This is a genomic window from Epilithonimonas caeni DSM 17710 (genome assembly GCF_000426465.1).
GTDB lineage: Bacteria > Bacteroidota > Bacteroidia > Flavobacteriales > Weeksellaceae > Epilithonimonas > Epilithonimonas caeni.
In genome coordinates this window covers 446,535-561,877 of the sequence record NZ_KE384527.1, presented here as the reverse complement: position 1 = coordinate 561,877, position 115,343 = coordinate 446,535, and the positions used below count along the sequence as shown (strand labels likewise).

At 36.2% G+C, this 115,343-nt stretch carries 102 protein-coding genes and 5 tRNA genes; 68 read left to right on the top strand and 39 right to left on the bottom strand.

The genetic code is table 11. The features are described 5' to 3' along the window. Nucleotides 1-34: 34 nt before the first annotated feature. From K319_RS0117590 to K319_RS0117560, 7 genes are all read right to left on the bottom strand, one after another. Nucleotides 35-421: an START-like domain-containing protein gene (locus K319_RS0117590; protein WP_027384798.1), complete on the bottom strand. Its 387-nt coding sequence runs from the start codon at nucleotides 419-421 to the stop codon at nucleotides 35-37. Nucleotides 422-823: 402 nt separating this feature from the next. After that, nucleotides 824-2,008: an aspartate aminotransferase family protein gene (locus K319_RS0117585; RefSeq protein ID WP_027384797.1), complete on the bottom strand. Its 1,185-nt coding sequence runs from the start codon at nucleotides 2,006-2,008 to the stop codon at nucleotides 824-826. 61 nt (nucleotides 2,009-2,069) lie between these two features. Next, nucleotides 2,070-2,783, bottom strand: coding sequence for a hypothetical protein (locus K319_RS0117580; protein ID WP_027384796.1), 714 nt, complete (start codon nucleotides 2,781-2,783; stop codon nucleotides 2,070-2,072). A gap of 14 nt (nucleotides 2,784-2,797) precedes the next feature. Further along, nucleotides 2,798-4,546 carry an OstA-like protein gene (locus K319_RS0117575; RefSeq protein WP_027384795.1) on the bottom strand — a complete coding sequence of 583 codons (1,749 nt, stop codon included), beginning with the start codon at nucleotides 4,544-4,546 and terminating at the stop codon, nucleotides 2,798-2,800. Then, nucleotides 4,546-5,025 carry a Fur family transcriptional regulator gene (locus K319_RS0117570; protein WP_027384794.1) on the bottom strand — a complete coding sequence of 160 codons (480 nt, stop codon included), beginning with the start codon at nucleotides 5,023-5,025 and terminating at the stop codon, nucleotides 4,546-4,548. Before K319_RS0117570 ends, K319_RS0117575 begins: the two co-directional genes overlap by 1 nt. Nucleotides 5,026-5,052: 27 nt before the next feature. After that, nucleotides 5,053-7,032: a KUP/HAK/KT family potassium transporter gene (locus K319_RS0117565; RefSeq protein WP_185092687.1), complete on the bottom strand. Its 1,980-nt coding sequence runs from the start codon at nucleotides 7,030-7,032 to the stop codon at nucleotides 5,053-5,055. Nucleotides 7,033-7,169: 137 nt separating this feature from the next. Next, on the bottom strand, nucleotides 7,170-7,496 hold the full coding sequence (locus K319_RS0117560) for a hypothetical protein (protein WP_027384792.1): 327 nt from the start codon (nucleotides 7,494-7,496) through the stop codon (nucleotides 7,170-7,172). 41 nt (nucleotides 7,497-7,537) lie between these two features. Between K319_RS0117560 and K319_RS21690 the strand changes: the two genes are divergently transcribed. Next, nucleotides 7,538-7,714: a DUF5522 domain-containing protein gene (locus tag K319_RS21690; protein WP_169712680.1), complete on the top strand. Its 177-nt coding sequence runs from the start codon at nucleotides 7,538-7,540 to the stop codon at nucleotides 7,712-7,714. Between the two features lie 16 nt (nucleotides 7,715-7,730). Next, a complete protein-coding gene (locus K319_RS0117550; protein ID WP_027384791.1) occupies nucleotides 7,731-8,264 on the top strand; it encodes a DUF4136 domain-containing protein in 534 nt (177 codons plus the stop codon). A 78-nt stretch (nucleotides 8,265-8,342) separates the two neighbouring features. On the opposite strand, the gene K319_RS0117545 is transcribed toward K319_RS0117550, so the two are convergent. The 5 genes from K319_RS0117545 to K319_RS0117525 form a co-directional block, all read right to left on the bottom strand. Further along, a complete protein-coding gene (locus K319_RS0117545) occupies nucleotides 8,343-9,182 on the bottom strand; it encodes a restriction endonuclease (protein WP_027384790.1) in 840 nt (279 codons plus the stop codon). Between the two features lie 32 nt (nucleotides 9,183-9,214). Then, complete coding sequence (locus K319_RS0117540) at nucleotides 9,215-10,663, bottom strand: ATP-binding protein (protein WP_027384789.1); 1,449 nt, start codon at nucleotides 10,661-10,663, stop codon at nucleotides 9,215-9,217. A 120-nt stretch (nucleotides 10,664-10,783) separates the two neighbouring features. Continuing rightward, nucleotides 10,784-12,100, bottom strand: a complete 1,317-nt coding sequence (locus K319_RS0117535) for a sensor histidine kinase (RefSeq protein WP_027384788.1) — start codon at nucleotides 12,098-12,100, stop codon at nucleotides 10,784-10,786. After that, entirely contained in the window at nucleotides 12,101-13,444 is a 1,344-nt protein-coding gene (locus K319_RS0117530) for a sigma-54-dependent transcriptional regulator (protein WP_027384787.1), read from the bottom strand. An 18-nt stretch (nucleotides 13,445-13,462) separates the two neighbouring features. Further along, the gene (locus tag K319_RS0117525) at nucleotides 13,463-14,503 is read right to left on the bottom strand and encodes a PDDEXK nuclease domain-containing protein (protein ID WP_051230779.1); all 1,041 of its coding nucleotides are present in this window, start codon (nucleotides 14,501-14,503) and stop codon (nucleotides 13,463-13,465) included. Between the two features lie 220 nt (nucleotides 14,504-14,723). On the opposite strand from K319_RS0117525, the gene K319_RS0117520 reads away from it, so the two are divergent. The 9 genes from K319_RS0117520 (at nucleotide 14,724) to K319_RS0117475 (ending at nucleotide 30,734) form a co-directional block, all read left to right on the top strand. After that, entirely contained in the window at nucleotides 14,724-15,965 is a 1,242-nt protein-coding gene (locus tag K319_RS0117520; RefSeq protein ID WP_027384785.1) for an efflux RND transporter periplasmic adaptor subunit, read from the top strand. Nucleotides 15,966-16,011: 46 nt separating this feature from the next. Then, on the top strand, nucleotides 16,012-16,779 hold the full coding sequence (locus K319_RS0117515; RefSeq protein ID WP_084403474.1) for a GIN domain-containing protein: 768 nt from the start codon (nucleotides 16,012-16,014) through the stop codon (nucleotides 16,777-16,779). 36 nt (nucleotides 16,780-16,815) lie between these two features. Further along, nucleotides 16,816-18,273 (top strand): DUF4932 domain-containing protein, encoded by a 1,458-nt coding sequence (locus tag K319_RS0117510; RefSeq protein ID WP_084403473.1) that lies wholly within the window; start codon nucleotides 16,816-16,818, stop codon nucleotides 18,271-18,273. A gap of 32 nt (nucleotides 18,274-18,305) precedes the next feature. Further along, nucleotides 18,306-19,028 carry an ABC transporter ATP-binding protein gene (locus K319_RS0117505; RefSeq protein ID WP_027384782.1) on the top strand — a complete coding sequence of 241 codons (723 nt, stop codon included), beginning with the start codon at nucleotides 18,306-18,308 and terminating at the stop codon, nucleotides 19,026-19,028. Between the two features lie 115 nt (nucleotides 19,029-19,143). Further along, nucleotides 19,144-21,558 (top strand): ABC transporter permease, encoded by a 2,415-nt coding sequence (locus K319_RS0117500; protein ID WP_027384781.1) that lies wholly within the window; start codon nucleotides 19,144-19,146, stop codon nucleotides 21,556-21,558. 163 nt (nucleotides 21,559-21,721) lie between these two features. Then, nucleotides 21,722-24,136 carry an ABC transporter permease gene (locus K319_RS0117495; protein ID WP_027384780.1) on the top strand — a complete coding sequence of 805 codons (2,415 nt, stop codon included), beginning with the start codon at nucleotides 21,722-21,724 and terminating at the stop codon, nucleotides 24,134-24,136. Nucleotides 24,137-24,292: 156 nt separating this feature from the next. Then, nucleotides 24,293-26,722 (top strand): ABC transporter permease, encoded by a 2,430-nt coding sequence (locus K319_RS0117490; protein WP_027384779.1) that lies wholly within the window; start codon nucleotides 24,293-24,295, stop codon nucleotides 26,720-26,722. Nucleotides 26,723-26,870: 148 nt separating this feature from the next. Next, on the top strand, nucleotides 26,871-28,157 hold the full coding sequence (locus K319_RS0117485) for a TolC family protein (RefSeq protein ID WP_027384778.1): 1,287 nt from the start codon (nucleotides 26,871-26,873) through the stop codon (nucleotides 28,155-28,157). A 480-nt stretch (nucleotides 28,158-28,637) separates the two neighbouring features. Then, nucleotides 28,638-30,734: a type IA DNA topoisomerase gene (locus tag K319_RS0117475; protein ID WP_027384776.1), complete on the top strand. Its 2,097-nt coding sequence runs from the start codon at nucleotides 28,638-28,640 to the stop codon at nucleotides 30,732-30,734. Nucleotides 30,735-30,844: 110 nt separating this feature from the next. Here the strand turns inward: K319_RS0117475 and K319_RS20735 are convergent, their stop codons facing one another. Next, nucleotides 30,845-32,332, bottom strand: a complete 1,488-nt coding sequence (locus K319_RS20735; protein WP_051230778.1) for a glycoside hydrolase family 28 protein — start codon at nucleotides 32,330-32,332, stop codon at nucleotides 30,845-30,847. 337 nt (nucleotides 32,333-32,669) lie between these two features. Here K319_RS20735 and fabV point away from each other — a divergent pair, with 337 nt between their 5' ends. Continuing rightward, nucleotides 32,670-33,872 carry an enoyl-ACP reductase FabV gene (gene fabV / locus K319_RS0117465; protein WP_027384775.1) on the top strand — a complete coding sequence of 401 codons (1,203 nt, stop codon included), beginning with the start codon at nucleotides 32,670-32,672 and terminating at the stop codon, nucleotides 33,870-33,872. Between the two features lie 55 nt (nucleotides 33,873-33,927). Here the strand turns inward: fabV and K319_RS0117460 are convergent, their stop codons facing one another. The 3 genes from K319_RS0117460 to clpB all read right to left on the bottom strand — a co-directional run bounded on the left by K319_RS0117460 (nucleotide 33,928) and on the right by clpB (nucleotide 38,167). Further along, a complete protein-coding gene (locus tag K319_RS0117460) occupies nucleotides 33,928-34,725 on the bottom strand; it encodes a lysophospholipid acyltransferase family protein (RefSeq protein WP_027384774.1) in 798 nt (265 codons plus the stop codon). 43 nt (nucleotides 34,726-34,768) lie between these two features. Then, nucleotides 34,769-35,398 carry an NUDIX hydrolase gene (locus K319_RS0117455; RefSeq protein WP_027384773.1) on the bottom strand — a complete coding sequence of 210 codons (630 nt, stop codon included), beginning with the start codon at nucleotides 35,396-35,398 and terminating at the stop codon, nucleotides 34,769-34,771. 177 nt (nucleotides 35,399-35,575) lie between these two features. Then, on the bottom strand, nucleotides 35,576-38,167 hold the full coding sequence (gene clpB / locus K319_RS0117450) for an ATP-dependent chaperone ClpB (protein WP_027384772.1): 2,592 nt from the start codon (nucleotides 38,165-38,167) through the stop codon (nucleotides 35,576-35,578). Nucleotides 38,168-38,580: 413 nt separating this feature from the next. Between clpB and K319_RS0117445 the strand changes: the two genes are divergently transcribed. The 11 genes from K319_RS0117445 (at nucleotide 38,581) to K319_RS0117395 (ending at nucleotide 49,702) form a co-directional block, all read left to right on the top strand. After that, nucleotides 38,581-40,113 (top strand): helix-turn-helix domain-containing protein, encoded by a 1,533-nt coding sequence (locus K319_RS0117445; protein WP_027384771.1) that lies wholly within the window; start codon nucleotides 38,581-38,583, stop codon nucleotides 40,111-40,113. A gap of 178 nt (nucleotides 40,114-40,291) precedes the next feature. After that, complete coding sequence (locus K319_RS0117440; protein WP_027384770.1) at nucleotides 40,292-41,236, top strand: T9SS type A sorting domain-containing protein; 945 nt, start codon at nucleotides 40,292-40,294, stop codon at nucleotides 41,234-41,236. Nucleotides 41,237-41,460: 224 nt separating this feature from the next. Then, the gene (locus K319_RS0117435; protein WP_027384769.1) at nucleotides 41,461-44,130 is read left to right on the top strand and encodes a reprolysin-like metallopeptidase; all 2,670 of its coding nucleotides are present in this window, start codon (nucleotides 41,461-41,463) and stop codon (nucleotides 44,128-44,130) included. A gap of 123 nt (nucleotides 44,131-44,253) precedes the next feature. After that, complete coding sequence (locus K319_RS0117430; RefSeq protein WP_027384768.1) at nucleotides 44,254-45,045, top strand: enoyl-CoA hydratase/isomerase family protein; 792 nt, start codon at nucleotides 44,254-44,256, stop codon at nucleotides 45,043-45,045. Then, nucleotides 45,046-45,468, top strand: coding sequence for a PaaI family thioesterase (locus K319_RS0117425; protein WP_027384767.1), 423 nt, complete (start codon nucleotides 45,046-45,048; stop codon nucleotides 45,466-45,468). Between the two features lie 102 nt (nucleotides 45,469-45,570). Beyond that, nucleotides 45,571-46,188, top strand: coding sequence for a membrane protein (locus K319_RS0117420; RefSeq protein WP_027384766.1), 618 nt, complete (start codon nucleotides 45,571-45,573; stop codon nucleotides 46,186-46,188). A gap of 41 nt (nucleotides 46,189-46,229) precedes the next feature. Beyond that, complete coding sequence (locus K319_RS20730; protein WP_051230777.1) at nucleotides 46,230-46,643, top strand: four helix bundle protein; 414 nt, start codon at nucleotides 46,230-46,232, stop codon at nucleotides 46,641-46,643. A gap of 14 nt (nucleotides 46,644-46,657) precedes the next feature. Further along, a complete protein-coding gene (locus K319_RS0117410) occupies nucleotides 46,658-46,948 on the top strand; it encodes a winged helix-turn-helix domain-containing protein (protein ID WP_027384765.1) in 291 nt (96 codons plus the stop codon). Between the two features lie 56 nt (nucleotides 46,949-47,004). Further along, nucleotides 47,005-47,841 (top strand): metallophosphoesterase, encoded by an 837-nt coding sequence (locus K319_RS0117405; RefSeq protein ID WP_027384764.1) that lies wholly within the window; start codon nucleotides 47,005-47,007, stop codon nucleotides 47,839-47,841. Nucleotides 47,842-47,850: 9 nt separating this feature from the next. Next, complete coding sequence (locus K319_RS0117400; RefSeq protein ID WP_027384763.1) at nucleotides 47,851-49,242, top strand: DUF4153 domain-containing protein; 1,392 nt, start codon at nucleotides 47,851-47,853, stop codon at nucleotides 49,240-49,242. Continuing rightward, nucleotides 49,205-49,702, top strand: a complete 498-nt coding sequence (locus K319_RS0117395) for a hypothetical protein (protein WP_027384762.1) — start codon at nucleotides 49,205-49,207, stop codon at nucleotides 49,700-49,702. Before K319_RS0117400 ends, K319_RS0117395 begins: the two co-directional genes overlap by 38 nt. 74 nt (nucleotides 49,703-49,776) lie before the next feature. On the opposite strand, the gene aroQ is transcribed toward K319_RS0117395, so the two are convergent. The 8 genes from aroQ to K319_RS0117355 form a co-directional block, all read right to left on the bottom strand. Then, nucleotides 49,777-50,184, bottom strand: coding sequence for a type II 3-dehydroquinate dehydratase (gene aroQ, locus K319_RS0117390; protein WP_027384761.1), 408 nt, complete (start codon nucleotides 50,182-50,184; stop codon nucleotides 49,777-49,779). 85 nt (nucleotides 50,185-50,269) lie between these two features. Next, nucleotides 50,270-50,872, bottom strand: a complete 603-nt coding sequence (locus K319_RS0117385) for a hypothetical protein (protein ID WP_027384760.1) — start codon at nucleotides 50,870-50,872, stop codon at nucleotides 50,270-50,272. A gap of 4 nt (nucleotides 50,873-50,876) precedes the next feature. Next, the gene (locus tag K319_RS0117380) at nucleotides 50,877-51,497 is read right to left on the bottom strand and encodes a hypothetical protein (RefSeq protein ID WP_027384759.1); all 621 of its coding nucleotides are present in this window, start codon (nucleotides 51,495-51,497) and stop codon (nucleotides 50,877-50,879) included. A gap of 148 nt (nucleotides 51,498-51,645) precedes the next feature. After that, nucleotides 51,646-51,717 (bottom strand) — tRNA-Glu (locus K319_RS0117375). A 104-nt stretch (nucleotides 51,718-51,821) separates the two neighbouring features. Next, nucleotides 51,822-51,893 (bottom strand) — tRNA-Glu (locus tag K319_RS0117370). A gap of 10 nt (nucleotides 51,894-51,903) precedes the next feature. After that, on the bottom strand, nucleotides 51,904-52,158 hold the full coding sequence (gene rpsT / locus K319_RS0117365; RefSeq protein WP_027384758.1) for a 30S ribosomal protein S20: 255 nt from the start codon (nucleotides 52,156-52,158) through the stop codon (nucleotides 51,904-51,906). A 269-nt stretch (nucleotides 52,159-52,427) separates the two neighbouring features. Continuing rightward, nucleotides 52,428-52,499, bottom strand: a tRNA-Glu gene (locus K319_RS0117360). A 60-nt stretch (nucleotides 52,500-52,559) separates the two neighbouring features. Further along, complete coding sequence (locus K319_RS0117355) at nucleotides 52,560-53,843, bottom strand: N-acetylmuramoyl-L-alanine amidase family protein (RefSeq protein ID WP_027384757.1); 1,284 nt, start codon at nucleotides 53,841-53,843, stop codon at nucleotides 52,560-52,562. A gap of 42 nt (nucleotides 53,844-53,885) precedes the next feature. Between K319_RS0117355 and K319_RS0117350 the strand changes: the two genes are divergently transcribed. Genes K319_RS0117350 through K319_RS0117340 form a run of 3 tightly spaced genes read left to right on the top strand, consistent with a single transcriptional unit; the run spans nucleotide 53,886 to nucleotide 57,402 of the window. Then, nucleotides 53,886-56,507 (top strand): putative LPS assembly protein LptD, encoded by a 2,622-nt coding sequence (locus tag K319_RS0117350; RefSeq protein ID WP_034672032.1) that lies wholly within the window; start codon nucleotides 53,886-53,888, stop codon nucleotides 56,505-56,507. A gap of 46 nt (nucleotides 56,508-56,553) precedes the next feature. Beyond that, nucleotides 56,554-56,934: a RidA family protein gene (locus K319_RS0117345; RefSeq protein ID WP_027384755.1), complete on the top strand. Its 381-nt coding sequence runs from the start codon at nucleotides 56,554-56,556 to the stop codon at nucleotides 56,932-56,934. Nucleotides 56,935-56,937: 3 nt separating this feature from the next. Continuing rightward, complete coding sequence (locus K319_RS0117340) at nucleotides 56,938-57,402, top strand: hypothetical protein (RefSeq protein ID WP_027384754.1); 465 nt, start codon at nucleotides 56,938-56,940, stop codon at nucleotides 57,400-57,402. Nucleotides 57,403-57,850: 448 nt separating this feature from the next. Here the strand turns inward: K319_RS0117340 and K319_RS0117330 are convergent, their stop codons facing one another. Beyond that, nucleotides 57,851-58,225 carry a helix-turn-helix domain-containing protein gene (locus tag K319_RS0117330; protein ID WP_027384752.1) on the bottom strand — a complete coding sequence of 125 codons (375 nt, stop codon included), beginning with the start codon at nucleotides 58,223-58,225 and terminating at the stop codon, nucleotides 57,851-57,853. Nucleotides 58,226-58,337: 112 nt separating this feature from the next. Here K319_RS0117330 and K319_RS21685 point away from each other — a divergent pair, with 112 nt between their 5' ends. The 7 genes from K319_RS21685 (at nucleotide 58,338) to K319_RS0117290 (ending at nucleotide 63,050) form a co-directional block, all read left to right on the top strand. Further along, nucleotides 58,338-60,071 (top strand): hypothetical protein, encoded by a 1,734-nt coding sequence (locus K319_RS21685; protein WP_051230776.1) that lies wholly within the window; start codon nucleotides 58,338-58,340, stop codon nucleotides 60,069-60,071. Then, entirely contained in the window at nucleotides 60,068-60,499 is a 432-nt protein-coding gene (locus K319_RS0117315) for a hypothetical protein (protein ID WP_027384751.1), read from the top strand. Before K319_RS21685 ends, K319_RS0117315 begins: the two co-directional genes overlap by 4 nt. Before the next feature lie 30 nt (nucleotides 60,500-60,529). Further along, a complete protein-coding gene (locus tag K319_RS21600; RefSeq protein ID WP_156907129.1) occupies nucleotides 60,530-60,760 on the top strand; it encodes a hypothetical protein in 231 nt (76 codons plus the stop codon). Beyond that, on the top strand, nucleotides 60,735-61,127 hold the full coding sequence (locus K319_RS0117305; protein ID WP_156907128.1) for a hypothetical protein: 393 nt from the start codon (nucleotides 60,735-60,737) through the stop codon (nucleotides 61,125-61,127). Before K319_RS21600 ends, K319_RS0117305 begins: the two co-directional genes overlap by 26 nt. Further along, nucleotides 61,124-61,492, top strand: coding sequence for a hypothetical protein (locus K319_RS0117300; RefSeq protein ID WP_169712679.1), 369 nt, complete (start codon nucleotides 61,124-61,126; stop codon nucleotides 61,490-61,492). The genes K319_RS0117305 and K319_RS0117300 overlap by 4 nt, the downstream gene beginning before the upstream one ends. Before the next feature lie 71 nt (nucleotides 61,493-61,563). Beyond that, the gene (locus K319_RS0117295) at nucleotides 61,564-62,139 is read left to right on the top strand and encodes a DUF6705 family protein (protein WP_027384748.1); all 576 of its coding nucleotides are present in this window, start codon (nucleotides 61,564-61,566) and stop codon (nucleotides 62,137-62,139) included. A 50-nt stretch (nucleotides 62,140-62,189) separates the two neighbouring features. Beyond that, entirely contained in the window at nucleotides 62,190-63,050 is an 861-nt protein-coding gene (locus K319_RS0117290; RefSeq protein ID WP_156907127.1) for a hypothetical protein, read from the top strand. A gap of 93 nt (nucleotides 63,051-63,143) precedes the next feature. On the opposite strand, the gene asnB is transcribed toward K319_RS0117290, so the two are convergent. Further along, entirely contained in the window at nucleotides 63,144-64,805 is a 1,662-nt protein-coding gene (asnB, locus tag K319_RS0117285) for an asparagine synthase B (protein ID WP_027384746.1), read from the bottom strand. A 498-nt stretch (nucleotides 64,806-65,303) separates the two neighbouring features. On the opposite strand from asnB, the gene K319_RS0117275 reads away from it, so the two are divergent. From K319_RS0117275 to coaE, 6 genes are all read left to right on the top strand, one after another. Then, complete coding sequence (locus tag K319_RS0117275; protein ID WP_027384744.1) at nucleotides 65,304-66,590, top strand: adenylosuccinate synthase; 1,287 nt, start codon at nucleotides 65,304-65,306, stop codon at nucleotides 66,588-66,590. 277 nt (nucleotides 66,591-66,867) lie between these two features. Next, nucleotides 66,868-67,404: a YMGG-like glycine zipper-containing protein gene (locus K319_RS0117270; RefSeq protein WP_027384743.1), complete on the top strand. Its 537-nt coding sequence runs from the start codon at nucleotides 66,868-66,870 to the stop codon at nucleotides 67,402-67,404. Nucleotides 67,405-67,465: 61 nt separating this feature from the next. Continuing rightward, nucleotides 67,466-69,076 (top strand): LIC_10190 family membrane protein, encoded by a 1,611-nt coding sequence (locus K319_RS0117265; protein ID WP_034672030.1) that lies wholly within the window; start codon nucleotides 67,466-67,468, stop codon nucleotides 69,074-69,076. A gap of 80 nt (nucleotides 69,077-69,156) precedes the next feature. Next, nucleotides 69,157-70,179, top strand: coding sequence for a Holliday junction branch migration DNA helicase RuvB (gene ruvB, locus K319_RS0117260; RefSeq protein ID WP_027384741.1), 1,023 nt, complete (start codon nucleotides 69,157-69,159; stop codon nucleotides 70,177-70,179). Nucleotides 70,180-70,438: 259 nt separating this feature from the next. Beyond that, nucleotides 70,439-71,305 (top strand): MBL fold metallo-hydrolase, encoded by an 867-nt coding sequence (locus K319_RS0117255; protein WP_027384740.1) that lies wholly within the window; start codon nucleotides 70,439-70,441, stop codon nucleotides 71,303-71,305. A gap of 52 nt (nucleotides 71,306-71,357) precedes the next feature. After that, nucleotides 71,358-71,939 carry a dephospho-CoA kinase gene (gene coaE / locus K319_RS0117250; RefSeq protein WP_027384739.1) on the top strand — a complete coding sequence of 194 codons (582 nt, stop codon included), beginning with the start codon at nucleotides 71,358-71,360 and terminating at the stop codon, nucleotides 71,937-71,939. Between the two features lie 73 nt (nucleotides 71,940-72,012). Here the strand turns inward: coaE and K319_RS0117245 are convergent, their stop codons facing one another. The 10 genes from K319_RS0117245 to K319_RS21190 form a co-directional block, all read right to left on the bottom strand. Beyond that, on the bottom strand, nucleotides 72,013-74,943 hold the full coding sequence (locus K319_RS0117245) for a reprolysin-like metallopeptidase (RefSeq protein WP_027384738.1): 2,931 nt from the start codon (nucleotides 74,941-74,943) through the stop codon (nucleotides 72,013-72,015). 114 nt (nucleotides 74,944-75,057) lie between these two features. Further along, nucleotides 75,058-75,315 (bottom strand): GlsB/YeaQ/YmgE family stress response membrane protein, encoded by a 258-nt coding sequence (locus K319_RS0117240; RefSeq protein ID WP_027384737.1) that lies wholly within the window; start codon nucleotides 75,313-75,315, stop codon nucleotides 75,058-75,060. 43 nt (nucleotides 75,316-75,358) lie between these two features. Beyond that, nucleotides 75,359-76,312: a signal recognition particle-docking protein FtsY gene (ftsY, locus tag K319_RS0117235; RefSeq protein WP_027384736.1), complete on the bottom strand. Its 954-nt coding sequence runs from the start codon at nucleotides 76,310-76,312 to the stop codon at nucleotides 75,359-75,361. A 139-nt stretch (nucleotides 76,313-76,451) separates the two neighbouring features. Then, the gene (locus K319_RS21385) at nucleotides 76,452-76,607 is read right to left on the bottom strand and encodes a DUF4295 family protein (protein ID WP_074232947.1); all 156 of its coding nucleotides are present in this window, start codon (nucleotides 76,605-76,607) and stop codon (nucleotides 76,452-76,454) included. A gap of 19 nt (nucleotides 76,608-76,626) precedes the next feature. Then, a complete protein-coding gene (rpmG, locus tag K319_RS0117225) occupies nucleotides 76,627-76,809 on the bottom strand; it encodes a 50S ribosomal protein L33 (RefSeq protein ID WP_027384735.1) in 183 nt (60 codons plus the stop codon). Next, nucleotides 76,809-77,057, bottom strand: a complete 249-nt coding sequence (rpmB, locus tag K319_RS0117220; RefSeq protein ID WP_027384734.1) for a 50S ribosomal protein L28 — start codon at nucleotides 77,055-77,057, stop codon at nucleotides 76,809-76,811. Before rpmB ends, rpmG begins: the two co-directional genes overlap by 1 nt. Before the next feature lie 155 nt (nucleotides 77,058-77,212). Continuing rightward, nucleotides 77,213-77,563, bottom strand: a complete 351-nt coding sequence (locus tag K319_RS0117215) for an arsenate reductase family protein (protein WP_034672029.1) — start codon at nucleotides 77,561-77,563, stop codon at nucleotides 77,213-77,215. A 75-nt stretch (nucleotides 77,564-77,638) separates the two neighbouring features. Beyond that, nucleotides 77,639-78,253: a deoxynucleoside kinase gene (locus K319_RS0117210; RefSeq protein WP_027384732.1), complete on the bottom strand. Its 615-nt coding sequence runs from the start codon at nucleotides 78,251-78,253 to the stop codon at nucleotides 77,639-77,641. A gap of 85 nt (nucleotides 78,254-78,338) precedes the next feature. Further along, on the bottom strand, nucleotides 78,339-79,094 hold the full coding sequence (locus tag K319_RS0117205) for a hypothetical protein (protein ID WP_027384731.1): 756 nt from the start codon (nucleotides 79,092-79,094) through the stop codon (nucleotides 78,339-78,341). Next, a complete protein-coding gene (locus tag K319_RS21190) occupies nucleotides 79,091-79,738 on the bottom strand; it encodes a DUF6759 domain-containing protein (protein WP_051230774.1) in 648 nt (215 codons plus the stop codon). Before K319_RS21190 ends, K319_RS0117205 begins: the two co-directional genes overlap by 4 nt. Nucleotides 79,739-79,977: 239 nt before the next feature. Here K319_RS21190 and tsf point away from each other — a divergent pair, with 239 nt between their 5' ends. The 7 genes from tsf (at nucleotide 79,978) to K319_RS21180 (ending at nucleotide 92,621) form a co-directional block, all read left to right on the top strand. After that, the gene (gene tsf / locus K319_RS0117195; RefSeq protein WP_027384730.1) at nucleotides 79,978-80,805 is read left to right on the top strand and encodes a translation elongation factor Ts; all 828 of its coding nucleotides are present in this window, start codon (nucleotides 79,978-79,980) and stop codon (nucleotides 80,803-80,805) included. 100 nt (nucleotides 80,806-80,905) lie between these two features. Then, nucleotides 80,906-83,275: a T9SS C-terminal target domain-containing protein gene (locus K319_RS0117190; RefSeq protein ID WP_027384729.1), complete on the top strand. Its 2,370-nt coding sequence runs from the start codon at nucleotides 80,906-80,908 to the stop codon at nucleotides 83,273-83,275. A 58-nt stretch (nucleotides 83,276-83,333) separates the two neighbouring features. Then, a complete protein-coding gene (locus K319_RS21185; RefSeq protein WP_051230773.1) occupies nucleotides 83,334-87,611 on the top strand; it encodes a T9SS type B sorting domain-containing protein in 4,278 nt (1,425 codons plus the stop codon). Nucleotides 87,612-87,727: 116 nt separating this feature from the next. Beyond that, nucleotides 87,728-90,436 (top strand): T9SS C-terminal target domain-containing protein, encoded by a 2,709-nt coding sequence (locus K319_RS0117180; RefSeq protein WP_027384728.1) that lies wholly within the window; start codon nucleotides 87,728-87,730, stop codon nucleotides 90,434-90,436. 141 nt (nucleotides 90,437-90,577) lie between these two features. Beyond that, nucleotides 90,578-91,378 carry a hypothetical protein gene (locus K319_RS0117175; RefSeq protein ID WP_027384727.1) on the top strand — a complete coding sequence of 267 codons (801 nt, stop codon included), beginning with the start codon at nucleotides 90,578-90,580 and terminating at the stop codon, nucleotides 91,376-91,378. Between the two features lie 108 nt (nucleotides 91,379-91,486). Then, nucleotides 91,487-92,173: a tRNA (guanosine(46)-N7)-methyltransferase TrmB gene (gene trmB / locus K319_RS0117170; protein WP_027384726.1), complete on the top strand. Its 687-nt coding sequence runs from the start codon at nucleotides 91,487-91,489 to the stop codon at nucleotides 92,171-92,173. Further along, entirely contained in the window at nucleotides 92,166-92,621 is a 456-nt protein-coding gene (locus tag K319_RS21180; RefSeq protein WP_027384725.1) for a DUF6759 domain-containing protein, read from the top strand. Before trmB ends, K319_RS21180 begins: the two co-directional genes overlap by 8 nt. Nucleotides 92,622-92,674: 53 nt before the next feature. Here the strand turns inward: K319_RS21180 and K319_RS0117160 are convergent, their stop codons facing one another. Continuing rightward, entirely contained in the window at nucleotides 92,675-93,691 is a 1,017-nt protein-coding gene (locus K319_RS0117160) for a glutaminyl-peptide cyclotransferase (protein WP_027384724.1), read from the bottom strand. 153 nt (nucleotides 93,692-93,844) lie between these two features. Here K319_RS0117160 and K319_RS0117155 point away from each other — a divergent pair, with 153 nt between their 5' ends. The 3 genes from K319_RS0117155 to K319_RS0117145 are packed head-to-tail and all read left to right on the top strand — an operon-like array spanning nucleotide 93,845 to nucleotide 95,828. Next, nucleotides 93,845-94,339 carry a dihydrofolate reductase gene (locus K319_RS0117155; RefSeq protein WP_027384723.1) on the top strand — a complete coding sequence of 165 codons (495 nt, stop codon included), beginning with the start codon at nucleotides 93,845-93,847 and terminating at the stop codon, nucleotides 94,337-94,339. A 44-nt stretch (nucleotides 94,340-94,383) separates the two neighbouring features. Continuing rightward, nucleotides 94,384-94,998 carry a recombination mediator RecR gene (gene recR, locus K319_RS0117150; RefSeq protein WP_027384722.1) on the top strand — a complete coding sequence of 205 codons (615 nt, stop codon included), beginning with the start codon at nucleotides 94,384-94,386 and terminating at the stop codon, nucleotides 94,996-94,998. Next, nucleotides 94,995-95,828 carry a glycosyltransferase family 2 protein gene (locus tag K319_RS0117145; protein WP_027384721.1) on the top strand — a complete coding sequence of 278 codons (834 nt, stop codon included), beginning with the start codon at nucleotides 94,995-94,997 and terminating at the stop codon, nucleotides 95,826-95,828. The genes recR and K319_RS0117145 overlap by 4 nt, the downstream gene beginning before the upstream one ends. Here the strand turns inward: K319_RS0117145 and K319_RS0117140 are convergent. Together K319_RS0117140 and K319_RS0117135 are read right to left on the bottom strand one after the other, a co-directional pair. Further along, complete coding sequence (locus K319_RS0117140; RefSeq protein ID WP_027384720.1) at nucleotides 95,818-96,339, bottom strand: hypothetical protein; 522 nt, start codon at nucleotides 96,337-96,339, stop codon at nucleotides 95,818-95,820. The genes K319_RS0117145 and K319_RS0117140 overlap by 11 nt on opposite strands. Nucleotides 96,340-96,373: 34 nt before the next feature. Further along, entirely contained in the window at nucleotides 96,374-97,705 is a 1,332-nt protein-coding gene (locus K319_RS0117135) for an aspartyl protease family protein (RefSeq protein WP_027384719.1), read from the bottom strand. A 178-nt stretch (nucleotides 97,706-97,883) separates the two neighbouring features. Between K319_RS0117135 and K319_RS0117130 the strand changes: the two genes are divergently transcribed. From K319_RS0117130 to K319_RS21380, 19 genes are all read left to right on the top strand, one after another. Next, complete coding sequence (locus K319_RS0117130; protein WP_034672027.1) at nucleotides 97,884-98,714, top strand: energy transducer TonB; 831 nt, start codon at nucleotides 97,884-97,886, stop codon at nucleotides 98,712-98,714. A gap of 188 nt (nucleotides 98,715-98,902) precedes the next feature. Beyond that, nucleotides 98,903-99,676, top strand: a complete 774-nt coding sequence (locus K319_RS0117125) for a ParA family protein (RefSeq protein ID WP_027384717.1) — start codon at nucleotides 98,903-98,905, stop codon at nucleotides 99,674-99,676. Nucleotides 99,677-99,734: 58 nt separating this feature from the next. Beyond that, the gene (locus tag K319_RS0117120) at nucleotides 99,735-100,625 is read left to right on the top strand and encodes a ParB/RepB/Spo0J family partition protein (protein ID WP_027384716.1); all 891 of its coding nucleotides are present in this window, start codon (nucleotides 99,735-99,737) and stop codon (nucleotides 100,623-100,625) included. Next, nucleotides 100,626-101,255, top strand: a complete 630-nt coding sequence (locus tag K319_RS0117115) for a DUF5683 domain-containing protein (RefSeq protein ID WP_027384715.1) — start codon at nucleotides 100,626-100,628, stop codon at nucleotides 101,253-101,255. 32 nt (nucleotides 101,256-101,287) lie between these two features. Next, the gene (gene dapB, locus K319_RS0117110) at nucleotides 101,288-101,986 is read left to right on the top strand and encodes a 4-hydroxy-tetrahydrodipicolinate reductase (RefSeq protein WP_027384714.1); all 699 of its coding nucleotides are present in this window, start codon (nucleotides 101,288-101,290) and stop codon (nucleotides 101,984-101,986) included. Between the two features lie 81 nt (nucleotides 101,987-102,067). Next, nucleotides 102,068-103,747, top strand: coding sequence for a signal peptidase I (lepB, locus tag K319_RS0117105; RefSeq protein ID WP_027384713.1), 1,680 nt, complete (start codon nucleotides 102,068-102,070; stop codon nucleotides 103,745-103,747). A 366-nt stretch (nucleotides 103,748-104,113) separates the two neighbouring features. After that, the gene (locus K319_RS0117100; RefSeq protein WP_027384712.1) at nucleotides 104,114-104,728 is read left to right on the top strand and encodes a WbqC family protein; all 615 of its coding nucleotides are present in this window, start codon (nucleotides 104,114-104,116) and stop codon (nucleotides 104,726-104,728) included. Nucleotides 104,729-104,867: 139 nt separating this feature from the next. After that, nucleotides 104,868-106,556 carry a S8 family serine peptidase gene (locus K319_RS0117095; protein WP_027384711.1) on the top strand — a complete coding sequence of 563 codons (1,689 nt, stop codon included), beginning with the start codon at nucleotides 104,868-104,870 and terminating at the stop codon, nucleotides 106,554-106,556. A gap of 100 nt (nucleotides 106,557-106,656) precedes the next feature. After that, the gene (locus tag K319_RS0117090; protein WP_027384710.1) at nucleotides 106,657-107,169 is read left to right on the top strand and encodes a lipocalin family protein; all 513 of its coding nucleotides are present in this window, start codon (nucleotides 106,657-106,659) and stop codon (nucleotides 107,167-107,169) included. Nucleotides 107,170-107,186: 17 nt separating this feature from the next. Continuing rightward, nucleotides 107,187-107,873: an OmpA family protein gene (locus K319_RS0117085; RefSeq protein ID WP_027384709.1), complete on the top strand. Its 687-nt coding sequence runs from the start codon at nucleotides 107,187-107,189 to the stop codon at nucleotides 107,871-107,873. 83 nt (nucleotides 107,874-107,956) lie between these two features. Next, nucleotides 107,957-108,844: a decaprenyl-phosphate phosphoribosyltransferase gene (locus tag K319_RS0117080; protein ID WP_027384708.1), complete on the top strand. Its 888-nt coding sequence runs from the start codon at nucleotides 107,957-107,959 to the stop codon at nucleotides 108,842-108,844. A gap of 62 nt (nucleotides 108,845-108,906) precedes the next feature. Continuing rightward, nucleotides 108,907-110,229, top strand: a complete 1,323-nt coding sequence (locus K319_RS0117075; protein WP_027384707.1) for an FAD-binding oxidoreductase — start codon at nucleotides 108,907-108,909, stop codon at nucleotides 110,227-110,229. Nucleotides 110,230-110,258: 29 nt separating this feature from the next. Then, nucleotides 110,259-110,984, top strand: a complete 726-nt coding sequence (locus K319_RS0117070; protein ID WP_027384706.1) for an SDR family NAD(P)-dependent oxidoreductase — start codon at nucleotides 110,259-110,261, stop codon at nucleotides 110,982-110,984. A gap of 83 nt (nucleotides 110,985-111,067) precedes the next feature. Next, nucleotides 111,068-111,655: an HAD family hydrolase gene (locus K319_RS0117065; RefSeq protein ID WP_027384705.1), complete on the top strand. Its 588-nt coding sequence runs from the start codon at nucleotides 111,068-111,070 to the stop codon at nucleotides 111,653-111,655. Nucleotides 111,656-111,704: 49 nt separating this feature from the next. Then, nucleotides 111,705-112,877, top strand: a complete 1,173-nt coding sequence (locus tag K319_RS0117060; protein WP_027384704.1) for a cysteine desulfurase family protein — start codon at nucleotides 111,705-111,707, stop codon at nucleotides 112,875-112,877. Between the two features lie 66 nt (nucleotides 112,878-112,943). Next, the gene (gene trxA, locus K319_RS0117055) at nucleotides 112,944-113,261 is read left to right on the top strand and encodes a thioredoxin (protein WP_027384703.1); all 318 of its coding nucleotides are present in this window, start codon (nucleotides 112,944-112,946) and stop codon (nucleotides 113,259-113,261) included. A gap of 137 nt (nucleotides 113,262-113,398) precedes the next feature. Continuing rightward, nucleotides 113,399-113,472, top strand: a tRNA-Asp gene (locus K319_RS0117050). A 31-nt stretch (nucleotides 113,473-113,503) separates the two neighbouring features. Beyond that, nucleotides 113,504-113,577: transfer RNA gene (locus K319_RS0117045), tRNA-Asp, on the top strand. A 736-nt stretch (nucleotides 113,578-114,313) separates the two neighbouring features. Next, on the top strand, nucleotides 114,314-115,343 hold a 1,030-nt coding region (locus tag K319_RS21380; RefSeq protein WP_084403469.1), incomplete at its 3' end, for a SprB repeat-containing protein.

The window sequence follows — 115,343 nt, the reverse complement described above, 5'->3', positions numbered from 1 at the left end:
AATAATGAACGATAAAATCGTTCATCCATTTATTTTAAGCGGCGCCTAATTTTATCTGTAGATTTTCTATCAGGTTTTCCCAATAGAGTTTGTTTTCTTCTTCGTCACCAGGTTCGCAAAAGTCGGTAATATTAAGAGAAAGATCGTCTGTGATCTCATCGATGACAATAGAAAGCTCGAAGAAATATTTCGTTCCTTCATCTTCTTCCCAACGGAATCTCACAAAGCTTTCCGGCTTATAACGGATAAGCGTAGCTCTCTCAGCAGGACCACCGCCCCAGCTGAAAAAGAAATCGTCACCACGCTCTACAACGTCGTCTGCAAACCATTCTGATAATCCTTCTGCACTTGCCAAATACTCATACAATATCTCTGAGAGACAATGCATATTGTATTCATACTGCACTTTCGTTTTCGCCATATTCTAATTCTAATTGTGGCGCAATATATAAATTAATTTCTTATTTCCAAATCAAAATGTCTATGGAAATACAAATTTTTTATAGAAATAATGTATGATTTTTATTAGCTGATTTTGTACAGTTGATGAATACTAAATTTTAGAATTATTGAGGCAGCTTTATCCGCCTTGCAGTTTATCCTGAGCTTGTCGAAGGATTCCCGCTTTTTTCTGTCATGGTGAACGATGTGAAGCGATCCGTAGAACTTTTCTACCATCGCCATGACAGAAAAAGAGCTCCACTCAGGTCGGGCTGCAGATTCAATATAAAAATAACAGTTGCCATAAAAACACAATTTTATCATTCCCCGTAGGAATCTAGACCTCTGAGATGCCTCCTGCGGAATGACAAAAAAATGAAACTTAATGCGCTTCATTCAAAGCTTCCATAATAATTTCGCAACCTTTTCGGATTTCATCTTCGGAGATTGTGAGTGGAGGAGAGATTCTCAGATATTCGTTTCTGTACAATTGCCAGAAAACGATCAGCCCTTTTTCCATACATTTTGAAGCGACTTTCAAAGTGTATTCCGGAGAACCGAGATTCACAGCCAGCATCAAACCTTTTCCGTTCACATTTTTGATTTTCGGGTGAACGAGCAATTCTCTGAATAGCTTTTCTTTTTTATCTGTTTCGTTCATCAGTCCGCTTTCCAGAACTTCTTTCAAAGTAGCGTGTGAAGCAGCAGCAATCAAAGGGTTTCCTCCAAAAGTTGTGATATGTCCCAACTTAGGCGAATGAGAAAGACTCGTCATAATTTCCTTCGAACTCATAAAAGCACCAACCGGAACACCGCCGCCCATTCCTTTTCCCATTACGAGAATATCAGGAACAATCCCGAAATGTTCAAATGCAAACAGCTTTCCGGTTCTTCCAAACCCAGGCTGAATCTCATCCAAAATTAATAATGCACCAACTTTCTCACATCGTTTTTTCAGGTTGATGAAGTAATTGTCTTTAGGCATAATAAAGCCTGCCGCACCTTGAATCGTTTCTACAATGACGCAAGCTGTTTTCTCCGTGATTTTATCAAAATCATTTTCATTATTGAACTCGATGAAATTCACCATTGGCAACAATGGACGAAACTCTCTCTTATGATATTCATTTCCTGCAACAGATAATGCACCGTGTGTATTCCCGTGATACGCATCTTTGAAAGCAACGATTTCTTCTCTTCCTGTGTAACGTTTAGCCAGTTTCAGACTTCCGTCAATGGCTTCTGCTCCGGAATTAACGAGATAAGTGACTTCCAAAGGTTCTGGTGTTGCTTCAGCCAGAAGTCTGCAAAGTTCAACAGGTTTTTCCTGGGCATACTCCCCATAAACCATGACGTGAAGATATTTATCTGTTTGTTCTTTAATAGCATTAACCACTTTTGGATGAGAATGTCCAAGTGTATTGGCAGAAACACCGGCTACGAAATCCAGATAAGCTCTTCCGTCTTTTCCGTAGATGTAACTGCCTTCTGCTTTTTCAACTTCAAAACCTGCGGCGTATGGTGTGGTCTGTGCCTGATATTGATAGAAATTTTCTTTTAAATCCATTGTAAATAAAAACTTAGGCAAAGTTCGGGAATTTCTAGAAAATAAGTAATCTACAATATTGTTAATCTTTTATTTTTAAATCATCTTTCAAATTATACCAACCGCTCCAACTACAATTTCCATTTATAAACTCCTTTGTTTTCTTTTTAAATGTAAGTTTATAATTTTCAACTGTTGTACAATGTCTTTCTTTTGGAATTGAATATAATTCTGATTCGAATTGAATTAATTTGTTCAATTCATTTTTATTAAGTTCTCCAATCTTTCCATTATTTGTAAAGAAGAACTTATTGTTTTTATTTACAACAATTATTGAATCAGAAATCGAATGGAAACAACCTTTTGATTCATAATTTAAAATTATCTGAGTGTCTTTTAATTTTCGGATAATCGAATTTTCTATTTGCTTGGAAATATCAATATAATCAGGATTGATGATTAAAGTGTCTATATCTTTTCTGTTATTGGCTTTGTAAGTTTTTATCTGCTTTATGCCAAATAAATCATAATATTCAAACTGATAAGTACCTTTTTCTATGCTATCAATTTTTAGAGGATTTTCAAGAAATGGACTAAGTTCTTTCGGTAAAAATGTCTTGAGTATTTTATTATCTTTTTTTACAACAAGTTCATTAAGTTCCGGGAAATTTCGACTTGATTTTTTCTGATTCTTAATCTCAATAATTAGTGTGGAATATTTTTTTGTACAACCAATCGACACAAGTGAAAAAATAAATCCACAGATAGTAATTTTAAATATGTTTGATATTTTCATTATCAAATTAAATATTACTTCTTGACCCGGACCGGCGTTTTTGGTTTGTTCTTTTCCTCTAACTTTTTACGTTCTGCTTCAGCTCGTTCAAAGAGAGAATTATCTGATTCGTAAACGATTTCAGGATAATTAGGTGTGTCTAGGAAAATGTCGCTCCATTTCTGTGGACGGTCTTTGGTATTCCAGTTAAAATCTTTGAAAAAACGTTCGGCTTTTGAAATCTTGCTCATCGGATAAGTGTCCGTATTAGCACCAATATTACAGTCAACAACTTCCAAGCGACGTTCTAAAAACTCTGCCACAATCTCGCCGCAGGTGGAAAGAGCAACTCCAATTCTTGTGATTTGGTGCGTCTTTTTATTCTCATCATCAGCGTAAGTGATTGCTTGAGCGTTACCAACGGCTTTTGCACTGTCTATGGCATTGTTGTTCAGATAGACGATCATGTTCTTGCTTTTGATCTGATTGAATTCATCTTTCAAATTCAAGGAGTCTGCTTTGCTGATCGCAAAAGCATTGCCCAAAACCCTGATGGAATCTGTGATTTCTTTCTCTGGATCGCTGTAAACACGTATTTCGTCTCCTGTCACCTGTTTTGCTCCCATCCAAAGAATTGGTTTTCTCATGAGATGCATTTCGCCATCAGTCTCGTTAAAACTTAAAGAATCCGCTCGTCCTTGCATATTGGTCTTGAAAATCCTCACTTTCCTGAATGCACGCAAATAACTTTTTTTCTTCAAAGAATTGGCGGAATCTGGCCTTTGAAAGGTGATGAATTTCTCTGCGGAAAAATAGGCAGAATCCTTACTGAGAATCTTTACTGCATAGGGTTTATCGGTAACCATCGCAGAATCTCTCTTCTCATAGATCTCTCCATAGCCGCCTTTTATGAAACGTTTTTGTTGAGGGTCGTCCAGCATTACATTTCCTGTTCCTTTACCAAAGCCCGTATTTCTGTTGAAGTATAATTTGTCTCCGGTCAGAATCTTTCCATTATTATGGATTCTGGAATTTTTGTTGAGGAAAGATTCTCCGGTTTTGGAATTATAACTTCCTAATTCTGTGTAGACATAATTTATTGGATTTCTTTTGTCTCTTATTGTAGTTGGACCTGTGAAATCGGAAACGCCAGTGTTTTGATTTTGTTTGATATTATCACTGACAATGGTGTATTTATCAGTTTCGATGTTGGAACGTCCAATGAAATCAATCATTTTTGTATTGAGATAATAGGTCGCCGATCTGGTGTACATCACACTTCCGTCTTTGCTGTAAATAGTTCCGCCTGTATTGAAATAAGCGGTATTTGGGATTTTATCGTAATAGAGTGTTTCTGTTTTGATGGTCTGCTTCGGGTCGGTAAGAACTACATTTTTACGGGCAATTCCACGTTCCGTATTACCATCGTATTCCATTTCTTCTGCAGTGATCCGGTTTCCGTCAGGAGTTGTCAAGACGACATTTCCTATGGCCTTCAGGAAATTTTCTTTCTGATAAAAAACGACCTCATCCGCTGTAAGGACAGAACCTTGATGTTCAAATACAACATTTCCGGAGAAAACTGGATTTCCGTCATATTTGTCTTCTTTAATACCAAAAGTATCAGAATGTTTGTTGATGACTTTTTTGGAAGGCTGAGATTGCGGATTTGAGTTTTTGAAAAAAGGGTCTTTTACCAGCCCTTGATCTGTGGTTGGTGGTGTGACCTGCGAAAATATTCTAACAAAAATTAGAAGTAGAACTACAAAAAAAGATTTCTTCATTAATTTTCAGACTTCTTGTGTCCGTAAAAGTACAAAGAGTGCGTATCAATACTTACGCCAAATGCTTTTTCAATAGAGTCTTTGATTCCCTGGATCCTTGGGTCACAAAACTCAATAATTTCCTCGATTTCTTTGTCAGAATCTGCTTTGTAAATAACCAAATGGTCATGCTGCTTATCAAAATATGACTTTTCATAAGAAGATGTACTCAAAGTTTTTTCTCCGAATTGGTGCTTTCTGATTAGGCCTGCATCCAGGAAAATCTCAATGGTATTATAAATCGTCGCCTTGCTTACGTGATATTTTTTCTGCATCATCAGCAGGTAAAGGTCGTCCACGTTGAAGTGGTGCTCCATATTGTAGATCTCTTCAAGAATAGTGTATCTCTCAGGCGTATTACGGAAGCCTTTATCCATCAGATATTGTCTAAGGACGTCTTTTATAGTTGCGATATTCAACTCTTTTTGTTTCGTATCCATAATACAAAAATAGCGATTTTTTCGGGATTACTCGTAATGCTTATGTTCGACTTTTTCGATTCTCTCGATTTTGATTTTTTGGTCGAGAAGCGGTGCTGATTCTACCACAACATTGTGACTTGCAACACCATAAGCCGTGAAATCATTACTTCCGAGTTTTTTCACAAAATTATAAATGTTAAGAATGATCTTGTCTCTGATTGTCAATAAGAAATCGTTGATATAAACATTATCAATGATCACGAATTTAAGATCCGGCGGGATGTTATGTGCTCTCAAGGACGGATGCGAACTTCTTGACGGGATTGTTCCTTCTTCCATCATTTCGTTCAGAATCTGTTGGAAATAATCATTGATTCGTCTGTCTCTTTTGAATCCTAATAAGAAACTGATCTTATAAATCGTTCCCGGCAGAATCTCCTCTACATGATATTTGAAACTGTATGGGTCTTCCTGATTGACAATATTTAAAATAAAATAATGGTCTGCTCTTTTAGGTTGTGCACGGATGATCGAGTAGATGATCTTCGATTCTACTTCATCATCGCGTTTTGCCCGACTTATGAACGCAAGATTGGTCGCATACTTAGGAATCGTTTCATCCAGCTTCATATCTTTTATTGTGGAAACATACTTTTGAAGCTTTACAAATTTGATGAATGTTGTTTTGATAAGTCGCCCGTTATACCAGGCGTACATACAGATTCCGATAAATCCTGCCAACAGAACGGACATCCAGCCACCTTCGAAAAATTTAATAATATTGGCACTGAAAAATCCGCCTTCTATCACAATATAAACCAATGCAAAAAGCGCGATCCAGAGTTTGTTTGTTCTCGTTTTCAAAAACCAGAACACCAGGAGAATGGTCGTCATCAGCATTGTCACGGTAATGGAAAGTCCATAGGCCGCTTCCATTCTTCCGGATTCTTTGAAATAGATCACAACAACAAAGCACAAAAGCAGAATTCCCCAATTGATTTTCGGGATGTACATTTGACCTTTTATCCCGGAAGGATATTCGATTTCCTGATTAGGCCAGAAATTGAGGGCCATTGCTTCGGAAAACATCGTGAACGCTCCTGTGATTACCGCCTGGCTTGCAATGATAGCTGCAGCTGTCGCAATTACAACACCCGGAATAATAAACCATTCCGGCATAATTCCGAAAAATGGATTCTTACCACGGAATACTTCGTGATAGTTGCTCAACAGCCAGGCACCTTGTCCCAAATAATTGAGGATCAACATGGCTTTCACAAAAATCCAGCTCACTCGGATATTCTTGATACCACAATGCCCAAGATCGGAATATAATGCTTCTGCTCCTGTTGTACAAAGAAAGACCGCGCCAAGGATAACAATGGCGCTAGGAGAGTTATAGATCAATTTTAGGGCATAATAAGGATTAAAAGCTTTTAGGATCATTGGATGTTCAACTAAATGGACAAGACCAAAACCTCCTAAAACCAGAAACCAGAGTACCATTACCGGTCCGAAAAACTTTCCGATAAAGCTGGTCCCAAATTGCTGAACCACAAAAATAATTACCAAAATGGCCAATGTAATAGGAACAACAGGCGGCTTGTGCGTGACGAGTTCCAGACCTTCAATGGCGGACATCACTGTAAGAGACGGCGTGATGATACTGTCCGCCACCAAAGCGGCTGCTCCGATGATGGCAATGATGTAAAGCCACTTTTTCTTGAATCTTTTGACGAGTGAATAAAGTGATAGAATGCCACCTTCGCCTTTGTTATCAGCCCTCAAAGCGATAATGACGTATTTGATAGTCGTTTGTAAAGTCAGTGTCCAAATAATGCACGATAGTGCCCCTTCTATGTATTCCTCGGAGATGATTCCGCCGGCCTTTCCTGCATTGATAATGGCTTTCATCACGTAAAGCGGAGAAGTGCCGATATCTCCGAAAACGATTCCCAAAGAGACCAGAACGCCAACCCAGGAAAGTTTTTTGAGGTCAAAATGACCACTGCTATCTTGCGACATAATTGCGATATGTTGAAAAAATAATTCTGCAAATTTAGATTATTTTATATTCTGAGAAATTTTTTTTACGAAAATGTAATACTTAAAGAAAAGAGGAGTACGGGAATTATTATTACCAATCGCTTCTGATATTGAATTTAAAGATATTTTAAGAAACTCCAGAGTTTTCTTTTTCTGAGGTAATCCAGGTTTTGGTCATTGTCATAAGCTTCCCTTTCGAAGCTGATATTTTGGTAAGCGAGGTGTGGATTTTTGTATTTCAGATATTTGAGATAATATTCGGAGAGATACCAAATGTAAAACGGGATGACCAACAATTCCAATTGCTGACGGATATGAATCTTCTCATGATTAATGAGAATCTTGTTTTGCCTGTATTCTTTTTTTCTCAGCAATATGAACGGGAACAATGTAATCCCCGAAATTTTAGTATTTTTGAGTAATCTTTGACAGACAATGATAATCATAGATCAAAGGTAAAAATTTTGGTATAGTTTTTTAACTTATGAAACTAAATGACATCAAAGAAAATGAAGACTTTTATTATAACGAACAAGGTTATAAGGTTTTTACGGAAAAATTCCACCTGAAACGTGGCTATTGCTGTAAAAGCGGATGCAGACATTGCCCTTACGGTTATGATAAAAAGACGGATACTTTCATTAAAAAACCTAAAAATTAACAATAAAATCTACATTATGAAAAAATATATATTTATACTTCTTGCAGTGGTTTCTTTGGGCATAGCTTCTTGTAGCCCTTTTCAAGTGAAATCTGACTATTCTGCAACAGCAAATTTTGCTAATTACAAAACTTATTTGTTAAGAACTGACGATTTGAAACTGAATGACCTTGATAAAGACAGAGTTTTGAACGAACTGTCAAAACAAGTTCAGGCAAAAGGATTGACTTCTGCTCAGAATCCGGATTTGATCATCAATGTAAAGGCGTCTCACAAAAAAATTCAGGATATCACAACCAGTGCTAATGTTGGCTGGGGTTGGGGAAGACCTTGGGGCTGGGGCGGCGGTTTCGGTATGGGAAATACATGGACCAACAACTATAATAGTGGAACGATTGTGATTGACATCATCGATGCGAAAACTCAAAAACTGGTTTGGCAAGGCGCAGGTAGCGGAATTTCTGTAGATTCTCCAAGATCAAAACAAAAACAGATTCCACAAGTTGTGGCAGAGATAATGGCCAATTATCCGCCTCAAAAAGGGAAATAGTTTCTCTGTACGATAGAAGATCGATAGATTATAGACAATAAAAAAAACCGTCTCGTTACCAATAACGAAACGGTTTTTTTATTCCGATATTTTTGTAGTCATTAGTTCTTTTACTTCTTTAAGGACTTCGGACTTTTTTTCTTGGCTAAGTTCTAAAATATTCAGTAAATTCTGATTATTGAATAATTCTTTTGTCAGAATACATCTTTTCTCCAGCAATCTTTGTTTTTGTTTTCCATATAGAGTCGTGAGACAAGTGATTGGGTAAAGTGCATTTTGGTCCACCAGACTTTTGATGTTCTTATCTTTAGGATAATCCCAGGATAGCAATCTCAAACCATAATATTCTGAGAAAGCCACAGAATCCTTCGTGAAATAAGTATTGGTAATCAACCAGCCGTCAGTAAATTCGGTTTTGGTGCCAAAAAGATCATATTGAATATCAGAAATGTCTTTGATTCTAGACAAAACGTACATCGGCGTTGTGACAGAAATTTTTGTGTCTTCTGCATTGCGAAATTTGCATTCTACCCAATAGGTTTTCGAATCTTTTTTAGCAATAACATCAGCTTCGTGAGTCACCGAATGTCCTTTTATCAATTGTCCGGTTTCGGTTTTGTAACCGATGTTCTGAAATACTCGAGAAATCCATTGCTCAAAATAAAACCCAGCAGGGCCCAATTCCAACAAGGCTTTTTTCAAACTGTATCTTGCTGCGACAGAATTCGAGATTTTCTTTAATTCTTCAAACGCCATTCTGTACAGTTCGCCGGTCGTGATGCCTTCGAAACATTTTGGTAAAACCGTTTCCAAAACCCTTTTCACAGATTGTTCGCCCGCTCCCGAATTCCGAAGTGAGTTTTCTAGCTTTGAAATTTCAAATTCTACCGTTTCTCCAGCATTATTTTTTATTTTCATAATTCCGTTTTATTTGCTTTAAATTTAACCGGCTAGTTACTATTTTTCATTTTTAGTGTTATATCACCAATGTTATAACTGTATATTGAAGCAGGTAAGAATGAAAAAGAAAAGGTATCTATTGTTTTTACTCCCATTTGGTCAATAGAAGTGACCAAAGCTTTTTCGAATGAATTAGCTTTACAGAATTTAATTAAACTTTTCAATTCATTAGGTTTTTCGAAGTATCGATTACTCCATTTTATTTCTACACCCCAGACAGGTTTGTATTTTTTATCATCAACTAAAACTAAATCTACCTCACCTTCGTTTTTACCGTCTTTCCATCTTGCATATGTCAAATCTAATTTTTCGCGATGCATCCATTGTGAAAGTACGGCTGTTTCTATCATATTACCCATTTCACTGTCTGTTTCGGAAATCGGAGAAAATAAAGCTGTACGTAACGATGGATTGGTTAAATATACTTTGAAACTTGTAATTCTCTTTAGACGTTTGGCATTTACATCAACCCTATTTAGTACTTTTATTAGAAATGCTGCTTCTAAGTATTCTAAATATTTTTTGAGTGTGTCTTTTTGTATACCACTTTCCCTACTCATTGTTTCGTACGAAAACTCACTACCTGTATTGTAAGCTATATAAGTAAAAAATCTGTTTAATTCCTGTACATCCTTTATGCCATATAAACTTGGCAGGTCACGCAACAATACTTTATCAACAATATCGTTTTTAACATATCTACCCATATCACTTTGAATCTTTTCAGATAATACAACCTCAGGATAACCTCCAAAATTTAAGTAGTGTACAAATTCCTTATTGAGCACTTTTATATCATGCGTAAGACAGTAGGGGATTTGCTGTTCTCCATATGTTATTGTTCCATCATAAATGAGATGATTCATCTCCTTAAGATGAATATATTCTTGAAAAGTAAGAGGAGGTAACATAAAATCAGTAAATCTGCCTGCTCCACTCTCTGTACTGTGCCATTTCAGAGCGGCAGCTGCTGACCCGGATACAATGAATTTTGTTTCAGGAAATGAATCTACGAGTACTTTTAAATGTCTTTCCCAGTCTTTGAGGTATTGTATTTCATCAAAAAAAACAAAACAACCATTCAAATTTTTTAAGTTAAGGGATTCTTTGCAAAGGTTTAAAATATCTTCTAAACTTAGATGAACATAAATAGGATTATCAATTCCTATAAAAAAAATTTTTTGCGGATTTACATCTTCATTAATTAACTGTTCTATGCTGTGGAAAAGCATTACTGTTTTACCTACCCGTCGTGGACCCATTAGTACCAATGCTCTTTTTATATTTTTCTCTATCACAAAAGGATAGAATAGTTTAAAATATAGACGTTTTGACATTGAGCTATATGTTTCGGGTATTTGTTTATTAATCCACCAAGGGTTTTCATAACGCAAGCGCTCTATTATTTTTTTGACTGGAATAAGGCTGTAAATATCCATAAATCTGCTTGTTTTTGCAAAAATAGTTAAAATAAATAGATTTAAATCATCTTATTTTTATATTTTATTGATGTATTGTTAACTTTTTCAGTAATATTTATCTTAATTTTATCAAATGCATCATTCCACAAACCAAATCTCAAACCGGCTTCCCTGCTCCAAAGGCTTATAATTCAGATAACCTTTATGCGCTTCGATAATACTTTTACTGAGTGTTAATCCAATTCCGGAACCGCCACTTCTTGTCGTAAAAAACGGAAGGAAGATCTTATCCTGAATTTCTTTCTGGATTCCGACTCCATTGTCTTCCACACTTAGAATGATACGTTTGTTTTGAGTTTTGATTTCAGTTTTAATTGTTCTTTCAACATTATCGGAAACAGCATAAATAGCATTGAGATAAAGATTAATTAAACATCTTTCAATCATTTTTTCATCCGCTGAAATCGTGTGATTTTCTAATGAATTGACAATCGTAATATGATTTTTTTCAAATTCAGGTCTAAGGAAATTAAGCGCAGATTCTACAATATCGGTTAAAGAAATTATTTTAAAAACCGGTTTCGGAAGTTCGGCAACTTGTCGGTAATCATCTACAAAATTCAATAGTTGTTTCGATTTGGAATTGATGATCATCAGACTTTCCTTCATATCCTGCTGGTCTTCTTTCTCGATAATTTCCTGATTCGCAATATATTCAAGATTTTGAATCAAACTGTTAACAGGCGTCAAAGTATTCAGAAGCTCGTGCGAGATCACTTTCATCAGGTTGTTCCAAGCCAGTTTTTCTTTTTGCTCAATAATTTTCTGAACAGATTCTAAACTGATGATGCAGAATCTGTGTTTAGCATTCTGAACTTTTTTAGTCCTTAAAGAAAACGATTGTTTCGCATTTTCATTGATCGAAATATCAAAAAATTCCTGAGAGTTTTCGTAATTGGTTTGCTCTATGATTTTGTAAAAATCAGGTGCTTTCTTTTCATAAAGATTCCAGGAATTATACTTTGGAATTTTCAGAATTTCCAAAAAAACAGGATTTACATAAAAAACGTCCCAATGGTCATTTTTTTCCGTCAAAATCATTAGTCCGATTTCCAGCTGATTCAGAATTTCTTCGTACAAAAGTTTGTAAGAGGACAACGAAAGGTGCTCTTCTTTGCTTTGGTAGTAGAGTTGTACAGTGTTATCAACCAGACTGTTTTCTTCCGTTTTCGGAAACAATGAAAAATCTTTTTTCTGAATGGCCAAAAGCAATTTTTCTGTTTTCTGAATGTACGATAAAGCCGAGGTCTGTGCCAGAACAATGCAGACCAAACTCACCAATGAAAATAAAATACAGTTGATCCATTTGTTCTGTGAATAAAAATCAAATGCAAAAATTCCGCAGACAATGGCCAGCAGAATGAATATCAGCCAAAAAAAATGCTGTTTCCTCATTTATAATTCAAATTTTTCCATTCTTCTATACAACGCCGCTCTCGATAATCCCAAATCTTCCGCTGCCAGAGAAATATTTCCACGATGTTTTTTCAACGCTTTTTTGATGAGGATTTCTTCCATTTCTTCGATGTTTAGATTGATGATTGTTTTTTCTAATTCTTCATCCTGAGGCATCAGCAATTTAAGATTTTTCTCGTTGGAAAGAATCACGCTTCTTTCTATGCAATGGTCAAGTTCACGGATATTTCCCGGCCAGGAATAATGCGTTAATTCTGAAATTAAAACATCATTTAAAACCAAATCCGGCTTGTGATATTTCTGTTTGTATTTATCCAGAAAATAATCGGCTAAATTTGAAATATCTTCAATTCGTTCTCTCAGACTTGGAATGTTTAATTCAACGGTATTGATTCTATAATATAGATCTTTTCGGAAACGGTTTTCAGCAACGGCTTTTTTAAGATTTTCATTAGTTGCGAAAATAAATCTCACATCCAGCAATCGTTCTTTGCTTTCTCCGATTCTCGATAACTTTCTGTTTTGAATCAAGCTCAATAATTTGGTTTGAAGATGAAGCGGAAGATTCCCGATTTCGTCGAGGAAAACCGTTCCGTTTTCGGCATTTTCGATTTTTCCGGCATAGTCCTGATGTGCATCCGTAAACGCCCCTTTTTTATAACCGAATAATTCGGATTCAAAAAGATTCTCGGAAAGGCTTCCCAAATCAATATGCACAAAAGGCTGATTTTTCCGTTCTGACAACTCGTGAATATGTTCTGCCAAAACATATTTTCCGGTCCCATTTTCTCCCAGAAGCAAAACATTGGCATCAGTTGCAGAAACTCTTTCAATCTGGTCCATCACTTCCTGCATTGCCGGAGATTGGGTTTCCAATTGATATTGATTGGTTTTGATGCTGACATTTTCCCATTGATTCAGCTTCTTATTTTTTCGGGAAATATCGACAGCGATATTCACGGAAGCATACAATTTTTCGTTATTCCAGGGTTTCAGGATAAAATCGGATGCGCCATTTTTCAAGGCCTCAACCGCCAATTCCACTTCGCCATACGCCGTCATCAGGATAATCGGAAGCTGAGGTTCCAGCGTTTTTATTTCCTGCATCCAATACAATCCGTCCTGTCCGTTTTCAAAACCTTTTCGGAAATTCATATCCAAAAGAACGGTGTCAACCTGCTGTTCGGATAAAAATTTCAGAATATTTTTGGGCTGACTGAGACAGCTCACCTCCGTGAAAAACTTTTTGAGCCAGACTCTCGCCGAAAACAAAATGTCCTCGTCATCATCCACAATTAAAATATGAGCTTCTTTTTTTCGCATTTTTTGATTTAATAGTTTTTACAGCAATTTTTTTCGTTCGAAACGTTCTTTTGCTTCGATTAAGGCTAAATGTAATTTTCGTTCGAGTTCTTTTTTTGGTGGTAGTTCTGTCCAATATTCCGCAACCATTATTCCGTCTTTGTGCATTTCCAAAAGTTCTACTTGTTCTTTACAGCTTTCAGCACAAAGTATTAGTCCAATCGGAGTTTCTTCGCCTTCCTGCTTTTCGTTTTTGTTGAGCCATTTCAGATATAATTCCATCTGTCCTTTATATTTGGCTTGAAATTTCCCAAGTTTCAGTTCGATGGCAACCAGTCTTTTAAGTGAACGGTGGAAAAATAACAGGTCAAGATAAAAGTCTTCTCCGTCTATAATCATTCTTTTTTGACGTTCCACAAAAGCAAATCCTTTCCCTAATTCTAAAATAAAATTTTCCAATTCGTGGAGAATAGCTGTCTCAATATCTTTTTCTAAATAGTCGTTTTGTAATCCAAGAAAATCCAATAAATACGGGTCTTTAAAAGTATTGATAGGGAAGTTCTCGTTTTGAGATGATTGTAAATTGGCAATTTCGGTTCGTTCAAAAGCTTTGTTAGCAATTTGTTTGCGAAGTTCCCTTTTTCCAAATTTCCCTTCAATAGATAATTGAGCGTAAAATAATTTAGCTTCATAAGATTTTAAAGGCAAAAGTTCAGTGAAATGTGACCAGCTCAATTGTGTAGCCAGTGGCGACACAATTTCTAATTCCTTGAATTGTTCAGCAAATTGCATCATTCGTCTTACATTTCGCTCTGTAAAATTTCTGCCATATAGATTTTCCAATTTTGCCGACACTGTCGGCAAAATTTGTTTTCCATACTCTGCGCGTTGGTTTTGCAGAACATGATCATTGATACGTTTACCAACCTGCCAAAACAAAATGGTAAGTGTACTGTTGGCTTGCATAGCCACCTGCTGACGACTTTGCTCTATTAAATGAGATAAATCCGTTAACAATTTTTCGTTCGAAAAAATGATTTGATTATCAAGAAAATCCGAGTGTTTTAATTTTTCAGCCATATTTTGTATTCATCATTTGTAAATTTTTGTTGTGTAAAATTATTATTTACAATTAATAATTCATCATTTATCTGTCCGTTTCCGTACAAAAAGTGTCCGATAATGAACAGTTTTAAAATTAATAAAATTATATTTAATCACATTTACAGAGAGTTACAAGATTATAAATTTGTGGCATTTGCATTGTGTAATTGTCTGTAAGTAAAATAGTTATCTAAATATGGATACGAAAATAGTAAAAAAGAAATCTAAACTAAAATTTGTCTTAATCATCATCGCTTCTGCTGTAGCAGTTTCAGTTTTTGGATGGTATTTTTTGAATCAGAAAAAAACTTATAATGTAAAGTCGGAAGATATCACGATTGATGAGGTGACCAATGGAAAATTCGAAGATATGTTGATGGTAACTGCGCAGACGCAATCTCTTAATTCTTCTCTTGTGAATGTTCTGGAAGGTGGTGCGGTAAAAGAAATTTTTGCGGAAGACGGACAAATGCTGACAAAAGGACAACCCATCGCAAGAGTTTACAATCCGAATACGGAATTCAATTACCTGAATCAGGAAACGGGAATTATGCAACAAATCAGTCAAATGAGGAGTTCGCTTCTGGAACTGAAAAATCAGGAATTTAACCAGGATAAAGAATTGTTACAGTCTCAGAATGATTATAATACGGCGTTGCAGACTTTCAATCTTCAGAAAAGATTGTACGATGCTGAAATCGGAAAGAAAACGGATTATGATATTGCTTTACAAAATCTGAATTATCAGAAAGACAGAAAACAAATCGTAGAAAAAGGAGCTTCCAATGAGAAACTTTCGAGAAATTCTCAGTTTGCAGCCATCAATAATTCTATTAATCAGATGGAAAAAAGCTTGAATATCCTCCGTTCCAACAAAAATAATTTCCTGATAATGTCGCCGGCTTCGGGAAGGTTATCGTCATTCAATATTTCTCTCGGACAAAATCTGACAAGTGGAGAAAGCATCGGGAAAATCGATTTGATGGGCGGTTACAAGTTGGTCGCAAAAGTTGATGAATATTATATCAACAAGTTAACTAACGGCATCAAAGGAATGCTCGACAACAACGGAAAAGAATACGAAGTGATTATCACGAAAATCCTTCCGGAAGTGAAAGACGGACAGTTTTCTGTGGAACTGAATTTCATTGATGCAAAAATCGAAAACCTGAAAATCGGGATGACTTTCGGAGTGAAACTGAAATTATCTGCCGACACGCAAAGTATGATGATTCCGAAAGGGAATTTCTACAAAGACACAAACGGGAAATGGATTTTCGTAGTGAAAGGCAACAAAGCTGAAAAGCGAAACATCAGTCTGGGAAGAGAAAATCCTTTGTATTATGAAGTGGTTTCCGGGCTGAAGCAAGGCGAATCGGTCATTACTTCGGATTATTCTGAATTGAAAAAATACGAAATGCTTGATATTCAAAAATAACAGTCAGAGACTGATTTATTAAATAAAAACTAAAAAAATTATAACAATGCAAAAACTATTATTACTATTAATAACAATGATTATCGGACTTTTTATGTCCATTACATTGCTGAAAGGGCAAAGTTTCAAGGCTGCCGGTAATGTGGAAACGAAAACTTTTCCATTAAGCCACTTCGAAAATATTAATTCTGAAATGGTTTTCAATGTGGAAATCAGAAAATCCAATGAGGAGAAAGCTGAGGTTACAAGCAATTTTATGCGTTTTATAGAAATTAGCGTAAAAAACAATACACTTCAAATCGGATACAAAAAAAATCAGCAAATGGAAAATGTGGATACCAAAATTGTAATCTATGCGAAAGATGTTAAATCTGTAAGTGCAGGAGTTGGTTCTGTTGTGAAAGTGAAAGACCAATTTGATATTCAGAAATTTTCTACAGAAAGCGGTGGGAAAATTTTTGGCGATTCTAATGCGAAAAATATTGTTATCAATACAGAATCCGGCGGTTCTGTTCTTGGAACTGTAAATACTGAAAATCTTACATTGAATGCAGAATCCGGAAGTTCAATTAATATTCAAGGAAAAATAGAGACAGCAAAAATTAGTTCTGAAGGTGCTTCAAGAATTATTGCAACAAAAACCGATATTTCCGTAGCCACCGTCAATGCAGAATCTGCTTCATCAGTTAGTTTAAGTGTTTCAAAAGAATTAACCGCTTCGGCAAGTTCTATGGCGAAAATCAGATACAAAACTTTATCAGGAATCAAATTCTCTGCATCAAGAGATTCGGGAGGCACAATTGATTCTATTTAAAATAATAAACTATAAACTTAGAAAACTCAGATTAAAATGATGACGTTAAGGATGATTTATAAAAGCATTTTGACTTTGATAATGTTTTTATCTGCGGCAAATCTGAAATCTCAATCAAAAGTAGATGTGGAATTCAACCCAAATATTGCCACGTATTCCATTGTCGAATATCTTGTAGCAAAACACCAGGGAAGACTTTTCTACATCGACGGGAAAGCAGATATTGGTCATTTGCCTTTGGCTGATTTGGCGAACAGGGAAATGGAAAAATATGATAATTCGAAAATCATCAAAGCGATGCAGGATTATCTCCAGATTGTTGGTCAGCAACAGGATTTGACTTATCAGGTTTTATTGAAACATAATATTTTTCCGGCAAAAGGCTACGCTTTTCCGATTGAGGAAAATGATAATGCAAAGAAAGAAGCAGTGGAAAAATTCGCCGAACAGTTGAGAGAGTTTTATATCGAAAGAAATCTGGGAAAATTCTTCAAATCTCAGAGCCATTTCATAGAAGGTGCAAAGAATGAGGTTAGAAAAAACATTCCGGCTTCCTATATGTCGAAAATGGAGCAATATTATGGCGAGAAGTTTCTGGCATACAGATTTTGGATTAATCCATTGGATATTATGCCTAATATCCCGGTCTTCTGGCACGGCAACGGACCTATGATTAAGTCTGACAAAGGGCAGATTGCCAATATGATCAGCAGTCCTTATCTTCCTCTGGAAAAGAAAAATAATATCAGGGATTATAAAGAATTTGGTTTCAATCACCCGGAGACGCTCAACTTTTTAATCACGCACGAGTTTGGTCATTCGTTTGTCAATCAGCATTTGGGTCAATATGAGGATAGGATTAACAAGAGCAGTAATCTGATGACCGAGGCTCTTGTTGATAAGATGGCGATGCACGGTTATTCTTACTGGCCGTCTTGTGTTGCTGAACATATCGTGAGAACAGGAGAAATCCGAATTGCTCTGGCTGACGGTAATCAGAAATTGGCTGAAAGCTTAAGAAAACAACATATTAATGATTATTCTTTTGTTCTCATTCCAGACTTCGAAAAGAAAATGGAAGTATATGAAAACAACAGGAAAAAATATAAATCGTTTAAAGATTTTGTCCCTGAATTGCTAAATGTTTTGGATGAAACAAGTGTCGAGAAAGTGAGAACAAAATTGGGTTTACCTAATGAGAAATATGAAGTGACTTTAACCGTTAATGTTCCCGAAAATAGTGGCGATGTTTATATTACAGGTAATCAGTCAACTATCGGGAATTGGAATCCTAACGTAATTAAACTTGATAAAATAAGTGAAACAAAGAGACAGATTACATTCAAAACTTACCCTGATTTGAAATTCAAATTAACCAAAGGAAGCTGGGAAACAGAAGGGAAAATCGACGGAATCGAAGAAGGGAAAGACGTTTCTTTGTCTCTGGATAAAAATACAAGTCTGAATTACACCATTAAAAACTGGAAACAATAATCAAATAATTAATTTAAAAAAAATATACTACAATGATAAACATTCAAAACCTTTCAAAAGTCTATAAAACAGAAGATGTTCAAACTAACGCTCTTAATAATGTAAGCCTGCAAATCAAAGAAGGTGAATTCGTTGCGATAATGGGACCTTCAGGTTGTGGAAAATCGACTTTTCTTAATATTCTGGGATTGCTGGACAGCGCCTCATCCGGCTCATATCAATTTGAATCTGTTGAAACCATCGGAACTTCTGAAAAGAAAAAATCAGACATCAGAAAGAAAAATATCGGGTTCATTTTCCAGAATTTTAACCTGATTGATGAACTCACGGTTTATGAAAACATCGAATTGCCTTTGATTTACAATGGTGTTTCCTCCTCAGAAAGAAAAAGAAGAGTGGAAGAGATTATGGAGAAAATCAACATCGCTCACAGAGCCAAGCATTATCCACAGCAGCTTTCCGGAGGTCAACAACAGAGAGCGGCGGTTGCTAGAGCTTTGGTAACGAGACCAAAATTAATTCTTGCCGATGAGCCAACCGGAAATCTCGATAGCTCTAATGGAAATGAAGTGATGAATCTTCTTGCAGAACTTCACAGAGAAGGTTCTACGATTGCAATGGTAACGCACTCTTCCTACGATGCAGGTTACGCCTCTAGGATTGTAAATATGAAAGACGGCGAGATTTTTTCCGAAGAACATTCTTCCCAAAGAAAAGATGTTTTCGAAAAAGCGGATGCAAAAAACTTCGAATAATTGTTAAATAAGGACGCTGGATGATGGAGGCTGTGTGTTTTTACACTGCAGAGTTCTTCCATCTTCCCGCACCTGGCTTCCAACAGTATCATTCATCACTTATCAACTACCACTTATGCTCAACAACTGGCTCAAAATTGCCTTCATCAATTATAAAAAGAACTGGCTTTCCACCATCATCAATTTGTTTGGATTAACGATTGGATTGACAGGATTCATGCTCATCCTGATGCACTGGAATGATGAAGAATCCTATGAAAAATGGAATCCGAAGAAAGATCAGATTTACTTTTTTCAATCCTATTTCAAAAAAGATAATTTTTATGGAAGTAGCATTACAGTGCCTTTGGCAGAAAATGCAGCAAAACGGATTTCGGAAGTTCAGGATTATGTGTTGATGACCAATACAGGAATTGCTTATAAAATGACAACCAAGAGCAAATCTGTTTATATAGAAAAAGGATTTACAACGACGGACAGTTTCTTCAATTTTTTTCCGTTTAAACTGGTTTCTGGGAATTATAAAAATGTTTTGGAAGGTGGGAACGATGTAGCTATATCTGTCAAGACCGCGAGACAACTGTTTGGCAAAACCAATGTTGCAGGAGAAAGCCTTAAATTTAACGATAAGAACTATATTGTAAAGGCTGTATATGAGCTTCCTGCTGAAAATAGTCAGATCAAGCCAGAATTTGTTATCAAACCGGTCAAGCAATTGGAAAATGACAAAGAACAATGGGGTAATTTTAACTATGCTTGTTTTTTTATGCTGAAAAAAGGTGCAGATCCGAAAGATTTTCAGAAAAAATTCAAAGATATTATAATGATGGGTGCGAAGATCAATGCAAAGCGCGCTGGAATTTCGCCTCAGCAATTTAACGATCTGTATGGACCAAACGGATCATTGTTAACCCCTATTGATAAACTAAAACTGCATGCAGAAGCCTCTTGGTTTTCCAATCCGGATTTCAAATCATTATTGATTTTATTTTCGCTTTCAGTGTTGATTGTCATTTTATCAGCCATTAATTTCATCAATTTAAAAACTGCTCAAGCTTCTCAAAGAGCTAAAGAAATCGGTGTTAGAAAAGCAATTGGGAGTACAAGATCGAAGTTGGTACTTCAGTTTTTATTGGAAACTTTTTTGCTGTGCTTTGCGTCTTACCTCTTGGCCCTGGCTTTCACAGAATTACTATTACCGAGTTTCAACAAATTTTATAACAAGGAAATCGTGATGGATGATTGGCACATTTACCTTTATTCGTTTTTAATGGTTGTCGTTGTAACACTTGTTTCCGGACTGATTCCCGCTTTATATTTATCCAACTTCAAAGCTATCGAAACCTTGAAAGGAAACTTTGCAAGAAGCAAACACGGGGTTTGGCTCAGAAACGGGATTTTAACGCTTCAACTCATCATTTCTTCATTCTTTATCATCGGTGGACTTATCATCGATCAGCAGGTAAAATATATGATGAAAAAAGATTTAGGATTTAACGGAAAACAGATTCTTCAAATTAACTTTAATGATGTTAATAACGGAAAACCTTGGCTGAAATACGAAAGACTGAAGGTCGAAATGGCAAAAATCCAAGGCGTACAAAGTGTAAATTATGGTGAAGCTGTTCCCGGAACAGGTAACTTCAACAGCTCCAATATGGATTATAAAAACCAAAGCTTCAATGCGCAGCACGGCTCTATGGATTACGATTATCTGCAATTTATCGGCGTGAAATTGCTTAAAGGAAGATGGCTGAACCCCAAATTATCCTCTGATACTATTAACAATACTTTGGTAAACGAAGCTTTTGTCAAAAAATTTGGCTGGACCAACAATGAAGCGGTGGGAAGGGAAATAAAACCAGGTTTTGATAACAAACCTTATAATATTGTCGGAGTTGTGAAAGATTTCAATATCCGAAGTTTGAAAACGGAAGTAGAGCCCATCATATTTTTCCATTACAGAGAAACGTCTTGGAAGAGATATAATGTTTATAACATTCAGTTAAAAATAAAACCGGATGATATCGACGGAACGGTAAAAAGGATCAAAGCTTATTGGCAAGACAATGTAGAGCCCGGATATCCTTTCAATTCTTATTTTATTGATAAACAATTTGCAAAAACTTTCGACGAGCATCAGAAACAACAAACACTTTTCACAATTTTGAACATAATGGTTTTGATAGTAGCACTATTGGGATTATTCGCTTTGTCATCATTGATGATCGAGCAGAAACTGAAAGATGTCGCCATCAGAAAAACTTTGGGTGCATCAGACCAGATTTTAATTTTTGGTTTGACAAAACAATTCCTCTGGATTACCTTGATTGCCGTTTTGATTAGCATTCCAATCAGTTATTACCTGATGAACGAATGGCTGAAAGATTTCGCCTACAGAATTGATATGCCTGTTTTCCCATTCGTCCTGAGTTTGATTTTATTATTGATTCTGACATTCGCAGTCGTGAGCATCAAAGCTTACCAGGCAACGAAAGTGAATCTTGTGAAATATTTGAAATATGAGTAAAGAACCTGAAGGGTTCAATTTGAATAGCCGTAGGTGTAAACCTATGGAATCTAGTAAAATATCTGAAATACGAATAAAATTAGTTAATGGTTTTCGGTTGAGAGTTGATAAAAACTCTTCCGACATCCACCAACTGACAACTAACAACTGACAACTAACAATTATGCTAAACAACTGGCTCAAAATCGCCTTCATCAACTATAAAAAGAACTGGCTTTCCACTCTTATCAATCTGTTTGGTTTGACGATTGGATTGACAGGATTTATGCTCATCCTGATGCATTGGAACGATGAAGAATCCTACGAAAAATGGAATCCGAAGAAGGATAATATCTTTGCTTTCCAAACCTACAACAAAGCAGATAATTCTTACGGGAATAATATCTCTTATCCAATGGCGGAACGTGCTGTGAAAGTGATTCCTGAAGTTAAAGATTATGTGTTGTTCAATGGCTCGGGAATGGGTTTCAAAATGACCACGAAAACCAAAACGGTTTATCAGCAGGACGGGATGTCTGCATCTGAAAGCTTTTTCAATTTCTTCCCCTTCAAACTGGTTGCAGGAAGTTATAAGAATGCTTTGAAAGGTGATAAAGTAATTGCACTTTCTACAAAGGCCGCCAAAAATCTTTTCGGGAAAACTAATGTTGCCGGCGAAAGTGTCAAGTTTGATAATAAAGATTACGTTGTAACAGCAGTTTATGAGCTTCCAAAGGGAAATAGTCAAATCAACCCGGAATTTGTCATTACACCTTTTGAGCAGATGAAAGGCGACAAAGACCAATGGGGGAATTTCAATTACGGATGTTTCTTTATGCTGAAGCCAGGCACAGACCAGGAAATGTTGCAGCAAAAATTCTTAAAAGACATTTTCGAGTACAGAGCAAAGCTGAGCAACGAAGGTGCTGGTGTTACAGTTCAGAAATATTTGGAATTGTATGGACCAGCGGGAAGTTTATTCACGCCTCTTGATAAGATAAAACTGCACGCCAAAGCGTCTTGGTTTGGCGTAGGAGATTTCAAAACGATGATGATCCTGTTCACACTTTCTGTTTTGATTGTGATTTTGTCTGCGATTAATTTCATTAATCTTAAAACAGCTCAGGCTTCTCAACGTGCCAAAGAAATAGGCGTAAGAAAAGCGATTGGAAGTACAAGATCGAAGCTGGTCCTTCAGTTTTTATTGGAAACCTTTGTGATTTGTTTTGCGTCATATATTTTGGCTTTGGCTTTAACGGAGATTCTGTTGCCAGGTTTCAATAAGTTCTACAACAAGGAAATCGTAATGAACGATTGGAATATTTACTTCTATTCATTTGCGATGGTATTGGCAGTTACATTGATTTCTGGTTTGATTCCGGCAACTTATTTGGCCAATTTCAAAGCGATAGAAACATTAAAAGGAAATTTCGCCAGAAGTAAACATGGCATTTGGCTGAGGAACGGGATTTTGACGTTGCAATTAATCATTTCGTCATTCTTTATCATTGGTGGTCTAATCGTGAATTCGCAAGTGAAATATATGATGGACAAAGACCTGGGTTACAATGGGAAACAAATACTATTGGTTAACTTCAGCGAGAATGTTGAAAAACCCTGGCTGAAATACGAACGCATCAAAAACGAAATGAAGAAAATCCAGGGTGTGGATGCCGTTTCTTACGGAGAGGCAGTTCCTGGAAGTGGCAGATTCAGCAATTCCAATATAGATTATATGGACAAAAGCATCTTTGCTCAGCATGGCTCTATGGATTACAATTATCTCCAGTTTATGGGAGTTAAATTAAAAAAAGGACGCTGGCTGAATCCAAATCTTGCGTCTGATACAATGACCAATGTTTTAGTGAATGAAGCTTTTGTGAAAAAATTTGGCTGGACAGATAACCAGGCTTTAAAAAATGAATTTCGTCCGGGATTTGATTATAAACCGTATCATATTGTCGGGATTGTAAAAGATTTCAATATCCTGAATCCGCGCAGAGCAGTAGAGCCAATCATCTTTTTCCATTACAGGGAAACGGAATGGAAACGATATAACGTCTATAATATCCAATTGAAATTAAAAGCAGATGATATCGACGGGACGTTGAAAAGAATCAAAGCTTATTGGCAAAATAATGTAGAACCGGGTTATCCTTTTGATTATTTCTTCATTGATAAAAAATTTGCGCAGAGTTTCGAGAAATACCAGAAACAACAGACATTGTTTACTATTCTTAACGCAATGGTTTTGATGGTCGCTTTGTTAGGATTATTTGCTTTGTCTTCATTGATGATCGAGCAGAAACTGAAAGACGTCGCTATCAGAAAAACTTTGGGCGCATCAGACGGAATTTTAATTGTTGGATTGACAAAACAATTCCTCTGGATTACATTCATTGCAGTTCTAATCAGTATTCCAATCAGTTATTATCTGATGAACGAATGGCTGAAAGATTTCGCCTACCGGATCGAAATGCCTGTTTTCCCATTCGTCCTGAGTTTGATTTTATTATTGATTCTGACATTCGCAGTCGTGAGCATCAAAGCTTACCAGGCAACGAAAGTGAATCTTGTAAAATATCTCAAATATGAGTAAAAAGAACCCGAAGGTTCAATATAAGTAGCCGTAGGTGAAACCTATGGAGTTTTGTGAAATATCTGAAATACGAGTAAATATTTGTTGATGATTGTCGGTTGAGATTGATAGAAATTCTTCCGACATCCAACAACATCCAACAAACAACAGACAATTATGATAAAGAACTGGCTCAAAATAGCATTTATCAATTACAGAAAAAACTGGCTTTCCACCATCATCAATATTTTGGGATTGAGTGTCGGTCTGTGTGTTTTTCTGTTGATATTTATCCATTGGCAGGACGAAAGGTCTTATGAACAATGGATTCCGAATAAGGAGAATATCTATCTTGTAGAGAATGGAAATTCGTCTTTTGGAACGATGGTCGTTTCCAGTTATCCATTGTTAACTGTTTCCAAGGAAAAATTTCCTGAGATAGAAGATTATGCCATTGCCAATTCTTGGACTTTTTACAAAACAAAATTACAAGTGGGAAAAAGGTCGGCCTTTGTCACATCTTGCAGAGCTTCGGACTCTTACTTTGACTTTTTCCCTTTTGAGAAAGTCGCAGGAAGTTTTAAAGATGCTATCAGTGATGCAAGTAAAATGGCTATTTCTGAAGAGACCGCAAAATCATTATTTGGTGATGAGTATAAAGCTTGTATTGGTAAAATGGTCAAGATTGATGATGCTGAAAATAAAGATTATGTGGTTACAGCTGTCTACAAATTGCCTAAGGAAAATTCTGTGTTCAAACCTGGTTTCATTATGAGACATCCCGATATTGGGCAAAAGGATTTACCTTGGACCAATTACAGTTATGTAGGCTATTTTAAGATCAAGCCAGGAACCGATGTCAAGAATCTGGAAAAAAAACTCTCTGACCAGATGGCGCAACAGGAAAAAATTGCAATGGCAAAATGGGGAGAAAAATACGATGAGAAAAATAAAGCCCAGGTTTTTCTCACACCAATTAGCAAGATGAAACTTGATGCTAAAAGCGAAGGTATAGATAAAGGCGATAAAAAATCGATTATGATCTTGTTGAGTTTGTCCGCTCTGATTTTATTGTTGTCGGGAATTAATCTGATCAATTTAAAAACGGCTCAGGCTTCTCAGAGAGCAAAAGAAGTAGGCGTAAGAAAAGTGATTGGAACCACAAGATCTAAATTGATCTTACAATTTTTGCTCGAGACTTTCATGATTTGTTTCCTTGCATATATTGTTGCTTTTGCAATGGTTGAGCTACTGTTACCAACTTATAACAAATTCCTCAACAAAGAAATTAAACTGAATAATCCGAGTCTGTTTATCTATACAGGATTGTTATTGATTGTTTTTTCCTTGATTTCGGGATTGATCCCGGCATTTTATCTTTCGAATTTTAAACCAATTAACACTTTGAAAGGCAATTTCTCCAGAAGCCGACACGGCATTTGGTTAAGAAATTCTATTTTGGCTTTGCAGCTCATTATCTCATCATTTTTTATCATTTGCTCTTTGATCATTTATACACAGGTCAATTATATGATGAATAAGGACTTGGGTTTCAAAGGCGACCAGGTCATTCATATCCAGTTCAAGAAAACCGATTGGAAGAACGATTACAATTCCAAAAAATATATCAGGCTGAAAAATGAAGTATCAAAGATCGCAGGAGTTCAGGAAATCACGGGTTCCGTGAATTCAATAGGAATGGGAATGGCAAATGCATCCAGCGTGAAAAGTGCTTTGGACACAATGAAATCGGTAGGAAATGTAATTGTCGGCGGAATAGATTACAATTATTTCAGATTTTATAAAATGAAATTCGTTGCCGGCAGAGACATAGATTTGCGTTTTGCCTCCGACACTATTTCCGGAACAATTGCCAATGAGTCATTTATCAAGCAAATGGGATGGAACAAAGATCAGGCATTGGGAAAAGAGGTCTATCCGGGTTGGGAACAAAAGAAAAAGTACAAAATAATTGGTGTTCTCAAGGATTTTTACATCAATGGCGTTGATAAACCCGTTGAACCCATGTTATTTTTCAATTATGACAGGAACTGGGCAAAAAACAATATGGGAAATCTCCAGATAAAACTTTCCGGCAATGACATCAATGGAACTTTGGAACGAATCAAAGAATTCTGGCTCACAAAAGCCGAACCGGGATACCCATTTGAATACAACTTTGTGGACAAACAATTCGCTAAAACATTTGAAAAGTTCCAGAAACAGCAAACCTTGTTCACAACTCTTAATATCGTGGTTCTGGTGATTGCTTTGTTAGGATTATTCGCTTTGTCATCATTATTAATTGAGCAAAAACTGAAAGATGTTGCCATCAAAAAAACCTTGGGAGCAGACGAAAGAACAATTGTCTGGGACTTGACCAAAAGATTTTTACTGATTTGTGTCATTGCAGTTTTCATCAGTATTCCATTCGGTTATTATGCGATGAACGAATGGCTCAAAGATTTTGCTTACAGAATCGATATGCCGGTTTGGCCTTACGTTCTGAGTTTGTTTTTATTATTGACTTTAACATTCGCAGTTGTAAGCTTCAAAGCTTATCGAGCAACCAAGATCAATCTTGTTAAATACCTGAAATACGAGTAACGAACCCGAAGGGTTCAATATCAATAGCCATTGGTGAAACCTATGGAAAAAAAGAAACCAAATAAAAGATTCCCCTCTACTGGAGGGGTGGCAAAAATTCAATAGAATTTTTGACGGGGTGGTTTAAAAACAAAAACCAATTAAAAAAATGAAAAAACTCTTCTTCATATTACTGATCAATCTTCTTCCCGCTCAGCAGAGTTGGACACTCCAACAATGCCTGGATTATGCTTCTGCAAACCATCCTTTGGTAAAGCAATCTGCGGTCAATATTCAGAAAAACGAAAGACAGATTTCTGCTGCAAAAGGAATGCTGTTGCCGTCTGTGGATGCTGGAGCCAATCACAATTATAATTTCGGAAACGGAATCAATCAGCAGAATAACCAGCGTGAAGCAATCAATACCCAAACTGACAATGTCTATGCACAAGCCAATTGGGAACTGATGAACTGGCGAAATTATCTCAATATTTCTTTGTCCAAAATCAACAAGGAAAGCTCGACCTACAAAATGAAACAGGCCCAGAATGAAGTTAAGCTGAATGTCATTCAGATGTTTTTCACTTATCAGAACAGCAAAAGCTGGCTGGATGTTTTGGAAACGCAACTTTCCGGGATTGAAGACCAGATCAAACGTACCGAGAAAGAAGTAGAAATCGGAAACCGCCCGAAAAGTGATATTTATGATATCAAGGCCAATCTTGGAACAATGCAGGAACAATGGGTTTCTGCGAAAAACCAGCGAGACCTTTCAAAAATCAACCTTCTGAATGCCTTGGCGATTACAAAAGATACGCTGGATTTCACAATGACCGAGGAGAATTTGACTAATTCCAATTTCAGCAATCCTGATTTCATCCAAGATCTTCTGGAAAAAAATCCGGCTTATCAGACTACTCTGGCAGAAATCAAAGCTCAGCAAAAAAACATTGACATTGCGAAGTCTGCTTATTTGCCAACATTGAACGGCTCTTATACTTGGTCAAGTTTTTACAACAAAATTTTGGGCGAACCTACGACTGCTTTTTCAGAACAGATCAAAGCGAATAAAAATCAACAATTGTCTTTCGGACTCAATATCCCGATTTTCAATAAACTGCAAGTGAAAAACAATGTCGAGATTGCCAAGCTGAATGTTATCAATTCCAATTACGACAAAGATATTGTGATTAATAATCTGACTCAAAGTATCAGTTCCATCAAAGCACAATTTCTGAATGCTAAGGAAAAATACAACCTTTTGGAGGCCAATTTCGAAAACCAAAGATTATCCTTCCAGAAATCCGAGGAAAAATACAAGGAAGGCCTGATGGACGCCTACACTTTTTTTGTGGTCAGAAACAATTGGCTCCAAGCTAATTATAACCTGATCAATAGTAAAAACGATGTTATCCAACAAACAGAATTGCTTAAAGTTTTTGAAGCTGGGTTATAAAAAATACATTTGATTTCTTATATTATTTTCTTATGAGATCCTTCCGAAGACTCACAATTCGGGGGGATTTTTTATTGAAATTGTTTGACTTTGTGGAAGTTTGGGCGCCTTATCCGCCTTCCGCTCCCAATTGTCAATCTGAGGCTCTCGAAGAGTCCGCTCGAGTCGGTGCGCAAATTCAACATAAAACAACATTAGTCATAGAACACAAGATTGTCATTCTGAAAGAATCTCAACTGCCGAAATTTCTCCGGAGGGACAAAGAATATTTTTAAAATATAAGTATTTCTTTGATGAGCGAAGCGCCTTTGTGACCCTAAAATGTTTTCAATCAATTAATGAAACCTTTGTGAACTTTGTGTTCAAAATCCCTCGCTTTTTAAATTTAAAAATCGCATTTTTGCAATCCTTATTTTCAAGTATAACCAGATGAAACGTTTCGACGTTCCATCTGACCTTAGAAAAAAATAGAAATTACAGATGAAACTTTGTATTGCCGAAAAGCCCAGCGTTGCCCGTGATATAGCCAAAGTTTTGGGTGCTACAACGCCCAAGAGCGGTTATATGGAAGGCAACGGCTATTGCGTCACGTGGACTTTCGGTCATCTCTGTACACTTAAGGAACCGCACGACTACGCACCACATTACAAATCCTGGGATTTGATTTTTTTGCCAATTATTCCTAAACATTTCGGAATCAAACTGATTGATAACAATGGTGTTGAGAAACAATTTCAAACCATAGAAAAGCTGGTCCAGGAATGTGATGAGGTCATTAATTGTGGTGACGCCGGGCAAGAGGGAGAGTTGATTCAGCGGTGGGTTTTGCAGAAAGCAAAATGCGACAAACCGATAAAACGGTTATGGATTTCTTCTTTGACGGAAGATGCCATCAAGGACGGTTTTGAAAATCTGAAACCGGCTGATGATTATAAAAATCTCTATCTGGCTGGCAATGCAAGAGCAATCGGCGATTGGCTTCTGGGAATCAATGCCACGAGATTATTCACGAAAAGATTTGGTGGAAATAAAGGTGTTTTATCGATTGGGCGGGTTCAGACGCCAACTCTGGCAATGCTCGTTCAGCGTCAGAAAGAGATTGATGCTTTTACGCAGGAAGACTATTGGGAACTTAAGACAAAATATCGGGATGTGCTTTTCAGTGCGTCAATTGACCGATTGAAAACCTTGGAAAAAGCAGAACGAGGTCTGGAATATCTCAAACAAAATCAATTTGAGATCATCTCTTTCGAAATCAAAGAAGGAAAAGAAAAGAATCCGAGATTATTTGATTTGACGGGGCTTCAGGTTGAAGCCAACAAAAAATATGGCTTCTCTGCTGAACAGACCTTGAACTATATCCAAAGTCTTTACGAGAAAAAACACACAACTTATCCGAGAGTTGATACCACTTATTTATCCGAAAATCTTTATCCGAAAATTCCAGGAATTTTAAGGAGTATGACTATTTATTCGGAATTCATTGCGCCTTTACTGACTCAACCCATTCCGAAAACAAAAGCGGTTTTTGATGATACGAAAGTAACCGACCACCACGCAATCATCCCAACGGAGATCCCACCCTCATCTAATTTGACAAGAGAAGAAAAACTCATTTATGATTTGGTAGCGAGAAGATTCGTTGCTGTTTTTTATCCTGAATGTAAAATCTCAAATACTTTGGTGGAAGGACAAGTTGGGACAATCCCTTTCAAAGCTTCGGGAAAACAAATCCTTGAGCCCGGCTGGCGAACGGTTTATGCGAAAGATAAAAAAGAAGAGAAGGAGGAAAAAGATAAAGACGAGGAACAAACTATTCCGGAATTCGTTGCTGGTGAAAAAGGTGAACACGAACCTTTGATCCATCAAGGAAAAACATCACCGCCAAAACCTTATACAGAAGCAACTTTGCTTAGAGCAATGGAAACGGCTGGGAAACAGGTTGAAGATGAAGAGTTGCGTGAAATGCTGAAAAATAACGGTATCGGAAGACCATCAACCCGAGCCAATATCATCGAAACTTTGTTCCGAAGAAAATATATCGAAAGAAAAAAGAAAAATCTTGTTGCGACCTCAATAGGTATTGATTTGATAGACATAATCGAAGACGAAGTTTTAAAAAGCCCTGAGCTTACAGGAGAATGGGAATCGAAACTCAGAAAAATCGAAAAAGGGGAATATGAAGCCAATCAGTTCAAAGAAGAATTGATAGAAATGGTCACTGATCTGACTCAAAAAGTTATCAACGGAAAAGGGAAGGTTATTAATTTCGAAGAAGAAAAACCGGCTCTAAAGGAAAAGAAGCCGAGACCTAAAACCGGATTGGTCTGGGAAGAGACCCAATGTCCGAAATGCAAGTCTAACAAGCTGATGAAAGGTAAGACCGCCATTGGCTGTTCGGATTATAAAGGTTGTGGTTTCAAAGTTCCGTTTGAGATATTCGGTAAAAAATTGTCAGAAAAACAATTACAGGATTTGATTCTGAAAAACAGAACTTCCAAACTGAAAGGTTTTACAGGTGAACAGGATGAAGGTGTTCTAATCCTTAACGAAGATTTTTCAATTGGTATAAAATAAAACCCTTCCAGATTTTTATTATCCAAAAGGGTTTTGTAATATTTTTATCTCGCCGATTTTACAGATTAAGCTGATAAATCTGCAAAATTTGCCAAATCAGCAAGAAATAATTATTTCACAACAATCGCTTTTTTCAGACCACTGTCGATTTTATAATCAGTCGAATTATTGATTTTCACATTTTCAAAAACGATATTCTGAGCATTTTTTCCAACGATTCCTTTTTTACTTGTGATATTCACATTTTTAAAGAAAAGATTTTCAATCAGTTTTTCAGGAAGCCCGCTGAAACTGAAAGCCGTTTCGGACGAAGCACAATTCACGTTGCTCACGTAAAAATCGTGAAAATATGGCACTTTTTCGCCAGTATGTTGAGCCGCCTCACTTTCTTTTGTACTTCCTACAGGTGCATCTGCATAGAACGTATCAAACAACACTGCTTCTTTGATGATGTTTTTCATTTCGATATTGTCGATGAAAATCTGGCTCACATCACCGCCTCTTCCCGAGTTGCTTTTAACACGGATTCCGATATCTGTTCCGTCAAAAGTACAGTTGGTTACGTAGATGTTTTTCATTCCGCCGTCCGTATTACTTCCAATCACGAAACCGCCGTGGCCTTCATTCACCGTACATTCTGCGATGATGACATTTTGCAGATTGGCTTCACCATTTTTTGGAGTTCCGCTGGATTTCATACAGATTCCGTCGTCGCCGGCATTCACTTTTGTGTTGTAAATGATGACATTTTTAGAAGCGCTGATATCGATTCCATCTCCATTCTGAGCCCATTTCGGATTGTAAACCGTCGTATTTCTGATGACAAGATTGGTGATTTGTTTTGGATTGATGACAAACTTCGGAGAATTTCTGAACGTTGGGCCATCAATCAAAAGATTGGTTACTTTTGAGAGCGTAAACATCATTGGTCTTAAGAAATGATGAATCTGCTCATACATATCTATTGTCGCACCAGGTGTTTTTGTGATCACTTTTGCTAATTCTTCACCATTTTTTGCCGACTCGCTTGGCCACCAGATCTTTCCGTCATCGCTGAGCGTACTTCCTTGTTTTGCCAGCAATTCTTGCCATTGAGCAGGTGTGGTTTTGAATTTCTTCACAGGTCTCCATGCTTCGCCTGCACCATCGAAAATTCCTTTTCCGGTAAATGAGACATCCTTCAAATTGTTTCCCCAAATCGGCGCAGTTACTTCGAATTTGCCAGGTGAAGATTCTCTTATTGGAAATTGCTTTACATCACTGCTGAACTGAACTATTGCTCCTTCTTCGACGTGGAAATCGATTTTACTTTTAAGTTCGATTGGTCCTGTCAACCATGTTCCGGCAGGAACGATCAGTCTGCCTCCTCCGTTTTGGGCAATCGCGGAAATAGCTTTGGAAAAAGCTTTTGTGTTTAATGTTTTTCCGTCGCCAACGCCCCCAAAATCTTTGAAGTTGTAATCCTTTTGTGGAATTGTTGGCAAAACCATTTCTCCGAATTTAAATGGAGCCCTCTCGATGTAATAATTAATGTCATTTTTCTGCGCAGAGATCAATGCTGCAACAGAAAACGCAAGACCTATTAAAAGTTTTTTCATTGTTTATCTAAGTAATTTATTCTATTCTAAATTTTTGCTAATCCCCCAAGTCGGAGTGCGTACAATTCAATGTTAATTATTTCATTTTAAAGTTTTCGGCTCATTCAATATAAATTATGTCGAAGAGTATTTATTAATGATAAATAATCAACTTCTTACAGGTAAAATTAAACAAAATAATGAATTGTGCAATCGATTGCGCAAAATAAAAAGTACAATATTCGAAAAGTATCATCAATCCTCGAAAAACTGAAAAACTGAATACGCTTTTTTATAGATAATTCTTAATAATTGATTCAAATTTCTTTAATTTGCAATGCTAAAAATAATTTCAACAATGATTATTCAACCTAGAACAAGAGGATTTATTTGTTTGACAGCACATCCGGATGGCGCGCTTCAGGCAGTTAAAAATCAGATAGAATATGTAAAGTCGAAAGGCGCAATCAAAAACGGACCTAAAAAAGTATTGGTAATTGGTGCTTCTACAGGTTTTGGTCTGTCTTCAAGAATCGCTGCGGCTTTTGGTTCAGATGCTGCAACAATCGGGGTTTTCTTCGAGAAACCAGCGTCTGAAGGAAAAATGGGAACAGCAGGTTGGTACAATTCTGCGGCATTTGAAAAAGAAGCACATGAAGCTGGACTTTACGCAAAAAGTATCAACGGCGATGCATTTTCTGATGAAATTAAAAAAGAAACGATTGAGTTGATTAAGAAAGACCTTGGTCAGGTTGATCTGGTGGTTTACAGTTTGGCTTCTCCAAGAAGAACACATCCGAAAACCGGTGTTGCTTATTCGTCGGTTCTTAAACCAATTGGACAATCTTTTACTAATAAAACGGTGGATTTTCATACAGGTGTTGTTTCTGATATTACAATTGCTCCGGTTGAAAATGAAGAAGATATTTCTAACACGGTTGCTGTAATGGGTGGTGAAGATTGGAAATTCTGGATAGAGGATCTGAAAGCGGCCGGTGTTTTGGCAGAAGGTGTTAAAACTGTTGCTTATTCTTACATTGGCCCAGAGCTGACTTTCCCGATCTACAGAAACGGAACGATTGGTCAGGCGAAAAATGACCTTGAAGGGACTGTTCCTGTTCTTAATGATTTACTGAAAGAGCTTAACGGTGTTTCTTATGTTTCTGTGAACAAGGCTTTGGTAACACAGTCTAGTTCGGCGATTCCCGTAGTTCCATTATATATTTCTTTGCTGTATAAAGTGATGAAAGAAAAGGGTACGCACGAAGGAACAATTGAACAGATGCAAAGACTTTTCGCCGACAGATTATATACTGAGAATGGGGAAGTGGCTTTGGATGAAGCTGGAAGGATCAGAGTTGATGATTGGGAAATGGCAGATGATGTTCAGGCAGAAGTTGCTAAGTTATGGAATCAAATTTCCACTGAAAATCTTTCTGAAATCAGTGATATTGAAGGTTACAGAAAAGAATTCTTCAACCTTTTCGGATTTGAGATTGATGGGGTCGATTATGAAAAAGATGCTAACGAGAACGTACAAGTTCCAAGTATCGAAGCTTGATCTTTATCTTTAAAAATAAATAAAAAACGGCTACTTTTCCAGTAGCCGTTTTTTTTTATTGTTGAGATTGAGATTTTATCTCTTTCTGTTTTACATCGTAATCGTGAAGCAGATTATGTTCCGGTGTTTGTCCAATAGCGTGCATTATTTTGTCCAGAATTTCTGTTGCAGATTCGTTATCATAATCAATTTCCAAAGCTTGTTGAAACTCCATCGTTGGTTTTACACCTGTTACCTTGATCTTCAGTCCTTTCTTATCAAAAGCTCTGCGAAATCCATTGATTTTAATTGGAATTACAATCGGTCTTTGGTTTTTAATCAATTTTGCAGTTCCTTTTCTGCCTTGTGCAAAAGCCGAAGTCGTTCCTTGAGGAAATGTGATCACCCAGCCATTGTCCAAAGCCTTCATAATATTTTCTATTTCGCTCATATCAACCATCCGGTTAATATTTTTACCTTCTGCTCTCCAGGTTCTTTTAACAGTAACGGCACCAGCAATTTTGAAAATTCTTGCAAGAATTCCCTTGTTCATTGTTTCCTCTGCCGCAACATAATAGAAGTCAACCTTTGGATTCAGAAGGTAGACAGGATTTTTTATCGTATTGTGATAACCATTATTAACGGCACAGAAAGCGTGATACATGGCGGCAACATCGGCAAAGTAGGTCTGATGATTGGAAACGAAAAGAACATTGCTGTCTGGCAAATCTGTAAGATTTTCGGTTCCTGTGATTTTCAGTTTATTAAAACCATTGAATCTTCTGTAAGAAACAACTCCCAGAATGAAAATGATAATTCTTTTCAGAATATAGATGTTTCCAAAGGAATCGGTAAAAATATTTTTTTTTGCCATTGATAATTAATTATAATTTCTAAGGTCAGAAATTATTGCAAAATTAAACATTTTTTAACAAGTTACTAAACTCGCTCAAAATCATAGATGTGGCACCCCAAATGATATAACCATTAAAATCGATCACGGGAACTTCATAACCTTTCGTAGATGGTAAGGCCATTATTTTTGGCTGGTCTGGAAGACTTAATAAAGATGAAATCGGGAATTCTATCAATTCGACGGCTTCGGTTTCCTGTAAAAAGAATTCTGGATTCTTCTTGGTATAAGAAACGAACGAATGAACGTAGAAATTGCTCGGCGGAATATAGATCGGAGACATTTCACGGATAATTCTCACATAGTGTTCTTCAATTCCCAATTCCTCGGAAGTTTCCCGTTTTGCGGTGTAAGAAAAATCCGGGTCTTCTTTCTCTCTTTTCCCACCCGGCAATGAGATTTGTCCACTGTGTCTGTCGTTTTCATTCACACTTCTTACAATCAGAGGGAAATACCATTCGTCGTTTTTGAGATAAAGTAAAATATTGACAGCTGCAAATTTTGGATTTTTTGTTAGAATATCTTCATAACTGAATACAGGGCGATAAGGTGGAGAATAGACTTTGTGTGCGTTCTCTCCCAACAATTCCGCTTCCTTGATATCTCTGAGTAAATCTTTTCCAAAAATCTGCATAACTCAAAGATAGGGAAAATCGTAATAATAATCAATAACTATTGTTGCGAGGTCCAAGAGAACGGTATTCGGACTTTAAATAAAATCATGATATCTTTTAATAAAAAACAACCTTTCCAAAATTTTCAGAAAGGTTGTTTTAAAATAGTGTTTAATATGAAGAAAAATTTAACTTATTTATTCCACTGGTCTGAACACCAAACCTGTTTCTTCGAAATAATCCAACGTGATTCTGTCACCGTCATTCACGGTTCCGGCGAGGATCTCTCTCGATAATTTATTCAAAACTTCCTGCTGGATCACTCTTTTCAAAGGTCTCGCTCCGAAAACCGGATCGTAACCTTTGTTGGTAAGATAATCTAAAGCGTCTTGTGTTGCAGTCATGATAATATTTCGCTTTGCAAGCATATCATTGAAGCCCCTCAACTGATACTGAACGATTTTTCCGATTTCTTTTCTTCTTAAAGGCTGGAACAATACGGTTTCATCAATTCTGTTGAGGAATTCCGGACGAAGTGTCTGCTTCAGTAGATCGAAAACTTCAATTTTGGTCTTATCAACAATTTCGTCTTGATTTTCCTCGGTAATATTTTCAAAGTTTTCCTGAATGATATGCGAACCTAGATTCGAAGTCATAATGATGATCGAGTTTTTGAAATTTACCACACGACCTTTATTATCCGTCAGACGACCGTCGTCCAAAACCTGTAACAGTGTGTTGAAGACATCCGGATGCGCTTTTTCAATTTCATCTAAAAGTACCACCGAATAAGGCCTTCTTCTCACCGCTTCTGTCAATTGCCCACCTTCATCATATCCAACATACCCTGGAGGCGCACCCACCAATCGTGAAACTGAATGACGCTCCTGATACTCACTCATATCGATTCTCGTCATATTATTTTCATCATCGAATAAATACTCAGCTAAAGCTTTTGCCAGCTCCGTTTTACCAACTCCGGTTGTCCCCAAGAATAAGAAACTTCCGATTGGTTTTTTCTCATCGCTCAAGCCGGCTCGGTTTCTTCTGATGGCGTTGGCAACCGCTTCTATGGCTTCTTCCTGGCCAACAACTCTGTGGTGGAGCTCGGTTTCAAGATGCAATAATTTTTCCCTTTCAGACTGAAGGAGTTTTGTAACCGGAATTCCCGTCCATTTTGCAATGACCTCAGAGATGTTTTCTGCGGTTACCTCTTCCTTGATCAGTTCATTCTGGTGGTTTTGCATTTCCAGTTCGAGTTTTTGCAAAGCATCTTCTTTCTCCTTGATTTTCCCGTACTGGATTTCAGCTACTTTTGCATAATCTCCCGCTCTTGAAGCTCTTTCGGCTTCGAGTTTCAAAGATTCTATATCTTTTTTAATCTGGGTCAAATCCTCAGATTTTTGCTTTTCTTTCAGCCATTTAGCATTGATTTCATTTCTTTGTTCAGAAATTTTCGAAATATCTTCTTTTAAATGGTCGATTTTCGTCTGATGCCCTTCTCTTGAAATGGCAGCCAATTCAATTTCCATCTGCATCAGTTTTCTGTCGAGAACGTCCAGTTCTTCAGGTTTTGAATTGATCTCCATTCTCAATTTAGCCGAAGCTTCATCAATCAGATCTATCGCTTTATCCGGTAAAAATCTGTCTGAGATGTATCTTTGGGACATTTCCACTGCTGCAATAATAGCTTCGTCTTTGATCCTTACTTTGTGGTGCGCTTCGTATTTATCCTTAATTCCACGAAGAATCGAAATTGCAGATTCAGTATCAGGTTCTTCCACCATTACTTTCTGGAAACGCCTTTCTAGTGCTTTGTCTTTTTCAAAATATTTTTGATATTCATTCAAAGTTGTTGCACCTATGGCTCTCAATTCTCCTCTTGCCAAAGCAGGTTTCAAAATATTCGCAGCATCCATTGCACCTTCGCCACCTCCGGCTCCCACCAAAGTGTGGATCTCATCGATGAAAAGAATAATTTGCCCGTCTGATTTAATAACTTCATTTACCACTGATTTCAGACGTTCCTCAAATTCACCTTTGTATTTTGCACCGGCGATCAAAGCTCCCATATCTAATGAGTACAAGGTTTTATCCTGCAGATTTTCCGGAACGTCACCGTTGATGATTCTGTGCGCAATTCCTTCTGCGATCGCAGTTTTACCGACACCGGGTTCACCAATCAGAATAGGATTGTTTTTAGTCCTTCTTGAAAGAATCTGCAAAACTCTTCGGATTTCCTCATCACGACCGATTACCGGATCAAGTTTTCCTTCTGCGGCGAGCTCGTTGAAGTTTTTTGCATATTTATTTAAGGATTGATATGTCTCTTCTGAACTTGCAGAAGTTGCTTTTGAGCCTTTTCTTAATTCTTTAATTCCGCCTTCCAAAAGGTTTTTCGTAATGCCCATATCTTTCAACATTTTTGAAACTTCTGAATTATTTTCCAAAAGCGACAACCAAAGATGTTCTATGGTCACGAATTCGTCGCCCATTTTTTTTGCGATGTTGGGCGCATCCAGCAAAACTTTGTTGGCTGATTGTGAAAGATAAATATTCCCTCCCTGAACTTTCGGAAGTTTTTCAAGATTTTCACGGTTGCGCTCTCTTACCAAAGCAGCATCTGCTTCAGATTTTTTCAGTAAGAAAGGCGATATATTTTCATCTACCTGGAAAATTCCTTCAAGTAGATGTTGAGGTTCAATCTGTTGATTGCCAAATTCCATTGCTACTTGCTGAGCAGCCTGGATGGCTTCCTGCGATTTTACAGTATATTGGTTTAAGTTCATATTATTTATACTTGTTAATGGTTGGTTTGTAGTTTACAGATCATCAAAATTTATACAATTCTAAATTTTGAAACCATGATTTTTGTTTTAAAAACATTAAGATCAAAGTTGCTAATTCTAATCTTAATGCTTTATCAATCATTTAATTCGAATAGCTTATCACAAAAAGTATTCTATTGATGGATTTTTAAAAATTACGGACAAAATTTCCGAATAATTAAATCTAATTAAGGTTAAAAAGACAAAATTTCCTGATATGTAAAGATTCCGATTAAAAATTATTGCCAATTTTTACTAGTTTTTTTTCCAAACCAATTCACCATTATTTTAATTCGGGATTTTTATTTATAAATTTGAGTGAATAAAATCTGAATTTGAATCGTTTTATCTTAATTTTCTTCGCTGTTTTTACTGTGTCGTTTTGTTTTGGTCAGAAGCAAAACCAGGAAGACCTGGCTGGTTCTGAGACTTTGGATAAAAGTAAAATTTCTCCCGAACAAATCATTGAACAAAGTATTAAAAAACTCGAGCAACCAATTTCTGATGAGGAAAAATATGAAGTTCGGATGAAAATGGCGGATGCTTATCTGAAAATTAAAAAACCGGATTTTGCAAGGTCAACAGAAATGCTTTTCAAAGCAAAGGAAATTGCTGAGAAGTTGGATGATACCAAATTGAAGGCCAAGATCTACGGTTCAATCGCCAATCAATATTCTTTTCTGAATTTCCCTGAAAAAATAAAACCTTATCTTGATTTATCGAGACAGGAAGTTGATAAACTTCCGAATGGTTATGAAAAGAATTATCTGACAGCAAGATTGTATATAGAATATGGAAATCTGGAAGCGGATAAAGAGAATTTTCTTGTGGCGAAAAAAGATTATCAAAAGGCTTTGAAGTTTCTTGGAAATATAGGGAACCCCAATAAAAAAAATATTTTCCAATTTCGAAGAGCGTTTTATAATATGGGTGTTTCTTATGCTTACCTCAAACAAAATGATTCGGCGGAATATTTTCTTAACAAAGCTTTGGCGATTCGGGATAATGAAAATAAAGAATTTAAGTATTTTATTTACAATAATTTAGCGAAAGTTTATGCTGGCAGGAATGAGCATCAAAGAGCAATCGATTCTTTGGAAGTTGTATTAAAAGAGGAGGCTTTCAAAGACAATAGATTGCGGGCTGATATGTATAAAAAGCTGATCGCATCTTATAAGTCTTTAAATAACAAAGAGAAATACATTGAATATTCTGAGAAACTTTTGGAACTGGAACCGGATGTCAAAGACAATAATCTAAGAGCGATTAATACGGCGGTTTCGGAAGAACAAAGGAATCTACTTGAAAAAATTTCAGATAAAGAAGGTCATAATAACCTTCTGATTGTTGGGTGTGGATTGTTGATTCTCGTTGGTGGAATTTTCATTTTATTCATCAATCAAAAAAGAAAAAAAGAAAAATTGCTTTATCAGAGTTTCATTTCAAATCTTGAGAAGCAAGAAGTAGAAGAGACTGAGAAGCCAAAAGAAATTATCCAGCCGGAGATTGAAGAAAAAGAAAAGACCACATTTTCTGTTCCAAGTTCTGCTGAAGCTATGATTCTTGAGAAATTGGAAAAGTTTGAAGAAACGGCGAAATTCACCAATCCAAAATTGACGGTTGCTAGTCTGGCGGTAATGTTCAAAACCAATCCAACCTATCTCTCAGAAACGATCAAGAAACACAAAGAGAAAAACTTCAATAATTATCTGAACGAGCTTCGTATCAATTATATCTGCAAACAGATCAACGAACGTCCGGAATTCCTTAATTATAAAATAAGTTATCTGGCAGAAGAAGCTGGTTTTTCTTCACATAGTGCTTTTACAACCGTCTTCAAAAACATAACCGGAATTTCTCCGTCAGTTTTTTTACGGGAGACAGAAAAGAAATATAAAAATATTTAATCTTTTATTTATCAGTACTTTAATACTTGATTTTGTTTTTCGAAATATGATATTTCTAAAGTACAATGCTGTTTTTTGATTCTTAAAGTATATACATTTACTTCATCAATGAGATAAAATATATTTCCACTTGATGTGATTATCGCAACGTATTTTATTAAATCTTAAAAAATTAATTATGAAGAAAATTGTATTTTTTTTATCTGCGTTAGGTTCTGTATTTTCCTATTCGCAAAATCTGGGTTACGGAAGTTCAGTTTCCCAATCATTATCTGGAACGGTTCAGGTACAACCAAAAGTCGCAGAGAGAGCAGAAACTTGTAATACTGTCGTCATCAATGATACCGAAGAGCAAAACGGTGTTTTCATCATCGGAAATAGTGGACAGAAAGCGGCAGTGGATATTCCGATTGCGGCTAACCAGACAATTAAGATCAATAGTATTGTGGTGACTTTGGCAAGTAAACTTCCACCAACTTTTGTGAATTTTATTTTTTATGACAATATCCTTTCTACGCCGGAAGACCCGGAAGACCCAAGAAGGAACATCCCTAATCAACAGATATTGCAAATTACGGACAGTACAATCGAGTCTTATGAAGATGTTGGATACGAGCCTTTGCATGAATTTGTAGTAAGAAAAGTAAAAGTTAAATTGGCCAATCCTATTCTGTTAAACGGAACAATGGCGGACGGAAGAATCTGGATGAGCACAAAATCCGACGCCAATGCCTGGGCTACAACCGCCCATTATGACACAGGAGAAGGCGTAGTTGGAGAAAGTTTGGCGATGGGTAGCAATAGCTTCGGCTGGTTTCAGCTTCTTAATCAGGAATGCTTATATGAGCTTGAGGCTGAATGCGATGTGTTGGGTGTTTCTGATCTGAGTTTCAATTCAAAAACCAATATCTATCCAAATCCGGCACAAGATTTCTTTGAATATAAAAATATAAAGAACAATATAATTTCTACAAATATCTATTCTACAAATGGAAGCTTGGTGAAAACCATTAATTCCAGCGAGTCAAAAATCAATATCAGCAATTTGGAAAAAGGTGTCTATATCATCCAAACCAAAACTTCAAATGGTAATACATTTACCAATAAGCTGATTAAAAAGTAATTCATATTTTAAATTATTATAACAGGAAGTCAAGAGTTATCTCTTGGCTTTTTTATTTAAATGGTTTTATTATTAGAATGGTAATCAATTTTAAAATACGTAGAGATTTTATTAATTTTATTTGATGTTTTATCTGTTTTTATTGTTTATAAGCGATTTTTATTGAGATAAAATTATTTTTTTTGATTCTAAATGACTAATTTGCAAAAAAAATAGATCAATACATGAAGAAATTTTTACTATTATCAGTATTTGTGCTGCCTTTTTTAGGGTTTGGACAATGGTCCAAAGTGAGTAGCACCAGTAAAAAAGTAAAAGAAGAGTTTGTTAATCTGCATGAGAAACAATTATTTTCTTTGGACAAGAATGTCCTTAAATCAAAATTGGCAAATGCTCCTCAGAAATTCTCAGGAAAAAAAGGGGTTGAGATATTGATGCCGAATGAAAAAGGAGAGTTGCAGAAGTTTCAGGTCTGGGAATTTTCCAACTTTTCTCCGGAATTGCAAGCAAAGTTCCCGGGTATCCGCTCTTATATGGGGATTGGTATTACCGATCCTACGGCTTATCTCAGATTCAGTGTTTCTGACCTTGGTATATCATCTACCGTTTTGAAAAGTGGAGGTTCAAGCTTTATAGAACCCTATGCTGAGGCAAGCAATGTCTATGTAGCTTATGAATCAAGCTCAAGGCTGTTAGATGAGAAAGATTCGTTCGTATGCTCTACTATGGATGAGATCACGGAAGAAAATAAAGGTGCTGAAACTGCTAGCAGGTCAACTAATCAGGTTTATAAGACATTCAGGTTAGCAATGTCTGCTCAGGCAGAGTATTCTCAGTATCATATCACAAGAGCCAATGCGGAGTCTGCTACAGATGAAGAAAAGAAAGCTGTGGTTCTTGCTGCAATCAATAATACGGTAAACCGTGTGAATGCTTTGTACGAAAAAGACCTAGCTGTTCACTTTAATTTGATAGCAAATAATCTTGATATCATTTATCTTGATCCCACGACCGATCCTTATACAACATCTTATAATTCACAAGTGCAATCTGCGCTGACTTCTGTCATTGGGGCTGCCAATTATGACATCGGACATGTTTTGGTCTATGCTGGACCAAACGGTAATGCCGGTTGTATCGGTTGTATTTGTAACAGTAATAAGGGTTCGGCTTTTACCTCACATTACATCCCTGTAAGTGATATTTTTGATATTGACTATGTTGCACACGAGATGGGCCATCAGGTCGGTGCAAACCATACCCATACTTATAGTGGTTCAGAAGGTTCTGGTGTGCAGGTAGAGGTTGGTAGTGGAAATACTATTATGGCTTATACTGGTATTACTGGAGCGTATGATACACAGTTCAATTCCAATGATTTCTTTACTTATAGAAATATTCTTCAGATTCAAAATAATCTGGCTAATAAAGCTTGTGCTGTAAATACTCCGATTACAAACACCCCTCCGGTCGTAGATGCTGGACCAGATGTTACAATCCCAATCAGTACGCCATTTGTATTGAAAGGTATTGTTACAGATGCAGAAAATGATCCAATGACATATGTATGGGAACAGAATAACTCTGCCACAGCTTCTACGCAATTTACAAGTGGTTCATATGCTTCTCCAACTAAGACAGGAGGTCCAAATTTCAAAATGTTTCCGCCAAAATCTGAACCAGTAAGATATTTTCCTGAATTCGGTAAAGTTCTAGCCGGAGTGAATGCAACTAGATGGGAAGCACTATCTAGTGTTGGCAGAACATTAGATTTTACTTTGACTGCCAGAGATAACTCCGCAACTGGTCCTCAGACTCAGACAGATGCAATGAAGATCACTGTAAGTGCTGCAGCAGGTCCTTTTATAGTAACGGCTCCTGCTTTTGGAGAAAGTTTAATTTCTAATAATAGTTACGCTGTAAAATGGAATGTGGCTAATACTAATGTTGCTCCTGTTAATACGACTCTGGTTAATATTAAATTATCACTTGACGGAGGGCAGACTTTTACAACTTTGGTTGCCAACACTGCTAATGATGGTGAAGAGTCTGTAACAATTCCTTCTGGATCACAGGCTGCCAATGCTTATATTATGATTGAGGCTGTCAATAATGTTTACTTTGCAATGAGTCCAAGTTTTGTGATTGACTATTCAGTGGCTGGGGAAGTTTGTAATACGTATTCATATACTGGTCCGGCTGTTGATATCAATGATGGTACGGGAACAACTAATGGTCCGATTTCTTCGCCTCAAGTATTGGTGCCTATCAATGTTGAAGAAAGTGGTGTGATTACAAAAATAAAAGTAATGCCTGTCGTTGAACATCCTAGAACTAGTCAGATTGTTGTAGGAATCGAAGGTCCATTAGGACAAACAGCTTGGTTATGGAATAGAAAATGTACAAGTTCTGGAATCAGCGCAACATTCAGTGATGACGGTTCTGCTTACGTCTGTGCATCTCCAATTAGCGGAAATGTCAAGCCAGATGAATCCTTAGCTATCTTCAAAGGAAATGATTCTAAAGGAGTTTGGAATCTATTCGCATCAGATAATGTGAGAAACCTTACAGGAAAGATCAATTCCTGGTCTTTGGAACTTTGTACAAGAGATGCCCAGGTTCTTGCTGTTAATGAAAGTGCCTTCAATGCGAATAACATTAAGGTTTATCCAAATCCTTCCACAGGGAATTTCTTTATCAAGTCGAAAGATCTGGGCGGGAATGCAAAAGTTACGATCTTTGACATGAGCGGAAAAGTGGTTCATACATCAGGTTTCAATATTGTAACTGGTGAATCTACAAATGAGTTTAATGTTAATCTTTCTAAAGGAGTTTATTTACTTAATGTAACCTCTCCTAAAGGAAATTATTCTCAAAAATTGATCATCAAATAACAATTATTATCATAATAATTTCAAGCCGGTTTCAAAAGCCGGCTTTTGTTATTTTAAGAATAGAAATTTCTTCCATGCTTTCAATAAAATATATTAAATTGCTGATGTCTAAAAAGTAAAACTATGTATTCACAAATAGAAATAGATTCCCAGTTCGATGGAAAGTTGCAATTGATCTATCTGAATCAACCGGATAGTTACAACAGCCTTACCCAAATAATGCTGGGAGAAGTACGAAATGCAGTTCACAGATTCAGTAACGATGATAATGTAAGATGTATTGCTGTTGCAGGAAAAGGAAAAGCTTTTTGTGCAGGCCAGAACCTGAAGGAAGCTTTAGGTTTTGATGAAGATGACAGAACCATCCAGAGATTTGTGATAGAATATTATAATCCTTTGGTTCTCGAAATTGTGAAATGCAAAAAACCTGTAATAGCTTTAGTAAATGGACCGGCAGTGGGAGCAGGTGCAATGCTGGCTTCGATTTGTGATTTTACTTTGGCTACGGAAAGTTCTTATTTCTCTTTTGCTTTTGCCAATATAGGTTTGATTCCCGATACCGCTGGAACTTATTATTTACCAAAATTGGTAGGAAGGCAATTAGCGAGTTATTTATCTTTCACAGGTAAAAAAGTTCCTGCTACGGAAGCTAAGAAAATCGGTTTGGTCGCTGATGTTTTTGCAGATTCGGAGTTTGTTGAAAAGTCAATGGAAGTTTTGACACAGCTTTCTCACGCTGCAACAACGGCGCTTTATCTGACCAAAAAAGCTTTTAATAAGTCTTATTCCTTCACGCTTTCAGAGCAGTTGGACTACGAGTCTATTATTCAGCAGGATGCTGCGGAAACCGAAGATTTCAAAGAAGGTGTTGCTGCTTTTATCGAAAAACGTCTGCCAAATTATAAAGGGAAATAAATGAACGCAAGAGAAACGGCAGAATATATGTTTGAGAAAGACTTGTTTTCTCAATGGCTCGGAATTGAACTAATTGAAATAAAAGATAATTATTGCCTCATCAAAATGCCGGTCAAACCAGAAATGATTAATGGGCTTGGAACTGTTCACGGCGGTGTTACATTTGCTTTTGCAGATTCCGCATTGGCGTTTTCTTCCAATAATTCCGGGGATGCTGCGGTGGCACTTAATTGTTATATCAATTTCACAAAAGCAGCAAAAAATGGTGATGTTTTAACCGCGGAAAGTATTCTTCTGAATGATACCAGAAAAACAGCCATTTATGATATTACAATTAAAAATCAGAATGATGAGGTGGTTGCAGGTTTCCGAGGAACGGTTTATAAAATTGGAAAGAAAGTAACGGATTTGAAAAGTCTTTGAGAATCCTTCGAGAGCCTCAGGATGACAATCATTGGAAAAAACTTCAAAATAAATTTTGAAGTTTTAAAATAAATTATAACTTTGTAATTCAAAGTTCTTTTTATGGAATCGAAAAATTATCAAGATGAATTATCGCATATCCGTCAAATGATGGAACGTAGTTCGAGATTTATTTCATTAAGTGGTTTATCCGGTGTTGTTGCGGGAATCGTTGCTTTGCTTGGCTCTGTTTATGTCTACTTTATTTTCCAGAGAGAAGGAGTTGATTACCTTGATGGACAAAGAAATATTTACACACCGGCTTTGGCTCAGGAATTATTCTTTGTTGCTTTGGTAATTTTAGTTTTGGCAATTTCCAGCGGATATATTTTCACAGCAAGAAAGAGTAAAAAGAAAAACCTGAAAGTCTGGGATTCTGTTACCAAAAAACTCTTAGCCAACTTTGCAATTCCATTAGTTTCTGGTGGCTTTTTTTGTATTGCGCTTTGGTATCATCATTATTTTCCTTTAATTGCGCCGTCAATGCTTATTTTTTATGGATTGGCTTTGATTAATGCAGAACGTTATACCTTAAGTGATGTCAAATATCTTGGGATTTGTGAAGTTCTTCTTGGGATTGTTGCTTTGTTTTGGCTTGGATGGGGACTGATATTTTGGGCAATAGGATTTGGATTTTTGCATATTTTTTATGGGATTTTTATGTATAGGAAGTATGATTAGTAATTTAGTTTTTTAGTAGTCAGTTGCTTGGTTAAATTTTTATGGGAACAGTTTTATCTTTTCAAGATTTGGTGGTTTGGCAAAAATCACATCAATTCGTTTTAGAAATTTATTCTTTAACAAAAATCTTTCCTAAAGATGAATTATATGCGTTGACTAATCAAATAAGAAGGGCCTCTGTTTCTATTCCTGCGAATATTGCTGAAGGATTTACAAAAAAGACTTTAGCAAATAAAATTAATTTTCTTTCCCATTCTAAAGGTTCATTAGAAGAAGTGAAGTATTATTTAATATTAGTAAAAGACCTAAATTATATCTCATTAAATGATTTCGAAAAGCTGACACAACATGCTGAAGAAGTTAGTAAATTAATTAATGGATACGCAAAATCAATTAAAAATTATCACGAAAATAATCCAAATAATAAACCAACAACTAATCAGCTAAATAACTGATTAACTCGCCAAATATGCTTAACATCAATCAACTCAACAAAGAATTCGAAAGCCGTGTAAGATTGGGCATTATGTCCGTGCTTATGGTCAACGATTGGGTTGATTTCACCGAAATGAAAAACCTTCTGAACGCCACCGACGGAAACCTTGCAAGCCACAGTTCTGCTCTCGAGAAAGCGGAATATATTGAAATCAAGAAAGAGTTTGTTGGTAAAAAACCGAAAACATCTTATCGTGTCACACAAAAGGGGAGAGATGCTTTCACAGAACATATCAATAATCTAGAAAAATTGTTGGGAAGATAAATCCCGATTTTTTTTGAAAATAAACTTTGTAATTCAAAGAACTTTATAATCAAGAAATGAATAGAAGAAAATTTATAGCCAAATCATTACTCGCAACTGCAGGTTTATCATTGTTTTATAGTTGGCAGATAGAACCATTTTGGTTAGAATTCGTCAAGCAAGATTTACCAATCAAAAATTTGCCTTCAAAGCTTCACAACAAAGTTCTGATGCAGATTTCGGATTTGCACGTTGGAAACAGATTCGATTATAATTATTTGATTGATTCTTTCAAAAAAGCAAAAGCTTACAAACCAGATATTGTGGTTTACACCGGCGATTTCGTTTGTTGGGAAGATAATCCGGAACAGTTTGAACAATTAAAAATCGTGATGAAAGAAGCTGTTCTCGGAACCTTGGGAACGGTTGCAATTCTAGGCAATCACGATTATGGTGCAGAATGGAGAGAAGAATATGTTGCCGATGAAGTTTCAAAAATTCTAGCCGATTCCAAAATTCAATTGCTTCGCGATGAAAAAGCAGATATTTCCAGTCTTAATATTTTCGGTTTTGAAGAATTGTGGGGAACCAATTTTCATCCTGAGAAATTAACAAAAACCATTGATCCGGATGAAGCGAATCTTGTGCTTTGCCACAATCCTGATGTCTGTGATCTGGATGTATGGAACAATTATCAGGGTTGGATTCTTTCGGGACATACACACGGCGGGCAATGCAAACCGCCTTTTCTTCCACCTATGATTTTGCCCGTGAAAAACAGGAAGTACACTTCTGGCATCATCGATTTGGAAGACGGGCGAATGCTCTATATCAATCGGGCTTTGGGACATTCTTATCAGGTCCGGTTGAATTGCAGACCGGAGATTACACTTTTTACTTTGAAATCAATTTAAAATAATATTATGAAAAAACAGCATTTAATTTTCATCACAGTTTTGGCAGTTATCATTCTATTTTACAAAGAATATATTGCCCTCAACCTCGGGATTTTTGGGGTCTTTTTGAGCATTTTAACCTTTACCCAAACTAAACCTGAATTCAAAAATAAAACTTTTCTCACACTTTTTGTGACTTCCATTTTTTCATCATTGGCTTTTGCCTGGTTTGGCGATACAATTTCGTTTGTCGCTGTTTTTGTGTCTGTATTTTTGCTGAGGTTCAAAGGAACATATCCGAAACTAAAACCATTTCTATATATTGAAGTTCTATTGTTGAATCTCTTCACATTCCTGGTAAGAGTTTTCAACATAGAGCAATGGTATGGAAAATCCAAAGAGAGAAGTTTTGCCAAAAAACTCATCGCTATTATTCTCATACCTGCTTTTTTTATCACGATTTTCTTTTTCATTTATGCGCAAGGTAGTGATCATTTTGCAAATCTGTTCAAGGATTCCGAACTTGAATTTCAGCCTTTGACATTTGTCGTTCTTACAATTATCGGATTTTACATTGGCTTTATTTTCTGGAATTTTGGAGTGGAAAGATTTATATTTAAACAGAATCATTATTTGAACGATGATTTTTCAGGATTGGTAAAAATTGATAAACCAACATTTTCTTTCCTTGACATCGACTCCGAAAGAACCAGTGGATTGATTTCTTTTTCTGCACTTAATATTTTGCTTTTGGTTTTCATTGGGACATACAATTACGAACAATTTTTCGAAGTTACTAGGTCGGCTAACGGTTTGAGCGCAGAAACGCACGAACGTGTCAATGCTGTAATTGTGTCAATAATAATGGCGATCCTGGTGATTTTATTTTATTTCAAAAGAGGATTTAATTTTGATGATAAAGCAAGATGTTTGAAAATTTCTGCCATGATTTGGATTGTTCTGAATGCTGTTTTGGTAATTTCTGCTTCGTTCAAAAACTCAGAATATATCATCAGCTATGGTTTGACATACAAACGTTTGGGTGTTTATGCTTTCCTGGCAATGGCTTTGGTCGGTTTGATCTTCACCTTCATCAAAATCCAGAAAAAGAAGACCAATGCTTTCCTTTTCAACAAAATGTTTTGGGCTTGTTATGGCTTGATTTTGGTTTGCAGTTACATCAATTGGGGTGGAATTATCACGTCTAATAATATTGAAAGAAAAGATTTTGCGGACAAGTATCACTTGGTGTCCATCAATTATAACGAACGAATATTGTTGGATTACGCCGAAAAAACTGAAAACCCCGAAATAAAAAATCTGCTGAAAGAAAGAATAGAATCTTATCAGAAAGAAACATTTCTCTCAAAAATTTTATATTATGAAACGATCAATATCGAAAAGCAAAAAAGTAAATAATTTAAAATATTTGGCATTAGTTCCATTGTTTTTGGTCGCTTGTAAAAAAGAGCCGGAAATCAAAGACCAAAAAGTAGATACGGTTACCACGATTGAAAAACCGGTAGATTCACTTTCAACAATTCTGAAAACCGAAAAAGAATCGAATCAGAATATCGTCACAGTCGATGCTTCTAAAATGCCGATCCGACTGAATTTGGAAATCACAAATCCAAATGACCAGATCATTTTGAGATTAGAAAACCTGGATCAAACCAAGATCAAAGGTTATCTGAAACCTGAAAAGCCGATGAATATTAGATTCAATCAAATCAGAATGCCGGATAATACATTTGATGGCCCATTTTCTCAAACGATTGAATATGATACGGAACAGAAAGGAGAATATTGGCTGATATTAGCTAAAAGCAATATGGCGGATGGAACGCCTGTAGGAAAATTCTTTGTGAAAATAGAATAAGCGAAAAGAATCTCGATTGAGATTCTTTTTTTATTTAAGATATTTTTATCTATTTCTAAACTCAATATCCACTTCTACTTAAAACTCTGAATTGCCAATTTATAGCCCTTCATCCCAAACCCGGAAATCACCGCATCGCAACTTTCCGCGGTCACAGATTTTTTCCGGAATTCTTCACGCTTGTAGATATTGCTGATATGAACTTCAACTTTAGGTTTGTTGATATTCTTAAGACAATCCGAAATGGCGTAAGAATAATGCGTAAAAGCACCAGGGTTGATGATCAAAGCTTCGAAATTATCTTCTTGTAAACGGTTGATCAATTCGCCTTCTATATTGGACTGATAATAAGAAATATCATCTGAAGAGAATTCATTTTTCAAATAGTTCAGATAATCCTCCATAGAGACAGAGCCGTATATTTCGGGTTCGCGGGTTCCAAGGAGATTGAGGTTCGGGCCATTTAGGATGAGGATTTTCATAGCTTTCGGATAATTAATGTAAAAGTAAAAAATCCCCGGAAATTTCCGGGGATTTTTTGAAATATAGTATAAGGATTAAGTGTAATTATTTTCCTAAAAGATCATTCAGACTCTTTTTAGCTTTGTCGATTTCTTCATTCGCCGATTTTTTGGTTTCGTCAGCCGATCTTTTGAAATCTTCTTTGGTTTTGTTGGCAGAAGCTTTTACATCATCCACTGTTTTCTTAGTTTCTTCAGTGATCTTTGCCTTTTCAGCATCAAGTTTATTTTTAACTTCAGCAGCTCTGTTTTCTACAGCATTTGAAACTGCTCCGCTGATGATGCTGTCAGAACCTTTCGCAACATTTTTTATCGCTTCAGAAGCTGTCGCTCCCAATACTTTAGTAGAAGTGGTCAGATAGTTTTCGTATTCGGAGTTTACGGTTCCTCCTTCTGCAATATAAACTTTCTTGGATTCAACATATTTTTCCTGGGCAGCTTGCAATTCTTTCTTCGCGGCTTCTATTTTTACAGGATCGTTTGTTGCCAGCGCGGCTTCGTAGTTTTTCTGGGCAGTAGACAACGCCAGTGCAGCATCTTCATAAGACTGTGTGAAATCTATCTTGGCTGTAGAATCATCATTTTTTTTACAACTGTTGGCCGTTAGAACAATTCCTGCTAAAGCCAATGTTAAAAGTGTTTTTTTCATTGTATTATTGATTGTTGATAATCTGTTTTGTTAATTTTTGCAACTCTTGGTCTTCATCGGATTGAGAAATATCGCCGTTCAATCTTCTAATTTCTAAAGTATTCACTTGCTTTGCCAAATTAAGATAAGCCAAATATTTTTCTAATATGAGCGTTTTCTTTTCAGAAGAAGCATTGGTCGCATTAGCACTTTTTACAAAAGTTTGCAGATTGTCGTTACACAAAATGTATGCCTGAAATGCGTTTGATAAAAAATAATCGCTTACAAGTGAGTTAGTTTCAAGATTGCTATACAATTTTGGAATTTCTAAAGGCGCATATTGAATGATTTCTGAAATATCTGCACCTTTCTTGGCAGCGTTCAGGTACATGCCTTGTGTTTTCATTACATTGTTTTCCAGAGCAAGATTGGTAGCGTCCAAAAGCTTGACCAGATTCTTCTTTTGATTAATGTCCGATAAGATAGTGTTAAGACTAAGTGCAATAAAGAATCCGGTAAAGGTTGAGATCAAGGAAATGAAAAATTCGAAACTTCTGGTTTTTCTTGTTCGCAGTCCATCGAATAATTTTGAATTGATTAGAAATAAAGTCAGTAAGACCAGTGCAACAGAAATAATAATGTACATATGTATTTTTTTGTCAAAGGTAAGAATCTCTGTAATTAATCAAAATAAAATAGATGTATAGAAATATTTTATAGATGAATATAAAATTGAATCGATGAATATTTTAGACAAAAAAAATTACCTTCAGAAATTTCTGAAGGTAATTAAGTAGCCCGTAGGGGAATCGAACCCCTCTTACCAGGATGAAAACCTGAGGTCCTAACCGATAGACGAACGGGCCTAGTTTAATTTTTCTATTGTTTATCTGTATTATTCTGAATGAGAAACACAGATCTAAAATGTTTAAAAAAAATACCTCCAGAAAAATTAATGAAGGTATTTTAGTAGCCCGTAGGGGAATCGAACCCCTCTTACCAGGATGAAAACCTGAGGTCCTAACCGATAGACGAACGGGCCAAGCTTTATATTAAGCTAAACTATTGACGTGTTTAGTTAATTTACTTTTTAAGTTAGAAGCTTTATTCTTATGAATAATGTTCTTCTTTGCCAATTTATCCAACAAAGAGATAACTTTAGGTAATTGCTCAACTGCTGCTGACTTGTTTTCTTCGTTTCTCAACGCTTTCAAAGCTGTTCTTGCAGTCTTGTGGTAGTATCTGTTACGAAGTCTTCTTACTTCGTTTTGTCTAATTCTCTTTAATGCTGATTTATGATTTGCCATATCGTTCAAATGTGGGTGCAAAGATAAAAACTATTTTTTAATTTGCAAACTTTTTTTTAAAATTAAATTTTATTTTGCCTGGAAGTTACTTTGATTCAAAATCATTTTTGAATGATTAAGATTAATATCCTTCTTTCTCCTCTAAGGCGGTGCAAAAATATAGATATTTTTTAAAATTCAAAATGTTTTTTTATGTTTTTTTAATTGTGATTCTCAGATAAAAAAAATGAAAACTATTTTAAAATAGCTTTCATTTTAGATTTTAATTGTAGCCTATAGGGGAATCGAACCGCTGTTGCAAGAAAGAAAATCTTGAGTCCTAACCACTAGACGAATAGGCCGTTTGGGTTTTATGGACTGCAAAAGTAGATACTTTATACTTTTTTAGCAAATGATTTTGTCTATTTCAATTTTTTTTCGATCACGGTGTTCGTGATTCCTTTGCTTTCCAATTCTTTTTGTGCGTTGACTGCTTCTTCCAGTGTTCTATATTTTCCGCTGGTATAGTAGAAGACTCCGTTTTCTTTGTTTCTTACCATATCAGGAAGGGTTTTCATAATAGGGGATTTGGAATCCAGCTTGTCTTTTCCTGCATAGACCTCTATAGTATAATAACCCATTCCCAAAGCCTGATTTGGTACAAAACTGATCGCCATGGAATTACGGAATCCCGCATCTTTGGCTGTTTTCAGATTGGTATCTCTTACAGAGGCATAGTTTGTAGTTCCATAATAATACTTGTAGAATCCATTTTCTTTGATAGGCAGGATGTATTTCAAACCTTTCAAAGCAGGGTCTTCGCTGGTATATTTATTAGGTGTGCTCATCAGTAATATTCTGAAATCATTTTTCAGAGGCTGTTCTACAGGTTTTTCAGGCTCAGGTTCTTTCACATTCCGGTCAACGAGTTTTTTATAACTTACTATGGCATTATAAATACTTTCCGCGATAGCTTGCTGGCCTTCTTCTGTAGATATGTAATGGGCATCATCGTAATTGTTGACAAAACCGGTTTCTATCAGGATCGATGGCATCGCGTTCATTCGCAGGACGTGTAAATTTTCCTGTTTTACACCACGTGACATTCTCTTGTCCTTTTTTACAAAATTCTCTTCTACCAGTCCACCGATAATAAGGCTGGCTTCCAGATATTTGCTTTGCTGGATCTTAAGGGCGATCAGAGATTCCGGGGAATTTGGATTGTAAGACGCGAAGTTCTCTCTATCTTTTTCATCCAGGAAGATCACATCGTTTTCAGCTTTGGCAACATCCAGATTGGCCTTGTTCTGATTGGGTCCCTGAACAAAAGTTTCGGTTCCTTGTGCGGTAGCGCTTCTGCTTGGAGAAGAGTTGACATGCACTGAGATAAAAAGGTCTGCTTTGCTCCTGTTGGCAAGCGTGGTTCTGCTGGTCAAGGAAGGATATTCATCTATTTTTCTGGTGTAGATTATTTTATAGTCCTTGTTCTTTTCAAGCATTCTTCCTAGTTTTAGAACAATGCCGAGAGTAACATTTTTTTCCTGTACGGTCCCGATGTCGGGATAGGTTCTATTTGCACCGATATCACTGCCACCGTGTCCTGCATCTAAAACAACTGTAAATTTTTTTTGAGAATAATAGTGACTTAAACCGATAAAAAATGTTAACAGAAAGAAAATTTTATTATAAAATTTGAAGCTGGTCATTTTAATCTTTAAAATTTAATTAATTTTGAACCCAATTTCAGAATGACTGCATTGGCCCGAAGTATTTTCAAAAGTATATTACTAATTTTAAATATCCTAATTTTTAACAATATTTTATCACAAACTGTGCCTAAAAATATTGATGAAAAAAACGATGTTCGAGATTCTATAAGTATAAACAAAGACTCTTTAAACCTAAAAAAAGATACAATTCTTCCGAAAGAACAACTGGAGGATGTTGTAAAGATGAAGGCGGAATACAAGAACAGCTCTTCCATTACCAACAAGCAGACCACACTCCATAAAAATGCCCAGATCATCTATCAGGATATGCAGATAGATGCAGATTATATCAGATTCGAATGGGAAACTGGGAAGATCTATGCCAGAGGAGAGCAGGATGAGAAAGGAAAGATCATAAAACCGGCAATCGCTACCCAGGCAGGCAAAAAATATGAATATAACGAGGTTATCTATAATACCAAAACCAAACAGGCGATTGCTTTCAATGCAAGGACGGAGGAGAATGAAGGCGTTATTGTAGCGCAGAAGACCAAGAAATATAATGATTCGGTCTATGTGATGAGCCATGCTATTATGACGACTGATGAGTATTATATAAAAAAGAAGGACTCCTTACCAGATTATCACATCTCAGCAGCTTATATAAAATTGCTGAAAGGTAAAAACAACTCACAAGTAGTTACAGGGCCATTTCAGTTTTTCATAGAGCAGGTTCCAACGCCTCTGATTCTTCCATTTGCAATTCTTCCGTTTTCAGATAAAAGGTCTGCGGGAATCCTGATCCCGAGTTTTGGGGAGCGCCAGGATGTTGGGTTTTTCTTAAATGGTCTGGGGTATTATCAGCCGATCGGAGACCATTTTGATTTGAAGATCCTTTCCGATATCTATACAAAGGGGAGCTGGAATTTGAAGCCGGAACTCAACTATCTTAAAAAATACCGTTATTCCGGAAATTTTGCTGCGGATTATGGCTATACGGTTCGTGGGATAAAAGGTTTGGATGATTATTCCAGGACAAAGACCTTCCGGATCGCGTGGAGGCATTCCCAGGATTCTAAAGCCAATCCATATTTCACCTTCAATGCGAGTGTGGATATTGTCAGCAGTAAGTTCTATAACAATACTGTCAACAATAACTATATCTTCAACGGAAATGTACTGAATACGACCCAGACATCCAGGGTCAATGTTACTAAGAGGTTTCTGGATTTTCCTATAACGATCAGTGCAAGTGCCACCTATAACCAGAATTTTGCAACAGGTAATACGGATATCCGCTTGCCGGATATGACAATAGCGGTCAACCAGTTTTACCTTTTCAAGCCGAAAACCGGTGTCAGAACAGGATTATTGGAAAACATCAATGTCAATACGGGCTTTGCGCTTAGTAATTATGTGACCACAACAGAGGGTGCGCTATTCAAAAGAGAAATGTGGCAGGACCTGAAGACCGGCGCCAAAAACAATATTTCACTTTCTACCAATACCACTGTTGCGAAATATTTCACTTTTACTCTGGCGGCCAATGCAGATAATGTTTTGACCACAAAGACGTTGGAAAAAAGTTATAATCCATTGACCAACCTTGTGGAAGATAATTACAAAAGCAATGTTGCGGGTTATACTACATTCTCCACAAGTGCAAGCCTGCAGACGGTTTTATATGGCCAGAAGAACTTCAGTAAGAATTCTCCTATCGTTGCTATCCGTCATATGATAACGCCAAGCCTGAGTTTTAGCTATTCTCCGGATTTTGGTGATAAAAGCTGGGGCTATTTCAGAAATTATTCTAATGCCAGAGGAGAGATGACGCCTTACTCCATTTTTGAAGGAGGGATCTATGGTGCGCCTTCATCAGGACTTCAGCAGACCATGGGCTTCAATATCTCGAACAATCTGGAGATGAAAGTGAGGTCTAAGACCGATTCTACCGGTGTGAAAAAAGTGAAGATCTTTGAAAACCTTAATATTTCCGGAGGTTATAATTTTGCCGCGGAAAGAAACAAATGGTCGGTATTCAGTGTCAATGCACAATCATCTTTTTTCAATAATAAACTGAATGTCAATACCAGCCTTACTTTGGAGCCATATAAAATTATTTTCGAGGAAGGAAGCAGCACTGGAACAAGAACGGATCAGTTTGGGCATTTTAGCCTGCAGGGAATCAATGTGCAAATGTCTTATCCTATGAGCGAGGCTATATTCGGAAAGAAGGAAGAACTCTCCAAAAAATATAAAAAGAAGGGTGAGATCCGGAATGAGAACTACTTCTTCGATGATGACAATTATGCCCATTACCAACCCACCTGGACCTTGAACGTTAATGCCAACTATGCCTATACAAGAGGTTTGTCCAGAGAAGGTACCAAAACAGCTACTGTAGGTATGGACGGAAGTATAAAGCTGACCCCTTATTGGAATATCAACGGAAGTACGAGTTATGATGTCGAAAGAAAAGAACTGGCCATGACACGGATCGGATTTGCCAGAGACCAGCGTAGTTTTACGATCACTTTCAATTGGGTTCCTTTTGGGCAATACAAGGTCTATGATTTCTTCATAGGAATCAAAGCGAATATATTGAAAGATGCGGTGAAGTACAAAGAGAGAAGTTTCACGCAGCCTAACAGCTCCTTCTAGGATTTAAGGAAAATTTGTATAGTTTTGTAAAAATTAATATTAAGAAATGAAGAAGATCATTCATACATCAGAGGCTCCGGCGGCGATTGGACCTTATTCTCAGGCCACTTTGGTCAATGGGACATTGTATATATCTGGTCAGATCCCTGTGGACCCGGAAACTGGGAAGCTGGTAGAAGGGATAGAGAAAGAGACACACCAGGTCATGAAAAACCTGAAGGCGATTTTAAAAGCTGCCGATATGGATTTTGATAATGCTTTGAAGGCTTCTATCTTTCTTAAGAATATGGACGATTTTGTGGTTGTGAATGAGGTCTATGCTTCTTATTTCAATAATGATCAATATCCTGCCAGAGAAACGGTACAGGTTTCCTGCCTTCCAAAAAATGTAGATGTGGAGATCTCTATGATTGCTTTCAAGGATTAAAAAATGAATTTTTTAAGGAATACATTTGGTGTTTTGGCCGGATTGGCTGTGGCCGCTTTCATTATCACATTAGGGATAAAGATAGATTCCTCCTGGGTCACTTACAAGCAGTTTGCACCTTTTGACCACTGGGAGACGTTGTTGCGGTCGGTTCAGAAAAAAGATTCCTTTTTTGTGGCACTTTTGTTCTTTGGAGGGTTGGGCGTTACTTTTGGTGGTGTGGTTACGGCCATGATCGTGAAATATGCCAAGGTAGCATATGCTATTCTGATCGGTTTCATCATGCTGTTCATCGCGATGTTGGATATTATCATTTATCCATATCACCCGGTCTTTTACAAAATATCGATCTTCCTGATATTCTTTCCTTTCTCCTGGATCGGTGGTAAAATAACAGAGATCATTTATAAAAGAAGAGAAAAACGCAAAAAGCAATTACTCACTAAAAATATAAAACCACAAGCGTAAGTTTGTGGTTTTACTTTTAATAGAACCCGCAGACATAGATGCAGTCATAAAAAACGCAAATGGCATGATTACTCACTTAACCAAACAAAACTGCACGATCTGCGGGATTTTCTAAGCTTTTTTCTGGAAAGTTGCCAGCTTCAGGGCATCTTTGATCATCTTGCCGGGGCGGAAGACCGCTGTCACGCTCTTGATGCTGGCTGCGGTAACATTCTTTTCCTTATCTTCTCCTGTGCTGGACCACCGGCCTGTAACGTGAAGTATTCTCCTACATAGACGATCTTGCCATCTGCAACATCTTCTGCAATCTTGGAGAACGTACTTTCTAATACTGCAAGTATATCTGCCTTGGAAACCGTGGACATTGTACCGGCGTGCCTATTGTTTTTAACCACCTCTGCGGAGTCCTGTTCATAGGGTTTGCAGAAGGGGTATTGTTTTATCTTTGTTACTTCTTTAGAAGACCTTCTATAAGCTTGTTCTGGGACTCTATAAGTTTAGCGATCTGCTCCTGATTTCTCAGGATACTCTCCATAAGTTCAGGTGATTGCATATTGAAAGTAGGATTGTATTGATTAACAGCAGCAACTGCATTGTCACTGAAATCACTATTCGTCATAATATTAGTTGAATCACTTAATAGCTCATTCATTTCTACATCCAACTCTTTTGCCATTTTGCTCAGCAATATGGAATTGGGGATGCTCTTGTCGGACTCTATGTTGGAAATGGTACCCTGTGTCACATCCAGCCTGATTGCCAGATCGTCCTGAGACCAGCTCTTGGCCTCGCGGTACCGTCTTACTTTTGTGCCTAAACTCATTTCATTAATATTTTAATCAAAAATATTAAAATATTAATGATATCCCCTTCATTTTTTTTCCATTTTTGTTTTGATATTTTTTTATATTTATAATTTAAAAACACAAACAACGATGAAAAAAACTTATTTATTATGGTTAGCCTGTATGGCGTTCCTTCTTATTGGGTGCAGGAGTGAAGGCATCAATTCGAATGAAACAACAAACGCCCACGAACAGGCCCAAAAATTCAGAGTGGTATCAAAATTTGAAATACCACAGATTATGAATTCTCTTCAATCAAAAACGGATAACTTTAAGATCAGATTGAGAAACAACTCATCTACCTATGGAAAAACAGAAACTATTTTTGGCGAGATTAATACTGATTTTATAACTGAAATTAACGACGGCAATAACACTTATTATACATTTTCTTTAAAACATAATGAGAAAGTCGATGAAGGTAACATCTATAATCTTGAAGTTAAAACTTCTCAAATTGTTGACGCAGAAAGCATAAAGGTGTTTGAATATATACCTACTGCAGAGTGGCTTTCTGACGGAAACAATGATTTTTCAAGATTCTCCGGAATTGTTAATATATACAGTGTTGGAGGCAACTTGGAAAATACGGTAAGTTATATTGCCGGGACAGGCAATTGCCCTCCGCCTCCTGAACCTTGCCCGGATTGCCCTACAACGGGTAATCCCGGTGGTGGAACTGGCGGTGGCGGCGGTACTGATGGAGGCGGAACTCCCGGAGGCGGCTGGACAGGAGGTGGAGGCTCCGGTGGCGGAGGTGGAGGGAGTTGTGGAGGCTTCACATTCTCGCATTACACGACATATACCAACCCAATGGGCGGTGTGGTCATAACTGGGGAGGTATGGGTCAATGGATGTGGGCAGGAAATGTATATTGCATACAAAACAGCAAATAAATCAGATTGCTCCGGCTCCGGGGGAGGCGTCATTACATTATATATACCATCTGTTTACATTAACACCACTCTAACAGCCATTAATAGTACGTATTCACTTACCACGGCGGAAAAGAGTTTTTTGTCCAATCCAAATAATTTGGCGGTGGCAACAAATCTTGCTAATTATCTAAGAGTTAATAACAACCAGCAAGGAGCACAGTTTGTAAAGTGGGCGATTAATTTCTTTATTCAAAACCCTAATACAACTTGGGAACAAATAAATAGCAGTAAGACTTCTTTTGATTCAGATACAGGAGATATTAATAATAATGCTGAAGGTTCTTATGACGAAACTTCGATTGACGACTACAATTTGGATGATCAACAAAATGTTTGGCCAACAATTTCTAATGTTATTTCATTATCTGATTTTGTTGGTTGGAATAGAACCTTACATCCTACTTGGCAATGTTTTCAATACGCAGATGCTCAGATAAAAAAAGTGGGATATACTATATCCGGCTTCTACGAAAAAGATTCTCAAGGAAACAATCAACGATATCAAATTTATACTGAACAAAACGGTGTTAATTTGAATGATTTATACAAAGGTGTAAAATATATAATTCACGCATTATCACAAGGAATTCCTGTAGTGGTTGGCATAGATAACCACCCCGGAAATCCTGGCAACTTAGATAACACAACTGATCATTTTGTGGTGATTGTGGGTATGGGAACTGATTCCAATGGGAAATTTTTCACTTTTTATGATAATGCATCAGGAGTAGATCCTCAAAGCCAGGGAGCTAATCCTAATAACAAATTGTATGTTAAATATCCTGAAAAAATTATTACAGGCATAACTAATTGTAATGATTATAGAGATCATAATACAACTCATAACTATATTATTACACAAATAAGAAAAAGTAAAAAATTATGAGAAAATTTATAGTCTTATTAATTCTATTAAGCTGCAAAGAGAACAAAAAAATAAAAGTGAATCAATCTGCTCCAGTTAAAATTAATAATTATGATAATAAATTATTTGTAAAAGATAATACTAATTCCAAATATTTATTGACTCTTCAAGGCTATGATTTAGGAGACTCCAGATATATAAGTTCTTTTGATGAAAAAAATGATAATATTAAATTATTATACAAGAAAAATAATCTAAAAGATTTTAATTCCCTAAAAACTTTTAAAAGTATCAAGGGAGATACATTATATACATTTCCTTTATCGGAGCAAAACCCCAATAAATTGTTTGTTAAAGATTATAAAAATAATATTTTACATAATTTTTACTTGACCATATATTTTGATAAAATATATGGTCAAGTAATTATTATAGACAGTATAAGATAATAAACGATGGCGAACCATCTATAACTGAGGATGAACAACAATAACTCTTTATGTAGTTATGACAGCACTAGTTATGGTGACTTTAATCCACAACAAGAAAGTTGGCCAGCAATTTCAAATATAATTGCTGTATCTGATTTTATTGGTTTTGGTTTTTCGGGTATTCCTAGAAATTGCATGGATTATGCAAAAGCACAAATTGCAAAAAAAGGATATCAAATTTCAAATTATTTTGATGTCGGACAAACATTTAATCTATAAAGAACAAACTGGCGTAAACTACTCTGAACTAAATAATGGGATAAGTTATTTAAAGTATGCTCTATCTAATGGTATTCTTGTAATTGTTGGAATAAATAACAAAATTGGAACCTCTAATCCTGCAACAGATAATACAACTGACCACTTTATTGTACTTGTAGGGATGGGACAAGACAGCCTTGGAAAATATTTTTCTTTTTATGATAATGCCAGCGGATATCCTATACAAGGGGCAAGTACATTCAATAAATTGTATTATAATTCCATTAGTGGAAAGATTTCAGGTCAATCAGTGACAGATTATGCGCAAACTCCACCACATCATGAATACATAATTACTCAAATAAGAAAAAGTAAAATCAAATGAAAATCTTATATATAGTTCTTTTTATTCCGTTTTTATTTTCTTGTCAAAAGAAAATGAAACAATTAATAAGTAAGAATGTTGTTGTAAGCGATATTGGAAAAATCGGTTTTTCATATCAAGAAATTAAACTCATTAGTAAAGAATTTGGAATTGAAAAAAATTTTTTGACCAGTTGCATATATGTAAACTTTAGAAATGGAACCGTATGTTATCCTATTAATGATAAAACTTTTAATTATGATAATTATGGAACATATCAAAAATTACATTCATTAGGCCACTTTAAAGCAAAAATTTTTTATAAATCAAAAATGATTAATTCTCATAAAATAAATCTCGTTTTTAATATGGAAATCTTAGAATAATTTAGACTTGATAACTTGGATTTGCTCAGAATTCTTAATGATATTGATATTATGGAAATTACAATCATAAAATGAAAAATATACTATTAATAACAGCTTTTCTATTCTCACAATACTTCTATTCTCAAGAATATCCTTTGAATACAAGTCCAAGCGATATACCTAACAATGCTTATATAAAAGATATAAATAATGAATTGAACAAATATGTGGGTTTATGGAAAGGGAGTTGGAATGGAAAAACTCTATACCTAGAATTAAGAAAATTTAAAACATATTCATCAATTCCGGGGGATACGCACCCATATTATGTGGATGGAATTTTAGGTGAAAGAAAAATCATCAATGCTAATGGTGTTATTGAAATAGATAGAATTACTAGCTTCGGCAGTGATGGTGCTGAATTTAGCGGAATGAGTAAAAGTATCAAACCTCCTGGTAGAGACAGACTACTTTTTTTTCCAAAAAATATGTGTAGAAAACAAGCGACGTTGGATATAACAAATTTTACAGGCACACAGATGACCTTGCATTTTGAGTATCTCCCAAGTGCTATAGATGAAAATTGTGTGCATAACGCCTATGTTGACCAATATGGGGATTTTCCTATTAATTTTCCTAAGGATATTACACTGACAAAACAATAGTTATGAGCCTAAGAAATGGGGCTTTCCTTTAAAAAACAGATTAAAAACCATTGAAGAAATTATTTTTATTACTCTTGCTTTCCTCTTCTCTTATGCTTTTTGGACAGGAAGATTCTGATGTTTCAATACATAGCAATACAACCATGCCCATTCCTTACGCAAAAGTCACTTTTGAAGGAAAAGCTTACTATAAAAATACTGATGAAAAGGGAAGGTTAGAGCTAGAGAAGGGAGAAAAGATATTAAGGATAAGAGCAACGGGTTTTGAAGATTTTTTTCCGGAAAAAAATCAAAAGGAATATATACTGACAGCTAAAAAGCCAATTGAAAGTAAAGATGTTATCCCAAAAAATAAAATAAAGATAATTATAGGTAAACTATATAAAAAAACAAATCTTTATGGGGGAGCAACTGATGCGGCTTCAACCCAAGTACAATATATATCCTACAAAAATAATTATCCTGAAACGGCATTCATAAAAAGCATAAGTTTTTTATCATTTTTTTCTACTAAAGAAAAAAAGCAACCTATCATCCTTCGATTGTATAAAAATGACAATGGGCAACCTGGTGAACTTTATGGCACAACAGACTTCATAGCAGTATGTAAACCTGGAAGAAGTATCAATAAAGTTGATCTTTCAAAAAGTAATATCATTTTTCCTAAAGAAGGATTATTTATTGGATTGGAATGGATCAATATTCCCGCTACTGTCTTAAAGTCTGATTATATGAAAAATATTGACGGCTCGTCTACAAGATTAAAGCAATCTATTCTTAATCTTGCGATAGCGTATGAATCAACAGATGAGGACAACAATTTTTGGATTCTATTTGATAATGGCTGGAAAAAATCTAAACCTTTGTCCAAACTCTCTAAAATAAATTTTGAAATAGTAATTTCCGATTAAAAGTGTAATCTATGCTAATAAATACTTTATAAAAATAAAAACCACAAGCCTTGACTTGTGGTTTTCGTGTAGTATAGTTAGTTTAAATAAATTTTAATAAGCTGTTTCGTGAACTTTTACAGCACGTCCACTCGGGTCGTTCATTTTTTTGAAGGCTTCGTCCCATTCCAACGCTACGGGTGTAGAACAAGCTACAGAAGGGACAGAAGGAACACAACTTGCAGCGGAATCGCTCGGGAAATGACTTTCAAAGATCGTTCTGTATCGGTATTCTTCCTTGCTCATAGGCGTGTTGATAGGGAATCTGAACTTTGCATTGGCCATCATTTCATCTGTTACTTCATCTTCGGCAACTTGCTTCAAAGTGTCGATCCAGGAATAGCCAACGCCATCGCTGAACTGCTCTTTCTGTCTCCAGGCGATGCTTTCCGGAAGGATGTCTTCAAAGGCTTTTCTAAGGACCCATTTTTCCATTCTTTCAGGAGTCACCATTTTATCTTTTGGATTGATGGTCATTGCCACATCCATGAATTCTTTGTCAAGGAAAGGAACTCTGCCTTCGATTCCCCAGGCCATCAAAGATTTGTTGGCTCTAAGACAATCATAAAGATGGAGTTTGCCCAATTTTCTCACTGTCTCTTCATGAAAAGCCTGAGCCGATGGTGCTTTGTGGAAATACAGATAACCTCCGAATAGCTCATCAGAACCTTCTCCGGAAAGAACCATTTTGATTCCCATAGACTTGATTACTCTGGCCAAAAGATACATGGGCGTAGAAGCTCTTACGGTTGTGACATCATAAGTTTCCAAATGATAGATCACATCTTTGATAGCATCCAGACCTTCTTGAACGGTATATTTAATCTCGTGATGTACGGAACCAATATGATCCGCTGCTTTTCTTGCTGCTGCCAAATCAGGAGAACCTTCCAATCCAACAGCAAAACTGTGTAGTCTTGGATACCATGCTTCCTGTGTATCGCCGCTTTCTATCCTTTGTCTTGCAAATTTTGCAGTGACGGCAGCAATGATAGAAGAATCCAATCCGCCGGAAAGCAGGACGCCGTAAGGGACGTCACTCATCAATTGTCTGTGTACGGCTTCTTCCAGGCCTTTTCTGATCGCAGTGATATCCGTTTCGTTGTCTTTTACATTTTCGAACTCTGTCCAGTCTCTTTTGTACCATTGTTGTAGCTCTTGCCCGTCTTTGCTGTAAAGGAAATGACCGGGTAAAAATTCTTCGATCTTGTTACAAATGCCTTCAAGCGATTTTAGTTCAGATGCAACATAAAAGCTTCCGTTTTTATCCCAACCCATATATAATGGAACAATTCCCATATGGTCTCTTCCTATTAAATACGCATCGTTTTCTTCATCATATAATGCAAATGCGAAAATTCCATTTAATTTCTCAAGAAAATTTTTCCCATCTCTTCTATACAGGGCCAAGATCACCTCGCAATCAGATTGGGTCAGAAACTCATAATCCGGGAATTCAAGTCTTAATTCTTGGTGATTGTATATCTCTCCGTTTACGGCCAAAGCTACTTTTCCGTCTTTTGTAAATAATGGTTGTTTACCAGATGTCGGATCTACAATAGCTAGTCTCTCATGAGAAAAGATAACATTGTCGTGTTGATAGATCCCGGACCAGTCCGGGCCGCGATGTCTTATTTTCTTAGACATTTCCAATATCTGAGGTCTTATCACTTCATTTTTTTGTTTTGTGTCAAACACACATACAATTCCACACATTTTTTTTATTTATTTTCTGTTTTGATTAAAATTATATGGCAAAAATATACTTACCAATTCAAAAATAAAATTATTTTTTGTTTTAATGTTTGAAATTTAATTTATTTTACGATTTTGATTAAATATTTTCTTTTTATAGGTGGGAAATGGTAATTATTATTGATTTTTTATATAAATTAAAATTTGTAGCCTGATTTTAAGATAAGGATAGGCTTGAAATATTGATTTTAGCAAATTTTTTAAACAAATATTTATTTTTTTTATTAAAACTGATTTTTTTTAGTTGTAGATTAGAAAAATTGTACGATTTTTGCAACGAAAATTGTATTGTAAATGCGAAATGGTCTTCGGAGCATTTCAAATTGCATTTATGATTTTTTTTCATCATTTGTGTTTTTGCCCTCTTATTCATAGTAAGAGGGTTTTTTGTTTTGTATGATTTTGCTAGGCCATATTTATAGTATAACTTTGCAAATAATCTAAAAAAAGTAAAAAAATATGTCAACTTACGTAGTTGTAGGTCTTCAATATGGGGACGAAGGAAAGGGTAAGATCACAGATGTTCTATCGGCAAAATCTGATTATGTGGTACGTTTTCAGGGGGGTGATAACGCTGGTCATACGGTGTATGTCGGTGATGAAAAATTTGTATTGCATCTTTTACCTTCTGGTGTTTTACAATGCAAAGGGAAATGTATTATTGCCAATGGAGTAGTTGTAAATCCAAAAGCTTTTATCAAAGAGATCGAGCAGATTGAGAGCAAAGGACTGAAAACAGACCATGTTTTTATCAGCAGAAGAGCACACGTTATCATGCCTTACCATATTTTGCTGGATACCTATAGAGAAGAAGAACAAGGGGGAACGCAGATCGGAACGACTAAAAAAGGAATCGGACCTTGCTATGAAGATAAGATCGCAAGAGTCGGGATCCGAATGGTCGATCTCCTAAATCCTGAGGTTCTGAGAGAAAAGATCGAAAAGAATTTAAAGACAAAAAATTCACTTTTTGAAAAATATTTTGAAAAACCAACATTGGATGTTGAGGAGATCTATCAGGAATTTTTAGCTCTGGGTGAAAAACTGAAAGACAGGATTGTTGATACAGAACTGGAGATCAATGAGGCGATCAACGAAGGGAAAAATATCTTATTCGAAGGAGCTCAGGCGTTGATGCTGGACATCGATTTTGGAACTTATCCTTATGTGACTTCTTCTTCGCCTTCTACGGGCGGTGTTTGTACCGGGGCAGGTGTTCCCCCGACTGCTTTGAAAAATCTTATTGGTGTTGCAAAAGCTTATACGACAAGAGTTGGTAATGGGCCGTTTCCAACAGAATTGGATAACGAATTAGGAGAAAAAATCAGACAAATCGGTTCAGAGTTCGGAGCTACAACAGGCAGACCAAGAAGAACGGGCTGGTTGGATCTGGTTTCCCTTAAGCATGCTTGTATGATCAACGGAATCAATAACCTGGTCATTACTAAGTTAGACGTCCTTACGGGAATTCATCCTTTGAAAATTGCTACCAAATATAAAACTGAGGATGGAAAAATCATCGATTATTTCACATCATCTACAACCAAACTATACCATTACGAACCGATCTATGAGGAATTAGAAGGTTGGGATGGAGATATTACCAATGCAAGAACTTATGATGAACTTCCGGCAAATGCAAAAAAGTATATCGAGTTTATCGAAGAGCATCTCGGGATCAACGTTTATTTGGTTTCTGTAGGGCCGGAGCGTTCTCAGAATATTATCAGAAAAGAATTATTTTAATATTAATAACTTCCTACTATATAAACAAAATCCAGAATCTAAATTCTGGATTTTTCATTTGTGTTTCTGACAAAAAATAGAATTTTTTTAATTCTGAAGTCTGTCAAAAAATATTCCTCATGATCTTTTTGTAAGATCTCTTTTTTAGTAACAAGTGTTTTCCGATCCGGTCAGATTTAAACACGATTAACAAATTTTAACTTTTTCTAATCCGTTTTGGAATCATAATTGAAAATGACTAAGTAATAATTCACATTTTGTGAAAAAATAAAAGGTTATGAAAAACTTATTTTTAACAGGAGCAAGTATCATTTTATTATTATCATCATGTAATAAAGATGAGAAATTACAAACTGCTTCTTTGGAACAGCAAAAACTGGATTATCAAGCAAGACAGATTGATATTGAAAAACAAAAATTAGCTATCGAAAAAGAGAAGATCAATTTTGAAAGACAAAAAGACAGTCTCAACAAAGTTGAAGAGCAGAAAGAGCAGGAAAGAAAAGCAGAGGCTAATCGTGTTGCCAGAAAAAGAACTACAAGAAGTTCTTCCTCGGGAAGTGTTGCAAGTAACACATCTTCAGGATCTAGCAGTTCAAGTACGGCCGCAACGTCCACAACCACTCAGAAAAAAGGGTGGAGCAGTGCTGCAAAAGGCACAGTTATTGGTACAGTAGGAGGAGCAGCGGCTGGAGCAATTATCTCCAAAAAGAATCCAGGTCTCGGGGCCGTGATCGGAGGTGTTGCTGGTGGTGCAACGGGTTATACGATTGGACGGGCAGAGGACAGAAAATCTGGTAGAGTACAGAAGTAAATTTTCTTCATATATATTTTAACACGGAAAGATTGCTTATTTTTGGTAAGCAATCTTTTTTATGCTTTTACTTCTAATATCTATAATAGGATTATTGATCATTAATTTCGGAATAGGATCAATTATCAAAAATATTTTAAAAATCGATTGTCAGAGCCTTGCTTTGACTTCTTTTTTTGGGATCTTAAGTATTGCTTTTTTTCAAACCATAATTGCTTTTTTTTCACCATTAAACATTTTGGACGAATCCGTTTTTCTAATTCTTGGATTGATTGGATTTCTTATTTCCCTAAAAAATAAAAATTTTTTCTCTCTCGATTTTAGAAAAAAATTCAATCTTTGGTTTTACTTTTTTTTTACGACCATTATTTTTATCGGTTCATTTTCTCCGTTTTTTTATGACCATTACAGTTATTATAATCCAACCATATCGATGTTGAGAGAAGCTGGACTTGTAAAAGGTGTCTCCAATCTGGATTTATTATTAGGGCAATCTTCGTTTTGGCATATTTACCAGGCTGGTCTTTCAAATATTTTAGACCAATTTCTGCGAATCAACTCTTATTTGTTGATCCTGTTTTTGTTATATGTTTATGAAAGAAGGCAATGGGTCTTATTGGTTTTCATTCCATTTTTTCTAATCTTCCTACAACAGCCAAGTCCCGACCTGTCAACATTTATAATTGCTCTAATTGTTCTAAATGAATTATTAAGTAATACCGACAGGAAACTACTTTTATACCTTTCAATATTTGCGTTTTGTATAAAACCGATCATGTTCTGGTTACCATTATTAGTTGTACTGGAAAGTATTAAAAAAAGAAGCTTCAAATCTCAAATGCTGATTCCGGTTTTTACATTTGGAATTCTATTTATAATAAAAAATCTCTGGCTTTTTGGTTTTCCGGTTTTTCCGGTTTCCGCAATAGATTTTGATTTACCTTGGAAACCCGTTCCGGAGATCCTAACTTATTCTTCTCAAATCGGGTTGATGAAATCTTATGATATGCATTATTCCTATCAGCAGATTCTGGATTTCAACCTTTTGGAGAGGATTTGTCATTGGTTTACTATTGGATTCAAATCTGTTTTTAATATTGGAATCATATTTTGTGTTTTGATTTTAGGATTTTTGGCTCTCAAGAAAAAAGATAGATTTTATGTGATACTTTTCATTTGTATCTTGTTTAAGCTTGTTTTAATTATCATATTTTCAGCTCAATATCGATTTTTTATTGATGTTTATCTGATTACGTTATTTCTTATCTTTAAAAATATTTCCGAGGAGAAAGTGGTTTTCTCATCCATTGTTTTATCAATTTTAGTTTCTACAATTTTCATTTTTCCTGGTTTTGTAAAAGACAAATTCCATATGGGGAAATGGATGTCAGGTTTTCAAATGTCACAATTGATAAGACCCACCGAATTTGAGTCCGAAATACCGAGACACTATCAATTAGGAAATCTGAAATTCAATGCCACAAAAGGATTAATTGATAAAACTCAATTTCCGGCATTGTCTCTTTATTGGTTGAAGACCTATCAATATTATAATATTTTTCCTCAGGCTTCGGATCATGGATTTATTCAGAAAAAATTATCCGAAAAAGAGAAATTTGAACTCCGAAAAATCATTGATGATTTAGAAAGACCTAAATCAAAAATACCTTAAAATTTCTCTATCTTTGAATATCATTTTAATTAATTCAATTTTGTTTTAATTCTTCATTTATAATTATTAATTAACAAACAATGCCAGATTTTTTACATCCTGATAAAGAGAATTTTTCTGAGGACGATTTGATTCAGGAAGAGAAGATCCGTCCGCAGAGTTTCAGAGATTTTGCAGGGCAAAGAAAAACATTGGACAATCTGGAAGTTTTCGTGGCTGCGGCCAAAAACCGGGGTCATGCTTTGGATCATGTTCTTTTGCACGGTCCGCCTGGACTAGGGAAAACAACTTTGTCCCATATTATTGCGAACGAATTAGGCGTTAATTGCAAGATCACCTCGGGTCCGGTTCTGGATAAACCGGGAAGTTTGGCAGGATTACTTACCAATCTTGAAGAGAATGACGTTCTTTTTATAGATGAGATTCATCGCCTGTCACCTATTGTGGAAGAATATCTGTATTCTGCAATGGAGGATTACAAGATCGATATCATGCTGGAAAGCGGTCCCAATGCGAGAAGCGTTCAGATCGGGCTCAATCCTTTTACATTGATTGGCGCTACCACACGAAGCGGGATGCTCACCAAACCGATGCTCGCAAGATTTGGGATCCAAAGTAGATTAGAATATTATAGCATCGAGCTTTTGGGAATGATCATCGAGAGAAGCGCGCGTGTCCTGGGAGTGAAGATCTATGAGGATGCAGCACTCGAAATAGCAAGAAGAAGCCGGGGAACACCCAGAATTGCCAATGCGCTTTTGAGAAGAGTCCGTGATTTTGCCGAAATCAAGGGAAACGGGGAGATCGAGATCAATATCACAAAATTCGCGCTGAATTCCCTGAATGTGGACGAATTCGGATTGGATGATATGGATAATAAGATCATGCGTGTCATGATAGAGAATTTCCGGGGAAGGGCAGTAGGGATTTCTGCATTGGCCACTTCTATCGGAGAAAATCCGGAGACTTTGGAAGAGGTCTATGAGCCCTTTTTGATTCAGGAAGGATTTATCATAAGAACGCCGAGAGGAAGAGAAGTGACAGACAAAGCCTATAAACATTTAGGGATTTCCAGACCGAAAAATCTTGGGGAATTGTTCTAATATGATTATTTTAGACTACTTCGAACCACCTTATTGAGTTTGGGCAGCTTGATCCGCCCCCGTTCCCGCTTTTTTCTTTTTACCAAAAAAGAAAAAGAGCTCCACTCAGGTCGGGCTGCTGCAATTCGATACCTATAATTCAGTATAATTTACTATATTAGTAAAAAACAAAAATTCTTATGAAATCACCTTCCAAGATAAGATTTGACGAAGTCCTGGTGATTCCATAAGACAAATAAAAAATCATAAATAGCTACATATGAAACTCTATCCAATCCAATGTGGAAAATTCAAATTAGATGGTGGTGCAATGTTTGGGATTGTTCCAAAAACGCTTTGGGAAAAAACAAATCCGGCTGATGAAAAAAATCTCATCGAATTAGGAACGCGGTCTCTTTTGGTAGAAGACGGAAAAAAGCTGATCCTGATCGATTGCGGCCTTGGAGACAAACAGGACGAAAAATTCTTTGGACATTATTCACTTTGGGGTGATGATTCCTTAGACAAAAATTTGAAGAGATACGGATTTGTAAGAGAAGATATTACGGATGTTTTTTTGACACATCTCCATTTTGACCACTGTGGTGGTGCGGTAGAGTGGAATGATGACAGATCTGGTTACAGACCGGCATTCAAAAATGCACATTTCTGGACAAATGAAAATCATTGGAAATGGGCAACAGAACCCAATCCGAGAGAAAAAGCAAGCTTCCTGAAAGAAAATATTTTTCCATTGGAAGAAAGTGGACAGCTCAATTTCCTGCCGTTACCAACCACCGGAAATTATGGATTTGCTCCCGATCTGAAAATGGATGTGATCTTCGTTGATGGACATACAGAAAAACAAATGCTTCCGGTTCTTCAATATCAGGAAAAAACAATCGTTTTCGCAGCCGATCTGATCCCTACCGTTGGTCATATTCCACAAGTTTATGTTATGGGTTATGATACGCGACCATTGCTGACAATGGAAGAAAAAGGAAAGTTTCTGAAGCAATGTGTGGACAACGAATATCTTTTATTCTTTGAGCATGACGCACATAACGAACTGGCAAGCCTTAAAATGACTGAAAGAGGCGTGAAACTTGATCAGACATTCAGTTTTAATGAAGTTTTTGGATATTAAATAAATTATGGATATAAAAGATACAATCTCAACTCAAGACGAAGATGTTCCCATACCCAAGATAATTGGATTAACAGGTGGGATTGGTTCAGGAAAAACATCAGTTGCAAAGATTTTAGAAGAAAAAGGGTTTCCGGTATATTATTCTGATGATGAAGCAAAGAATATTGTCAACAAAGATCCTATTCTGAAAGAGAAAATTATCGGACTATTAGGAAATGGGGCCTATTCCGACGGAGTTTATAATAGAAAATATGTAGCGGAAAAAGTCTTTAATAATTCTGAATTGCTGGAAAAATTAAATCACCTGATCCATCCTGCTGTAAGAATCGATTTTGAAAAGTGGGTGGCTTCCCAGAATTCTGAATTTGTTTTTAAAGAAACGGCTCTTCTTTTCGAGCTTAAATTAAACCAGCAATGTTACAAATCTCTTTTGATTACTGCGGATGATAATCTCAGAATCAAAAGAACGATGGATAGAGATAATAAAACTTATCGTGAGGTCGAAGCCATTATACTGAAGCAAATGCCTGAAAAAGAGAAATGTAAATTAGCTGATTATATCATTTATAATAATTCTGATTTCGAAAGTTTACAAGTTGCAACAGAAGCTTTTGTTAATGAACTTAATTAAAAATTAATTTTTATCTCATAAAAAATAAAAACCCCGAATATTATTCGGGGTTTTCTATGTATAGAATTAGTGATTAATTCTTGATGAATTTGGTTTGAGATTTCTCTCCATTAGATTCTAATGATAAGATGTAAACACCTTTTACCAATTTAGAGACATTTACTTTACCATCTGTTGTCCCTTGATTTATCAATTGTCCACCTACAGAATAGATTTCAAACTTAGTTTTAGTAGAAATATTAGAAATATTAATTATATCTACTGCAGGATTTGGATAAATGCTAATATTATTTTTCTTAATATCCGTTACTGCCAGATTTTCAGAGATTTTTACAGAATAATCTTCTACCTCACCATAAGTGAAAGATGCGCAAGGGCCTGTTGGAGCTGTATTGTATCTCATAATGACTCTCATTCCTACAGTCTTGTCTCCAGTGTATGCAGTAGAAGGAACCGCAAAAGTAGCAGAAACTGTTGCTGTTGTACTAGCGGCACTTGTCATTACCTTCTCAGAATCTTCATAAGTTCCGTTTCTGTTAAAATCGATCCAAACAGCTACAGCTTCACTGTAAGTTGTTCCTGTCCATGCTTTTGTTACAGCGACAGTGTTTCCAGTAGAACCTTTAACCAACTGAACTAATCTTGTATTATCAGATCCATAGTTAGTATAATAACCCGCTCCGGAATTACTTGTCATAACTGAACCTCCGTTAGCTGGAGTTACTACTACTTTGGAGATATATTCATCAGAAGAGTCAGAAGAAGTAACAGAGCAATAAGTCAAACCTATAGTTCTGAACGTTTTACTGGAATAGGTTCCCGTAGTTCCACTACAGATAGATGCAACTTCTACATTGTATTCTGTGTCTTCTTCCAATTGAGTAATAGTATACGTATTTGTTGTGATGCCATTTACAACAGTCCAACTTGCATCTGTGGCTTTTTTGTATCTTAATGAATAAGTTGCATTTGCGATCGCATCCCAGTCTACTTTTGCATCAGTCTGTGTGATATTAGACACCGCAACTCCTGCAGGTGCCGTACCATCACAATTTACCATTGCAGATACATTCACTTTTCCAACAGCGTAGAACACATTGTCGATTGCGGATACTCTGACAATAATTTGTGAGTCTGTAGGGATACTGGAAAAGCTTAATGCCTCTGAACCGTCATTGGGAGTCGATGGTATCAAGTCTATCCAAGTCGTGCCATTATTTACAGTATAATCTATTTTAACATTCGATACGTTATATGGCGCAGCATTCGTGTTCACTACATCCCATGTAAAGGTCGATGGAGCATTATTGTAGACTTTGGTGGTATTTACCTTGAAAGGACCATCACCTCCAACTGTAATTGTTTGAGCCCCAATTTGAGTCTGTTGCTGAGTTATGTCGGCATTGTTATCTCTTACTGTTACGCGGAAGTTCATTGTTCTCGCAACATTCGATACGGCTTCCCAATCTGTAGCACTCGACAAAGTTCCATTTAAAACATTGCTTAGTTTAGGAAAATATCTATAAGGCAGGGCAGAGCCTGTGAGAGATCTGAATTTTGGCCCTGCAGTATTGTTTCCGGTAACAGTTGTTATTGCACTGGTTGCTCTATCATATTCTTCCCAAGTGTAAGTCAGCGGGTCGCTTTCGGCATCCGTAGCAGAAGCTGTTAAAACAAATGCTGTTCCTTTTGGAATTGTTTTATTTGCTAAAGCAGCAACAACCGGAGGGGTATTGGTTATTGTAGTATTAACATCGCAGCTTTGAGTGTTGACATAAGTTTGAACCTGCTCTATGCTTCTGACATGGAAATATGCATCAGAATGTGCCTGTACATCTGCACTTGTAATACCTGCGTATCCCATGATCGTAGAACCGGAACCTGGCTCCATGTGGGCAGTATTATAAGGTGCAGATTGAATGCCATGTGAGAACGTATGGTCAGCCCCAAACTGATGCCCCATTTCGTGAGCTACATAATCGATATCAAAGTTATCTCCTTCTGGTCCACCTGATCCCGGAGACGTGAAAGCCGATCCTTTGGCTTCTTCATCAGAATTGCTAGAAGGATTTCGGCAAACGTTGCCGATATCTCCTGCGCTTCCACCGCCTCCCGAGCGGCCAAATAAATGACCTATATCGTAGGCTGCATTACCGATAACAGAAGTTAATGTTTGCTGGATTTCAAGATTCCAAGCTCCAGCAGCACCTGTAGAAGCATTGGAATATGGATCGGTAGCTGCATTGGTGTAGATCAATTGAGGAAAATCCTGTACATTCATATGAATGGCAAAATCTTTCTCAAAAACACCATTCACTCTGGTCATTGTAGCATTGATGGCTGCTGCTGCCTGAGGAACACCTCCAAAATATGTCGTATATTCCCCTGTTACAGAAATAGCAAGTCTATAAGTTCTGTATTTTTTATCACTTGCCTTGCTGAAGTTGGTAACATCATGCGTGAAATCTGTAGAATTAGATAGATCTGCGAGTTGTTTCTTGCTCAACAAGGATTCGGATGTGGTACATTCAAAAGCTTTGCCTTCCGACCTTTTATTGGTCTTTGGGAAAACGCCATAAACAGATTTATCTTTGTTCTGTGGTTCAATAAACTCATATTGCCCATTTCTGAACATCATAGATTGGAAATCATATGGAGATATACTGAATCTCACATAGACAGTTGGGTCATCTAATTTTACACCCGTATAAGATCCTAGCTGATAACGATCAGCCATGGATTTTTCCACAACAGGTAGACTGTAAACGGCAAATTTCTCTATTTTACCTTCCAAGGTTGGTAAATTGATAATGATCGCTTTGCTGTTTTTTCCTGTCTCTTGGGCGTTTGCCAATTGTGATCTAATAGCATCGATGTCCAATGCATAATAATTGGTAACCTTTGTTTCGCGTAATTTTTCTCCTTTCATAGAAGTAGGACTCCATTGTGCCAAGGCACTTGTGACCATTCCTAATGAAAAAAGAGTAGTAAAGATTTTCTTCATACTTTAATTTAATTTTAAATCAAATATATGTGATTTTATTATTAAAACAAAAATGCATCAGTGATTCTGATACATTTTTGTTATTTTCATATAATTTCAATTGAAAAAATTCACCTATTTTTTAGTGACCATTCTATATAAGAATAATAGTAATATAGATCCTCCAATTGCTAGAAGCCAGCTTTTAGGGCTCCAGAAAGAATCAACATCACCCCAACCCAGAACATAAGTTCCGATTGCCCCGCCAAGGAAAGAGCCTACGATTCCAATAATGATTGTTACAATCCAGCCTCCGGGATCATTTCCAGGATGAATGGCTTTTGCGATAGCTCCAGCGATAAGGCCGAAGATGATCCAAGTTAAAATACCCATAGTTTAATTTTTTTAATGTTAATATTAAGATCAAATGATTTTGTTATCTCTTCTTGAAAAATGAATTAACAAATTCCATACCATTAAAAATCTGAAGATCTTGGATCTTTTCACCTACACCGATATACTTCACGGGAATTTGAAATTGATCGGAAATGCCAATTACGACACCACCTTTTGCTGTTCCGTCTAATTTTGTTACTGCCAACGCTGTGACTTCTGTTGCGGCTGTGAATTGCTTTGCTTGTTCGAATGCGTTCTGTCCGGTAGAGCCATCTAGAACCAGTAAAACCTCATGTGGAGCATCCGGAATTACCTTTTGCATCACACGTTTTATTTTGGAAAGTTCATTCATTAGATTCACTTTGTTGTGTAATCTTCCTGCTGTATCTATGATCACAACATCTGCATTTTGGGCAACTGCAGATTGAACTGTATCGAAAGCAACAGAAGCCGGATCCGATCCCATCTCTTGTTTTACGATAGGAACGCCGACACGTTCACTCCAGATTACTAATTGATCCACGGCTGCGGCACGGAAAGTATCTGCAGCTCCCAAAACGACTTTCAATCCTTGAGATTTAAATTGATGGGCGAGTTTTCCAATGGTTGTGGTTTTGCCAACACCATTTACGCCTACAACCATTATGACATAAGGTTTTTTACTTGTATCGATATTGTCTGTGTCTAGATGTGGATTGTCCAAAAGAAGACCAGTGATTTCTTCCCTAAGGATGTTATCGAGTTCGCTGACGTTGACATATTTATCTCTCGCCACTCTTTCTTCGATTCTTTTAATGATTTTGATTGTAGTTTCTGCACCTACATCAGAAGCGATAAGAATTTCTTCCAGGTCATCCAGAACTTCGTCATCAACTGTACTTTTGCCAACAACAGCTCGGGATATCTTATCAAAAAAACCTTGACTGGATTTTTCCAAACCTTTATCAAGCGTTTCTTTATCTTCTTTTTTGAATATTTTTTTGAACCAACTCATTTTAGTTATAATTGATCAATAGCAATTGATAATTTATTTTTCAGATTCGACTTTTTCGAATCTGGATTTATTTAAAACAAATATAACAAAAAAACTACCCTGGAAAAGAGTAGTTTCTATATTGTATTCGGGTGATGAATTATTTTTTCAAAAATCCTTCAACTTCGTCAGCGTTCATTACTTTTTCTTCAAAAACGTAAGCATCTGATTTAGATGACTTCACCATTTTGATTACTTTTGTCATTTTTTTTGAACCAGCTCCACCTTGAAGTGTTGCTACTACTTTCTTTGCCATTGTAAAATATTTTTATAAATTACTTAATTTCTTTGTGAACAGTATATTTCTTAAGAACTGGATTGAATTTTTTAAGCTCCAATCTTTCTGTGGTGTTCTTTTTATTTTTTGTAGTAATGTATCTTGACATTCCTGCTACTCCGCTTTCTTTGTGCTCAGTACATTCTAGAATTACCTGAACTCTGTTACCTTTTTTAGCCATTACTTAGTAGTGTTTTTAATAAATCCGTTTCTAGCAGCTCTTTCAAGCGCTTCCTCTATACCAATCTTATTGATAACTCTAAGTCCGTGGGCAGAAACTTTAAGAGTTACTGATTTTTCTTGCTCCGGAAGATAAAATTTCTTCTCTAGCAAGTTAATTTCAAAACGTCTTTTCGTTTTGTTATTAGCGTGAGAAACATTGTTTCCTACCATTGCACGCTTACCTGTTATTTGGCAAATTCTTGACATATCTCGATGTTCTTTTGACTAATGAATATTTGAGAGTGCAAAATAACGGATTATTTTCCGGATAGCCAAATTATTTTAAAAATAATTAATAAAAAACGAACGTGAAATATTTGATAATTAATATCTCACGTTCGTTCTTGTTATTATAGATAGATTTAGTTTTCTATAAAGAATTTTACATTCTCCAAAGGATTTCCGGGCATCGCTATCTTACCTTTTATAAGGATAGGGCATTGTATCAGTTCGGGATTCATGGCAATTACCTTCAGGGCTTGTTCATCGTCTATGGATTCTGATTCTGAAAAATATTTTTTAAAAAGTTCAGTAGAATGCCTTAAGATTCTGCTTGGATTTTTATTAAGTTTTTTAAATAATGTTCTTAATTCGAACAAACTTAACGGGTCTTTGTTGATATCAATGATCTGAAACTTGACATCATTCTCGTCCAGATATTCCAAAATGGCCTTGGACTTCGGACAACTGTTGTTATGAATTACTTTTATCATGATCGTGCTGCGTAAAATTATAACTTTGGCGAATTTTAATTTTGAGATCTGTCCAATTATTTCGCCAAAAATAATTTAAAACAAACCATTCAGCTCTGCATCAATTCTTTCCAATATATAACCGAAATCTTCTGGTTTTTCTACAAAATCCAAATTGTCAACATCTATAATAAGGAGTTTACCTTCTTTATAGTTTTCTATCCAGTGTTGATATTTGTTATTCAGCTTCGACAGGTAATCTATACTGATCCCAGCCTCATATTCCCTTCCTCTTTTGGAGATTTGCCTTACTAGGGTAGGGACATCTGCTCTAAGGTAAATTAGCAGATCTGGTGCCGAAACGAAGTCTTTCATCAGTTTGAAAACTGATAAATAATTGTTAAAATCACGTTCGGAAAGCAAATTCATTTCTGCAAGATTTTCAGCAAAGATGTGTGCATCTTCGTAGATCGTCCTGTCCTGGATCACGTTCTTGCCACTCTCGCGGATCTCTTTTACCTGTCGGAATCTGCTTCCCAGGAAGTAGATCTGCAAAGCGAAACTCCATTTTGACATGTCACCATAGAAATCATCCAAATAAGGATTGTGATCAACATCTTCAAATTGTGCTTCCCAATTGTAATGCTTTGAAAGCATTGTGGTTAGCGTTGTTTTTCCGGCTCCGATATTTCCAGTGACAGCAATATGCATTCTTTGTTATAATTGATGAGTTATAATTGATAAATGATAATATTGATAAATCGAAACTATAAAATCCTGTATGATTTATCGACTATCAATTATTTTTGTAAAGATAAAGCTTGTCTTTTATGAGTGCCAAAAATCCGGAGTTATTTTTATCCACAATTTTTGCGTTCTGATTTTGGAAGATTTCGGATAAGGATATTCCGTCAAATTTTTTGATGCTGTGGGCTTCAAATATCAAAATGTCATCATTGGCCCGGCGGAGTTTTCTCGGATTGGGAATGTTTGCCGAATAGAGCAAAGAGGCTTTTGTATTATAGACTTCAAATGTGTTTTCCTGTAGGATATATATCTTATTATTATATACCAGAAAATCTAGGAGCGACTGAAGGTTGATATTAAAAGGAAAGGAATTGATGACTGAATTGCTTCTGAAATTATATTGAACCAGGGTTTTGTTGCTGTCATCTATCAACCAGACAAATTGAAGATCTTCAGAATAAACGGCTTTTATGAATCCAAAATTGTTGTTGAGACTTATTTTTTGGATTTCGTTCAGATTCTGGTCCAGAAACTTGATTTCCTGTACATTTTCCGAAAACATGACAATATTGAGAGGATTGGCGACGCTTTGGATCTTGTATGGGAAAGTCATCATGACTTTCCCGAGCTGTTTGCCGGTCGTGTCGTATTTTGTCAGGCTTAGGTCCTTCTTTTTATATAAATAGATATTCCCATAATCATCTCCTAAAAGTTCAGCCGCGTCTCTAAGTTGTAGGGAATCTAAACCTATTGTTTTCTGTGAGAAAAGAAATAATGGAAATAATAAGAGTAATAATGACCTCAATTGGATTGTTTTGTAGAATTAAGAGTAATGATAATGTCTTTGGTTATAGCCTTGTTTTGATTGTATATGGCGTCACAAATGGAAGTTGACAGGTTGTAGCTGCCTTTATCCACAAGAATGTAATTCTGCCCGTTGGAGGGGACTGTAAGGTTATAGAACTTTTTTCCGCTGATTTTTACCACAAGATTACAGGCTGATTTGTTCACTATTTGGACGATGGCTTCTTTTTTATTCGGGTTGTTATTAAAAAGACTTGTGAGTAGTGCTGCCGTGTTTTTTGCTTGTTGAGAGGGTTCTACTTTTGTGTTTGGCCCTTTCACTTTTTCAGGGGTTTCTGTTTTTGTTATTGTAGTTTTTGTTGGTTCAGGGGTGTTGGGGTCTTCTGTAGTTCCTATCTTGGAAGTTTTCTCAATTTTCTTTTCAGTCATTTGAGTAATGGTTGGCTTTGCTGCCTGGTCGGTACCCAGGTATCTTAAGGTCAAGGCTCTTTTTTTCAGTTCGGGAACAGCCGGGTGTTTGGGGTTATCTCGGATGAATTTTTCAACGATCCCCCGGTCTTTAGTACTTTTTGCCTCAAAGACGCTTACTTGTGAAAATGTACAAATGGAAACCAAAAAGAATAAAAGTAAAAATATCTTCTTCATTATATTTAAAGGACTAATTTTATTACGAACGTAAAAATAGGTCAAATCTTATAATATCCGTTAAGAATTTTGATTAAATAAATGTTAGGTTTTGATTAATTTGCGAAAATTACTGATAGTATCTTATTTTTAACTAAGAACACAAGGATGTATTATTTTTTTATAAAAATCACTATATTTGCACGCTGAAAAACATGAAGGAGGAAAATCAAAAATCAAATATAAAAATAATCAATATTATGTCTTACACACCAGTAGCTGCAGACGTAGCAAAGTTAAGAAACACCACAGGTGCAGGAATGATGGACTGCAAAAAAGCTCTAGTAGAAGCTGAAGGAGATTTCGAAAAAGCAATTGATATCCTTAGAAAAAAAGGACAGAAAGTAGCTGCTAACAGAGCGGACAGAGATTCTTCTGAAGGTGCGGTTATCGCAAGAGTGAACGAGGATAATACTTTAGGAGTTATTATTTCTTTGAACTGTGAAACTGATTTCGTTGCTAAAAACGAAGCTTTCATCGAGTTGGCTTATGAGTTAGCTGAGATGGCGATCTTTGCTGCTACTAAAGAAGAATTATTGGCTACAGATTTCCACGGACTTACTGTTGCTGACAAATTGATCGAGCAGACAGGTGTTATCGGTGAGAAGATCGAGATCGGTGCATTCGAAAGAATCGAAGGTCCTTTCTTAGGAGCTTATATCCATGCTGGAAACAAGATCGCTGCGATCACTTCTCTTTCTGCAAAAGTAGACGGAGCTGATGAAGCTGCAAAAGCTGTTTCTATGCAGGTTGCTGCAATGAATCCGATCGCACTGGACGAGAATGCAGTTTCTCAGGAAACTATCGATAAAGAATTAGAGATCGAAAGACATAAATTGACTGAAGAAGGTAAGCCTGCAAACATCATCGATAATATCCTGAAAGGTAAAATGCAGAGATTCTACAAAGATAATACCTTGGTACACCAGGATTTCATCAAAGATTCAAGCCTATCAGTTGCTAACTATGTAAAATCTGTAAATGCAGATCTTAAAGTGACAGGCTTCATCAGAGTCGCTCTTTCTTAATCCGGACTTTAATTAAAATATTTAAAATCCTGCTAAAATTTTTAGCGGGATTTTTTGTTTGGGATTTTAAGAGTAAATTTGTAGCCTTTTATTATCTTAAATGAAATATTCTATTTTTTCATATAAACTTTTTTTTATTCTGCTGTTGGTGTTTGGTTTTGCTAAAGCGCAATTTATTACAGTTGATAACAGCACATACTCCGATTATCAATTGGTAGCGGATAAATTCATTGGTACTCAAAATTTGAGCTGCGTTTCTATATCTAACGTAAAGGTTTCTGGTGGAAATATTGGTGGTAGTAATTCTAGTTACGGATTTTTTACGAAAGGAACAAGTTCATTTCCAATGAATGAGGGAATTATCTTGTCTACAGGCAGTGTTTTAGCTGCACCTGGACCAAAAGGAGCAATACAGGATGTTTCAGCATCCGGATGGATAGGTGATCCGGATTTAGCAGACGCATTAAGATTGCCTGTTTCGGATCTTACTAACGCCACAGTTTTGGAATTTGATTTTTCATCTACGCTTAGTGATAAAGTTAGTTTTCGATATATGTTCCTTTCTGAGGAATATTACACGGGAAATTACAGTTACAGCGATGCGTTTGCATTTCTCATCAAGGAAGCGGGAAGTACAGACCCATATACCAATATCGCCTTAGTTCCCGGAACCAATGATCCCGTTTCAGTAACCACTATAAATGATATTACTAATGATAAATATTTTGGTGGTTTTATTGGAATTGACAATCCTTCTGCAAGTGCTACCAATTTCAACGGACAAACCAAGATTCTGACAGCAGTCGCCGATATAAAACCCGGTACAAATTATCATATCAAATTAGTAATAGCGGATGAAAAAAATTACAGATACGATTCTGCTGTGTTTTTGGAAGCTGGTAGTTTTACAGGAAATATAGACCTTTTACCTGCTATAGAGACAGATGACTCAGCCATTATTTGTGATAGTACTTTGGGTATTGAATTAAAACCAAAAAATTTGATTAGTGATTTGGGAGCAACATATAAATGGACAGAAGATAGTAATCCCGGTGTTGTATTATCATCTAATCCTACTTATCCTACAAATGCCCCAGGAAATTATAGGTTAGAAGTAAAATTGAGTAGTGGTTGTACGCTCGCTGGCAATATTAGAGTTGAAAATGCACCGGTCGCAATCATTGATAATTCTCCGATAATGATTTGTGATGATGACTTTGATGGTAAATATATAGAGAAATTGTCGAAGTTTACGAATCAGATTGTGACTAATTTTAACAGAGATTTCAAAGTTGAATATTATACACAAGCCGGAACACAGATTAATCCTGACAATAATTTTGAATTTACACAGAATCCTCAGGATATTACGGTTAAAGTTGGCGCGTTTAGTTGTGCGCCGGATTCTTATCAGATATCGTTTTACCATGGTCAACCTCTTTCTATGAACTATCCACAAAATGTCACGCCGACTTTTGATATATGTGATGATGAGCTAGATGGATTCAAAGATGTGAATCTTGAAGCTATAGTAGATAGTGAAATGACCAATGTCATAGGAGCAACTAAAATGTTTTACAAAACAGAAGCCGAAGCTAAAAAGGGAGATCCTTCTACTGTTGCCAATATTAATCCAAAACTTACTCCAACTAATTCGGATGTGACCTATTATGTAAGGATAGAAAATTCCGCAGTAGGTTCTTGTCCTAATTATGGATCGTTCAGGCTTTTGTTCAAACAACCGAAAAAATCTACAGTTTTAAAAGATACCTTGATATGCCCGAGAACAACGGTGGACTTAGATGCCGGAACAGGGATTGACTCGAGTTCTCTAGCTGGATTTACTTCTTATAAATGGTATAAAGAGTCCGAACCGCTGATAATCCTCAGCAACAACCAAACTGCTGAAAAAATTTCTGTTGGTAATTACATTGTAGAACTCGGATTTAACAATTGTGTTTATAAGCAATCTGTAAAAGTTTCAGAACCGGCGGATCTAGTAATAGATAATATTTTGATAGAAGGAAATAATGCGACTGTACTTGTTTCGAATGGTCTTCCGCCATATCAGTATAGTCTGGACGGGCAGTCCTATCAGCCTGGCAATGTTTTCGAAAATATTCCAAAAGGTGACCATACTATAGAGGTAATGGATGCTTGCGGTTCCATAGCAAGAGATTTTTCTGTCATTAATGTTAAAAATATCATCACACCTAATGGTGATGGGAAAAATGATACGATCGATTATTCTGATCTGATGACAAAATCGGAACCCAGATTGGAGATTTATGATAGAAATGGAATCTTGGTTTTCAAAGGAAATCCTGAGAATCAATACATCTGGAACGGAAAACTAAATGGAAAACCTTTACCTACAACGTCCTATTGGTATATCCTGGAATGGAATGAGGCCGGAAATCCCAAACGTGCACAACATACAGGCTGGATTCTTCTGAAAAATAGAAATTAATTGTGTTGAAATAATAAATTGCTTTTTTTACATTTGTAATAATATCCTAATTATTATAATGAAGAAAGTTTTACAAATTTTAATATTTCTTATATTCTCGATAAAATCCTTTGCGCAATTAGATACAGAACATTGGTTTGCACCGATGGTTGATAGAACAGGAAATCCAAACTCAGTACAAAGGATTTATATGTCCACAAATGAAACTACCCCTTTCAAAGTGGAAGTTTATAGTAATAATGTAATAGTTGGTACTGTCACGATCAGTAAAAATGATCCACAGTATTATCAGATTTCCAATAGAAGCTCAATCATTGTAAGTCCGATATTTTCTAATCCTTCATTAGATCTTTTTAAGCCGGTAAATAAAGGCATATATCTTAAAGGGGAAAAGTATTTCTATGCGAGTTTGAGGTTTTCGGTCTCACAACATGCGGAGATTCTCACTTCTAAGGGAACTGCAGGTATAGGCACCGATTTTAGAGTAGCAATGGCTCCTATCGCGGTGTATAATAATATTCTGAATTTTATGACCAGCGTCATGGCTACAGAGAATAATACAACTGTTACAGTCTCTGGTTTCGACCCAAACCTTAAGTTTTCGGATGGTGTCAGCAGGACACAATTTAATTTCACTCTCAATAAAGGACAATCTTATATCATTGATGGTATAGGAGATCAATCTGAAAATTTTAAAGGATTTATAGGAGCAAAGATTAAGGCTGATAAACCAATTTCGGTTACGAATGGTAACTTCAACGGTCAATATGCAGGAGATTACCCAAGTGCATCAGATATATTGATGGATCAGGCTGTCCCGGAAGATAGATTAGGCAAAACATTTGTCTTGGTTAAAGGAAATGGTGCCAATAGCTATGTGGATGGCTCTAAGACTACAATGGAAAAAGCCATTATTGTTGCGGTAAAAGACAATACGGAGATCTATCTTAATGATGATACGATGCCTGCAAAGATTTTACAAACTGGTGAATTTTTTGAAACACCACCAGATAGTTACAGAGATCAAGGTTCTGGACATTATAATTTATACATTTCTTCCAATAATAATATTTATGTCTATCAGCTTTTAGCAGGAATAGAATTTGGTAATCCACCTTATAATGGCAATGGTCAGGCTACGGGAGGATTCAACTATATTCCGCCTTTGAGTTGCTATCTTCCAAATAAGATAGATGAGATCGGGCTCATCAATGAAAATAGAGTTTATATTTCAAGTGTTGGCTATCGAAATCAGATCCCTACCAAAATCAATATCATTACAGAGCGAGGCGCCACTGTAGATGTCAAAAGTAATGGGACTTCTCTGGTTTTGAATACAAGTAATGGTCCCTTTGATGTGACTGGTAATAATCAATGGGTGACATATTCTGTTCCTAATATTACAGGTAATGTTGCCGTTTTTTCTAGTAAAGCGGTAACAGCAGGTATATCCGCAGGAGACGATGCAGTGGGTTATGGTGGCTATTTTGCAGGATTCTCTTACTTGCCGGCAATCATCAGAAAAGAGGGAGAATGTGTCCCGGATGTAATTTTACAGTTGGCGGAAGGTTTTGATTTCTATCAATGGATGAAAAAAAACCAAACTACTGGTTTGTTCGAGGATATAGCCGGTGCCAATACTAATTTATATAAACCTTTGGAAGCTGGTTATTATAAAGCAAGGGTAAAACAAGGTTCTTGCGCAGAGGTTAGTACAACTGAATTCAAATTCTTAAGTTGTTTGAGCTATACAGCACAATTTTATCAGACATGTGATAACCTGACACTTACTCCAAAACTAACGTTAGGAAATCAGGGCGTTGTGGGTTCTTCTATAGATATTGTAAAACAGCCGACAAAAGGAACTGTATCAATTGATCATGCAGCTAAAACAATTACTTACAAAGCCAATCCTAATGTGGCAGGTCCAGATTCTTTTCGATACAAATTTATTGGTGATGATCCTGCTACACCAGAGTCAGAAGAAGTTCTGGTAAATATTGACATCAAAAATATTATTGCCAATGATGTTATTTTGAAGGGTTGTAAAGTAAGCAATACAGTTGCACAATTCGATCTCACAAAAGCGAATGTAACTCAAGATGGTTCTGTGACAAAGACTTTTTATAAAGATCAAAATAATGCTGATAACGATACAGGACTTAATACAATTGCAACGACAGATCTGGCCAACTACCAATCTTCAGAAGGAATTGTTTATGTTCGTTTAAAGAATGGTTTTTGTCCTAAAACTGTAAAAATTGAACTGAAATTTGCGCCAATCCCGGACATTATTAGTAATGTTTATGAAGGTTGTGATTTGGATTTTAAAGGTGTAAAGGTGAAGCTGGATCAATTAGCAGGTCAATTGTTAAAAGATCCGGTTTATTTTACTAATAATAAATTCTACCTCAATTCAGCAGCAACAGCCGGAACAGAACTTCCCAATGATTTTACATATTCTGCAGATACAACAGTTTATATGGTTGTTATCTCGCCAGATGGATGTACTCCGGTTAAATTCACTGTCAATTTGAAAGTGGGAGCCAGGCTACCTTTAACAAAAACCACAGCTCCTTATATTTTATGTGACCCAAATCTGGATGATTCTGAGAATGTCGATCTTAATAATTATAGAAATTTGTTTTTATCGACTGCAGATGTGAGTGATACTTCTATTAACACTTATTTCTATTTGACTCTGGATAATGCACAAAAAGATATTGATAGGTTGCCTAATGGCAATGTAACGATAACAAAGGATGTCAATTACTATTATAGATTTGAAAAAGTAGGAATTTGTCCTAATGTAGGGTCTTTATCAATTAAATATACAAAAGGCTTCGCATCGACTACAATACCGGCGAAAGTGACCATTTGCGAAAATGCTACAAAACAAATAGATGCAGGAACTGCACACAATAAATATCAATGGATCGATGAAAATGACCCGACAAATATTATCCCCTCAATACAAAAAGTCACACTTCCGCCGGGTAAATATCATGTGATTCTAACATCGCCTGAGGGATGTGATTATAAACAGTCTTTTGAAATTGTAGCTTACCCGATAGCGATTCTGGATGTTTCGAAATTTAATGCAACTAGCTGTGATGACAAATTCCAAAATCAAATTACGGTCAAATTTTCGACCCAGGTTACACCTGTGATTTTACAGAATTCGTTTCCTGGCATGAAAGTACAATATTATCGGACCGCATCTTACGCTGACACAGATCTGATCTCAACAGATAACTTTACCTATTCAACAGATACCAGAGTCTATGTCAAGGTAAGTTCTGATTACTGTACTGATGTTAGGTCTTTTATCGATTTCAGAATAGGAGATAAAGTTCCTTTGACAGAATCATACAAATCCGCCGAAGTTTGCGATGATGATTTTGATAGTAAAAAATTAGTGCAAAATCTTAATGATTTTATTAAGCTTTTTACAGCTGACCCAAGTGTTACGGCTAAATTTTATATCCATAAAATAGATGCTCAAAATAATGCGGCCAATAATATATCTGAAGTTGATGTTAATATTCAGCAGCTTCTTTATGTCCGTTTTTCTAATGCTGTAGATTGCCCTAATCTGGGAGAATTACTAATAAAGATTAAACTTCCTTCAAAATCTACTGAATTAGCTGACAAAACAATTTGTCAGGAGGATACAACGTATTTGGATGCCGGTACAGGTTTTAAATATGAATGGTATAGAGAATCGGATCCGGGAACTATGATTGGTGATTCACAGAGAATAGATGATTTAGGAGTAGGAAAATACTTTGTAATACTGACAGCGCCAAACAACTGTCCATATAAACAAAGCGTCGAAATAAAAGCCGCAGAATTGCCAACTATCGAATCAATAGAAATAAATGGTAGTACAGTGAAAATAAATGCAACAGGAGGTGTTAAGCCTTATAAATATGCAATAGATAATGGGAATTATCAGGACTCAAATGTTTTTACAGATATTTCACCGGGATTACACAAAGCCTATGTGATTTCTGCTGATGATTGCGACCCTGTTGAAAAAGAATTTTCTGTAATAAAGATTTATAATCTTGTCACGCCAAATGGTGATGGGATAAATGATGTTCTGGATATGTCAAACCTTGATTTTAAAAAGAATGCCAAATTCCAGATTTTTGACAGAGAAGGTAGAAAGCTATTCGAGGGAGATGCTTCCAATCACTATATTTGGGATGGACAACAAAATGGGAAGCCTTTACCAAGTTCCAGTTATTGGTATATAGTGGAGTGGCAGGATTTTGAAAATTCTCCACCGGTAAAATATACAGGCTGGGTCTTATTGAAGAATAGAACCTAGATTCTATTGATAAATAGATCTCTTTTTTTACATTTGTAATACTTTCGATTATAACCATGAAGAAAATATTACAAATCTTACTCTTTTGCCTATTATCCATAAAAATATCTGCCCAGATGGATACCGAGCATTGGTTTGCGCCGATGTTTGATACATATATTGTTTTGAACCCTGATTATGACAATAGCTTGAATGGGGATTTTTTGTATCTCTCAACAGATTCTGTTGATGATTTCGAGGTCGTTATATATTCAGGAGAAGTTGAGTTGGATAGAATGACCATACGCAAAGGTAATCCCAAGTATATAAAATTACCACCAAATGTAATTACTACTACAAATCCTTCGGACACTTTTTTATCGGCAAAAAAAGGCTTGCATCTTGTTGGCAGTAGAAAGTTCTTAGCAAATCTAAGACTTTTGAGAGGCCCGCATGCTGAGATTATTAATTCCAAAGGATTCGCAGGACTGGGAACGGATTTTTTTGGGACAATGACTCCTCTTGCTACTATACCTATTTATGGGATCCTTAGTCAAAATACTCAGATTAATATATTAGCAACAGAAAATAATACCTCTGTGAAGATAAGTGGATATGATCCCAATATTTTATTCCTTAATAATACGCAAAGCCCGGAATTGAATATAAAGCTTAATAAAGGTGAGTCTTATATGGCCGTTGTGCCATATAGAATAGTTGATCATCTTAATGTGTTAGTGGATGATCCCTATGAGAACTATTTTGGACTGGTCGGGGCAAATATTCATTCTGATAAGCCCATTAGTGTTACGAATGGTAATTTCAATGGTAATTATATAAATAGATATAGCGGTAGTGATATTCTGATGGATCAGGCGATTCCAACAAATCGTTTGGGTAGAGAATATGTTATAGCAAAAGGAAATGGTGCTTTGGATGTACCTGGGGGCGGAGGCCTCGACATGGAACGTGTCATTGTAATGGCAATCAAAGATGATACTAAAGTAACAGTTAATGATAGCCCAACTGTTTATATGCTTAATAAAGGACAGTATAAAATTTTATATGCTTCTTCCTTTTATAAAAATCAAGGTAACGGCGTTTATAACATGTATGTCAAAAGTACAGAAGACGTCTATGTTTATCAACTTTTGGCGGGTACGAACGATGTTGGTTATCAATTTGCTTCTGGTGGGATGAATATGGTTCCTGCTCTCAATTGTTTGTTGCCAAATCAAATTGTAGAATTGCCCGAAGTAAACCAGATGGGAATTAGAGATGATTTTAATACTAATATAAACATCATTACAAAAAGCGGAGCACAGGTAACAATGAATGGAGAATCGCTGAATGGTTTATATGGGCCTTACCCTGTTTCTGGAACTTCTGAATGGGTTCTCTTTTCAAAGAAAAATGTAAAAGGCAATGTTTCCATATATTCTACAAAGGCTGTTACAGCAGGTCTGGCTGGTGGCAATCAAGCTGTTGGTTACGGAGGCTTTTTTGGTGGTTTTAGCTCGATTCCCCAAATTACCAAAACGGGGACTTGTGCTATCGGTGTAAAATTGCAGGTTGATGATGGATACAATTTTTACGAATGGTATCATAACGGTCTGTTGATAACGTCTGGGGCGGATTCATTTTTGATAGATCCTGAAAATTATGGTTCGGGTAGCTATTATTGTAAAATTTCCAAATCAGATTGTGGGTCTTTTTCGACTGATCCCTATATTTATACCAAATGTCCAGAGTTTACATTGAAAAGTTTTGATACGGGCAATTGTAAAACCGTTGAAATTCCTGTGGCTTTTTCTTCAGACCCTCTAAAGTCAATTGATTGGGATACTGTAATTGTTACACAGCAACCGGAGGGAGGAGCTGTTGATTATGATAGATCTTCTCACAAAATAATTTTTGATCCGGATAATACAGATCTAAAAACTGTAAAATTCAAATATTATTTTGAAGCTACCGGTGCTTATCCTGATTCAGAAGATGTTACAGTTACTGTGAATATTGCACATATTGATCTGACAAATATGGAAGATGTGCAATGTGTTGGTTTTGACGGAAAAGGAATCTATAATTTAAAGGCTATTTTTGAAAAAACCGTTAACCAGGATTCAACATATAATAAATATGAATATTTTGAAGATTCTTCATTAACTCAAAAAATTCCGGAGGTTAATTTAACCAATCCCTATTATCAAGTGGAAAGTTATAGATCTGAACCGGGGAAAACTGTTTACGTAAAAGTTATGAATATCTACGGTTGTGATAATAAAAGTAAACCTGCGGAAATTGTGCTCAAAACTTTTGAATTGCCTGTGATCAATACTATAGACGTGAAAGATAGTACTTCTGTTACTATAAGTGTGTCCAAAGGAAATTCTCCATATCTGTATTATATCAAAAAAAATGGTGCGCTGGATTTTCTTCCTGCCGATTCGGATTATAGTTCGTCCAGTACACTCCCGATCAAAGAGGGTAAAGGTTCTTATACAGTATATGTGAAATCTGTGGATAATTGCTATCCGGTAACGAAGGTATTCTTGGTTGTCGGGATTTCAAATACCATTACGCCAAATGATGATGGTAAAAACGATACAATAGATATGTCGATGATATCGGACAAAATTAATCCGAAATTTCAGATTTTTGACAGAAACGGCAGAAAAGTATTTGAAGGTTCTACCGCCAATAATTATATATGGACAGGTAAGGAGAACGGAGTGTCTATTTCCACAGGGACTTATTGGTATTTCCTACAATGGCAGGATTTCGAAAACGCAGAGCCAGATATTATAAAAGGCTGGATTCATCTTAAAAATCGAAGTTCAGAGTAAATTTTTTAACAGTTCTTTTCTTATAAAGTCTTTAATTCTAATTACTTAACAAAAAGCTGATAAAGTTTAATAAAATTTTAACCTTATCAGCTTTTTTTTGTAATGGTTCTGCATGTATTTCTCTATAAATTTGCCGACAATATGAAGAAGATATTTACAATTTTAACATTGTTTTGCATGGCCTGTGTTTATGGGCAATTCCTAAATGGTGAAATTTATATCAGGGACAAGTCCAGTCTTTATCTCAATCAGGTCTATGTGACCAATGTGAATGAGCATAAAAGTGTTGTTGCGAATTATAATGGCGAGTTCCACATCAATGCAAAAGAAGGTGATATTATTAGATTTACTTCTATAGCCACAGAAAGAAAAGACCTTGAGGTTACAAAAGAAATGCTGGAAAGGAACAAGACTTTTGTAGAATTACAGATTGCTTATTACGAGATACAGGAAGTTATTCTAAGCTCTTTTCGTCCTACAGGTAATCTGAGAAGAGATGTAGCTATGTTGAAATCTTCAGAGAAAGCATTCGAACTAAAGAAAATGATAGGGCTGCCGGAACCGAAAGGCGACGGGACATCGCCCGATATTCCTGTATTGTCATTCGATCAGGGACTGAGTTTCAGTATCAATAGTATTTTCGATTTGATATCGGGAGAGAAGAAAAAGAAGGAACGATATTATCAATATGAAAAGATGAGCAAGCATATCAAGGATCTGCAAAATTATTATGGTGATGATTACTTTGTCAAAATGAAAATACCAAAGGAGTTGATCCCTAATTTTCTGCAGTTCGTTTACAGCTCGGATAACATTACCGTTTTTCTAGAATCGGATAATTATGAAGCAGCCAAGATATATATAGAGAAGTATCTGCCGATATATCTTAAGAGATTACAAAACTCACACCTGATGCAGGTGGTGGGGACTGAAATTAAATAATAAAATATTTTTTATATAAATTGTCAAATAATAATGAATTATTTTTCTGTAAATCATTAAAATTATTTATTTTTATTGCGTTTTTAAAATTGGAAAGAAGACTTATAAATGGGAAAAGGAAAAAACAAACTTGCTAGATTCGAAGAAAACAGGCTTTTAACTAATGTAATTCAACCGACAAGGGAACAGGCCATCAATGATTTTGAACACAAAGGAAAGTGGCACGAGTTTTTTGGAAATAGCAATCCTATTGTTTTAGAACTTGGATGTGGTAAAGGCGAGTATTCTGTCGGTTTGGCAAAATCTTTTCCGGATAAGAATTTCATCGGAGTAGATATTAAAGGAGCCAGATTTTGGTTCGGTGCAAAAGAAGCGATTGAGAAAGGTCTTAACAATGTAGCTTTTCTTAGAACTCAGATAGAGCTTATAGATAACGTGTTTGCAGAGAATGAGGTGTCAGAGATTTGGATCACATTTCCAGACCCACAGATCAAATACAGGAGAACCAAGCACAGGCTTACGAATCCTGAATTTTTGGATAGGTATGAACGTATTTTGAAAAAAGACGGTGTGATCCACTTGAAGACAGATTCAGAGTATCTTCACGGTTATACTTTGGGATTGTTGCAAGGTTTGGGTCATGAGGTTCTGACTGCGCATCACGATATTTACGGTGCGCCGGAATATCAGCCGGACACGCCGCTTCTCAGAGATGTGAGAACCTATTATGAGGAACTGTTTTCTTCCAAAGGAAAAACGATAACTTATATAAAATTTAAATTGAAAGATGAATAAACTGATCTTGCTTATTTTGGGTAGTTGCTTAATGAGTTGTGCAACCAGTTCTGTTTCTCCTATTTTGAGGAAAAACTCAGAAGTGTCATTGAAGATAGACCAATTTAAGCCAAGTCAGGAAAAATTAAGCATAGAGAATAAAGCGGTCACTTTGCTCAATCAGCTTTTCAATTCTGATGAATCCAATAAAAATATGGTCTTGATCATCAATAACGATTCTGACTGTGATTTTACGATGAATATTGCCGGGGCTAAAAATTATAGTTTGCCTGTTGGTTCCAAAAAAGCAGAGAGTATTATTCTGGAGCAAGGTGATTATGAGTTGACTTCCGAGGTGTGTAATGGCGCTTATAAGACAAAAAAGACTTTTGCGGAAAATACGCAATTGAATATAAAATATACTTTCGTGAAAAATGAACCCAAGCCGACTGAACCGGTGATTCAATAAAAAAAATACCTTCCAAAAATCTTGGAAGGTATTTTTTTTATTGAACTTAGAAATTATTTTACGATGATCTCATAGATCTTGCTCCAGTTTTTTCCTGTGATCAGCATATTTTCGCCCTTGAAAGCGATTCCGTTCAAGACATCGTCATTTCCAGATGTGTTCTGTTTGGCGATATTGCTAAGGTCGATAATTCCGGTAACTTCTCCATTTGCTGGATTGATCTGAAGAATGATCGGCTTCTGCCAAACGTTCGCATAAAGAGATCCGTTATGATATTCCAGCTCATTGATCTGGTCATAACCTTCTTTATCACTTGCTACGGCAATTGTTCTCAACACTTTTGAAGGATTCTCGGAGTCAAGGAAATAGACTGTTTTGGTCCCATCGGAAACGATTAGGCTTTTACCATCATTCGTCATTCCCCAACCTTCTGCAATTTCCTCAGGATAATCGAATTCTTTTATGAGTTTCATGTTCATATCATATACCATTCCTTTTTTTGATCGGTAGGTCAGTTGATAGATCTTGTCTCCGAAAACAGTAATTCCCTCAGAGAAAATATTACTCGGCTGTGCAACTTCCAGGAGTGGTGTTCTGCTTCCCAAGGTATATTTCATCAGTTTTGATTTTCCTTCTAGACCCACACTTTCATAAACGATATCTCCGTGGATTTCAAAACCTTCTGTGAAATTATCTGCATCATGCGGATATTGATTCACGATCTCGTAAGGGATTGACCGTGCTTTGGCCTTTGCAAAAACATTGATGGTTGCATCTTGTTGTAAAACTTCTCCGCTTTTGGTCTTGAGATTGAAAGTAACGTCATTTTCTCCTAAAGTGAAAAAGTTCGGGTCGATAGCTAGATTACTGGTTTCTTTGTCACCATAACTTATAGTAATGGCCTCTGCGTAATCCAAAACATCTTGTGGCAATTGCAATTTGTCTCCAAAATGATAACCTTTGCTTTGTGAGGCAATATTATGGTCGTTCAAAGAATTCAATATGTCTTTGTCCTTATTGCAGCTTGCAAGTATCAATAATGCGAAGCAAGTGATGAAGATCTTTTTCATTTAAAAGTTGCTGTTTTATTTCCAAATTATGATTTCATAATCCTTTTGGAAAGGTTGATTATTTATGAATAATGCCCAAAAATACGAAATTATGAAAACTAAGGTCTCATAAATTTTTCTTAATTAAGCAGAATAATGTAGATTTGTAATGTTATGACCACGATAATTGCAGCTATAGGAAAAAATAATACCCTAGGAAAAGACAATCAGTTACTTTGGCATCTTCCAAAAGATCTGAAACATTTTAAAGCTTTGACAGAGAATCATCCGGTGATCATGGGAAGGAAGACCTATGAGAGCATCGGGAAACCTCTCCCAAACCGTACCAATATTGTGGTAAGCAGAAAGGAGGATTGGTTTCAGGAGGGTGTGCTGATTGTTTCTACACTAAAAGAAGCTCTTAAATTCGCTAAAAAGATCAACGAAGATATTTTTATCATCGGCGGCGGCGAGATCTACAAACAGACCATGGAGTTTGCCGATAGGTTAGAGATCACACAGGTGGATGCAGAGGTCGAAGCAGATACTTTTTTTCCAACGATAAGTCCCAGGTTCTGGCAAAAAATAGAAGAGGTATGTCATGCCAAGGACGACAAAAACAATTATGACTTCTGCTTCCAGACCTACGAAAAAATTAATAAAGATTAAAGATCCTATCTCGGTTCTTATATCTAGAATCTTGTTTCTCAATAATGGATTATCCAAGTAAAGTATTATCAAAGGCAATAGAAGAGATTGCTGGCTTGCCGGGAATTGGTAGGCGGTCAGCACTTAGATTAGCATTGCATCTGCTTCGTCAACCGTCTTCCCAGGGTATTTCTTTGGGGGCGGCTATACAAGATCTCGTTACAGATATCAAATATTGCAAAGAATGTCATAATTTTTCTGATCAGGAGATCTGTGAAATTTGTAGTGATGATAAAAGGAATCCGGAATTACTTTGCGTGGTGGAAGATGTAAGAGACGTTATGGCGATTGAAAACACAGGAAAATATAAAGGACGATATCTGGTTTTGGGAGGAAAGATCTCTCCGATGGAAGGTATCGGTCCCAGTCAACTAAGAATTGATAGTTTAGAAAGAAAAATAAATTCTCATACAATAAAAGAGGTGATTTTTGCGTTAAGTTCCACAATGGAAGGAGAAACTACTGCCTATTACATATACAAAAAATTTAAAGATCACAACGTCGCATTTTCTAATATCGCCCGCGGAATAGCTGTAGGTGATGAGCTGGAATATGCCGATGAGATCTCTCTTGGCAGGTCCATTATCAATAGAACATCATATAACGAAGCCGGCTTATGAAACTGAGTGTTATTATTGTTCATTATCAAGTTGGTGGTCTTTTGAAAAACTGCATCCTTTCCATTCAAAAATATTTCCATGGTTTTGAATATGAGATCATTGTTGTAGATAATGCTTCGCCGGATACTAAATGGAAAGAGCTCATTACAGAATTTCCTGATGTGAAGTTTATCGAGTCAAAGGAAAATCTGGGCTTTTCAAAAGCGAATAATATTGGCGTGAAAGCAGCAAAAGGCGAATATGTCTATATCTTGAATCCTGACACGGAGATAGAAGGTAACTATTTTAAAGAGATATTGGATTTTGCTGATAGTCAAAAAAATATTGGTGCTATTGGACTTAGGATGCATAATGCCAAAGGTGAGTTCTTGCCGGAAAGTAAAAGGTCTGTTCCTGCCTTGATCAATTCTTTTGAGAAATTATTTACAAAACTTAGGGATGACTCCAAGACCTATTACAGAAACGATGTCGATGAGTTTGGGATTGCGGAAGTTGCTGTAATGACAGGTGCCAATCTTCTTATGAAAAAGTCTGTCTATGAGGAAGTTGGAGGTTTCGATGAACGTTATTTCATGTACGGGGAAGATATCGATCTTTGTTATACGATACTTAGAAAGGGTTACAGGAATTTCTATTATGGCAAATATTCTATTCTGCACTACAAAGGAGAAAGTACTGTTAAAAACCGGCTCTATCTCAAAAGATTTTTCGGAGCAATGGATATTTTTATTGGTAAATATTATAAAAAACAAAAGCCGTTTCAGTATCTGTTAATGAAGGTCGGTTTGAAATTCAAACATTTTATCGAAGCAAGAAAGATCAAAGATTAATTTTTCTCTCGGTATGAAAAGTAGATTCCTCAGCGAATTTCCTTAATTCTCCCATCTCATCCTTAGCTTTCAGTTGTCCAAATCTTGCAGCGGAATAAGTAAGACCGATTAATACCAAAACAGCAAAAGAGGCTGGTAATGCCCATGGATAATTATTGGAATTGATTTGTTTTTCCACATAATACAAAGTAAAAAATGTCATCCACGCTACTGTGAAAAGAAAATATAAGAACATGAAAAATGTCCAGACCGCAGGACTTGGTCCAAAAATTCCGCGTATGACTGTCGTATCATCTTCTTTTTCGATCCTTAATGCCAGATTGGGCTTCCAGTAGCTTTCTTCTTTGGTTTTTACAAAGATCGTTGCCACTTCTTTATTGATGTTTCCATAGAATTTGTCTTTATTATTGTCCAAATACTTTCTCAAATTAGACTCGTACTCTTCGAGGGAAAGGTCAGTGTAAAGTTTGAATCTCGGTCTGTTTCGTATGCTGTTTAATGTCTCGTTCATAAATGGTCATTTATCGATTATATTTTATCAATTCTCATTCCTCAATATATGGGATCGGGTCTTCCAGGGTAAAATCAATTTTCATGGGCGATCCGTTCCTTTTGATTTCCAGTTTTACTTTTTTGCTTACATTGGTTTTTAGGATAGCGTGTATTTTGCTCAATGTCATTTCTTTGGATGATTTATTGTCAATAGTGATCAGCTCGTCATTTTTCAAAATTCCTGCTTTTTGTGCCGGTGAATCTTTTCTGGTGCCGGAAACAATAAAGACGGGTTTTAATGTGAATTTGTATTGGAAATTATTACTGTTATCGATAACATTGATCTCGTTGCTTGCAGAATTCTTTTTTGCGGTTTGCACTTGCACCTGTTCTTTTTCCCATACCAGTCCGTCCTGCTTGATTTCCAGTCCGCTTCCGTCTATTAGAAAAGGGTCATTCAGATGTTGATTGGCTTTGAAATAGATTTTATTGCCAGAATAGTCGAAGATCACGGAAAATCGTCTTAGAATCTCTGAGCCAATAGAACCTTTTCTGTCTTTTACAAGCTTCAAATGCTGTATGGAGAATTCATCTGGCATAGAAGCTATTGGTTTGTCTAGTCTGAAATCTCCAATAGAAAGAGAATTGATACGACTACGTTTTCCGAAGATATCGCCGCTGAAACCGCGTCCCAAAAAATCATCAATATTCGGGCGGTTATAAATGAAATCCTTTATAAGTGTCGGGAATAACCAGACAGAATCTGTGTTTCCAAGGTCGAGTAGAAGTTTTGAACTTTGTTTTTCGTGTTTCATTTCCACGTCGGCAAACATGTAAGGTTTGTTCATCTCAACACTCATCGGGAATTCCGAATATCTTTTTACTCTTTTCGGAAATTTGGTGTTGTCTTTGTAGACCGTGATCGTTTTCTTCAGATAATTGATCTCAATCGGGTGATTCTTGAAAAAATAATAACCAATGATCCCGTTTACAGGAACTCCGATATCTTGAGATATGTTGAAATCTTCGTCCATAACGATAAAAACAGTGTGTGATCTGTCGACAAAATGTTCTCCGATCCTAATGTCATTTTTAATTGATTTCAAAGCTTCCACGCTTACCGTTTCGCCCAGGCCTTTGAAGGTGATCTTCTCAATATTTTTGAAATCGACTTCTTTATTTTCAAGACTGAAAAGCAAAGTTTCTGATATGCCGGAGTCTAACATGAAATTAAGTTCCACCCCATTTATTGTCATGGGAATGAAGATGAGGTTGTTGATCAGCTTGAATTTGATGACGGTCCTGTCAGTGTTTTCCAAAACAAAACCGTCCTGGGCGCAGATGCAGAAACTCCAAAGCAGGCATAAAAACAATTTAATTTTCATCACATCAAATTACATATTATTTTTTTACAAGTTTAATAAATTCTTTGGATTGAATTTTAAAATATTTATGTATTTCATAATTTGTTTGGTTTTTAAACTATAAAATGGAATGTTATTTGATATGTTTTCATTCAATTATAATATGTATTGATAATCGTTTAATTTTTATTTGTTAATTATGAAAAATCTATCAACTATCTTCGGGAAAGACAACTTGGACGAAATCGTTTTCTCCAATAGAAATAAAGCTTATGGCGCATATGCTCTTCGAAATGAATATTCTAATCAACTTACAAAAGCTCTATTCATAGGAACTGCTTTTATTGCATCGGTTTCTGTAATTCCGTTTTTAATTTCGGCGCTTAAATCTGATTCAATTGTTACAGAGCTCCCAACTTCTGGCCCGATAATTTTAAAAATTGTTGATCAACCAGATAAGCCCAAACCAACACCAACTTCACCAGTTCAGCAAAATATTAAAACAGTAGAAAATCCAGAATATAACCCGGTTCGTGAAGTGAGAAAAGAGAAACCGCTTCCAACAAAAAAAGATTTTGAAGGTGCTGCAATAGGAACAGAAACTAAGCCTGGAGAAGAGACAACAATTACAGTCGCTCCTCCAGCGACAATTCCAGGGCCACCAACTGTAGCTCCTTATAACCCTCCAGTCACGAAACCTGTTGAAGATCCTGACAAGCTGATAAATCAAAACGAAGCAGATGTGGCGGCAGATTTCAAAGGCGGAATTAATGCTTTTCGTCAAAAAGTAGCCCAAGGATTCGATACGGAAACTGTTAGTCAAGATGGAATGATTTCTGCCGTCATTACTTTTGTAGTAGAAAAAGATGGAAGTATTTCCAATTTGAAAGTTAATGGTTCTAATTCAGATTTCAACTCAGAAGCAGAAAGAGTAGTAAAGTCAATTAAAACAAAATGGACTCCGGCCCAATTGAAAGGGAAATCTGTTAGATCTTCATTCAGAATGCCGATTTCGATGAAGATTGAGTAGTTTGATAATCAATGGTATATTGATTTTAAATAATTCAGGACTTTATAATTATCCACATTTTCAAGGGAAATGTGGATAATTTTTTTGTTTACCAACTTGTTAATTAACAATACTTTAACGGATTGACGGGTTTTTCAAAACATTCTTAGTCCTAAAAAATTGTATTTTTGAGGATTAAATTAATATTTATGGGAAAAATCATTGGCGTTGCGAATCAGAAAGGAGGTGTTGGTAAGACGACAACTGCTGTTAATCTGGCATCGGCCTTAGGTGTTTTAGAAAAGAGAATTCTTTTGATAGATGCAGATCCACAGGCTAATGCAACTTCTGGTTTGGGTGTAGAGGAAGTTAATTTCTCTACTTATAATTTGCTGGAACACAGTGTGGAAGTTACCAAATGTATTCTGCCAACCAGTTCGCCAAACGTAGATATTATCCCTTCGCACATTGATTTGGTAGCAGCCGAGATAGAATTGGTGGACCGTGATAATCGAGAATATATGATGCGAGAGGCTCTGAGGCCGATTAAAGACCAATATGATTATATCATTATAGATTGTGCGCCAAGTTTAGGTTTGATCACGATCAATGCTTTGACTGCTGCTGATTCTGTTATTATTCCGATACAGTGCGAATATTTTGCATTGGAAGGTCTTGGTAAATTACTGAATACCATTAAAAATGTTCAGAAGATCCACAACCAGGATCTTGACATAGAAGGATTATTGCTGACGATGTACGATAGTCGTTTGAGATTGTCGAATCAGGTTGTCGAAGAAGTGAATTCCCATTTTCCGGAAATGGTCTTCGAAACAATTATCAGTAGAAATGTACGCCTTAGTGAAGCACCAAGTTTTGGAGAAAGTATCCTGAAATATGATGCGGAAAGCAAAGGTGCGATTCAGTATATTCAGCTGGCAGAGGAAGTACTTTTGAAGAACGAAAAATTAATTAAAAATTAAAATGATTTTTTGAAATAATATTTCATTGGTTATCATTTATTAATTATCATTTACAAGAATGAGAGATAAAACAAGAGCAATGGGACGCGGTTTGGGAGCAATCCTGAACGCTGAAAGCAAAACGAATATCAATTCCGCTTCCGATGAAGGCGCAAAGACATTGGTAGGCAATATTGTTGAAGTTCCAATTGAAGATATATACCCGAATCCCAATCAGCCAAGAACTTTTTTCGATGAAAAAGCACTTAACGATCTAGCGGAATCCATCAAAAGCTTGGGCATTATTCAACCTGTAACGCTTAGAAAAGATGGCGCAAAGTTCGAGATCATTTCCGGAGAAAGACGTTTCCGAGCTTCCAAAATTGCGGGATTAACATCTATCCCGGCCTATATCCGTTTGGTTAATGACCAGGAATTGCTGGAAATGGCTTTGGTAGAAAATATTCAGAGAGAAGACCTTGACCCTATTGAAGTTGCTTTGACCTATCAAAGACTTTTGGATGAGGTTGGAATGACCCAGGAAAATCTAAGCCAGCGTGTTGGAAAAGAAAGAAGTACCATTACCAATAGTGTCCGCCTTTTGAAATTGTCTCCGGATATCCAAAACGGGATCAGAAGCGGGCAGATCTCTGCTGGTCATGGTCGTGCAATAATGGGATTGGATTCTGATGAAAAACGCCAAACTTTGTTTGATAAAATCGTCAAGGATCAACTCAACGTAAGGCAATCTGAGCAGTTGGCCAGCCAGATGAAAAATTCTCAAGAAGCTGAAAAGTCTGTAAAACAGACGATTATTCCGAATCACGTGAAAAAAGCCCAGAAAAATCTAAGTAATATCCTTAATGTTAATGTCGAGATCAAGACTTCGGCAAACGGGAAAAAAGGAAAGATCGTTCTTGATTTTAAAAATGAAGAAGAGCTGGAAAGCATTCTTGCTCATATTAGATAAATGAAAAAAATACTTTCAATTTTCTTATTCTTTTCTTTTTGTTTTGCTCTTTCACAAGTGAATCGTAATGATACGATACGTGTGGAAAATCATCCTAAAGATAGTATACCTGCTGCTAAACCAATGGCAGAAGCCCAGATTTTAGGAGATATCGAAGATAAAAATGCACCTGCAAAAATTACCAAACTAAGTCCCACAAAAGCGGGTCTGTATTCTGCTGTACTACCGGGATTAGGACAATTCTACAATAAGAAATATTGGAAAATCCCTTTGGTTTGGGGCGCAGTCGGGACAGGAGTAGGTATTGCGCTTTGGAATGATAAGCAATACAAACGTTACCGGAATGCTTATGTAGCAGAACTCAATGGTCTTCCACATGAATTTTCTGATATTAATGGTATTACAAAAACAGTTTTGGGAAATGCTCAGGATAGGTCCAAAAGACAGCGCGATTATGCTATAGGGATAACCGCTTTGATCTATATTCTTAATATTGTGGATGCTGTTGTAGATGCTCATCTTTATGAAGGTCGCCATGATCCGGATCTGGCAATTATGCCAACTATGATTAACGATCAACTCGGAACTTCTTCTGCCAAAACTGGATTAAGTCTCAGTTTTAAATTCTAAAAAAAATATTCACATCAATTATAAAATTTAAAATGAAAATAGCATTAGTCGGTTACGGAAGAATGGGGAAGATCATCGATGATATCGCTCAAAACCGAGGTCACGAAGTAGTTGCAAGATTAAAAGAAACTCCAACTAAAGTATCCCTTAATAATGCAGATGTTGTAATCGAATTCTCAAATCCTGAAGCCGCTTTTGAAAATATCAAAGTTTGTCTAGAAAATAACATTCCTGTAATCTGTGGAACGACTGGTTGGTTGGATAAAAAACCAGAAATTGAAAAAATCACATTAAATAATAACAGCGCATTTTTATATGGTTCTAATTTCAGTTTAGGAGTCAATTTATTTTTTGCTCTCAACGAAAAATTGGCCAAATTAATGAGCAATGTCAACGAATATACTTGCCAGCTAGAAGAGATTCATCACATTCATAAACTGGATGCGCCGAGCGGAACTGCTATTTCAATCGCGGAAGGAATTATTGAAAATTCCAAATACGAAGCCTGGAAACTGGATGAAACCAAAGATAACGAACTAGGAATATTTGCTATTCGTGAAAACGAAGTTCCGGGAACTCACAGTGTTTTTTACAGATCGGAAGTGGACGAGATAGAAATAAAACATACAGCCTTCAACAGAAACGGATTTGCTCTTGGGGCTGTCATTGCTTCTGAGTGGATTGTTGATAAGAAAGGTGTTTTCTCTATGAAAGATGTTTTAGGTTTGTAAAAAAACTGTAACAAAAACTAGACATCAAAAACTAATTACTCAAATTGCTGAAAGCTAAAGCCTAAGCCAAATGAAATATTTATGAATTATATTATTACTTATACAGTTTACATCCTTATCATAAGTGTTTTGATGGGACTTACAACTTGGAAGTTATTCAAGAAAATGGGATACAATCCTTTGTTTTCTTTCATTCCTTTTTATAATTATTTGATTATTCTCAAAGAAACCAAACATCCGAAATGGTGGGCGATCTTATCATATTTGCCAATCGTTGGTCCGATAATGATGTCTGTTTTTCATCTGTTTTTAATGAAAAAATTCGGAAAGAGAGGTGCTTTGAATGGCGTTTTGACAGTAGTTCTGCCTTTCCTTTTTATGGCAACGGTGAATTACGGAAAAGACCCGGAAATTGAAACTGAAGAAGAGGAAGAGGAAAGCAAAAAGAAGGAAACATTCTTGGGCTCTGTTACTTTTGCAGTGGTTTTTGCAACCATTATTCACGCATTTATTACACAGCCATTCGGGATTCCAACAGGTTCTATGGAGAGAACTTTGCTGGTTGGAGATTTCCTTTTCGTTAACAAATGGGCTTATGGTTACAGAATGCCGATGAGACCTGTAGCATTGCCATTTTTACAGGGAACAATCTTCGATGCAGGACAGAAAGGTAATCCAAAAGACGATCCAAAATCTTATGTTGATGCGGTTAAATTACCATATCTAAGAATTCCTGGTTATGACGAGATTAAGAGATATGATATTGTAGTTTTCAACTATCCACAAGATTCTGTACATACGGCGATTGATAGAAAAGATCCTTACGTAAAAAGATGCATTGGTATTCCCGGGGATGTTATCGAGTTTAGAGCGGGAAGATTATTTGTAAATAATGCGCCTGAAAAAATTCTTGGTGATGAGCAACAGCAGCATAAATTCATTGTTAAAACATCAAATCAACTGAATATTCCTCAGCTATATAAAGCTTATGGTTTTCTTCCAGTTCAGGAATATCAGACTAATACAGGATTTTTATATGCTTTTCAAGGTTTAACGAACGAAGTTGCAAGTGACATAAAAAAACTTCCAGAAGTTGAAGAACTTAAAGAGGACATCTTACAAAAAGGATTCAATGATATTGCCTATTTTCCGATTAAAGAAAGAGGAGAAGTTGTGAGGGATGAGTCTGGCAATGCAATGTTTTCTAAAAAGATAGATACATCAAACTGTATATACCCGATCAACAAACCTTGGAATCAAGATTGGTACGGACCTCTTAGAATTCCGAAAAAAGGTGATGTTGTAAAGTTGGATAAAGAAACTTTGCCAACTTACCAATGGATCATCTCCGAGTACGAGCACAACAAACTTGAAAACAAAAACGGAAAGATTTACGTCAACGGGCAAGAAACCACCCAATACACTATCAAACAAAATTATTACATGATGATTGGGGATAATCGTGATGCTTCTTTGGATGCAAGATTCTTTGGCGTTGTTCCGGAAGAAAATATCGTGGGAAGACCGATGTTCACTTGGATGAGTTTGGAAGGTGCTTTTAAAGATGGAAGCTCAAGTTATCAAGCAAACAAAGGTTCATTTTTTGGAATGACAATCCGTTGGGACAGGATGTTCAAAGCAACCAACACGGGCGAGGCGAACAAAACCTCCTATTGGTGGGTTGCTGTGATTATTTTGGTATTGTTCTTCGGTTGGGATTATTTCGCCAAACTTTTCGGAAAGAAAAAAGAAGAAGATTAATCTAAAATAATTTGGGAGCTTAATCCCGCTAGTAATTTATCCTGAGCTTGTCGAAGGGCTATATCTTTTTTGTCATTGCGAGCAATGTGAAGCAATCTTATTAAACTATTCAGCCATCGCAATAACAAAAAAGGATGCCGCTACTATCGGGGCTATGGGATTAATCCTTCGAAATAAAGATTCAACACTTTGTCAGAGATTATTATCTTTGACAAAGTTTTTTTTAATTAATATCCTCAAATAATCATTCAAAGCTTATATAAGCGAAGCGCCTTTGTGAACCTAAAACATTTAGTTGTGAAAAAAACTTAGTGTGCTTTGTGTTAAAATTTTAGTGTGATTAAAAAAGGATTATCAAAAATAAATATGAAAAAAGTTCTTTTACCAATATTCTATTTGCCACCAGTTTCTTGGTTCTCAGTATTCTTAAATGAAGAAAACGAGGTCGCTTTCGAACAATTCGAAAACTTTCCAAAACAGACATATAGAAACCGGGCAGCGATCTACGGCGCTAACGGAAAATTACCATTGATCATCCCGATCAAACATACAGGAAAACGAGAAATCAAAGACATCCAGATTTCTTTTGCAGAAGATTGGCAGAAACTCCATTGGAAGTCCATCAAAACAGCTTATCAAAGTACACCTTACTTTGAGTACTACGAAGATAAACTCAAGAAAATATACGCAGAACAGATTGTTTCTTTAAAAGAATTTAATATCAAAGCTTTAGGTATTATTCTTGATATTCTGAAGACCGAGAAAAAATATGAGTTGACCAAAGAATATTTCAAAAACCCGGAAGCAGAAGATCACAGAGAAAAATTCTCTGCAAAATCCGAATCAACATCCGAGTTTGAAGAATACTATCAAAGTTTTTCAGACAAGAACGGATTCATAAAAGATTTGTCTATTCTCGATCTGATTTGTAACATCGGGCCAGAAAGTTTGACTTATATAAAAAATATAAAACTCGATTAACAACCATGATGCTCAACAACGAGATTTTCTTTAATTAAAATAATTATTTACATGAAATCGCTTGTTACAAAAAAATCTAATTACAAATTGGTGAAATAGGCGATTGCATATGGCAATTAAAAACAATAGATTTATACATATGAAAAAATTATTGATAGCGGCAGCTTTTTTATATGCAGGATTTGGATTGATTCATGCGCAGACAGCTTCTCCGCAAGATGACAAAGACCAAAAAACTTGGTATCACAAGGATTACGCTACTACAAAAGTTTATGGAGTTAATACACAAAACGCATACAAATTTTTAGAATCGAAAGGTCTAAAACCAAAAACAGTAGTTGTCGGGGTTTTGGATAGCGGAGTAGAGGTGGACCACCCTGGCTTGATCAAAAATATTTGGACAAACCCAAACGAAATTCCTAACAACGGGAAAGATGACGACGGAAACGGATACATCGATGATGTTCACGGATGGAATTTCCTAGGAGGTAAAAACGGCGATATCGATGTTGATAATATGGAAGTGACGAGAGTCGTGAAAAAATATCAATCTGTTTTTGAAGGTCCGGACACTGCTAAAAATAAAGAGAACCAGGCAAAAATGCCGGACGATTTTGCAATGTATATGAAGTCCAAAGAGATTTTTAACAAGAAAAGTCAAGAAGCAAAACAAAGTGTCCAGATGTACACGATGATCAACAATTCTATCCCCGATATGGTGAAATTGTTAGGAGACAAAACATTGACGAAAGAGAACCTGGCAACGATAAAGCCGTCAACACAACAGGAGGCAATGGCAATGCAGGTGCTTTCCCAGGTTGCCAATGATCCTCAGGTGGCAGGAAAACCGGCTTCTGAAGTTAAAACTTATATGGAAGCTCAGATGAAAGAGGCACTGGACTATTTCACGCCACAGGCAGAGAAAGGTTATAATCTGGATTTTGACCCTAGAAAAGAGATTGTTGGAGACAATTACGATGATTATTCTGAGAAAAGCTACGGAAACAATCACTACGAAGGTCCGGACGCAAAACACGGAACTCACGTTGCAGGAATTATTGCTGGTCTGGCAAACGGTTCCGAACCTCAGTATGGTGTAGCTTCCAGAGTTGCAAAAATTATGACTGTAAGAGCGGTCCCGGATGGGGATGAAAGAGACAAAGATGTTGCAAATGCTATCCGCTATGCGGTTGACAACGGTGCGAAAATCCTTAATATGAGTTTTGGAAAGCCTGTTTCTCCGGGTAAAAATGTAGTTTGGGATGCATTCAAATATGCAGAGAGCAAAGGTGTTCTTTTGGTAAAAGCAGCAGGAAATGAAAACGAAGATATTGCAGAACACCAGTATTTTCCAACTAATTTCAAATCTACATCAGACGAGAAACCTTTCATTAATAATATGATCGTTGTTGGTTCAAATACAAATGATTCAAACGCTTTGAAATCAAGTTTCTCTAATTATGATGAAAAAATGGTAGATGTTTTTGCACCAGGCTCGGAAATCTATTCAACTGTTCCAGAAGGGAAATACGAATATCTTCAGGGAACCTCAATGGCTTCTCCTGTTGTAGCCGGTTCTGCGGCAGTTCTGTTGGCCTATATGCCAAATCTGAAACCAGAACAGATCATCGAATCTCTTGTTAAAACAACAAATGTAAATGCAACCAATGGATTTGATAAATTATCAAGATCCAATGGTGTAATAGATGTGGCAAAAGCAGCGGAATATGCATACAAGAATTTTTACAAAGCAGAAGCACCTTCCAAATCTGTAAAAAAACCAATTAAGAAAAAAACGCATAAAGCAATAGATAAGAGTAAGTTATAAAATCAATATTCAAAATAAAAAATCTGAGACAATCTCAGATTTTTTATTTTTTATCATTTGGCATAATTTTTTGTAATAACTTAGCAGTAAATATAAAACTATGAGAAAATTAATTTTAGGAATATTAGGTATCGCATTTTTTGCGACCTCTTGTTCATCAACAAAAAATACTTCATCTTCTGATGGAAGTGTTAGTGCAGGTCAAGCGCAGACAGTGCGTTCTGAAGTTATGAAATTAAAAGGAGAGTGGACGATCTCTGGTGTAGATTATAACAAGTCTTTTAAAATAAAACCTTTTGATGAGGGTGCAGATATCAATTGTTTCGTTGGTAGTGCATGGAAACTGATCCCGAACAATTATACAGGAACATATTCTCTGAACGGAGGAGGAGATTGCCCGATGAAAACACAGGCTATTACTTTCAGTGTTGATAAATATAGCAATGTATCCATCAAAAAGGTTGGTGAAGGGGAAAAAGCAAAACATGTTTCTGCCGGATATATGTTAAAACTTGAAAACCCAACCGAGAATAGTTTTACATTGGTTCAGTCTGTGAATGCTGATGGTTCGCCAATGGACGTACGTTACAATTTTACAAGAACAGCTAAATAATATTAAAAATACATATAATGAAAATAACTAAACTAAACATCGCCGCATTTTTTATCTCAGGTTCACTCTTATTGACAAGTTGTGAGACTGTTCAAAATGCTAATAATACACAAAAGGGTGCTGCAATTGGTACTGCTGCGGGAGCTGTTCTTGGTGGAATTTTAGGAAATAACCTTGGAAAAGGGGGTAATGCGCCTCTTGGAGCTGTTTTGGGTGGCGTTGTTGGTGGCGTTGCCGGAGGTGTTATCGGTAACAAGATGGATAAACAAGCTAAAGAGATCAAAGAAGTTTTGCCGGGTGCTGAAGTTGAAAGGGTAGGTGAAGGTATCAAAGTTACACTTCATGAGAATACTGTCAATTTTGATTTCAACTCTTCAAACTTGACATCTCTTGCAAAAACAAACTTGGATAAATTGGTTACAGTCCTTAAAAATAATCCTGATACCAATATCAATATTTATGGACATACTGATAGCATTGGTAGCGACGCTGTCAATTTGAAAATATCTGCACAAAGAGCTGCAGCTGTTAAAAATTATTTTGTGGCAAATGGTATTGCATCCACAAGATTATTTACAGAAGGTCTAGGGAAATCGAGTCCTATAGCTTCTAATGATACTGATGCGGGAAGAGCTCAAAACAGACGTGTGGAGTTTGCAATTACTGCGAATGAAAAAATGATCAATGATGCTAAGGCAAATTAATAATATCGTTTTAAGATAAATAATAAACCGCAATTTGCGGTTTTTTTATTTTAATGCTACTTTTGCATGATTAAAAACATTGGATGAAGAACTATTTAAAATTAATAAGAGTAGAACAGTGGGTTAAGAACTTATTTGTTTTTGCTCCTTTATTTTTTTCAGGTAAAATTACCAACACTCATCTTTTTTATGAGAGTATTTTCGCATTCTTGGTTTTTTCGTTTACAGCGAGTTCTATTTATATCATCAATGATTATTTTGATATAGAATCGGATAAAAAACATCCTGAGAAAAAACATCGTCCATTAGCAAGTGGCGCTATTTCCAAGACTAGCGCAAAAGTATTATTCGCTTTTTTGATTCTTTTATCAATTTCATCAGTTTTTATTGGAAATTATATTTTTCATACCAATTTCTGGAAATTCGGGGTCATCATTGCCTTTTATTTTGTGATGAACCTTTTTTATACCTTCAAACTGAAACAAGTAGCTATTGTTGATATTTGTATCATTGCTATTGGTTTTGTTCTAAGAGTTCTAGCCGGTGGTTACGTTACAGGAGTCATTGTTACCAACTGGGCAATTCTATTGACTTTTGTTTTGGCATTAGTTCTGGCAATTGGAAAAAGACGAGGAGAGTTGATCAATGCGCAGATTTCGGGGAAGACCAGAAAAGCTTTGGATGGTTATAATGTTCAGTTTGCAGATATTGCTTTGTCAATCAGTTGTACTTTGGCAATTATTTGCTATCTGATGTTTACATTATCACCAGAAGTTCAGGCAAGGTTTCATCCAAGGGTTTTCTATACGGTAATTTTTGTAGTGTTTGCATTTCTAAGGTATCTGCAGCAGACATTGGTTTATAATAAAACCGAGTCACCTACGAAAATTGTTTACAAAGACCGATATATACAAGTGACAATTGTCCTTTGGGTGATCGTTTTCCTTTTACAAATCTATTTTAAGAAATAAAATCACTATATTATAAGTTGAATCTATGATAGATTCAGTTTTAAATATCTAAAAACCTACTGATGAAACCGAATTTTGTACAAAAAGTTACTAACTGGGGAAATTTTCCAATTGTAGAAAAGGAAATGAGATCGGATGATTCTGTTTCAAAGATCAAACAATTTGTTAAGGAAAATAATGAGGTAATTGCTCGCGGAAACGGACGCTGCTATGGCGATGCTTCTCTGGGCGAACATATTTTCTCTACAAAAAGGCTCAATAAATTCATATCTTTTGACAGACTCAACGGAATTATCGAGTGTGAGTCCGGAGTTCTTCTTTCAGAAGTTTTAGAGGTTTCTGTTCCACAGGGCTATTTTCTTTACGTGACGCCTGGGACCAAATTTGTTTCAGTTGGAGGCGCAATCGCTTCCGATGTTCATGGTAAAAATCATCATGCTGAGGGTTGCTTTTCAGAATATGTAACTGAGTTCAAATTACTGGATGAAAACTCGGAAGTTATTACCTGTTCCCGAGAGGAAAACTCAGATAAGTTCTGGGCAACAATTGGCGGAATGGGTTTGACAGGAATTATTTTATCAGCGAAATTCAAACTGAAAAATATAGAATCAGCTTACATCAGACAAGAAAGCATCAAAGCTGAAAATCTGGATGAGGTTTTCAAATTATTTGATGAAAGCGAAGACTGGACCTACAACGTAGCCTGGATCGATTGTTTCCAAAAAGGAAAAAATCTGGGACGTTCTATTTTGATGAGAGGCGAACACGCTTTGAAAGCAGAACTACCCTCGAATCTTCAGAAAAAATCATTGAAACTAAAGGAAAGATTCAAACCGACAGTTCCTTTTTATTTTCCCGGATTTGTTTTGAATGCTTTAACGATCAAGATTTTCAATTTCCTTTATTACAACAAGCAGACAAAGAAACAAATTAATAATTTTATTGATTACGAAACGTTTTTCTATCCTTTGGATGTTATTAATGACTGGAACAAGATCTATGGTAAAAGCGGATTTATCCAGTATCAAATGGTAATCCCGAAAGAAAACGGAAAGGAAGGAATGAAACAAATTTTAGAAACTATAGCGAATAGCGGAAACGGCTCTTTCTTAGCGGTCCTGAAATTATTTGGAAAAGATAATCCATTAGCTTATAATTCATTTCCAAAAGAAGGTTACACATTAGCTTTGGATTTTAAAGTCAATAAAGGATTGAAAAAACTGGTTGACCAATTGGATGCGATCGTTGAAAATTTTGGTGGAAGAATTTACTTGACGAAGGATAGTATGAGTAAGTCTTCTCTGACCAATTATCTTCAAAATGTTGATTCTCCGAAGTTTGTTTCTCTACAACACAAAAGAATTGTTAGTAATAACCAATTCTAATAATAACTAATAATTCATCACTCATAATTATGATTGTTCTTGGTTCCAATTCCGAAGTTGCACAAGCATTTGTAGAAGAATGTTTGGCTAAAGGAGAAAAATTTCCTGTGGTTTATCTGTTGAGTTCTAACCCAGAAACGACAGAGAAATTTGCAGGTCATATCAACGTGAAATTTCTCCAACATTCCGAAATTATTCCTTTGGATTTGATGAAAGATATCGATTATAAAACTTTGGAAAACATTAACTCCGATTTATTGTTTTGTGCTTCGGGTTATCTAGGTTTAGGAACGGAAGAAGGACTGTATGACGACGAAAATACAGCCCGAATCATTGATATTAATTACGCAAAATTAATTCCCGTACTTAATTTCTTTGCCCAAAAAATGGAATCCAAAAGAACAGGAACTATGATCGTCCTATCATCAGTTGCTGGCGAAAGAGGGAGGCAGAGCAATTTCATTTACGGAAGTGCAAAAGCTGGATTAACAGCTTATTTGAGTGGGCTGAGAAATTATTTATTCGACAAAAAGATCCAGGTTTTGACAGTGAAGCCGGGTTTTATGGATACCAAAATGACAGAGGGTTTACCTCTGAATCCAGCGCTGACGGCCACTCCGAAAAAAGCGGCAGAAGGAATTTATAAAGCTTATAAAAATAAAAAAGACGTGGCCTACGTTTTACCGATCTGGGCAATTATTATGCTAATCATCAGAAATATCCCTGAGTTTATTTTTAAAAAACTGAAACTATAATTGATGATTGATAGATGATAATAGATTGAAGTTCTATTAAAGAATGATACAAATAATCATTTATCATTAATAATTTATCACTTATGAAGAAATTATATCTATTCGACTTCGACGGAACTTTGACTTACAAGGATACGATGTTTTTGTTTTTGAAGTTTTATAATCCTGCAAAATTTTCTGTTCAATTCTTGAAACATATTCCGCTTTTTGTTTTGCTTAAATTAAAATTAGCAGATACAGAAGCGGTAAAGAAAAATTTTATTTCATCGATTCTTAAAGGTAGATCGAGACATCAGATCGAAAAAAAGGCTCAACAATTCTTTGAAGAAAATTATCCAAGCTTATTCAGGGAAAATGCTTTGGATTTCATTAATAATATCGATAGACAAAACACGGAGTCGTACATTATTACGGCATCTTTGGATCTTTGGGTAAAACCATTTGCAGACAAATTCAATATGAAATTGCTTTCTACGCAGGCAGAATTCAAAGATGATATTTTCACAGGGAATTTCGTGGGGAAAAACTGTAATAAAGAAGAGAAAGTCAACCGAATTAAACTTGAAATTGGAGATCAGAAATTTGATAAAATAATAGCATTTGGAGACACTTCCGGAGACAAGGCAATGTTCAAATTCGCAAATGAATCTCATTATCGATTTTTTCACTAATTTAGTGCTTTAATTTTTCAGCCTTTTTTTGGCTTCTAATCGTATAAAAATGGAAAGAATTTATCTGGATAACGCAGCAACTACGCCTCTCGACGATGAGGTGATAGACTGTATGGTGAATGTTTTAAAATTCAATTATGGCAATCCGTCATCAACGCACAGCTTGGGACAGGAAGCCAAGACCATTTTGGAAGAAGTAAGGCGAAAGATCGCTGATTCTTTGAAAGTGACTCCGGGAGAAATTGTTTTCACATCTTGTGGGACTGAATCCAATAATATGATTATCAAATCCGCTGTGAATTATCTAGGCGTTGAAAGAATCATCACTTCAGCTCTAGAACACAAATGTGTTGCTGAAACCTGCCTTGAAATGAAGAAATTAAAAGGCGTGGAGTTGGTTTACTTAAGACCGGATTCCAACGGGGATTTTGATTTGACCAAATTAGAAGAATTACTGAAAAGCTCAGACAAAAAAACTTTGGTAACATTGATGCACGCTAACAACGAGATCGGGAATATTCTTGATATCGAGAAAGTAGCACATTTGTGCAAAGATAATCAAGCACTTTTCCACTCGGACACTGTCCAGACAATGGCACATCTGGATTTGGATTTTTCTAAGATTCCGGTTGATTTTGCATCTTGCAGTGCACACAAATTCCATGGACCAAAAGGCTCCGGATTTGCATTCGTGAGAAAATCATCAGGTTTGAAGGGGATCATCACGGGTGGGCCTCAAGAAAGAAGTTTAAGAGCAGGAACAGAAAATGTAACAGGAATTGCAGGTTTAGGAAAAGCTTGGGAAATTTCTCAAGAAAAAATGGAAGACTACAAAAACCATATTCTAGGCATCAAGCATTACGCAATTCAGCAATTGAAAGAAAAAATATCAGGGATCAAATTTAATGGAAGAAGTGCAGAAGACAGTAGTTTATACACGGTTCTGAATCTTTTGCTACCATATAAAAATCCTCTGATCGGATTACAATTGGATATGAAAGGGATTGCCATTTCCCAAGGAAGTGCTTGCAGTTCCGGAGCTTCGAAGCCCTCTATGGTTTTGATGTCGGTCTTGTCAGAAGATGATTTGGACAATTGTACACCGGTACGGGTATCATTCAGCCATTTTACGAAAAAGTCTGATATCGATGCACTTGTGAGTGCTTTAGAAGAAATAGGCAAACAATTCGTTATAGAAAAAGCTGATAGTTTACATAGATAATCCACAGAAGAAACAAAAATTAAATTTTGTAATTTTGTTTAATAAAACAATTAAGAATAAGAAATCATGGCAGTAGAAATTACAGATCAATCCTTTCAGGAAACAGTATTAAATTCAGATAAACCGGTTTTGGTTGACTTTTGGGCAGCTTGGTGCGGACCTTGTAGAATGCTGGGGCCAATTATCGAAGAAGTAGCAACTGACTTTGAAGGTAAAGCCTTGGTAGGTAAAGTGGATGTTGATAACAATCAGCAGATTTCTGTGGATTACGGGATCAGAAATATTCCTACCGTTTTAATTTTCAAAAATGGGGAAGTTGTAGATAAAATCGTAGGTGTAGCACCAAAAGAAGTAATCGCTGAAAAGCTTAATGCTTACTTGTAAGAAATTAATATAATTGAAAATGAACGCTTTTCTGTCTGAAAGGCGTTTTTTTTTTATTTAAAATTTGGAGATGTAAATTATTGTTGTATTTTTGCAACCACAATAACGAAAGGTAATAATCTTAGTTATAGTAAAAAGATCCGGTAGTTCAGCTGGTTAGAATGCCGCCCTGTCACGGCGGAGGTCGCGGGTTCGAGTCCCGTCCGGATCGCAAAAAGTTTATCAATTACTTTTCAAAAATTGATCCGGTAGTTCAGCTGGTTAGAATGCCGCCCTGTCACGGCGGAGGTCGCGGGTTCGAGTCCCGTCCGGATCGCAACTGTAAATGCAGAATCGTTCAAAACGCTTTAAAACATACGTTTTAAAGCGTTTTTTGTTTTATGGTAAATTCCTGTGAAGTTTTTATTTAACTTAATTATCAACGCCGTATAAAAATAAATTACGCATCAGGAATGTGCTCATCCTATACCAGATGGTTCAGATGTTAATTTACTTTAGATGATTTTATGCTTAACTGTACCAGATCGCATCTTTAATCCAGTAACAATGAAGGCCGTGGATGTGCTTATTTTCTTATAGTATAGTGTTGTCTGAATAACGATACAAAATCTTAACGGCCATTAAAATTTTGAAAAAATAAACTTAAATTATAAGGTAACTATTATATCAAAATAGTGCGAAGCGCTTTAAAAACATCCGTTTTAAAGCGTTTTTTTTATTTAACTTAATTGAACTCAATGCCGCTAAACTAACGAATGCTGGGTAATAAAATTAAATTGGTACATCCAAATATGTAGTTGGGTATAATTAATACATCATGTTTTTTAAGATTATCTATCATTTAAAGTTCATTTAACTTCTTTGGGTTGGTTTTTTCTGATAAACGTTTATTATTATTTTCTTTAAATAGATTAATAAATTTGATCTATTATCTACTATTTTACAAATTATTTAATTTTATTAGAAATTTTATATAATAAACGTTTATTTTAACGAATATGTTAAAAATAATGTTAATTTTAGCAATTATTAACCAAAAAAACTCTTATTCAATGAGAAAGCTCTATTTGATGTTGGTGTTGCTTCTAATAGCAATGACCAATGCGGTCTATGCACAGACCAGTACTGAACAGTTTGAGACCGAGTCCAACGGAAGCGCAAGCTTCACGGACAATGGTGTTATTTTTAACATTCTATCACATGTAAACACGTATGACATTCAAGCTGCCTACCCTGGAACAGGGTGGAACGGCACCGCGGTCGATAACAGATATATTGATAATTCGGGGGCTGGCAATCAGTCTGCCGGCACATCTTTCAGCATTAAAACAACTTCCAACCTCTTTAAGGTAAACAGATTTTGGGTTTATGCTGCAGCTGCAAACACAACGCTTGGAGTTGCTGGTACGTTGACCATAACCGGTAAACTCTCGGGAGTAACAAAGTTTACCCAGACCAAAACAACAGGCTTTACTGCAACGACAGGAACTGCCAATGGTTACACTTTAATTGATTTGACCAACCTTAATGGACAAAACTACAGTAACATTGTGATCGACCAGCTTCAGCTCACTGCCGGAGGAAACTTTCAGTATCTGGCACTAGATGCCTTTACATGGGTCAAGGATTCTGGTATGGTACTCGGTTCATTAACACTTAATGCCGCCGCACAGACCAATGTTTCCTGTAATGGAGGGTCTAATGGAAGTGCAACAGTCGGAGTAACAGGAGGAACAACTCCGTATACTTATAGTTGGTCACCAAGTGGCGGTACTGCAGCCACTGCTACAGGCCTTGCAGCGGGAACTTATACCGTTACTGTAAAAGATGCTACTAATGCTACAAAAACACAAAGTTTTACAATTACGGAGCCAACAGCTTTAGTTGCTACTGCTGTTTCCCAGACGAATGTGGCCTGTAATGGGGCTGCTACAGGAGCTGCAACAGTTAGTGCTTCAGGCGGAACACCGGGTTACACCTACAGTTGGTCACCGAGTGGCGGTACGGCAGCGACAGCAACAGGATTAGCAGCAGGAACCTATACTGTGACCATCACAGATGGGAATGCCTGCCAGACGACTC

Bases quoted from the DNA above. Each gene is read 5' to 3' on its own strand.
- K319_RS0117590 (WP_027384798.1), bottom strand. From the start codon at position 421: ATGGCGAAAACGAAAGTGCAGTATGAATACAATATGCATTGTCTCTCA.
- K319_RS0117585 (WP_027384797.1), bottom strand. From the start codon at position 2,008: ATGGATTTAAAAGAAAATTTCTATCAATATCAGGCACAGACCACACCA.
- K319_RS0117580 (WP_027384796.1), bottom strand. From the start codon at position 2,783: ATGAAAATATCAAACATATTTAAAATTACTATCTGTGGATTTATTTTT.
- K319_RS0117575 (WP_027384795.1), bottom strand. From the start codon at position 4,546: ATGAAGAAATCTTTTTTTGTAGTTCTACTTCTAATTTTTGTTAGAATA.
- K319_RS0117570 (WP_027384794.1), bottom strand. From the start codon at position 5,025: ATGGATACGAAACAAAAAGAGTTGAATATCGCAACTATAAAAGACGTC.
- K319_RS0117565 (WP_185092687.1), bottom strand. From the start codon at position 7,032: ATGTCGCAAGATAGCAGTGGTCATTTTGACCTCAAAAAACTTTCCTGG.
- K319_RS21690 (WP_169712680.1), top strand. From the start codon at position 7,538: ATGAAACTAAATGACATCAAAGAAAATGAAGACTTTTATTATAACGAA.
- K319_RS0117550 (WP_027384791.1), top strand. From the start codon at position 7,731: ATGAAAAAATATATATTTATACTTCTTGCAGTGGTTTCTTTGGGCATA.
- K319_RS0117545 (WP_027384790.1), bottom strand. From the start codon at position 9,182: ATGAAAATAAAAAATAATGCTGGAGAAACGGTAGAATTTGAAATTTCA.
- K319_RS0117540 (WP_027384789.1), bottom strand. From the start codon at position 10,663: ATGGATATTTACAGCCTTATTCCAGTCAAAAAAATAATAGAGCGCTTG.
- K319_RS0117535 (WP_027384788.1), bottom strand. From the start codon at position 12,100: ATGAGGAAACAGCATTTTTTTTGGCTGATATTCATTCTGCTGGCCATT.
- K319_RS0117530 (WP_027384787.1), bottom strand. From the start codon at position 13,444: ATGCGAAAAAAAGAAGCTCATATTTTAATTGTGGATGATGACGAGGAC.
- K319_RS0117525 (WP_051230779.1), bottom strand. From the start codon at position 14,503: ATGGCTGAAAAATTAAAACACTCGGATTTTCTTGATAATCAAATCATT.
- K319_RS0117520 (WP_027384785.1), top strand. From the start codon at position 14,724: ATGGATACGAAAATAGTAAAAAAGAAATCTAAACTAAAATTTGTCTTA.
- K319_RS0117515 (WP_084403474.1), top strand. From the start codon at position 16,012: ATGCAAAAACTATTATTACTATTAATAACAATGATTATCGGACTTTTT.
- K319_RS0117510 (WP_084403473.1), top strand. From the start codon at position 16,816: ATGATGACGTTAAGGATGATTTATAAAAGCATTTTGACTTTGATAATG.
- K319_RS0117505 (WP_027384782.1), top strand. From the start codon at position 18,306: ATGATAAACATTCAAAACCTTTCAAAAGTCTATAAAACAGAAGATGTT.
- K319_RS0117500 (WP_027384781.1), top strand. From the start codon at position 19,144: ATGCTCAACAACTGGCTCAAAATTGCCTTCATCAATTATAAAAAGAAC.
- K319_RS0117495 (WP_027384780.1), top strand. From the start codon at position 21,722: ATGCTAAACAACTGGCTCAAAATCGCCTTCATCAACTATAAAAAGAAC.
- K319_RS0117490 (WP_027384779.1), top strand. From the start codon at position 24,293: ATGATAAAGAACTGGCTCAAAATAGCATTTATCAATTACAGAAAAAAC.
- K319_RS0117485 (WP_027384778.1), top strand. From the start codon at position 26,871: ATGAAAAAACTCTTCTTCATATTACTGATCAATCTTCTTCCCGCTCAG.
- K319_RS0117475 (WP_027384776.1), top strand. From the start codon at position 28,638: ATGAAACTTTGTATTGCCGAAAAGCCCAGCGTTGCCCGTGATATAGCC.
- K319_RS20735 (WP_051230778.1), bottom strand. From the start codon at position 32,332: ATGAAAAAACTTTTAATAGGTCTTGCGTTTTCTGTTGCAGCATTGATC.
- fabV (WP_027384775.1), top strand. From the start codon at position 32,670: ATGATTATTCAACCTAGAACAAGAGGATTTATTTGTTTGACAGCACAT.
- K319_RS0117460 (WP_027384774.1), bottom strand. From the start codon at position 34,725: ATGGCAAAAAAAAATATTTTTACCGATTCCTTTGGAAACATCTATATT.
- K319_RS0117455 (WP_027384773.1), bottom strand. From the start codon at position 35,398: ATGCAGATTTTTGGAAAAGATTTACTCAGAGATATCAAGGAAGCGGAA.
- clpB (WP_027384772.1), bottom strand. From the start codon at position 38,167: ATGAACTTAAACCAATATACTGTAAAATCGCAGGAAGCCATCCAGGCT.
- K319_RS0117440 (WP_027384770.1), top strand. From the start codon at position 40,292: ATGAAGAAAATTGTATTTTTTTTATCTGCGTTAGGTTCTGTATTTTCC.
- K319_RS0117435 (WP_027384769.1), top strand. From the start codon at position 41,461: ATGAAGAAATTTTTACTATTATCAGTATTTGTGCTGCCTTTTTTAGGG.
- K319_RS0117430 (WP_027384768.1), top strand. From the start codon at position 44,254: ATGTATTCACAAATAGAAATAGATTCCCAGTTCGATGGAAAGTTGCAA.
- K319_RS0117425 (WP_027384767.1), top strand. From the start codon at position 45,046: ATGAACGCAAGAGAAACGGCAGAATATATGTTTGAGAAAGACTTGTTT.
- K319_RS0117420 (WP_027384766.1), top strand. From the start codon at position 45,571: ATGGAATCGAAAAATTATCAAGATGAATTATCGCATATCCGTCAAATG.
- K319_RS20730 (WP_051230777.1), top strand. From the start codon at position 46,230: ATGGGAACAGTTTTATCTTTTCAAGATTTGGTGGTTTGGCAAAAATCA.
- K319_RS0117410 (WP_027384765.1), top strand. From the start codon at position 46,658: ATGCTTAACATCAATCAACTCAACAAAGAATTCGAAAGCCGTGTAAGA.
- K319_RS0117405 (WP_027384764.1), top strand. From the start codon at position 47,005: ATGAATAGAAGAAAATTTATAGCCAAATCATTACTCGCAACTGCAGGT.
- K319_RS0117400 (WP_027384763.1), top strand. From the start codon at position 47,851: ATGAAAAAACAGCATTTAATTTTCATCACAGTTTTGGCAGTTATCATT.
- K319_RS0117395 (WP_027384762.1), top strand. From the start codon at position 49,205: ATGAAACGATCAATATCGAAAAGCAAAAAAGTAAATAATTTAAAATAT.
- aroQ (WP_027384761.1), bottom strand. From the start codon at position 50,184: ATGAAAATCCTCATCCTAAATGGCCCGAACCTCAATCTCCTTGGAACC.
- K319_RS0117385 (WP_027384760.1), bottom strand. From the start codon at position 50,872: ATGAAAAAAACACTTTTAACATTGGCTTTAGCAGGAATTGTTCTAACG.
- K319_RS0117380 (WP_027384759.1), bottom strand. From the start codon at position 51,497: ATGTACATTATTATTTCTGTTGCACTGGTCTTACTGACTTTATTTCTA.
- rpsT (WP_027384758.1), bottom strand. From the start codon at position 52,158: ATGGCAAATCATAAATCAGCATTAAAGAGAATTAGACAAAACGAAGTA.
- K319_RS0117355 (WP_027384757.1), bottom strand. From the start codon at position 53,843: ATGACCAGCTTCAAATTTTATAATAAAATTTTCTTTCTGTTAACATTT.
- K319_RS0117350 (WP_034672032.1), top strand. From the start codon at position 53,886: ATGACTGCATTGGCCCGAAGTATTTTCAAAAGTATATTACTAATTTTA.
- K319_RS0117345 (WP_027384755.1), top strand. From the start codon at position 56,554: ATGAAGAAGATCATTCATACATCAGAGGCTCCGGCGGCGATTGGACCT.
- K319_RS0117340 (WP_027384754.1), top strand. From the start codon at position 56,938: ATGAATTTTTTAAGGAATACATTTGGTGTTTTGGCCGGATTGGCTGTG.
- K319_RS0117330 (WP_027384752.1), bottom strand. From the start codon at position 58,225: ATGAGTTTAGGCACAAAAGTAAGACGGTACCGCGAGGCCAAGAGCTGG.
- K319_RS21685 (WP_051230776.1), top strand. From the start codon at position 58,338: ATGAAAAAAACTTATTTATTATGGTTAGCCTGTATGGCGTTCCTTCTT.
- K319_RS0117315 (WP_027384751.1), top strand. From the start codon at position 60,068: ATGAGAAAATTTATAGTCTTATTAATTCTATTAAGCTGCAAAGAGAAC.
- K319_RS21600 (WP_156907129.1), top strand. From the start codon at position 60,530: ATGAACAACAATAACTCTTTATGTAGTTATGACAGCACTAGTTATGGT.
- K319_RS0117305 (WP_156907128.1), top strand. From the start codon at position 60,735: ATGTCGGACAAACATTTAATCTATAAAGAACAAACTGGCGTAAACTAC.
- K319_RS0117300 (WP_169712679.1), top strand. From the start codon at position 61,124: ATGAAAATCTTATATATAGTTCTTTTTATTCCGTTTTTATTTTCTTGT.
- K319_RS0117295 (WP_027384748.1), top strand. From the start codon at position 61,564: ATGAAAAATATACTATTAATAACAGCTTTTCTATTCTCACAATACTTC.
- asnB (WP_027384746.1), bottom strand. From the start codon at position 64,805: ATGTGTGGAATTGTATGTGTGTTTGACACAAAACAAAAAAATGAAGTG.
- K319_RS0117275 (WP_027384744.1), top strand. From the start codon at position 65,304: ATGTCAACTTACGTAGTTGTAGGTCTTCAATATGGGGACGAAGGAAAG.
- K319_RS0117270 (WP_027384743.1), top strand. From the start codon at position 66,868: ATGAAAAACTTATTTTTAACAGGAGCAAGTATCATTTTATTATTATCA.
- K319_RS0117265 (WP_034672030.1), top strand. From the start codon at position 67,466: ATGCTTTTACTTCTAATATCTATAATAGGATTATTGATCATTAATTTC.
- ruvB (WP_027384741.1), top strand. From the start codon at position 69,157: ATGCCAGATTTTTTACATCCTGATAAAGAGAATTTTTCTGAGGACGAT.
- K319_RS0117255 (WP_027384740.1), top strand. From the start codon at position 70,439: ATGAAACTCTATCCAATCCAATGTGGAAAATTCAAATTAGATGGTGGT.
- K319_RS0117245 (WP_027384738.1), bottom strand. From the start codon at position 74,943: ATGAAGAAAATCTTTACTACTCTTTTTTCATTAGGAATGGTCACAAGT.
- K319_RS0117240 (WP_027384737.1), bottom strand. From the start codon at position 75,315: ATGGGTATTTTAACTTGGATCATCTTCGGCCTTATCGCTGGAGCTATC.
- ftsY (WP_027384736.1), bottom strand. From the start codon at position 76,312: ATGAGTTGGTTCAAAAAAATATTCAAAAAAGAAGATAAAGAAACGCTT.
- K319_RS21385 (WP_074232947.1), bottom strand. From the start codon at position 76,607: ATGGCAAAGAAAGTAGTAGCAACACTTCAAGGTGGAGCTGGTTCAAAA.
- rpmG (WP_027384735.1), bottom strand. From the start codon at position 76,809: ATGGCTAAAAAAGGTAACAGAGTTCAGGTAATTCTAGAATGTACTGAG.
- rpmB (WP_027384734.1), bottom strand. From the start codon at position 77,057: ATGTCAAGAATTTGCCAAATAACAGGTAAGCGTGCAATGGTAGGAAAC.
- K319_RS0117215 (WP_034672029.1), bottom strand. From the start codon at position 77,563: ATGATAAAAGTAATTCATAACAACAGTTGTCCGAAGTCCAAGGCCATT.
- K319_RS0117210 (WP_027384732.1), bottom strand. From the start codon at position 78,253: ATGCATATTGCTGTCACTGGAAATATCGGAGCCGGAAAAACAACGCTA.
- K319_RS21190 (WP_051230774.1), bottom strand. From the start codon at position 79,738: ATGAAGAAGATATTTTTACTTTTATTCTTTTTGGTTTCCATTTGTACA.
- tsf (WP_027384730.1), top strand. From the start codon at position 79,978: ATGTCTTACACACCAGTAGCTGCAGACGTAGCAAAGTTAAGAAACACC.
- K319_RS0117190 (WP_027384729.1), top strand. From the start codon at position 80,906: ATGAAATATTCTATTTTTTCATATAAACTTTTTTTTATTCTGCTGTTG.
- K319_RS21185 (WP_051230773.1), top strand. From the start codon at position 83,334: ATGAAGAAAGTTTTACAAATTTTAATATTTCTTATATTCTCGATAAAA.
- K319_RS0117180 (WP_027384728.1), top strand. From the start codon at position 87,728: ATGGATACCGAGCATTGGTTTGCGCCGATGTTTGATACATATATTGTT.
- K319_RS0117175 (WP_027384727.1), top strand. From the start codon at position 90,578: ATGAAGAAGATATTTACAATTTTAACATTGTTTTGCATGGCCTGTGTT.
- trmB (WP_027384726.1), top strand. From the start codon at position 91,487: ATGGGAAAAGGAAAAAACAAACTTGCTAGATTCGAAGAAAACAGGCTT.
- K319_RS21180 (WP_027384725.1), top strand. From the start codon at position 92,166: ATGAATAAACTGATCTTGCTTATTTTGGGTAGTTGCTTAATGAGTTGT.
- K319_RS0117160 (WP_027384724.1), bottom strand. From the start codon at position 93,691: ATGAAAAAGATCTTCATCACTTGCTTCGCATTATTGATACTTGCAAGC.
- K319_RS0117155 (WP_027384723.1), top strand. From the start codon at position 93,845: ATGACCACGATAATTGCAGCTATAGGAAAAAATAATACCCTAGGAAAA.
- recR (WP_027384722.1), top strand. From the start codon at position 94,384: ATGGATTATCCAAGTAAAGTATTATCAAAGGCAATAGAAGAGATTGCT.
- K319_RS0117145 (WP_027384721.1), top strand. From the start codon at position 94,995: ATGAAACTGAGTGTTATTATTGTTCATTATCAAGTTGGTGGTCTTTTG.
- K319_RS0117140 (WP_027384720.1), bottom strand. From the start codon at position 96,339: ATGAACGAGACATTAAACAGCATACGAAACAGACCGAGATTCAAACTT.
- K319_RS0117135 (WP_027384719.1), bottom strand. From the start codon at position 97,705: ATGAAAATTAAATTGTTTTTATGCCTGCTTTGGAGTTTCTGCATCTGC.
- K319_RS0117130 (WP_034672027.1), top strand. From the start codon at position 97,884: ATGAAAAATCTATCAACTATCTTCGGGAAAGACAACTTGGACGAAATC.
- K319_RS0117125 (WP_027384717.1), top strand. From the start codon at position 98,903: ATGGGAAAAATCATTGGCGTTGCGAATCAGAAAGGAGGTGTTGGTAAG.
- K319_RS0117120 (WP_027384716.1), top strand. From the start codon at position 99,735: ATGAGAGATAAAACAAGAGCAATGGGACGCGGTTTGGGAGCAATCCTG.
- K319_RS0117115 (WP_027384715.1), top strand. From the start codon at position 100,626: ATGAAAAAAATACTTTCAATTTTCTTATTCTTTTCTTTTTGTTTTGCT.
- dapB (WP_027384714.1), top strand. From the start codon at position 101,288: ATGAAAATAGCATTAGTCGGTTACGGAAGAATGGGGAAGATCATCGAT.
- lepB (WP_027384713.1), top strand. From the start codon at position 102,068: ATGAATTATATTATTACTTATACAGTTTACATCCTTATCATAAGTGTT.
- K319_RS0117100 (WP_027384712.1), top strand. From the start codon at position 104,114: ATGAAAAAAGTTCTTTTACCAATATTCTATTTGCCACCAGTTTCTTGG.
- K319_RS0117095 (WP_027384711.1), top strand. From the start codon at position 104,868: ATGAAAAAATTATTGATAGCGGCAGCTTTTTTATATGCAGGATTTGGA.
- K319_RS0117090 (WP_027384710.1), top strand. From the start codon at position 106,657: ATGAGAAAATTAATTTTAGGAATATTAGGTATCGCATTTTTTGCGACC.
- K319_RS0117085 (WP_027384709.1), top strand. From the start codon at position 107,187: ATGAAAATAACTAAACTAAACATCGCCGCATTTTTTATCTCAGGTTCA.
- K319_RS0117080 (WP_027384708.1), top strand. From the start codon at position 107,957: ATGAAGAACTATTTAAAATTAATAAGAGTAGAACAGTGGGTTAAGAAC.
- K319_RS0117075 (WP_027384707.1), top strand. From the start codon at position 108,907: ATGAAACCGAATTTTGTACAAAAAGTTACTAACTGGGGAAATTTTCCA.
- K319_RS0117070 (WP_027384706.1), top strand. From the start codon at position 110,259: ATGATTGTTCTTGGTTCCAATTCCGAAGTTGCACAAGCATTTGTAGAA.
- K319_RS0117065 (WP_027384705.1), top strand. From the start codon at position 111,068: ATGAAGAAATTATATCTATTCGACTTCGACGGAACTTTGACTTACAAG.
- K319_RS0117060 (WP_027384704.1), top strand. From the start codon at position 111,705: ATGGAAAGAATTTATCTGGATAACGCAGCAACTACGCCTCTCGACGAT.
- trxA (WP_027384703.1), top strand. From the start codon at position 112,944: ATGGCAGTAGAAATTACAGATCAATCCTTTCAGGAAACAGTATTAAAT.